The sequence below is a fragment of the Pseudomonas fragi genome (assembly GCF_900105835.1).
Classification (GTDB): domain Bacteria; phylum Pseudomonadota; class Gammaproteobacteria; order Pseudomonadales; family Pseudomonadaceae; genus Aquipseudomonas; species Aquipseudomonas fragi.
The window spans coordinates 972,914-1,087,701 of record NZ_LT629783.1; the positions used below are offsets into that span (position 1 = coordinate 972,914).

Consider the following 114,788-nt stretch of genomic DNA (forward strand, 5'->3'; position numbering starts at 1 on the left):
GCAGGGGTGACCCGCACAAACACCGGCGCCGCATAACGGGGCAAACGCGCCAGGGTCAGGTCATAAAAGGCCTGCGGGTCAAAGGCATGCCCGGGCTGCATCAGCACCGCCGCCATCCCGGCCCGCCCTTCATGCTCGGGCACCTGCACACCGTAGACGTTGATCAGCTCAAGACCCGGCATATCGCTCAGGGTGTCGGCCACTTCCAGGGTGGAAACGTTCTCGCTTTTCCAGCGGTAGGTGTCGCCGATGCGGTCGACAAAGTAGAAATAACCCTCGTCGTCATAGCGCAGCAGGTCCCCCGAACTCCAGTAGGCATCCCCTTCCTGGAACACGTTGCGGCGGATCTTGCTCTCGGTGGCGGCCGCCTGGGTGTAGCCCTCGAAACGTCCGCCGCCAATTTGCGGGTGGTCAATGATAAAGCCCATTGCCTCGCCCAGTTCACCGGGCTGGCACAGCTGGTAGAAGCCGTTTTCGTCCCGGGGATGGCTGTCGCTTTCGACGTCGTACCGCACCAGGCGCAGATTGGTGCGGCTCCAGTCTGGTACACGACCACAGGACCCTACATAGTTGTCGACGTTGATCAGGTTGGCGTTGGACTCCGTGGCGCCCCAGCCCTCGAACACCTGGATCGGGCCGAACCGCTCCAGCCAGCGTTGCCAGGATTCCGGGGTCAGCCCGGCACCGAGCATATGGCGCAAGCTGTGCTCGCGCTCGCCGGCTACCACGGGTTGGTTGAGCAGGTAGCGGCAAATCTCGCCGATGTACTGGAACACGGTGATGCGATTGCGCCGCACATCGGCCCAGAACTCGCGCACGCTGAACTTGCGCCGCATGACGATGCTCGCCCCGGCACGCAATGCCGTTGACGTCACCGAGGTGGCCGCCGCGCCGTGGTACAGCGGCAGGCAGCAATAAAACACGTCGTCGCAGGTGGCCCCCAGGGTCACCTCCATCACGTCACCTGAAGACATCCAGCGCATATGGCTGTAGCGCGCCGCCTTGGGCAGGCCGGTGGTGCCCGAGGTGAAAATCAGCAGGGTGGTGGTTTCAGCCGTGATCGCTGCGCGCACGTCACGGGGGAACACCGTGCCTGGCGCCTGCTTGATCTGCTCGGCAAAGTCACAATCGACAAAGGTCGGCAACGGGCCATCAAACGGGTCGAGGGCATCTTCAACCAGCCAGAGCGGCACATCCGGCAGGCCATCGGTGCCCAGCAGGTTGCCCAGGCACTCCTCGCCCACCACCACCGCCTTGGCGTCGGTGGATTGCAGGGCATGCACCAGCGGCTTGCCGGTGACCTGGGTATTGATGAACGCCACCACCACACCGAGCTTGACCAACCCGAACCAGCTGAAGAAAAACTGCGGGCGGTTTTCCATGGCAATCGCGCACACGTCACCCGGGCGCAGCCCCTTGGCATAGAACACATGGGCCATGCGATTGGCCTGGGCCTCCACGCTGGCGTAGCTGAACCGCTGCTCGCCAGCGATCAAGAAGGGCCGCTCGGCAAAGTCCCGGGCCTGCTCCTCCAGGCGGTCGGCCAGGGTGTACAGGTCCGCTGGTTTGATCCGGGCACTGGCCGCAGAACGCAAGTCCAGCAGGGCCTGGGTCTGCTGGCGCGGGACGGGCTGTTGTGTGGGCGCCACCAGTGCGCTGATCCGGGACATGTCATTCATGCGCTCACCGCTTCGGCCAGGGGGTAGTCGCTGTAGCCTGCAGGGCCAGGGGAATACAGGGTCTTGCGCTCGAAACGGGCCAGGGGCAGGCCCCTGCGCAGGCGCTCGACCAGGTCCGGGTTGGCGATAAAGTGCCGGGCAAACGACACCGCATCGCCCTGCCCGGCCTGCAGCGCGGCGTGCGCCGATTCGCCGTCAAAGCCGTCATTGAGAATCAGGCCGTTGCTGCAATGACGCTGGGCCAGGGCAAAGGCATCCAGCTCGGCCAGGGGTGAGCGCATGATATGTACATAGGCCAGGCCCAGCGGCTCGGCGGCCTTGCACAGCGCCACGGCGGTACCCAGCGGGTCCTGATCTTCAATATCGTTGAACGGGTTACCCGGGCACAGCCGCAAGCCCACGCGCCCGGCGCCGATGGCAGCCGCCATCGCCGCCAGCACTTGTGCCGGGAAACGCACGCGGTTCTCGACGCTGCCACCGTACTGGTCATTGCGCAGGTTGCTGCCTGACGCCATGAACTGCATGGGCAGGTAGCCGCTGGTGCAGTGCAGCTCGACGCCGTCAAAACCGGCGGCGCGGGCATTCAATGCCGCCTGGCGGTAGTCACCGATCACCTGCCCGATAGCGTCCAGCGTCAGGGCCTGGGGCTCGTCGGTATCGACCAGCCCGGCCGCATCGGTAAACAGCTGGGTGCGGGCGCGCAAGGCCGAGGGTGCCACCGTGGCGGCCCCCTTGGGCTTGTTCAGCGCGCTGGCGGCGCGGCCCACATGCATCAGTTGCAGCACGATCAGGCCACCCTCGGCGTGGACCGCATCGGTCACGGCCTTCCACGCAGCGATCTGCGCCTGGGTATAAATCGCCGGGGTGCGGCAGTAGCCCAGGCCGCTGGCCGACGGCGACGTGCCTTCGGCAACGATCAGCCCGGCCGAGGCACGCTGGCGGTAGTACTCGACCATTTCGGCGGTCGGCACGCCCTGCGCATCGGCGCGGCTACGGGTCATGGGGGCCATGACGATGCGGTTGGCCAGCTCAAGCTCGCCCAGGCGCACGGGTTCAAACAAAATGCTCATGGTTTTTCCTCAGCGCACGCGAATTTTCGGCGCACCAGCCCCGCGGCGCAGGGTGGCAAGAAAGTGTTCGACCGGGGCAGCTGGCGCCACTTGCGGCAGTTGTTCCTTGTCCGGGCGTTGGGCCCAGAATTCGGTCCAAGACGGGAACAGGTCGTGAAACGTACCGGCGTAGGGTTCGCGCCCCGGCCAGCGCATTTTTTGCGTGCCGATCGGCGGTTTGTTGAGGTCACTGGCGTACCAGTAGCACGGCAGGCGGCGGCGGAAATACCAGCGCCCCTGCATACGCTCGTAGTCATCCCAATAGAGCATTTGCATGGTCACCCATTCGGGGCCGGTCTCGTGCTCGTTCTTGGAATACACCACGCCCACCGCATGGTCGGGGTCGGTAAACTCGATCAGGTGCTGGCCCAGGTGATGGGAGGTGCCGTGAAACTGGTCGCGCAGGGTGTCATCGACCCAGGCCTTGAGGTGCGCACGCCCGGTTTTTTCGCGGCCCACGCGAATGTCTTCAGCAAACAGGTTGACGTGGGCATCGAGGTCGCGCATGTCCAGCGACAGCGAATACTTGCCGGCCAACTGGCGGATTTCTTCAATCGACTCCAGTCGGTCGAGACGGGCTAGCAAGGCGTTCTGTTCCATAAAAAGGTCCTTATTCCAGTACCGTGTACAGCTCGCTGCTGCGCCCGCCATCCACCGGCAGGCAAGCACCGGTGATGTAAGAAGCTTCGTCGCTGGCCAGGAACAGAATGGCGTTGGCCACTTCCACCGGCTGGCCGACGCGTTTGAGCGGGATGAGTTTTTCGGTATTGGTGCGCGTCTTGTCATCGGTGAGCATGCCTGCCGTGGCCGGGGTCTCGACCACACCCGGGCTGACCACGTTGCAACGGATATTGTGGCTGGCACCTTCACTGGCCGCAGCGCGGCTGAAGTTGATCACCGCCGCCTTGGCGGCCGAGTAACCGGCCATCCACGGCGTACCGAACTGCCCGCAGATCGACGCCAGGTTGATGATCGAGCCGCTGCCCTGGGCACGCATCAGGCCCAGGGCCGTGCGCGTGCCCCAAAAGGTGCCGTCCACAGTGGTGGCAAAGTTCGAATGCCAGTCAGCGGTCGAGGTGCTGTCAATCGCGCCCCAGCTGTAGGCCATCGCGTTGTTGACCAGAATGTCCAGGCGGCCGTGGCGCTGCGCCGCATCGTTGATGGCTGCGACATAGGCCGCTTCATTGCTGACATCGGCCACTGCGCACTCGGCGCACCCACCGCTGTCACGGATCTGCGCGGCGACGGCCTGCAATGGCTCGATGCGCCGACCACAGAGCACCACCCGCGCGCCCTCCTCGGCAAACCGCAACGCCGTAGCCGCCCCGATGCCGGAACCGGCGCCGGTAACAAATGCAACCTTGCCCTGTAAACGAGTACCCATGTTCTGCTCTCCCATTGGCCTGTCAGATAAACGCCATGCCGCCGTTGACCGCGAGGTTCTGGCCGGTGATGAATGCTGCGTCTTCGCTGGCCAGAAAGGCGGCGACACGGGCGATTTCATGGGTTTCGCCCATGCGGCCCAGGGGGATGGCCTTGAGCATGCTTTGCATCCAGTCGTCCGGGATGTCGGCCATCATCGGCGTGTTGGTCGGGCCCGGAACGATGGTGTTGACGCGTATGCCGTTGCCTGCCAGTTCGCGGGCCATGCTGCGGGTCAGGCCCATTACCCCGGCCTTGGCCGCGCAGTAATGGCTGGGGCCTTCACCGGTAAGCGCCGCGGTGCTGGAGATATTGATAATCACCCCGGGCGTGGCAGCGGCAAGCATCAGTTTTACCGCTTCACGGCTGCAGAAAAACGTCCCGGTGAGGTTGACCCCGATCACCCGTTGCCAGTGCTCGTCAGGGGTTTGCGCGAAGGCATCGATGGAGCCGATGCCGGCGTTGTTGACCAGCACATCGAGGCTGCCGAAATGGGCGTAAACCCCCGCCATTGCCGTGGCCACCGAGTCGCTGTCGGCCACATTGCAACTCACAGCCAGCGCCATGTCGCCCAAGCCTTCAATACTCTGGCGTGCGGCTTCGAGGTTGATATCGGCGGCAACGACCTTGGCCCCTTGCTCGGCAAAGTGGCGCACGATCGCCCGCCCCATGCCCTGGCCTGCACCCGTTACAAACGCCACTTTATTCAGCAGTTTCATCGTGTTCTCCCACCTGCCCGATGTCGGCCCGCCGGTAAACCCGGACGGTGTATGGGAGCAATCATTGACTGGCGCAAAAAGCTGAACATCGTCCGATGGGACTAAGCAGCCCCGCAGCGGATGACGACCGTAGCAGCTGACGAGCAGCGCGAGGCTGCGTCCGGCGGCGAAGCCGTCGTAAATCAGTTAAACGCGGTGTGTCTGAAACACCGAACCCAAAGGGTTTTACGACGGCTTCGCCGCCGGACGCAGCCTTCGTTCCTCGGCAGCTGCTACAACTTGCATCCCCAGAGAGATCCTGTGCATGACCGGCTGGTCTAAATGGACGATGTTCTCCAGCCCCCCTTCGTGGAATAACACCCCCACTAGAACAAAAACCGGGAGAGCCCACCGTGTCCATACCCTTGCGCCCCACCTGGCGAACCCATTACGCACTCGGCGTCTTGGCTGCCATCTATATCTTCAACTACATAGACCGGCTGCTGATGGCCATTTTGATCGAGCCGGTCAAAGCCGAGTTCGGCATTTCCGATACCGGTATCGGCCTGCTCTCAGGCGTGACCTTTGCCGTGTTCTACACCCTGTTCGGCTTTCCACTGGGGCGCCTGTCCGACCGTATCGGGCGCAAGAAGGTGATTGCCTTTAGCTGCATCGCCTGGAGCGTGATGACCATTTTCTGCGGCTTCGCCGCCAGCTTTGCCATGCTGGTGATAGCGCGTATCGGGGTGGCCATCGGCGAAGCCGGGGGGACCGCACCGTCAATGGCGATGGTCTCGGACCTGTACCCGCCCGAACGCCGTTCCACCGCCCTGTCGGTATTGATGCTGGGCTCAAGCCTGGGAGCGATTTTCGGTCTGGGCCTGGGCGGCTGGATCGCCCAGCATTACGGCTGGCGTTTCGCATTTGTGGTGATCGGTGCGCCGGGAATTTTCCTCGGGCTGCTCCTGCTGCTTACCGTGCGCGCGCCCAAACCGGCACGGCTGGTAAGCCCCAGTCTGGTGGCGCAAGACCACTGGGCGGTCACGGTGCGTCAGTTGTTCCAGACCCCGTCCTTTTTCTGGCTGGTCTGCACGGGCGGCTCTGCGGCCATTGCCGGTTATGCCATCGGCACCTGGAGCCCGAGCTTCCTGATCCGCTCCCACGGCTTGAGCCTGCAGGACGCCGGGCTGCTGGCCGGGGTCGCAGGCGGCGCCGGGGCAACGTTCGGCACCCTCACCTGCGGCATCTTGTGCGATCGCCTGGCGCGCCGTGACAAGGGCTGGCAAATCGGCGTGCCGCTGCTGGGCACGCTGATCAGCATCCCCTTTGGCCTGGCCTATTTTCTGTGGCCGGTGGGCACCGCGTTTTATGTGGGCAACACCCCCGTGCCCAGCGCTTTCCTGTTTTATGGCGTGTTCAGCTTCTTCGGCACCTGGTGGGCAACACCTTGCTTGGGGGCGATTTCCCATCTGTTCCCGGCCACGCGACTGGCGCAGGCCACGGCGATTTTCGTGATGGCCATGACCCTGCTCGGGGTTGGCGTAGGGCCGCTACTGATCGGCATGCTCAGTGACGGCTTCGCCCATACCCTGGGCAACGAAGGCCTGCGCTATGCCCTGGCCTCCTGTGTTTCGCTGCTGGTCCTGGCCTCGGTGTTTCTGGCCTTGGCCCTGCCGCGCTATCGCAACCACCTGATGAACAAGACCCCGACCCCAGCACCGCTGGCTGACGCGGCCACTGCCTGACAACTGGAGATTGACTGATGACCGAACAAGACCTTCCCCTGCCCATCGGCCACTTTGTGACACTGGACAACGGCCTGCGCCTGCACTTTCTCGACGAGGGCAGCGGCCCGGTCGTATTGTGGCTGCATGGCAGCGGCCCGGGCGCCAGCGGCTACAGCAACTTCAAGGGCAACTACCCGCAGTTTGTCGCTGCCGGGTTTCGCAACCTGGTGGTGGATTTGCCGGGTTTCGGCCGCTCCGACAAGCCGGAAGAGGTGAACTATGACCTCGAGTTTTTCGTTAACACCCTGTCGGGCTTTCTCAAGGCCGTAGGCGTCAAGCGCGCTACCCTGCTCGGCAACTCGTTGGGTGGGGCGATTGCCCTGGGCCTGGCGCTGGCGGAGCCGGAGCGCGTCGAAAAGCTGATCCTGATGGCCCCCGGCGGTGTTGAAGAGCGCGAGACCTATTTCAAGATGATCGGCATCCAGCGCATGGTCGAGCTGTACAACGCAGGCCCGCTGGGCATCGAACAGATGCGCCGGATCATGAGCCTGCAACTGTTCGACAGCTCGCAACTGGACGACAACCTGCTGGCCGAGCGTGTGGCCGTGGCCTTACACCAGCCGCGCAATCTGTTCAGCACCATGCTGGTGCCCAACATGACCGAACGCCTTGAGGAACTGCAGGCGCCGATCCTCGGTTTCTGGGGCACCAACGACAACTTCAACCCCGCCACCGGCGCGCTGAAAGTGCTGAACCACGCGCCCAATGCGCGTTTTATCATGCTCAACCAGTGCGGGCACTGGGTGCAGGTTGAACACCGTGAGCTGTTCAACAAGGCGTGCCTGGAGTTTTTGCGCAGTTGAGGTCAACCCGTATCAACTGCGGCTGCCTGCGGGCGGCCGCAGCCCCTTCCAACACCCGCTCGGGCTGAAATAACAATGACAAAATACCCTCAGTTGCTGGCACCTGGTCGCATCGGTTCGATGGAACTGCGCAACCGCATCATCATGGCGCCGATGGGCTCCAATTTCGCCGAGGCCGATGGCCAGTGTGGCGAGCGCATCCAGGCCTATTACGAAGCCCGCGCCCGTGGCGGTGCCGCGCTGCTGATCATGGGCGTGTGCTCGGTGGCGTTCCCGGCCGGCACCGCCGAGCCATTCCAGGTCGGCGTTTCCAGCGATGACTTTATCCCCGGGCTCAGTCGCCTGGCCGAACGCGTGCATCAGCACGGCGCCAAAATCGCCATGCAGTTGCAGCACGCGGGCAAGACTGCAGTGCGCGACATGGCTGAAGGCCGGCAACTGTGGGTGCCTTCGGTACCGCCCATGTTGCAAAGCGACATGATGGCCGCATTGACGCCTGAAGAACTGGCCAACTTTGTCAGCTCCATGAAACGCCGCGCCGAAGGCTCGCCGATCCGGGTGATGGACAGCGCCGATATCGCGCAGATGATTGACTGGTTTGCCTGTGCCGCCGATCGCGCCAGGCGCGCCGGTTTCGACGGTGTGGAGATCCACGCGGCCCACGGCTACATCATCGCCGGCTTCTTGTCGGGCTATTACAACCAGCGTGAAGACGAATACGGCGGCACGCTGGAAAACCGCGCCCGGCTGTTGCTGCAAATCATCGCGGCCATACGGGCCAAGGTCGGCCATGAATTTGCCGTGTGGCTGCGCCTGGACGCCGAAGAGTTGCACACCCCCGGCGGCATCAATCTTGAAGACGCCAAAGCCGTGGCGCGCCTGGCAGAGGCCGCCGGGGTAGATGCCGTGAGCGTATCGGCCACTGCGCGAATCACCAGCGGCGTGGTGTTTACAGAGGCGCCACTGGTGCACAAGCCCGGCGGTTATCTGGAATGGACCGCCGCCCTCAAGCGCAGCGTACAGGTGCCGGTGATTGCCGTGGGGCGCATCGAGCCGGATGTCGGTGAAGCAGCCCTCAAGCGTGGCGACTGTGATTTTATCGCAATGGCGCGCAAGTTCCTGGCCGACCCCGACTTGCCCAACAAGCTGCTCCACGATCAGGAAGCCAGCATCCGCCCGTGCATCTATTGCTATGTGTGCGTGAGCCAGATTTTTATCAACGAACGGGTCAAGTGCGCGGTCAACCCCATGACCGGCCATGAGTTCGAATACGTGATCGGCCCCACGGCCACGCCCAAACATCTGGTGGTGGTCGGGGCCGGGCCGGCGGGCATGGAAGCCGCACGCATCGCTGCCTTGCGCGGCCACCGCGTGACCCTGCTCGAACGCAGCGACCGCCTCGGTGGCACGCTGTTTTTCGCAGGTCTGGCCTATGCCGAAAACGCGCGATTACTGGACAACCTCAAGGTGCAGGTGCAGCAGTCGTCGATAGATATCCGCCTCAATACCCAGGCCAGCCCTGCCCTGCTGCGCGACCTGGGCGCCGATCAGGTGCTGGTGGCCGTCGGTGCCGAACGTGCGGCCCCGGCGATTCCCGGCGCCGATCAGGACCATGTGTGGAGCGGCGACGAACTGCGTCGCCTGATGACCGGCGACCGCGCTGAAGAAATCGCCAAACGCAAACTGTCCTTTACCCAACGGGCGATGATGAAAGCCGGCAGCCTGACCGGTATCACCGACAGCCGTGAAGCCATGGAAAAACTGTCACGGGTGTGGATGCCGCTGGGCAAGCGCGTGACCATTATCGGTGGCGGCCTGGTGGGCCTGGAGCTGGCGGAGTTCCTGATTGCCCGCGGGCGCCAGGTGACCGTGCTGGAAAGCGGTACCCACCTGGGCCGCGAACTGGCCATTGTGCGCCGCTGGCGGGTGTTGCATGAGATTCGTGTGCATGGCGGCCAGCTGATCACCGGAGCCAGCGTCAGCGCCATTGAAGGTCATTGCGTGCGCTATCAACTGGCCGATGGGACCTCGGCGCAGAGCGAGGCCGACTCCGTGGTGCTGGCTATCGGTGCCCAGCCCGATACCGGACTGCTCGACGAGCTGACCCGGGCGGGCCTGAGCGCCAGCAGCATTGGCGACTGCCACAGTATCGGCTACATCGAAGGCGCCATCAGCGCCGGGCACAAGGCCGGGCGCGAAGCCTGATCCGCTAGCCGCTTCAGGGTTTTGCGAGCGACATACTTTCTCTGTGGGAGCCGGGCTTGCCCGCGATGCAGGCACCTCGTTCTGTCTGAATGAGCGAAGTGCTGCCATCGCGAGCAAGCCCGCTCCCACAAGAGCGGGTTGTTGCACATGTTTGCTTTTGCCGTGGCGACGTAAGCAGGCTCACCAGGGCGTTTCAAGCAAACAGTCAAACATCGCCTGGGCCGCGGCAGACAGCTCATGGCCGGGCTTGGTCAACACCCCGATGGCCCGCTCCACCACCGGCTCATGCAGGGTGATGCAGCATGCACCGAGTTCGCGCATCTGCTCGGCGCACAAGGCTGGAACCACACTGACACCCAGCCCGCAGGCGACCATGCGCCCCACCGTTGCCAGTTGATGGCTTTCAAAATCCACCGGCAGTTTCATCTGCCGGGCCTGCAAGTGTTCCTCCAGCATGACCCGCACGGCTGAAGGCCGCTGCAAGGTGATAAAGGGCTGCTGCAGCAAAGTGTGCCAGTCAATCAGGGTATGCCCGGCCAGCGCTGAGTCACGCGGTACCACGGCGACAAAACGGTCCCTGTACAACGGGGTAAAGGTCAACGAAGAACCCGGCGCGGGCTCGAAAGCCACACCCAGTTCCACTTGCCGATCGCCAACCAGCTCCAGCACTTGCTCATTGATCACGTCGTTGACCGTGACATTGACCTTGGGGTAACGCACACGAAAATCCTTGAGGATCGACGGCAGCAAATTACCCGCGAACGACGGGATGGCCGCCAGGGTCACGCGTCCACGTTGCAGGGTAAAGCGCTGACGTATCTCGTCCTCAGCGTTGTCCCATTCAGCGATCAGGCGCCGGGCCAGGGGCAGCAGCGATTCACCTTCGGGGGTCAGGGCCACATTGCGCGTGGTGCGGCTGAACAGGCGCCCGCCCAGGCCCTCTTCCAGGGCCTTGATGGTCAGGCTCAGGGCCGACTGCGACAAATGCAGGCGCTGGCAGGCCACCGCAAAACTCAAGCTCTGGGCCACGGCAAGAAAGGCGCGGATCTGTTTGACGGTCATCACATAGCCTCACGCTGATTAATTTGTTTTATCTATTAATTCACCTTAAAAATCAACTTAACAAAACAATCACCGGCAGTAACACTGCTTCAAACGGCTGACGACAGCCCACTAACAATAAAAGAGGTGCATATGGCTGGTTTCGACAAGTGCGTGGCGACCTACGAAGAGGCGCTGGCCGGGCTCAAGGACGGCATGACCGTGATTGCCGGCGGCTTTGGCCTGTGCGGCATCCCGGAAAACCTGATCAACGAGATCAAGCGCCAGGGCATCCGCGATCTCACTGTGGTCTCCAACAACTGCGGCGTTGACGGTTTTGGCCTCGGTGTGTTGCTGGAGGACCGCCAGATCAGCAAGGTGATTGCTTCTTATGTGGGTGAAAACGCCTTGTTCGAGAAGCAATTGCTCAGCGGCGAAATTGAAGTGGAACTGACCCCGCAAGGTACGCTGGCCGAAAAAATGCGCGCTGGCGGTGCTGGCATCCCGGCGTTTTTCACCGCGACCGGGGTCGGCACCCCCGTTGCCGACGGCAAGGAAACCCGCGAGTTCAAAGGGCGCACCTATTTGATGGAAGAGTCCATCACCGGCGACTTCGCGATTGTCAAAGGCTGGAAGGCTGACCGCTTCGGCAACGTGATCTATCGCCATACCGCGCAAAACTTCAACCCCCTGGCCGCCACGGCCGGCAAGATCACCGTGGTCGAAGTCGAAGAAATCGTCGAGCCCGGCGAGCTGGACCCGACGCAGATCCACACCCCCGGCATCTACGTCGACCGGATCATTTGCGGCACGTTTGAAAAACGTATCGAACAGCTCACCGAGCGCGCCTGATCCCCTTCCCCCAGCTCTGACGGAGTACCCACATGGCACTTTCCCGCGAACAAATGGCCCAGCGCGTCGCCCGCGAAATGCAGGACGGCTTTTATGTAAACCTGGGGATCGGTATCCCCACCCTGGTCGCCAACTACATCCCCGAAGGCATGGAAGTCATGCTGCAATCGGAGAACGGGCTGCTCGGCATGGGCGCCTTCCCCCGCGTCGGTGAAGCGGACGCGGACATGATCAACGCCGGCAAGCAAACCGTGACGGCCCGCACCGGGGCCTCGATTTTTTCTTCGGCCGAATCCTTCGCGATGATTCGCGGCGGCCATATCGATCTCACCGTACTCGGTGCCTTCGAGGTCGACGTACAGGGCAATATCGCTTCCTGGATGATCCCCGGCAAACTGGTCAAGGGCATGGGCGGCGCGATGGATCTGGTAGCCGGCGCAGACAATATCATCGTCACCATGACCCACGCCTCCAAGGACGGCGAGTCCAAACTGCTGTCGCGTTGCAGCCTGCCACTGACTGGCGCAGGATGCATCAAGCGCGTGCTGACCGACCTTGCCTATCTGGAGATCGAAAACGGCGCCTTCATTCTCAAGGAGCGCGCCCCCGGCGTCAGCATTGACGAGATCGTGCGCAAAACCGCAGGCAAGTTGATCGTCCCGGAGCATGTCCCGCAAATGCAGTTCGCTTGAGCCGCCCATTTTTCAGGAGAGATTTGATGCAAGATGTCGTTATTGTTGCCGCCACCCGTACTGCGATAGGCAGCTTTCAAGGCTCACTGGCCACTGTCCCGGCCGCCGAACTGGGCGCTGCGCTGATCCGTCAGTTGCTCGCGACAACCGGCCTGAAGGGTGACCAGGTGGATGAAGTGATCCTCGGCCAGGTGCTCACCGCAGGCTGCGGGCAGAACCCGGCACGCCAGGCGTCGATCCTTGCCGGCCTGCCCAACACGGTTCCGGCACTGACCCTCAACAAGCTCTGCGGTTCGGGCCTCAAGGCCTTGCACCTGGCTACCCAGGCCATTCGCTGTGGCGATGCCGAGGTGGTGATCGCCGGGGGCATGGAAAGCATGAGCCTGGCCCCCTATGTGCTGCCCGCAGCCCGTACCGGCTTGCGCATGGGCCATGGGAAGATGCTCGACAGCCTGCTGCACGACGGCTTGATGGATGCCTTCAACGATTACCACATGGGCATCACCGCCGAGAACCTGGCAGACAAGTACCAGTTGAGTCGCGAACAGCAGGACGCGTTTGCCGCCGCCTCGCAACAAAAAGCCAGCGCGGCAATCGAGTCCGGGCGCTTCGCTGACGAAATCACGCCGATTCTGATCCCTCAGCGCAAGGGCGACCCGCTGTCATTCGAAGTCGACGAACAGCCCCGCGCCGGGATCACCGCCGAGTCCCTGGGCAAGCTCAAGCCTGCGTTCAAAAAGGATGGCAGCGTCACTGCCGGCAACTCGTCGACCATCAATGACGGCGCCGCTGCCGTGATCCTGATGAGTGCCGACAAGGCCAAGGCGTTGGGCCTGCCCGTGCTGGCCCGTATCGCCGGTTACGCCAACGCCGGGGTCGACCCCGCAATCATGGGCATCGGCCCGGTCGCGGCCACCCGCGCGTGCCTGGGCAAGGCTGGCTGGAACATCGATCAGTTGGACCTGATCGAAGCCAACGAAGCCTTTGCCGCGCAATCATTGGCCGTGGCCAAGGAACTGGAATGGGACATGAACAAGGTTAACGTCAACGGCGGTGCCATTGCCCTGGGCCACCCGATCGGCGCCTCGGGTTGCCGGGTGCTGGTGACGTTGTTGCACGAGATGATCAAGCGTGATGCGAAAAAAGGCCTCGCGACCCTGTGCATCGGTGGTGGCATGGGCGTCGCCCTGGCCATCGAGCGCGACTGAGGGCCAAGCGTTCAAACAGCCAGCACGCAGCCCCACGATAGCCAAGTGCTGGCTGGCAGTACGCCCGGCGTGACCTCGGTTACGCCGGGTTTTTTTTCACCCGGGTTTGCTCGGGGGCAATCACCTGCCCTTGCGCAGTCACCGGCTGCATCAGGCCCAGCGGTTGGCCAGTGGTGCTGTCCACCAACTGCGAATGTGCCTCGTGGGGAGCAAACAGATGCTGCTCGGCCCATTGACGAAACGCCACGACCACCGGGAACAGGCTCTGGCCTTTCGCCGTCAGCACATACTCCTGATACGAGGTGCCATCTGATGCGGGTCGCACCTCGAAAATCCCGGCTTCCACCAGATTCTTCAGGCGGTTGGTGAGCACGCTGCGCGCAACGCCCAGACCACTCTGGAAATCCCCGAAGCGGCGAACGCCATCAAAGGCGTCACGCACGATCAACAATGACCAGCGATCGCCGATCAAGTCCACCCCCCGGGCCACCGGGCAGGCTGGGGCAGTTGAGGCAGAATCAGTAAGCGGCTTGACCATGCAGGCTCCTCTGGTGAAACGGGATGTCAGGGTGACGTCGAGCAACGAGTTTCATTTTAAGACTGGTTGACCTAGAATAAAACAAGTCTTAATTCGAGACTAGATTGCCGAGAGGTCCGCCCGTGCCATGTCATCATCTTCACCCGGTCAATACCGCGGCTTCTCCAGCACTGGTGGGGCTGTTTGCCTGCGCCAGCGGTTTGAGCGTAGCCAATGTTTATTACGCCCAACCCCTGCTTGACCAGATGGCCGCCGACTTTGCCATCAACCCGGGCGCAGCAGGTGGCGTGATGGCTGCAACACAGATCGGCAGTGTGCTGGCATTGCTGTTAGTCGTGCCGCTGGGTGACCAACTGAACCGCCGCACCTTGATGCTGGCCCAGATCGGCGCCCTGGTTGCGGCGCTGGTTTGCCTCGGCATCACTGGTTCTGCGGCGATCATGCTGCTGGCCATGATGATGGTTGGGCTGCTGGGCACCGCCATGACCCAAGGCCTGATTGCCTTCGCCGCCACCGCAGCACGGCCACAGGAACAGGGCCGGGTGCTGGGCACGGTTCAGGGCGGCGTGGTCATCGGCCTGCTGCTGTCACGGCTGGCGGCCGGGTTGATAAGCGATCTGGCCGGGTGGCGCTGGGTCTATCTAGGCTCGGCGCTGGTGATGGCCGCGCTGGCCCTGATCCTGTGCAAAGTATTGCCATCACAGCGGCCCACGGCGGCACCGATGGCCTATCCCAAGTTGGTGCTCTCGATGTTTGTGTTACTCAGGAACGATCGCGTGCTACAAATTCGCGGCATGCTCGGCCTGTTTATTTTCGCGGTACTGGGTATTTTCTGGAGCGCGCTGGTGTTCCTTCTGACTCAGGCCCCCTATGAGTTCTCACATACCATCATCGGCACCTTTGGCCTGGTCGGCGTCGCGGGCGCACTGGCAGCCTCACGCGCAGGGAGTTGGGCGGACCAAGGCCTGGGCCAAAGAACAACCGGTGCGGCCCTGGGGTTGCTGATCCTGGCCTGGGCAGCCTTGTCGCTGGCCCCTTGGTCGCTGCTGTGGCTGGTGATCGGCATTGTCATCCTCGACCTTGGCGCGCAGGCCGTGCATGTCACCAACCAGAGCATGATTTTCAGCAGCCCGGGCCACTCCCACAGCCGGGCCGTGGGCTGCTACATGCTCTTCTATGCCGTCGGCAGCGGATCGGGGGCGCTGGCCTCCACGGCCGTGCATGCCTCATTCGGCTGGAACGGCGTATGCCTGCTCGGCGCCGGCGTGAGCCTGACTGCCCTCGGATTCTGGGCAGCCACATTGCGTCATGCACCCGCAACGGCCCTGCCCGCGTAGTCGTACAAGTCGGCCGGCCCTGTGACATTCGCTCACTCATACGGGCCGCGGCAGCACTCGCCACCGTTCCGTATTGCGGAACAAATTCCATATGAGTGATACTGGCCAGCTCACTGACGCCAGGAATCCTGACTGATGCCCCATCGCCTGCATGCCGATGCCGTAACCCTTGGCTACGATCAGCGCACCATTTCCACCGACCTCAGCGTCAACATTCTCGATGGCTCGTTTACCGTGATCGTCGGCCCTAATGCCTGCGGCAAGTCCACCTTGTTACGGGCGCTGTCGCGCCTGCTGGTGCCCTCAAGCGGGCAGGTGTTGCTCGACAACACGCCGATCCATGCATTGCCCGGCAAAGAGGTGGCGCGTCGGCTCGGCCTGCTGGCGCAAAGTGCTACGGCGCCGGATGGCATCACCGTGGCCGATCTGGTGGCGCGCGGTCGTTACCCGCATCAGTCTTTTCTGCGCCAGTGGTCACCGGCCGACGAGCAAGCCGTGAGTGCTGCAATGGCTGCGGCCCGGGTCAGCGAGCTGGGCGAACGCCTGCTGGACGAGTTGTCGGGCGGCCAGCGCCAGCGGGTCTGGATTGCCATGGTGCTGGCACAGCAAACACCGATCCTGTTGCTGGACGAGCCCACCACGTTTCTCGATATTGCCCATCAGATCGAACTGCTCGAACTACTCGCCCGACTTAACCGCGAAGGCCGCACCATCGTTGCCGTGCTGCACGATCTCAATCAGGCCTGTCGCTATGCCTCGCACATCATTGCGATGAAAGACGGGGCCATTGTCGCCCAGGGAGCGCCAGCCGAGGTCTTTACCGAAAGCCTGGTCGAACGGGTATTCGGCCTGGCGTCGCTCATCATCGCCGATCCGGTGACCGGCACCCCGCTGGTGGTGCCCAAGCCCCGGGTGCCTGCCTAGGGCTTACTCGCCACCCTGCCAGGGCAAGCCACCGGTGGACTGGTTGACCCGGTGGGCAGCGTGGAACAGTGCCTGGCGGTCTTCTGGTGTCTTGAGCTGGCCCAGGTCGGTCACTGTGGTCATCACGCACACCAGTTCGCCCTGGGCATCAAACACCGGTGCGGCCTGGCCGGTGACATTGGACAGCAAGTGGCTGGTCAGTTCAGCCCAGCAACGCTGGCGCACTTCGTCCAGTACCGCCCTGGTTGGCGGCGTGCCGCGAAAATGCGCCGGTTGCTGCTTGCGCGCGGCATCAATGGTGGTTTTCGGCAACCAGGCCTGAAACACCAGGCCACAGGCGGTGTTGTCCAGCGGCAGGATATCGCCCAACGCCAGCGGGCTGATGGAAAAATAGGCACTGCGGTACCAGCGCACCAGCGTCGGCCCGCGGTCGGTCCAGATCGCCACACCACCACTGGCCGCATGTTCATGGGCCAGCGACTTCATGTGTTGGGCGGCAATTTCCACCGCATCCACGCGCTTCAACGCGCCGATGCCGATGCTCAATGCCGCCGGGCCCAAGTCGTACAAGCCACTGGCCGGATCCTGCTTGGCCAGCCCTTCCTTGACCAGACTTTGCAAATATCGATGAGTCGTCGAACCGCCGGTTTGGGTGCGTCGCGCCACTTCGCCCAAGGCCAGTTCGCGTTCGGCGCTGGCCAGCACATTGAGAAACCGCGCTGCAATCGCCACCGACTGGATGGTGCCCGAGCGCTTTTCGCTCGGGGTGTCCGGTGCATCGTCATCCGGTGCCTTCAGGTTTTTCAAGGGTTCTCTCCTCGCCACTGTCTCGCGGCTGTTTCTCAATAGGCATCAATCGACGCCGCGCATGATACCGGCTTTGGCAGGCGTCGCCTGCGACAAAATCCAGCATATAGCACGCCAACAAATACCACATAGAGGAATCAATTCTTTATTGAGGAACGTGATAGCCACATGCTACGATCGCCATAACGCGGATCATTCTCATTTGGAGCATCTCTTGAAGGCCTACTCCCCCCGAAAGCTGACGTGCGGTTTCAGCGTACTGACCCTGTCTACCCTGCTTGGCGCCAGCGCCGCACTGGCAGATGAAGCGCTTGCTGGCGATAAAAAACAGGCACTGGTGTTCGAGCCGATTACCGTGACGGGCGAAAAGCTCGAGCGTGACCTGAAGAGCACTGCTTCGTCGGTAACGGTTATTTCGGGGCGCGAGATCGACGAACAAAAAACCGGCGACTCCACCGTGCATGAAGTGCTCGAAGGCGTACCCAACGTCATCTATACCGATACCGTTGGCGCGCCGGTGATTCGCGGCATGGACAGCCAGGGGCCAAACAATGGCCAGAACGTGTTCTGGGGCGGCACGGTACCCCGCGCCACCATCAACCTGGACGGCCACTACCTGAACTACAACGAGATGTTCTTCGGGGCCACCTCGGTTTGGGACCTGGACAATATCGAGGTGTTCCGCGGCCCGCAGACCACCTCCCAGGGTGCCAACGCGATTGCCGGGGCGAGTATCGTCAACACGAAAAACCCCACCTTCACCCCCGAGGCGCTGTACCAGGCCGAGATCGGCAACTACAACCACAAGCGCACCTCGATTGCCCTCTCCGGCCCGCTGATGGGCGAAGACCTGGCCGGGCGCCTGGCAGTGGACTACTCGGCCCGCGACACCTTTATCGATTACACCAGCCCCAACTTCCAGAAGGGCAAGACTGATCAGGACTTCAGCGCACTCAATGCCCGCGCCAAGCTGCTGTGGTTACCGAGTTCGATGACCGGGCTGCAGGCAAAGCTCACCCTGGCCCACAACGACAGCAACCGCCCGAGCCAGGAATCAGCTTCCAAACCCTTCCACAAACTCGACCACATCACCAACACCATGCCGTCCTGGGAACAGACCACCAACACCGGGATCCTGGATGTCAGCTATGACTTCGACAACGGCATCAAGCTGTTCAACCAGGCGCAGTACTCCCACTCCAGCGTCAAGCGCTACACCGGTATCGCTGGCCAGGGTGATGCGGATATCAAGCAAAGCAATATTTCCAACGAAACCCGCCTGGTGTTTGGCGACCAGCACAGCGAGTTCAGCGGAGTCAGCGGGGTCTATGTAGCCCGCACCAAATCCGACGAATCGCTTTTACTCTCCGGCCTGTCGAGCTTTGATGACACCAAGGAAAACTTCGGCCTGTTCGGTGAGTTGAATTACCGCCTCAACGACCGCTGGACCCTGAGCAGCGGCCTGCGCTACCAGCAAGACCGCATCGACCGCCAGGGCACGTCGGTGCTGGCACCGGGGCCGCTGGATTATCAGAAAACCTTCTCGGCCTTTTTGCCCAAGGTGTCGCTGGCCTTCGCCGCTACCCCGGACTGGACACTGGGCGCCATGATCAGCCGCGGTTATAACCCGGGTGGCATGTCGCTCAACCTGAGTACCCGCCAGTGGCAGGACTTCAAGGAAGAGTCGGTGTGGAACTACGAACTGTTTACCCGCGCCAATCTGCTGAATGACCGCCTGATCCTCAGCGCCAACCTGTTTTACATGGACTTCAAGGATGCCCAGTACAATATCCCAGTAGTGGTCTCCCCGGGTATTGCCCAGTCCTACACCATCAATGCTGAAAAAGCCCACGGCTACGGCCTGGAGCTGGGCGCCGACTATCAGCTACTCGACAGCCTCAAGCTGCGCGCCAGCCTGGGCACGCTGCGCACCCGCATCGACAAGATCTCCAGCAACGAGGCGTATCAGGCCAACGAATTCGCCCGCTCGCCGGGTTACACACTGAGCATTGGGCCGAGCTGGGACATCACCGAAAAAACCAATCTGTCGGTACAGGTGCGTCATTACGACGGCTACTACTCCGACACGGCCAACAGCAAAAGCCTGACCATCGACTCCTACACCCTGACCGATGCACGCATGAGCCATCGTTTCAGCGAGGCCATCGAAGTGTATGGCTATGTGAAAAACCTGTTCGATGACCGCTCCGCCATTTATATGCAGCAAAACCGTGGCATTGGCGGCCTGGAAGCGAGCATGACCACGCCGCGCATGTTCGGCATCGGGGTCAAGGGCGCGTTCTGAGCCTTTGCCTGCCCATGAACGGGCGGCCCCGTGGCGGGCTGCCCTGGTTTTTTTTCAAGCTGGAAACCTGCATTTATGAGCACCCACAAACACCTGCATATCGGCCTGTCGCTGGCCCCTACCTGGTTGAGCGGCGATGGCTGGAGACGGGAAAACAGCAATATCGAAGAGATTTTCACCGCAGACTACGCCATCGATCTGGCGGTGCGCGCCGAAGCCGCGCACCTGGATTTCGTGTTTCGCCCCGACGTCAGCTGCATGCCCATGCACATGCTCGACAGCGGCTCAGGCTTTGCCAGCCTCGACCCCACAGTGCTGCTCGCTGCCGTGGCCCGGGAAACGTCGCATATCGGTCTGGTGTCCACGGTATCGACCACCTTTTTTCCGCCTTATGTGGTGGCCCGCCAGTTGCAATCGCTTAATTGGGTGAGCCGTGGCCGCGCCGGCTGGAATATCGTGACCGCCCTGCAGGGCCACGAAAACTTCGGCCTGGAGCAAATGCCCAGCGCCGAGGAACGCTATGAGCGCGCCGCCGAATTTACGTCGGTGGTGCAGCAACTGTGGGCCAGTTTCCCCAACGCGGCATTGAAGATCGACCGCGCCAGCGGCCACTATGCTGACGCGTCCCAGGTGCATGCCATCGACCATGACGGCAAGCACCTCAAGGTCAAGGGGCCGCTCAACCTGCCCGCCTACCCCGGCCCGCGCATCCCACTGATCCAGGCGGGTGCATCGGCATCGGGGCGCGATTTTGCCGCCTCGGTGGCAGACCTGGTCTTCGCCCCGACGCCCGACAAGGAAGCCGCCCTGGAACTGCGTCGCGATCTCTCGCAGCGGGCCCTGCGCCACGGCCGCGACCCCGCCGGGATTCGGCTGCTGCCTGGCCTGAGCCTGTACCTGGCCGCCACCCGCGAAGAGGCCCGCGCCCTGTTTATGCAAACCCACGCGCGGCTGGACAAGCCGCGCAAACTGGCGTCGATCAAGGACATGATCGGCCTCGACCTGACTGACTGGCCCCCAGGCCGCCCGGTGACCCGCACCGACCTGCCACCTGTGGCGCCCGATGCCGGCAGCCGCACCCACAACAGCCTGCTGCGCCGCCTGATCGAGCGTGAATCCCTGACCCTCGAGCAGTTGCTGCTGCGCCCCGAGGTGATCTCTGCAGCGCATTGGCAAGTGGTGGGCACAGTGGACGACGCCCTGGAGCAGATTATCGACTGGGCCCACAGCGGTGCGATTGACGGTTTCATTGCCGCCCCGGGCGGCTCGGTGGAGTCGGTGCATCTGTTTCTGCAACAGCTGATGCCGCGTCTGGTGCAGGCCGGGCTGTTCCGCCAGGGCTACAGCGGCGCGACCTTTGCCCATCACCTTAACGAGGGCCGCGAGCATGCTTAGAACACTCGCCTTGCCCCTGGTCGCGTTGCTGTTGACGGGGCTGGCCCACGCCGCCGACAAACCGCAACGCATCGTCTCCACCACCCCCAGCGTGACCGGCATCTTGCTGGCAATAAATGCACCTGTGATTGCCACCGCCGCTGCCGCACCCAGCCGCCTGACAGATGCCAAGGGGTTTTTCCGGCAGTGGGCCGAAGTCGCCGACCAGCGCGCAGTGCAAGTGCTGTATCCCAACCTGCAGTTTGATCTTGAGGCCGTGATCGGCTGGGCCCCTGACCTGCTGGTGGTGTCGGCCACCGGTGCCGACAGCGTGCTGCAACATCAGGCCGAGCTTGAGGCCCAGGGCATCAATAGCGCCGTGGTCAACTATTCCAATCACAGCTGGCAGGAAATGGCAGTCGAACTGGGCAAGGTCACCGGGCTGGAGCAGCAGGCGCAGGCTGCAATCCAGCGCTTCGATGCCTACACCCTTAAAGTCGCCTCTGGCCTGACGCCGCCCCCGGGCACGGTCAGTGTGGTGGGCTACAACATTGCAGGCAGTTATTCGGTGGGGTTGCCCGCCAGCCCCCAGGCACGCTTGCTCAGCGCACTGGGGTTTACCGTAGCGGGCTTGCCTGACGCGCTCAAGGATCAGGTGCGGCGTAGCTCGGACGTGGGTTTTATATCCCGCGAGAACCTGTCCCGGGCCATTGCCGGTGACAGCGTTTTCCTGCTCGGCGGCAGTAATGCCGATGTGCAGGCGTTTCTCGCCGACCCGGTACTGGCCAATCTGCCTGCGGTGCGCAACAAACAGGTGTACCCACTGGGGGTCAGTTCGTTTCGCATCGACTACTACTCGGGCAAGCAGATGATCGATACCGTCGCACGGAGTTTCCCCTGAGTCATGGCCCTGTCTCTTCAGCGAACCGCGTTACGGTTCAAGCAGCCACACCGTAAACGCCTGCGCGGCCTGGTGGGCGGCCTGGCATTGCTGGTACTGATGGTGGGGCTGAGCCTGGCCCTCGGCTCACGCCCCCTGAGCCTGAACCAGGTCCTTGATGCGCTGGGTACCTATGATCGGCAAAACGACGTCCACCTGATCGTGCGCGAGCTGCGTATCCCGCGCACCCTGGTGGCGGTCCTGGCCGGGCTGGCGCTGGGGATGGCCGGAGCGATCATGCAGGCGGTCACGCGCAACCCGCTGGCCGAGCCGGGCCTGCTGGGTATCAATGCAGGTGCTGCACTGGCAATCATCATAGGGGCGGCCGCGTTCAATCTGGTCACGCCACTGGCCTATGTGGGGTTCGCCTTTATCGGCGCAGGGCTGGCAGGGGTCACCGTGTTTATCATCGGTCAGGCCCATGCCGGCACCTGCAACCCGGTGCGCCTGGTCCTGGCCGGAGCCGGGCTGTCGATCATGCTGGTATCGGCCACCGGCATTTTTATCCTCAATGCCCCTGCCGACGTCTTCGACCAGTTTCGCCATTGGGCCTCTGGCTCCCTAGAGCGCAGCGGCCCGCAAGCCGCCTGGGTGCTGTTAGCGGCCGTGATCCCGGGCGGTGCCATCGCCCTGGCGCTTGCCGGCAACCTCAATGTGCTGGCGTTGGGCAAGGACATGGGCCTGGCCTTGGGCGCCAGCCCGCGTTCAACCTGGCTGCTGGCGTGCCTGGCGGTGATGCTGCTGGCCGGCGCGGCCACCGCCGGCGCCGGCCCAATCGGTTTTGTCGGGCTGGTGGCACCGCATATCGCAAGGTTGCTGGTCGGCCCGGATCAGCGCTGGATCCTGCCCTATTCCGCCCTGTATGCCGCCATCCTGCTACTGGCAGCCGATGTGCTCGGGCGCGTGGTAGTGGCCCCGTCCGAAGTCGCGGCGGGGATCATCGCCCTGTTGCTGGGCGGCCCGTTCTTTATTGCCGTGGTACGCAAGTACCGATTGAGTCAACTATGAAAACTGCCCTGCCTGCGGTCATCCGCTTTGCTTCATGTTCACTGCTCTGGCGCCCGCGAGTGATGCTGATCGGCACGCTGTTGATGGTCCTGACCCTGTTGCTGGGGGTCATGCTGCTGGGCGTCGGCACGCTGGCGCTAAGCCCCGGCGAAGTGCTGGCCAGCCTGTTCGGAGCGGGTGACAACCCCACCGCCGAGCGGGTGATCTGGCGTGTCCGTTTACCCCGGGTACTGACAGCCGTCTGCGTCGGCGTGGCGTTGGGCATGGCGGGGTCGATCTTCCAGTCCATCTCGCGCAATGCCCTCGGCTCGCCGGACATCATCGGTTTCACCACCGGAGCGGCCAGCGGTGCGATTGTGCAGATCATCCTGTTCAATGCCGGGCCGCTGGGCACCTCACTGGCCGCAGTGCTCAGTGGCATATGCACCGCAGCCCTGGTCTTTGTGCTGTCGATGAAGGGTCGCACCAGCGGCGGCTACCGCCTGGTGCTGGTGGGCATCGGTGTTGGCGCGATGCTGACCGGGCTCAACACTATCCTGCTGGTGACCGGCGATCTCGACCAGGCCATGACGGCGCAGCTGTGGCTGTCCGGCTCACTCAACACCCGCACCTGGGCCCATGTGCTGCCAGCGGCGCTGGGCCTGGTGCTGATCACCCCCGTTGCGGTCTACCAGGCCCGGCAACTGAACCTGCTGGAAATGGGCGACGACACCGCCAGCCAACTGGGCGTGAGTGTTGAACGTTCGCGCCTGCTCATGGTGATGGCGGCGGTAGGCCTCACGGCCATTGCCACGGCGGCGGCCGGCCCTATCAGCTTTATCGCCCTGGCAGCGCCGCAGCTGGCCCGCAGGCTGACCGGTTCGCCCGATATCCCGTTGCTGACAGGTGCGGTGATGGGGGCCTTGCTATTGCTGGTGGCCGACCTGGTCAGCCAGCGTTTCACCCAGCACCTCAACTTGCCGATCGGGTTGACTACCGGTTTGCTGGGCGGGCTTTACCTGCTGTGGTTGCTGGCCGGCAGTCGCAAGCTTTAACGCTGGCGCAATCGCATGGCCCCTGCCTGCAGCCCCCCATTCAATCAATGGGGGGCCGGTTCTTCCCTGACCTCTGGAATAGTCAAGATCCGCTTCAGCAACTCGGCGGTCTCCACCCGACTGGTTTTCTTGAATTCGACCGTGACGCTTTCAGTGCCCATCTGTGGCCCCTGCTCGACCAGCACCTCCTTGAGGCGCACGGCATCCACGCCCAAAAACGCCTCAAGACTCTTACGATTGAGCACACCCGTCGGCGCTACCAGCTTGATCACATGGACCTTTATATAATCGCGATAACGGTGCTCGATCGGCCCGATGGCGATCAGGATGGCCAGAATCAGCACGGTCGCAGCCACACCCAACACATACATGCCGCCGCCAATCGACATGCCGATGGCCGCCACCGCCCACAGGCTCGCCGCCGTGTTCAACCCCTTGATCACTTCACCGCGCATCATGATCGAGCCGGCCCCGAGAAAGCCGATGCCGGTGACAATCTGCGCAGCAATCCGCGAAGGGTCCAGTTGCGTGCCCGGCTGGGTCAGCGCCTGCTGAAAGCCGAAGGCCGACACCGTCATAAACAAGCATGCGCCAGTCGCCACCAGCATGTGCGTGCGCAAACCCGCCGTCCAGAATTGATGCTCGCGCTGCAAGCCAATCAGGCTGCCGAGCACCGCTGCCAGCAGCAAACGGCCAATCATTTCCCATTCTGAAATCATGCCAATCCCTCGAACCAGAGCATCTGCCTGCGCAGTAAGTGCCCACAGCATAGTCAAGGATCGGCACGGTGCCGGGCCGCGTTATTTAATCAGGCGCACTTCCTTGGACGGTCGATAGCCGAAATAGGCGCTGTAGCACTTGCTGAAATGGCTGGGCGAGACAAACCCGCAGGCCACCAGTACCTCCACTTGTGACAGCTCGGTGTGCTGCAGCAACCGGCGCGCTTCGGTGATGCGCAATTCCAGGTAATAGCGTTGCGGTGTGGTGCCCAGTTGTTCCTTGAACAGGCGCTCGAGCTGACGCCGGGAACGGCCGACATAGACCGCCAGTTGCTCAAGCTCCAGGGGGTCTTCGAGGTTGGCGTCCATCAGCTTGACCACTTCGCGCAAGGGCGCACTGACGCAGATATTTTCCGCCGGCTTGATCCGTCGGTAGCGCGACTCCTCAAATGCCAGAATATCCTCGATACCCTCCACCAGCGCCTTGTCATGCAGGCCCTTGATCCAGCCCAGAGCCATCTGGAAGGCTCCGGCAGGGCTGGAGGCAGTCAATCGGTCACGGTCGATGACATAGGGTTCGCTGGTGACCTGCGCCGCCCTGGCCACTTCCGCCAGCGCCGGACGATGCTCGGGGTGGATCGCGCAACGATAACCGTCCAGTACCCCGGCGCTGGCGAGAAACCAGGCGCCGTTCCATAGCCCGCCCAACGTGATGCCCTCACGCGCAGCGGCCCTGAGCAGGTTGCTCAGCGCATCGCTGATCTTTAATTCGGTCCGGTAGCCGCCGCAGATCACCAGCAGGTCCAGTTCATGGATCATCGCCGAATCGATACAGGCATCGGGGCGGATCACCAGGCCCAGATCGCTGACCACCTCACTGTCGCTCAAGCCATAGGTGCGCGAAGAAAACAAACCGGCACGCAGCAGGTTGGCGGTGATGAGGGTGTCCAGTGCCTGGGTGAAGGCCGGCAGCGAAAAATGCTCCAGCAACACAAAACCGGTGCGCACCATGGGTCCTGGCTCTATGGCACTGTCTTTGAGGTAACGAAGGTTCTTGCCCTTCATGCCGGTGCTGAATTGACGTCGTTCGGTCAAGATTCGATCCGTTTCTTGTGTATTTATAAGGCGCAATCCTAACCGGCGGCAGGCCAAAAATCTCCTGGCATGCCCGCGGCCCTTCTCCCTGCCAGATAGGCCGATACTCCCAGTCCGCCTGGGAGTATCAGCCGATGCGCAAGCTGACGCGCAAATCCATAGTTGATTTCTGTCGCAATAAATTCCCAGCGGTCAGCCCTGTGACCGTAATCCGCCAGGAGAGCACCATGGCTATCATCTTGAACAGCAGCATCACGGTCGATGAAACGAGCGGTTTACAGAACGCCGCCACCTCCACCGATATCGAAGATATCAACGATAACGACATAACTGTCGCGGCCATCAATGCTACCGACGATACCGGCGATCTGCCCTTCCCGTTCGAGTCCCGGCTGTTCGCCCTGCTGGGCGCCACCCCGGTCAAAAATGCGGCGCTGAGCGGTTATTCCGGCGCTGCCGGCAATACCGGTGCCGACCTGATCACCATTACCGGCACCTATGTAGACCTGGCCTTTACCGATGCCCAGGGCAAGGCGCTGGGCGATTCGGGCAACGCCAATGGCGGCTCGGACTGGAGCGGCCTGTATACCCTCGATGGCACGAAAATATTTCTCTACTCGGACACCAACAACAATATCGTGCTGGGCCGTGCCGGTAGTGAGGGTGCTACACCTGCCCCCGACGACGATCTGGCCAACCCGAACGGCACCATCATCTTCGCCGCCTATCTCGAGCAGACAGCAACCGGGGCCAAGGTGTGGATGGTGCAGCAAGAACAGCTGATGCATCCGGATACCGCCAACCCCGACGATGTGGTCGACATGACCAACCACCTCTGGGTGACAGCCAGCCAGGATCTGGCCTTTGATTTCGCCGGCTTGCCCTCCGGGCAAAACGGTTTTCTGATGTTCAAGGCAGGTGGCAGCACCACAGGCCTGATCGTTACCGGCATGGACCCGGACCAGGTACCCGCCAACCAGGCTGACACCGTCAACACCAGCCAGGGCGCAGGGCCGACCACCATCGGTACCAACAGCCAGGGGATCAAGGCTGGCGAAGGCATGATTTTCAGTTTTATCACCAACCCGGACGCGCGCTACACCGTGCCAGACTTGACCCATGGTGAGGCGACCAACGAAAGCAATATCCTGTTTGGCGGGCTCTTCGCGGCAAGCGGTGCAACCATTATCATCGCCCAGGCCACGCCGCCAAAAACCTGCGCAGCCACCATCAGCGCCTTTACCACGGGCCTGGAAGTCGGCTCGGCCTACTATGACGGCCTGCTCGACGGCAATGGTCATGCGGTGAACGGGGCCGACAATCTTGGTTATATCGCCAGCGTCACGGTAATTGGCGCCAACGGGGTGGCCATCGCAGGCCTGACCGGGGTCACGACCAATACCACGCTCGGCAGCATCAGTGTGACCTTCACTACCAGCAATGCAGGGCTTGACCGCACCGCAACGATTGTCGGCTTTGAAGCCAACTTCTCCCTGCAATACACCGTTGATGGCACCCATAACCGCGTGGTGATTGAAAACAGCGGCACCGGCAACTCCACGTTCGATATCGGCGGCTTCCATCTGCCCAATGTGGTGGCAGTGCCTCAGGAAGTCGGCAGTCAACTGAACTTTGAAGACGACGGCCCTGCCGCCGCCGGGCTGCCGGTTACGGCACTGGTGGATGAAGACAGCCTGGCCGGTGGCATCGACGGCGGTGTCGGCGACGCGGGCCTGCTGGTTCCTGCATCGGCCTCCGGCACTGTGGCCACTGTGTTCACCTCCGGTACCGATGCACCGGCGAGCTACTCCTTGTCCAATGACACCTCCGGCGTGCAAGTGTTTGACAGCGCCGCGACTGCAGTGGCGCTGGCCTCCAAGGGCGAGACGGTTAAATATGACGTGATCGGCAACACCCTGTGGGGCTATGTCGGCGCTGCTGCCGAATATGTCGCCGCCACTGACCGCGCCGTCTTCAAGCTGGAGCTGACCAATACCTCTGACGGCAGCTATACCTTCACCCTTCTCGATCAACTCGACCACCCGGATACGGTGGGCGGCGACAACAGCGAAAACGAATTGCTGCTGCAGCTGGGTTCGGTGCTGAAGGTCACCGACAAGGACGGCGACTCGGTCACCGCTACGGCGCAGAAACTGGTGATCACGGTGGACGACGACACGCCCATCGCCACACTGAACCAGCTCACGGGGACGGTAGATGAAGACGGTGTGCTCGAAGGTGCGGCTAACGCTGGCCCCGGCGATGGTATCGCCGGTGGTACCGGGGACGTGGCCGGGGAAATCGTGCTGGCCAGCGGCAATGTCAGCACCCTGTTCCAGTCTGGTGCGGACGAGGCCCTGAGCTACTCGCTGACCACCAACGGCCTCGCAGCACTGGGCCTGAAAAGCGCCGGAGTAACCGTCACCTATGCCGTGGCCTTTGATGCTGTCAGCAGCACCTGGCTGCTCACTGCCTCGGCAGGTGCGGGCAATACGGCGTTCACATTCAGCCTGCATGCAACCACGGGGGCTTATGCCTTTACCCTGGTGGATCAACTCGATCATGCCTCTGGCCTGAACGAAAACGATCTGAGCATTGCCCTTGGCACTGCGATCAATGCCACTGACTTTGACGGTGATACGGTAACGGCAGCCGCCAACGGCCTGGTGATCACGGTGAACGACGACACGCCAATCGCCACGATCAATCAACTCACCGGCACCGTGGACGAAGACGGTGTGGTGGAAGGCGCGGCTAACGCTGGCACCGGCGATGGTATCGCTGGTGGTACAGGGGACGTGGCCGGGGAAATCGTGCTGGCCAGCGGCAATGTCAGCACCCTGTTCCAGTCCGGTGCGGACGAGGCACTGAACTACTCGCTGACCACCACCGGCCTGACGGCACTGGGCCTGACGAGCGGCGGCGTAGCCGTCACTTACGCAGTCGGCTTTGACGCAGGCAGCAGCACCTGGCTGCTCACGGCCTCGGCCGGTGCAGGCAATACGGTGTTCACGTTCAGCCTGCACGCCGCAACCGGCGCTTATGCCTTCACTCTGGTGGACCAACTCGACCATGCCACTGGCCTGAACGAGAATGATCTGACCATCGCCCTCGGCACCACCATCAACGCCACCGACTTTGACGGCGACAGCGTCACAGCAGCGGCGAACGGCCTGGTGATCACGGTGGATGACGACACGCCAATCGCATCGATCAATCTGCTCACCGGCACGGTGGACGAAGACGGTGTACACGAAGGCGCGGCCGACTCTGGCCCCGGCGATGGTATCCCGGGCGGTACAGGGGACGTAGCCGGGGAAATCGTATTGGCCAGCGGCAATGTCAGCGCCCTGTTCCAGTCCGGTGCGGACGAGCCGCTGAGTTATTCCCTGACCACCAACGGCCTGACGGCACTGGGCCTGAAAAGCGGCGGTGTCACCGTGACCTATGCCACTACCTATGACGCGGGCAGCAACACCTGGTTGCTGACCGCTTCTGCCGGGGCCGGCAATTCGGTGTTCACCTTCAGCGTGCAGGCGGCGACCGGGGCCTATGCCTTTATGCTGCTCGATCAACTCGACCATGCCGCCGGCCAGAACGAGAACGATCTGAACATCGCTCTGGGCACGGCAATCAACGCCACGGACTACGACGGCGACAGCGTCACAGCCGCCGCCAACGGCCTGCTGATTACTGTGGATGACGACTCACCTGTGGTAACGGCCAAGTCCAATGTGGTCTATGCCAACTCCAGCAACCCAACCCCCGGCGGCACTGGCGTATTTGCCTATGACATCGGCGCGGATGACCGCCTTGGGACAGTCTACAGCTCCGCAAACAGCGACTTGTCCGTAAGCATGGGAGACAGCACGGTAGGCACCACTGCCATCACCAACAAAGTGGTGACATGGGCCTCGGAGTCAGACACCAGTGCGGTGTTCAACCTCTCCTTCACCTACGTCTCCAACAACCCGACGCTGGGCGCGCTGACCAACGCAACCGGCACCATGACCTTTGACAAGGTGGCAGACACCTACACGCTGAGCCTGGCGGACGATATCGACAGCTTCAGCATCCTGAAAACCTCCGCCGCACAGGGTTTTACCGGCTATAACATTGGCGGTACGACGCCCATCAACCAGCAACCGCCGGTGTCGGTGGCCAAGTTGGCCGATGACTTCTTTGTGCAGTTCAGCGGTTTCGCCGAACAGGGTTCAGGCACGGGTGCCAATAACATCATGGCAGGTGGCAACAACGCCTTCGTCCCCGGCGAGCTGTTCTCTGCTGCAACCTCATGGGTGAGTGTTTCCGGGACCGCCGCAGGCGTGGCCGGTGACACCATCCAGCAAGGCGAGGTAATGGACCTGGACTTCTTCACCGCCAGCCCGTTCGGTGATACAACCGCAGCGCCCACGGCCACCAGCAAAGGGATCTACGTCAAGTTCGACGGTATCGGCAGCGAGGACCTGATACTGGTGCTCAAGCTGATCGATCCTGATGACAATAGCCTGATCACCCGGGCGATCATTGTCGACAGCGAAGACATCATCATAAAAAACGCCTCGACTTCACCCAATAACTTCCACCCGATAGCGAACCCGGCAGCCTACGGGATCACTCTGGATCAGAACGACGGTGCAGTGATTGTCGAAAGCAATGACTATAATTTCGGCAACGAGAACTACCTGATCCAGGGCCTGCAGGTGCTGGTTTCCACCGAGGGTGTCACCGGTAGCGGCTACAACCTCAATGGCAATGTGGGTGTCAGCGGGGCCAGTACCGGCAACACCTTGACCTTCAGCAACGAGTCCGGCGAGGGCAGTAAAAGCAACCCTGTTGAAGCCGGTGAAGCAGGAACCTGGGATGGCGATGTGGTCAAGATCACCGACCTGGGCTTCGTAACGTCGACGACGCCGGATGCCCATCTGACCTTCAATGTCGTGGTGACGGATGCGGATGCCGATGCAACCCCCGCCCAGACCCTGGATGTGACCATTGAAGGGGACAAGACCTTCACCGGTGGTGTGGGGGCCGACACCTTCAACTTCAGCGGCCTGGATACCGATGGCTCACTGACTGCGGCAACGGCTGTGATCTCCGCCGGCTTCACTTCCGGGGTGGATACGCTGAACTTCCCGACCGCAGGTACAGGGGCGAACTATACGGAAGTGGCGGCCCCTGCGGCCAACGTGGCGGCCTTTATCACGGCAGCCGATACGGCGCTCAACGGCACCACCAACTACTACTTTGGCGTCGTTGGAGGCGACGGCTATCTGGCATACGACGGTGACGGTACGGGGATCACCAGCATTATCAAGCTGGTGGGTGTGACTGATATTGCTCCGACTGACATTGTCTAAATGTCGCAGCAAGCAAAAGGCCTGGCTCCCATAAGGAGCCAGGCCTTTTTTTGACTGACCGTTATTGACCGTCAAACAGCCCGTGCTTGATCGCGTACATCAGCAAGTCCGTCCGGTTGATCAGGTCAAGCTTCTGGTAGATGTTGCTCAGATGGTTATGCACGGTGTGTTCGCTGATGCCCAGGTTCCCGGCAATGCTCATGTACTTGGCCGAGGGTTCGTGCACGATGGCGCGAATCAGCTCTCTCTCGCGCAAGGTCAGGCGCGATTGTTTCTCCAGCTCCAGATTGTGTTTCAACACCGTGTGCCCGCTCGCGGCATAGTTGCCAAGCCCGCCGGTCCAGGCCCGGTTGAGCCCGGTGTCACGATAGTGGACCTTGATGATGGCAAGGATGATCGACTCTGTAGGATCTTCCGCCAGCACGATGCCACGAGCACCCGCTTCCATTGCCTGGGCTGCGGGTATGACGTCGTACAGCCCCTTGAGCACCAGCACTTTCATCCCGGTGCTGCGGGTGAGTTGGCTGATGACTGCCAGCGGGTTCAGGGCGTCCGGAAAAAAGCTGAAGAAGATGACATGGGGCCGCAACTGATCGGCAAGGTCAAGCGCATGGGTATAGGTGGTGGCCTGGCCGCTCACTTCCATTTGAGGCTTCCTGGCATTGATCAAGTCGTGAAGCCCCCTGAGAACAAGGGGGCGACAGTCGATCAGCATCACGCGTATGGGTTTTCTGAGAGGCGGCATTACCTTCCTGACTCCCTTGAACAATCAAACACCCCTACCCGTTGCCCGTACGAATAGTGCCATTTACTGCTCCGGCTCAGGTTGCACGTACTGGCCAACACCGGGCAAAACCATTGAAGCGAAATAAACAGGAATAATTATCAATAGCTTGCGCCTTTTGATGTTCTCCCTCGGGCTGTCAGGTAAGTCTAGGACAGAGCTGCGTGCTGCCGCGGCTGCCTGCACTGCAGTTGGGCAAGCACGCTTCTTTCAGGCGCCTGGCAGCTTTTCCTGCAAAAGCTCAGCAACCCACGCAAATCAAGGCCTTAAGCGCGCGGACGGGGGGGCGTGCGGCATGCATGACATATGACATATGCGTCAAAAAAACAGACAGATGGTGTAACGCCAAGCTAACAGATACGCAAGAAAGTCAATTAACTGGCGCCACTATGGGGAGGCAATATCCGGCCCGGGGCTACCCGGATTCAGCCAGAGGTTAACGCTTGCGACACTATCCCCAGGGGGGTTTCCCGCCCAGCGATTAAGCGTAATGACATTGGTAACGAAGTCGTACTGGGTCTTGAGCAAATCTCTATGAGCCCGGTATTCGTTACGCACACTGGTCAACACATCGACGGCATTGACCATCCCGTAGCCGAACGCTTTCTCTGCAGCGGCTCTGGACAGCTGTGCCGAGGCCAGGGCATTGCGACTGGCACTGATCTTCTCTGCGCTTGTATCGGCCGTCAGGTAGGCGCTGGTGATTTCCTTGACCACCCGCCGCTGTACCGACTCCAGCTGTTGCTCGGCCGCGATTTGATCCTGATACAGACCGCGCACCCGTGCCGAGGTAGAGCCGCCGCTGTATATCGGCACCTGCAGGCCGATCCCGGCCACATAACTGTCGGTCCGCGGCACCAGGGCGTTGTTGTAGCCTTCGTTGGACTGCTGCGCGCTAAGGGTCAGACTCAGTGTCGGGTAGTGGCCACCCTTGCCACCGCGCAACGCCGCGCCAGCTACTTCAACCCCGCTTTCATTGGCCTTGAGCGCCGGATTTTGCGCGATCCCTTCGCGCACCCAGCTTTCCAGGCTCTGCGCCGAGACGCGCAACTGCACATCGTCACGCACGCGACTGAGCTTCTCCTTGACCGGCCGTCCGACAATCTCGGCCAGCGCCGCGCGACTGACACTGACCTGGTTGCGCGCATCCAGTACCTGTGCCGCCAGCCCGTCGACACGAGCCTTGAGGTCCAACTGATCGGTAATCAGGGCTAACTGTTTGGCATACAACGCGTTGACCCGGTCCAGGCTTTTTTGCGTGGTGCGCAACTCGGCCTGAATCAGCTCCAGCTCGTCCTCGGCGGCCAAAACCGTGAAGTAACGCCGGGCCAGCTCCACAGTGGCTTCGGACTGTGCCTCAAGGGCTTCGGAATCAGACTGTTTGGCCATGCTTTTGAATTTTTGGTAATTCTCCCAGGCGGACTTGTTGTACAGGTACTGGCGCAATACCAGGCTGTAGATTTCACTGTCGAAACTCTGCTGCACCAGCTCGTTTTCCTGGTGGATCCGGTTCGCCCCGGCATTGAGCGCAACCTGCGGAAACAGCGTCCCCAAGGCTTCGCGCTGGTACTCCTGCCCCGCTTGCGCCCGCGCACGGGAGGCCAGTATTCGCGGATCTTGCAAACGTGCCTCGCGATACAACTGCATCAGGTCGGTGGTGAATGTCGAGGCGCTGACCCCTTCTGGCGCCGGCACGGCGGCTTGCACAAGGGCAACCCCCGCGGCAAGCCCGAACAAACCGCCCAGCACACGTGCAGTCACTTGCATGGTCATTCCTCGATCATCGATTGTGAGATGGCATTGCGCGCCGGTTGCAGCAGATAGTGCAGCAGCGTGCGCTGCCCGGTAATGATCAACACGTCAGCAGGCATGCCTGGCAGTAACTTGCGCTCCCCCAGAGTGTGCTCGCCGGCCTTGGTCACCTTGACCCGTGCCAGGTAATAACCGGCCCCGGTTTTTTCATTGATCAGCCGGTCCGCCGAGACACTGCTGACCTCGCCCTCGATCACTGGCGTGGTGGCGCTGTTGAACGCGCCAAAACGAATATCAGCACGCTTGCCAATGGCAATTCGATCAATGTCCACCGGCGCCACCTGGGCCTCTATGACCAGCCCCGACACTGACGGCACAATGTCCAGCAGTGGGGTCGCCGGGCGTACCACGCCGCCGATCGTATGCACGGTCATGCCGATCACCATGCCCGCTTCGGGGGCGCGAATCACGATATGACCCAGACGGTCTTCGAGGGCCGCGGCCCGCTCCTGCAGGTCGTAAATTTTGCTCTGGATTTCGGCCAGTTGCTTGACCACTTCGGCATTGAAGTCCTTGTCGATTTGCAGGATCTGCAACCGGGTTTCATTGATCTGCAGCCGTGAGGTGGTGATTGCGGATCGGTGCTCGACCACTTCGGACCTGAGCAGTTGACGCTTGCGCTCCTGCTCCAGCAGGCGTTGCTTGTCGACAAAACCCTGGGCCAGCAGATCGGTCAATTCGACGATTTCGCCGCTGTAAGACCTGTCCAGATGCCCCTTGGCGCCGATAATCGCCTGAGTTCCATTGATCTGCTCATTCAACTGGTCAATACGCTCTTGCAACACGGCAATCTGGCCCAGGCGCGAACCGCGTTGCGCGTTGAACACACGGATCTCGCCCTGGCGCGCTTCGCTACCGCGCAGCTTGTCGGCAGGGGCCAGCGGTTCAAAAACAATCTCGGGCAGGCTGTCCCGCTCTGCAACCAGCCGGGCCTCCATCGCTTTGGCGGCAATCAGTTGCCCGCGAGTCATCTGGTATTCGAAGCGCAGCGGCGTATCGTCGAGAATGATCAGCGGGTCATCCGGTTTGACAATATCGCCGTCATGCACCAGCACCTCCTTGACGATGCCGCCTTCAAGGTGCTGCACCGTTTTGCGATACGCCTGCACGGTTACCACACCGGGTGCATAGGCGGCACCATCGAGCGGTGCGAATGCAGCCCAGATGCCAAACACACCAAAAGTCAGCAATACAACGGCAAACCCCAGGCGCCGGATTTTTCGATCGCAGGTGGTCAGTTCGGCAAAATGGTCAGTTGATTGAATTGGGGTCATGGGGTTCATCGAAACTGTCCTTGCCGTTAGCCACCGAAGCCATGGCGGTATCAGACTGCATGGCCTGTTTGGGTGTCTGCTGTGCGTTGAGCTCGTTCAGCACCAGCTCACGCGGCCCGAACAGACTGATGCCGCCGTTGCTCATCACCATGAGCCGGTCAAGCTGGGACACAATGTTGGTGCGGTGGGTAATCACAAACAGGGTGGCGCCTGAGAGCCTGATGTTATGAAGGGCGGCGATCAGGGCACGGTCGCCGACTTCGTCAAGGTTGGAGTTGGGCTCATCGAGGATAATCAGCCGCGGGCTGCCGTACAGGGCACGGGCCAGTCCGATACGCTGGCGCTGCCCGCCGGAAAGCACCACGCCGTCACCGCCAATCACGGTGTCATAGCCATCGGGCAACAGCAGGATCATGTCGTGTACACCGGCCGTGGTGGCCGCAAGAATGACCTGCTCTGGATCGACCAGGGCAAAGCGGGCAATGTTGTCGCTGACGCTGCCTTCGAACAGCTCGATATCCTGGGGCAGGTAGCCTATATGGGGGCCCAGGTCATGTTTGTCCCAGGCGCTGATATCCGCGCCATCGAGGCGCACCACGCCATGCAGCGGGGCCCAGATGCCCAGCAGCGCCCTGGCCAGGGTCGACTTGCCGGCGGCACTGGGGCCGATAATGCCGACCACGCAACCGGCCGGCACGCTGAAGCTGATGTTCTTGATGATCGGGATATTGGAACCGGGAGCCGCAACGCTGAGGTTCTCGACCTGCACATCGCCCTTGGGCGCCGGTAATCGCATGCGCTCGGGCTGGGCCTGCTGCTTGGCCAGGATGGCATTGAGCCGGGCGTACTGCGAACGCGCGGCAATAAAGCCCTTCCAGCTGCCGATGATCAGATCGATGGGCGCCAGTGCGCGCCCCAGCAATACCGACCCGGCAAACACCAACCCGGCCCCCACCTGATGATCCACGGCCAGATAAGCGCCCAGACCGAGAATCAGCGACTGCACCAGAATCCGGAACGACCTGGACAGCGTGCTGATCATGGCCCCTTTGTCGCTGGCCCGGGATTGCAGCATCAGCACATTTTTTTGCCGGTTCCACCAACGTTCCATCAGGGTTTCAAGCATGCCCATGGATTCGATGACTTCAGCATTGCGCAGGTTTTTTGTGGTGTAGAGCGAAGCGCCAATATGCTCCTTGTTGGCCTGGGCCAGCGTTGGCCCGGTCAGCCTTTCATTGATAAACGCAAGCACCAGCAACAACAGCGCACTGCCTGTCGCCACCCAGCCGAACCAGGGGTGAAACATAAACATCACGGCGATATAGATGGGCAGCCAGGGCGCATCGAAAAAGGCGAACAGGCCGTTACCGGAGAGAAACTGGCGCAGGCCGGTCAAATCGTTGAGCGGCTGGGCCGAGGCGTCCATCCCGCCGCTTTCCAGGGCCCGCTTGAAACTGGCCTTGTAGACCTGGCGGCTGAGCAGCATGTCGAGGCGGTTGCTGACCCGGACCATGATCCGCGATCGCGTCCACTCAAGGCAGCCGAGGGTAATCACCAGCCCGGTCATGATCAGCGTCAACATGGTGAGGGTGGTCAGGCTGCCGCTGGGGATCACGCGACCGTAGACCTGCAACATATAGAAGGTGGGAACGAGCATTAACGCATTGATAAAGAAGCTGAAAAAACCGACAGAGAGAAAGCTTTCCCGGCAGGCTTTCAACGCATTGTGCAGGCTGTTTTCAGATGGGCTACGCATTGAAAATTCCAGCTTTGAAAGCCTTCGTTAGTGAAGCGTAGATCATGGCCGGGCGGTGTGCGCAGCATCACACCTCACGAAACCAGCACCGCCAGCCAATGGCTGACAGATACGCGCTCAGGCACATCCCCCCTCAGGGCAAAATCACCCACTGCCCGGCTTATCGGTTAAACATTCGGTTACGGATGAAATCCTTGAATTAATACATATCTGGAGTAGGCTGATTTTATAGACCCCTATGGAGGCCGTCATGCAGCTAGTCGCCCATAACCCTGAACCGGACATCACCAGCGGTGATGCTGGCCGAGTTGCCCTGACCTTTTTCTTCAATCTGATGGAGCATTGGGGCTGCACCAAGGACCAGCAGTGCACCCTGCTTGGCGCCATTGGCAACACCACCTACTTCAAATACAAAAAACTGCCGAACGTGCGCTTGCCCCACGATACCCTGGAGCGCATTTCGTACTTGATGGGCATTCACAAGGCACTGCGTATCCTGTTCAGTAACACCCCGGAACGGGCCTACCAATGGGTACACAAACCCAATACCGCAGCGCCCTTCAATGGCCAGAGCGCCCTGGGCTACATGCTCGCCGGCCAGGTGGTCGATCTGGCGGATGTGCGCCGCTATCTGGATGGAGTGCGCGGCTGATGCCTGATGCAGTGCTGCCTGAATGGACCAGGGCTTATCGCATCGTCAACAGCGCCTTCCCGCCCATTTCAGTATTTGAAGACACCCTGGACCCGGCCGACCTGGAGATCGCCTTTGTCCTTGAAAGCCTCACCAATGACCGTCTGCGTGACCAGGCTGGCGTCCTGCAGCGGGTAAAGCCGCAAGACCGGTTGTGCGGCGAAGGGTCGACACCCGTCATGGCCGCCTTTACCCATATTGGCCGGGCCAGTCGTTTTACCGATGGCACTTATGGTGTGTACTACTGCGCCAGCAGCGTCGAGGCGGCCATTGCTGAAACCTGTTTTCACCAGGAACAGTTCTGGCGGGCCACCCGCGAGCCCAGTATTGAAATTACCTTGCGGACTTATATCAACCGCGTTGTACAACCGATGATCGATATACGCGGCGTTGCCGACCTGCACGATCCCTCACCTGCCCGTTATGGCCTGAGCCAGGATTTTGCCCGGCCACTGCGTGCAGAAGGCGCCTGGGGCCTGCTGTACAACAGCGTGCGGCTGAGCGGCCACGAGTGCGTGGCAGCGTTTCGCCCTCCGGCGCTTTCGTTACCGGTGCAGGGCCAGCATTTTCGCTATGTGTGGGATGGCAAGGCGCAGGCAATTGCCTGGGTGCTGCAACTCAGCGAAGTGCCGAGGTAAGACCAGGGCGACATAAATGCCACCGCCCCGGCTCAGGTGTTACAAACCATCCGTTGGCTTGAGCGTGCGCTCGGCAATAGCCTCAGCGCTTTTTTCCTGCCAAACCGGCCAGTACTCCGCGCGCTTTTTCTCGACGCTGGCCTTGACCCGCTGGTACCAGGCCAGGGATTTCGGCGAGTTGGTGACCAGATCGGTGTCTTCGACCCAGCCCTTGAAGTTATTGGACTTCAAGCTGTGGGCCGCATCCGGCTCATTGCTGATCGGCCACAGGGAAAACCGGGCCTTCCACAACCCCATGCGCGGCGTAACCAGCGCGTAGTAGGTTTTGCCAGCCACCAGATCGGCCTCCATAAAGTCAGCCGCTTCGGACACCACCATAAAGGTGTGTTTGCCAGGGGTGGTCGGGTGGGCGATCTTGGTGCCATTGGCCATTACGCCGATAAAACGGGTTTGGCCATCGGTCACGTCATACAGTGAAGAGACAATGGCTTTGCCGGTATAGGCATCGCGCATAAACACCACTTGTGCCATGTCGGGGCTCGGGGCCTGCACCGCCTGGTCGGCTACCGGGGCCATCGGGTTGCTGGCGCAACCGGCCAGCAGCAAGCTGCCCAACAGGGTAAAGATATAAAACACGCGCATTTACAGCTCCTTTGAATGGCAACATCCTGACCCGACACCTGTCGGGCCCGCGGCATTATCGGCACATCTTGCCCCAGCCACCAACCGGAACATTGACCGCGATCCCCGCTCACAGGGTGTATTGCCTGAACAGTTCCTCCTTGATAATCAGCAACGCATCTTCGTAGTAACGCTCGCCGCGCGCCTCACTGAGCAATACCGAGCGCACACTGCCCTCGCCTTCGGCGGGCGTGTGTTCGCACGTCAGGTAAAACTCGGCGGTATCGGGCTTGAATTCCAGGTAATAGAACAGCTCGCGACCTTCGCGGTGCCAGTAGCCAATTTCTCTGCGCATGGGGGTCCTTGGATAGTCAGGGGTGTTGCAGGCATGCAATCCGCTGCAGCGCCACTTTCAGCACCTGGGCGCTGGCAGCCGCCGTCAGGCTGATGCGCACCGCATGGCTTGGGGTGGATTTAACCGCAAAAACATCCGCGGGCACCACCTCAACCCCAACGGCACGACAGGCTTCGGCGCCGCCTGCCAGCGTCACCCAGATATGCGGCGATGGTGCGTCTGCCGGGTCCATTGCCGGCCCCAGCAGCTTTCTTGCCAGGCGCCAGCGCCGGGTCACTTCCGCGGTTTGCCACTGCAGTCGCGCTTGCGCAGTGCCATCACTGATCCATTGGCAGGCGATAGCCAGGCACAGCGGCGATACGCCCCAATGCGCCGACTGCGCATAAGGATCGATACGCGCCAGCACAGACGGGCTCGCCACAATCCAGCCCAGGCGCACGCCCGCCGACACGGTCTTGGACAGGCTGGTGATCAAGACTCCCAGCTCGGGCATATAGCGGTACAACGGCGGGCTGGCGGTCAGCGCACCGTATACATCGTCTTCAATCACCTGCACACCATGATGCCTGGCGATCCGGGCAATCGCCTGTTTGCGTTCACTGCTCATCACCGCCGCAGTTGGGTTTTGCAGGGTCGGGGTCAACACGGCAACCCGCGCCCCGGTGGCACGAATCATCCTTTCGAAGTCCTGCGCCAGGATCCCCTCATCGTCCATCGCCACCCCTTGCATGGGCAAACGCAACTGCGCGCAGGCGGCCTTGATCCCCGGCGCGGTAAAGGCTTCAACCAGCACCGTATCGCCCGCCTGGCACAACGACAGCAGCACGGTAAACAACCCTTGCTGGGCACCGGTGCAGAGCATGATCTGCTCCACACTCAAATCCAGCCCGCGGCCCTTGAGCCAGGCGGCGCCCTGGACCCGCGCCTGTAGCAGATCGGCAGCACTCAGATAGCCCTGCAAGCGAATTGCCTGGCGACTGTCGAGCAACCAGGACAAGGCTTGCGCATCCTGCTCACCAAGGTGGTCGATGGCGGGCACGTTGGTGCGCAGATCGATACGGCTGGCCTGTTCGTCGGCGTGTTGCAGCCTGAACAGGGTCGCCTCCTGGCTGCTGGCCAGCACATAGGTGCCACGCCCCACCTCACCCGCCACCAGATGCCGCCGCGCTGCCTCGCGATAGGCCTGCATGGTGGTGCTGGGGTTCCAGCCCAGCGCCCAGGCCAGACGCCGCTGAGGGGGCAAGCGCGCTCCGGGTTGCAGTTCGCCACAGGCAATGGCCCGGGTAATGGCATCGACCAGCGCCAGGTAGCGCGGCTGGTCCGTGTCGGTGAGCGTCGGTATCCACATTTATTGTTGGCCATGCAATATAAGGGTCGGCCCATACAATGCGTTGTGCCTAGAATCGAGTCAAATCCCTCGATGACGGTGCGCCATGTTTGACTTGAATGCCCTTCGCCTCGCCGCCCACACCGTACACCAGACCCTGGCGCCAACCCCGCAGCTGGCCTGGCCTTTGCTGACCGAACGCATGGGTTGCACGGTGTGGGTCAAGCATGAAAACCACACCCCCACCGGTGCCTTCAAAGTGCGGGGTGGCCTTTTGTATGTGCAGGGTTTGCTGGCCCGCGAGCCAGGCACCACAGGCTTGGTCACCGCCACCCGCGGCAATCACGGGCAAAGCCTGGCGCTGGCGGCCCGCAGTGTGGGCCTGCCGATCCATATCGTGGTGCCGCAAGGCAACTCGGTTGAAAAAAACGCCGCCATGCGGGCATTGGGCGCAACCGTGATTGAATGCGGCCAGGACTTCGATGAAGCGCGGGCCGAAGCGGCGGCATTGGCGCAAAACCGGCAATGGCACCTGGTGCCGGCCTTTCATCCGGACCTGATCCGCGGCGTGGCCACCTATGCGCTGGAACTGCTCGAAGCCGTCGAAGAGCTGGACACGGTGTATGTCCCCATCGGCATGGGTTCGGGGATCTGCGGACTGATCCAGACCCGCGACCTGCTGGGCCTGAACACCGAGATTGTCGGGGTGGTGTCCAGTCACGCCGATGCGTTTGCGCAAAGTTTTGAACAGGGCCGTGTGGTGTGTACCGACTCTGCGCGCACGTTCGCCGACGGCCTGGCGTGTCGCCAACCGCTGCCAGAAGCGCTGGATATTATCCGCAAAGGCGCGGCGCGAATCATTCGGGTCACCGATCAGCAGATCGCCCACGGGATTCGGGTCTACCATGAAACTACCCACAACACCGCCGAAGGGGCCGGGGCCGCAGCGCTGGCCGGGTTGATCAGCGAGCAGTCGCGCCAGCAAGGCCGCCGCGTGGCGCTGATTCTCAGCGGTGCCAATATCGATCGCCAGCTCTACGCCTGGGTGCTGGCCGACGGGGCTGGCACGGCGGCCCAACCGCACTAGAGCAAGGAGCCTGTATGCAGTGCCTGATTCGCCGTGCCCTGCCAGTCGATGCCCAAGCCGTCAGCAACGTGGTGATCGCCGCCTTGCGTGAGTCCAACGCCCGGGACTATGCCCCGCAGGTAATCAGCGCTGTCGAGCAGCACTTCTGCCCGACCTCGATCCTGAATCTGATGCAACAACGCCAGATGTATGTAGCCGTACTAGAACAGCAGGTCGTGGGCACTGCCAGCCTGGATCAGGCGGTGGTGCGCAGTGTGTTCGTCAGCCCGCACCATCAGGGCCGTGGCATAGGCCAGCAATTGATGGCGCGCCTCAAGGACGCCGCCATTGCTGCGCAGATTGCAGAACTGCGGGTGCCCTCCTCGCTGACGGCGGAGTCTTTCTATGCGCAACTGGGCTTTGAGAAAGTGCGCGACGAGTACCACGGGGCCGAGCGTACGGTGATCATGGCCCTGCGTCTGGACGACTAAAACCCGGGGCAGCTATGCTCAACGCCATGACGCCTTCCGTGACGCTACGTTCACCCTGCCCACCCGGCGCCTGCATCTGCGAGCGGGAACAGCTGTTGGCAGCACCTGACAGCGACCTGCGGATCTTCAACCTCACGCGCCAGGCCGAGAAGGTGCTGCTGGAGCGGCTGGAGAACATACAAAGCCTCAGCGACCTGGAACATATGCAGCGGCGCATGCATGAGCAATTGGGCATTGAGGTGCTGATCGACCCCGGCCATACCGAAGTGCGCACCATGCGCGGCATTGCCATCCGCCTTGCCGAGCAGCCGGGGCTGTGCCGTAAAACCCGCCAGGCCATTCCGGCTGCCATTCGCCGCGCCCTGGAAAAACGCCCCGAAATTGCTTACAAACTGCTGGATGGTCATGGCTTGTTGCGCGACAGCTAAATTGGATCCAATAAACGCAAAAAACCCTGAATAAGCGGTAATTTGTAGCAAATGATCAAATTTTCTTGCCATAACCCGAACCGCGGCCCTATAAGCGCCTCTTTAAAATTATCAGAGAGCTATCAATGAGTGCCGGATTCACCGAGGACGACATGCGCAGAGCGCTCGGCCTTGATCTGCCTGCTACCCCGGTTCAACCTGAGGTTGAATTCGACGTTGAACCTGCCCCCGAAAAAATCGCCCCGGTTGTAAAAAAAGCGGCGGCACCTGCCAAGGCGCCATCACCTGCGCCGAAAAAGCGCAGCGGCCCGATTCTTCGCGTCACCATGCGGGTGACCAAGGTGTTTGACGGCGATGAAACCCTGTTTGTGCATGACTCCAAGGATCTGAGCCGCTTCAATGCTGAGCAAGAGGCCAAAAAGGCCCTGGCCAAAGCCGGCTTTAAATACTTTGAGCTCCAGTCTATCGTTTCCGTGGACTGACTTCGCACCGGCGATCTCCACCGATCGCCCGCTGTACCGCCCCCTCCAAGGAGCCCGAACATGCAATCGCAACCCCTGAACGCCAGCGACTTTGATGTGATCGAAAACACGTTGCTCAAATACGGCGACGATCACTCCGTGCTCAACCCTTCAGAACTCGACGGTTACTTCACCGCGCTGGTTTCGAGCCCGATGCAGGTCGATATTGGCGAATGGTTCCCGGCGATCTGGGGCGGTCAGAACCCGGCCTGGGAAAGCCCTGAAGAAGCCAAACAGTTCATCGAACTGAGTGTGCGTCATATCAATACCCTGGCCCGGCAACTGGCTGAGGACAGCAGCGCATTCACACCGCGTTTCGAGCAGACCGAACATCTGGGCCAGGACGTGACCCTGGCTGAAGAGTGGTGCTTCGGCTACACCCGCGCAGTAGCCATCAGCAACTGGCCAGCACTGCCGGCACCGCAAGCACGCCTGCTGCAAGCCATCGCCGACTGCGCCGAGAAGGACAACTTCGAACTGCCCGCCGACCTCGACGTAGCCGCCCATCAGCAGAGCGTTGCTGCCATTGCCCCCGCCGCGCGGGCGCTGCATGACTTTTGGTTGAGTCAGCGCTGACCTCGGCGAAGCTGATTTTGATTTTGTAGCAGCTGCCGAAGGCTGCGTCCGGCGGCGAAGCCGTCGTAAGATCAGCCACCGCGGCCATCCAGGTAAACCTCGTACCGCGTTTTTACAATCGCTTTGCAATCGGACGCAGCCTTCGGCAGCTGCTACGAATTGTCCTGCGGCACACTATAGAAACCATGCCATGCCCCTCCTCACCCATTTCAATACCCCGGTCAGCGAGCCGATCAACAGCCAGATCCTGCAACTGGTGGTCGATCACCTGAGCGATATCAGTGCGATGGAAATCGCCCCGAGCAATCTGCTGTACAGCATCTATCAATACGCCATCGGCTTTGAAGTGCACTTGTACCTGCAGGCACTCGATGGATCCAAAGGCATTGACGTTGAGTTGCTGGTCGCGACTGACGACCAGGACCCGGAAAAAGTGACCGGCTTCGCCCTGTACTTGCCCGTCAAGGACGATCCCCAGGCCTGCGGCATTGCCTATATGGCCGAACTGGCCAGCCATCGCCAGCAGGGTGTGACCCGGGCGATGGTCGCGCAGGTGGTGCGTCGCTACCCTCACACCGAACTGACCTGCAGCGTGGGCAAGGTCGCCGCATTCGAGGCGATGGGCCTGCAAGTCATCGGCACGCGCGGCCCGCAAGTGCTGATGAACACACGCGACCACAGCAGCGATGGCCTGATGGGTGTGCTCGACGTAGCCGCGATCTACCAGTCCACCGAAGTACGCCAGATCCATACCTACCTGCTGCAACGCAACGGCAAGAAGGCCATGCTCGACGCCGAGAAAAAGCGTGACCGCCAGATCGACCAACTGACCGCCAGGGCCAAAGCCTTCGTGGCACAGGCAAAAGACTAACCGGGTGAAATAACGCATCATGGGCGCACTCCGTTTAGAGGGAACCCGTATGCGTGCTCACTTCACCCTGAACCGTCTCGGCGCCTTGAGCCTGGGTCTGGCGTTCAGCGTTGGCGCCGTGGCCAGCGAAGAATCGCAACTGATCGAATCGATCAACGCCTACCGCAGCCAGATTCAGCTGTGCGCCGGGCAGCCATCGCAAGAGTTGCCGCCGCTGTCGGCCGACACCCGCCTGGTGCTGCCGGCCAGCAGCTTCGGCGATTTGCAGCAAGCCCTTGCCCGGGCGGCCTACCCGATGGTCAATGTGCAGGCGATCAACCTGTCCGGCCCTCGCGATGCGCAAGCCGCCATGAAAGCCGTGCAGGAAAGCTTTTGTCGCGTGGTGCTCGACCCGCAATTTGTCGATATCGGCGTCAGCCACGACCAGCGCGACTGGCGCATCGTTCTGGCCCGCCCGCTGCTGGCGGCACGCTTGGGTGACTGGCAGGCCGAAGGGCAAAAAGTCCTCGAGATGCTCAACAGTGCCCGCAACCAACCCCGCCAATGCGGCACCCAGACCTTCAGCCCCGCCGCGCCCCTGACCTGGAACAGCAACCTGGCCAGCGCTGCCGAAAATCATTCGCGGGACATGGCCAACAACAACTATTTCGATCATAAGGGCCGTGATGGCAGCACCCCGGGGGATCGTGCGGAACTGGCGGGCTATATCGCGCAACAGATCGGCGAAAACATCGCCGCCGGGCAAGACACCACGCGCAAGCTGGTCGATGGCTGGCTGGCAAGCCCTGGCCATTGTGCCAATGTGATGAACCCTGAGTTTCGCGAGCTGGGTGCTGCCTATGCGACAGACCCGAAAAGTGATGCGGGGATTTACTGGACGGCCCTGTTCGGGACCCAGTGAGGTAGTGCGCGGAGGTTGAACGAGGACGTCACGCCAAATAAAGCGGCCCCACCCGAACAGCATCGGGCGGGGCCGTTTTTTTACAGCGCCATGTCAGCCGCTGGATTGCTTGGCGCAGGCTTGGCCGGCGCTTGAGCAGGTGTTGCAGTGTGAGTCGCCGCCGGGATTGCCGGTGGTGGAGTCAGTTTCAGGACTTCAGCCGTGTAGGCCCACTCTTGAGCAACGCGATCAGGATCGCCGTTCAGCTTGGTGCCATAGCTCGGCACGATCTGGTGCAGCTTGGCTTGCCATTCTGGTGTCGCAACCTTGTCCTTGAACACGGTTTCGAGCACGGTCAGCATGATCGGTGCCGCAGTGGAGGCACCCGGGGATGCGCCCAGCAGGCCGGCGATGCTGCCATCTTTGGCGCTGACAATCTCGGTACCGAGTTTCAGCACGCCGCCCTTCTCTTCGTCACGCTTGATGATCTGCACACGCTGACCAGCCTGCCACAGGCGCCAGTCTTCGGACTTGGCGTTCGGGAAGTACTCTTTCAGAGCATTGAAGCGGTCTTCGTCCGACAGCATCAGCTGACCGGCCAGGTATTCAACCAGCGGGTACTGTTCGATACCGACTTTGGTCATTGGCCAGATGTTGTGCGTAGTCGTGCTGGTCAGCAGGTCGAAGTACGAACCTTCTTTCAGGAACTTGGTGGAGAAGGTTGCGAACGGGCCAAACAGGATGACGCGCTTGCCATCCAGCACGCGGGTGTCCAGGTGCGGAACCGACATTGGTGGCGCGCCAACCGAAGCCTTGCCATAGGCCTTGGCCAGATGCTGCTCGGCAACAGTCGGGTTTTCGGTCACCAGGAACGAGCCGCCAACCGGGAAGCCTGCGTATTCCTTGGCTTCAGGAATGCCGGATTTCTGCAGCAGGTGCAGGGCACCGCCGCCAGCGCCGATAAACACGAACTTGGCGTCAGTTTCGGTTGTGCTGCCGTCTTTCAGGTTTTTGTACACCACACGCCACGAACCATCTTCGTTGCGCTTGATGTCTTGCACTTCGCTCGACAGCTTCAGCGAGAAGTTAGGCTTGGTTTGCAGGTAGGCTGCAAACTGGCGCGTAATTTCGCCAAAGTTCACGTCAGTACCGATCGGCGACCAGGTAGCCGCGACTTTCTGGTTGGGATCACGCCCTTCCATCATCAACGGAACCCACTTCTTGATCTGCACCGGGTCTTCGGAGTACTGCATGCCCGCGAACAGAGGGCTGGCCTGCAATGCTTCGTAGCGCTTTTTCAGGAACTTGATGTTGTCGTCGCCCCACACAAAGCTCATGTGCGGCGTGGAGTTGATGAACGAGCGCGGATCTTTCAGCACGCCGTTCTTGACCTGCCACGACCAGAACTGGCGCGAGACCTGGAAGGCTTCATTGATTTCAATGGCCTTGGGGATCTCAACATTGCCGTTCTTGTCTTCCGGCGTGTAGTTCAACTCTGCCAGGGCCGAGTGACCGGTACCTGCGTTGTTCCAGCCGTTGGAGCTTTCCAGGGCAACGCCATCGAGACGTTCGATCATCTCCATGGACATGCCGGGTTCCAGCTCATTGAGCCAGACACCCAGAGTAGCGCTCATGATGCCGCCGCCGATCAGCAGTACATCCACGTGTTTTGGTTCTGCCGCCTGCACGGAGGTAATCCCCATGGTCAGCGCCAGGCCCAGTAGCCCCTTGTTCATTTTTTTTAACATGTTGTAGTACCTAAGATAAAACGCCATCTGCCCGGCACGCAGTGCCTGAAGCTGCCTGGCCCACTGCAGACGGTCACCTGCAATCGAACCAGCTTCAAGCCCCGAACGGGCAGATATATAAGGCCTGTGCACGTTACAGACCTCACTTCATGTACCTTGGGCGCTGATCTCTTGTTGGTCTTGGCTTCAGCTACTTGGGTAACATTTTGGGTACAGCAGATGCGACTCCCTTGATGTCCGGCCTGCTCGCGGTTCCTTCCGGGGAACCTGCGTGGACATGACGCTCCAGGGCGGCCAGCCGTTCAACCGCGACATTCTACCTCAGGTGGCACTCTGGGCGAAGCAGCAGTAGCCAAGCCCCGCGCTCAGGTATAATCACGGCTTTGCCCCGCCTATCAACAGGATTCACCCATGTCTTTAAGCAAACGCACCCAGGCACAGATCGAACGTCGCCTGATCACCTCCCTGACCGAGGCCTGTGAAACGGCCAAATCACAGATCCCGGGGTTTGCCTGGCTCACCCATGTGGTCGACTACGAAGCCTTCCCGGCCAGCCTCAAGGTGGTCTGGGTGTTCGATACGCAAGCCAGCAAAGACTTCGCCCTGGCCGATGGCGAGGCGCGCTTTATGGGGGAACTGACGGCCCAGGCATTGGCGGATGCCGGCGTCAAGGTGCGTAACGGCTCGGCCCATGTGTATTTCGACTCGGAAGAAGAATGCCAGCGCAGCTGTGGCGGCAACTGGCCAAAACGTTTGGCCCAGAAGAACTGAGCCGTGGCAAAAGACATCGAAAACCCGTGCATTGCGGTTTGCCAGCTTAGCGGCGACTTGTGCGTGAGTTGCGGGCGTACCAAGGAAGACATCCGCAAATGGCGGGGCATGAAGCGCCCGGAAAAAATGGCCGCCGTGCAGCGCGCTAGCGCACGGCTCAAAAGCCTGCGTAAAAAAAACAGCTAAGCGCTACGCCAGGTACTTGGTGAACCAGTCAAGGGTTCTGTTCCAGGCCAGGGTGGCAGCGGCCTCGTCGTAACGGGGCGTGGAGTCGTTGTGAAAGCCGTGATTCACCCCCGGGTAGACATGTGCCTCATAGACTTTACCGTTGGCCTTCAACGCCTGTTCAAAGGCTGGCCAGCCTTCATTGATGCGCGTATCCAGCCCGGCGTAGTGCAGCATGAGCGGTGCCTGGATACGGCTGACCTCATCGGCACCTGGCTGGCGTCCGTAAAACGACACCGCCGCCCCCAACTCCGGGTAGGCCACTGCTGCCGCATTGGCCACCCCGCCGCCATAGCAGAACCCGGTAATGCCCACTTTGCCAGTACTTGCATCGTGGTGCATCAACCACTCCACCGCCGCAAAGAAGTCATTCATCAGCCTGGTCGGATCAACCTTCTGCTGCAGCGCCAGGCCTTGCTCGTCATTGCCGGGGTAACCACCCACCGACGTCAGGCCATCGGGTGCCAGGGCAATAAACCCCGCCTTGCCCAGGCGCCGGGCCACATCTTCGATATACGGATTCAGCCCGCGATTCTCATGCACCACCACCACGGCCGGCAGCTTGCCGGTGGCCTTGGCTGGCCGCACCAGATAACCCCGCACCTGGCCGTTGCCCTTGGGCGACGGGTACAGAATGTACTCGGCAACGATATCCGGGTCGGTAAAGGAAACCTGCTCGGCGAGTGCATAGTCAGGGCTCAACGCCGTCAGCAACGATAACGCTGTCGTACCCAGGGCGAACACCGCAGCACGATCAAGAAACTCGCGGCGGTTGATCTTGCCGTGGGCGTAGTAGTCATAGAGCTCAAGCAATTCGGGGGCAAAGTCTTTCGCGGTAAGACGCGTCATCAGTGCAGTTCCTTGGGCCGGGTGCGCTTAACCATAGAGCATTTTGTAGCTAAATGCGTCTCAGACCTTTTACCTGACGCCGTGGGATACCATACCGGCCCTGCCTGAAACCTGTCAGGCCAGACCTAGTTAACTGAAGGGGTATCGAACGGTGAAAATTGCACTTGTGCTGCTGTTGAGCGCTTTTTCCATGCTGGCCCAGGCCGCGAATATCGGCGAGCGCCTGACGCCGTGGACCTTGCAGGATCAGCACGACCAGCCCTACACCCTTAACGAGAAAACCCGGGTGCTGCTGGTAGCACGCAATATGGACGGCTCAAAACTGGTCAAGGCCGCACTGGAGAACCAGGCCAAGGGCTATCTGGAGGCACGCAATGTGGTGTTCCTTGCCGATGTGCAGCGTATGCCTTCGCTGATCGGCAAATTTATCGCCATCCCGGCCATGCGTGACTACAGCTACCGCGTGGTGCTCGACCGCGACGGCAAGGTGGCTGCCAACTATCCGGGCGCAGAAGACAAGGTGCTGTGGCTGCAACTGGACAACGGCACCCTGGTATCCCGACAGGAATTTGCCAGCGCCGACGAGCTGCGTGCAGCACTGGAAAAGCTGCCGGTGCAGTGACCCCTGTAGCCGTTGACGAGCGGAGCGAGGCGACGTTCGTCAATGACTACAAAGTGTTTGCTCTCGCTCAACGCATCGGCGGCAAACCGTAGGCCGCCAGATCAAAATCGGCCAGCTGGCGAATGATCTGGTCGGCATGCGCGTACTTGCTGTCGGCCATCGCTTCATCCGGCACGGCTATGGCGGTCATGCCGGCGGCTTTTGCCGCCGTTACGCCGAAGGGCGAATCTTCAAACACCAGGCACTGCCCGGGCGCAACGCCCAGGCGCCGTGCTGCCGTGAGGAAGATATCCGGCGCAGGCTTGGCCGCGCCCACTTCAGGGTCATCAGCAGTGACGATGGTGTCGAACAGGTCAAACCACTCACCATGCAAGGTGGTCTTGTGCGCAAATGAATGCTGCGACGAACTGGTGCCTACTGCTATCGGGATATTGTGTGCCTTCAAATGCCGCACCAGCGCCTCGGCACCCGGCATGCCCGCGGCTTTGGGGAAGCGCTCTTTTAGTAGCGGTTCGCGGATAACCAGGAATTCCTGCGCGGTGATCGGCAATTCCAGCGCCTTGACCAGAAATTCGGCGAGGTCCAGGGCGCCGCGACCAATGATGTGCTGCTTGATGCTCCAGTCATAAGTGCGACCGTAACGTTCGGCGATGATCTGCGTAACTTCGGTGTAGATGCCCTCGGTATCCAGCAACAAACCGTCCATATCGAAAATCACGGCCTGGATCGGGCCGACAGCAGCACGCGGTGTAGTCATCACAACAAATCCGTTGGCAGGAAGGATTCAGCACCATAACACCGCAAGAGCTTCAATGTGCTGCACGCATCGTCAATCGCCCAGGCTCAGATGGTGATCAGCATCCGTGATCACAACATCACCATATACGATTGGCACACGGCGCAGGAGGGGTTGAAAGTGGGGTTATTGCCCCACTCATAAATCCAAAACAAGGAGGCACGCATGCCCCAGTCCCTGCCAACCCTGTGCGGTTCGATCATGGGCTCGCCCTTTTCCCTCTCTGCAAAAATCCACAACGCGGCCTACGCGGCCCTGGGCCTGGACTACACCTTTGTCTGTTTTGGCATCGAAGATCCGGTTGCAGGCGTCGCGGCCATCCGCACATTGGGTGTGCGCGGAATGAACGTGTCCATGCCCTACAAAACCGTGGTGATGGAGCATCTGGACGCGATCGATGAGTCCGCGCTGGTCATTGGCGCGGTCAACACCATCAATAATGTCGACGGTGTACTCACCGGCTACAACACCGATTACCTGGGCGCGGTGCGCGCCCTGCAAGAAGTCTGCGAGCTCAATAAGCAGCGGATTGCCGTGATCGGCGCGGGTGGTGCAGCACGGGCCGTAGTCTATGGCTGTTTGCAAGCGGCAGCCCGGGTCACAGTGTTCAACCGCAGCAGCGAACGGGGCAAGGTCCTGAGCTCAGACCTGGGCGCGCACTGGGGCGGCGGTGTCGAGACCTTTGCCGCGCAAGATTTCGACATCGTGATCAATGCCACCAGCGTGGGCTTCAAGCAGCCCGACAGCAACCCGTTGGACGGGCTGCTGGCCAGCCACCTGATTGTCATGGACGTAGCCTTTATGCCCGTGCGCACCGCCTTGCTGCTGCAGGCGGCCGCGCTGGGCTGCCGCACCGTGTCCGGCACGCGAATGCTGGTGCATCAGGCCTGTCGACAAATCGAGTTGTACACCGGCATGGAGGCGCCCATCGACATCATGGAGCAGGCCATGCTCGAGGAAATACAGAGGTTGAATCTGTAAAAAACCTGCTGCCTATCGATAACAAGATGCCGTAAAGGCACCTACCAGAAGGTACCCACATGACTCACGAACATGGTTCATCTGATATTGACCTGGTCCCCGAAACCGAAGCACCCAAGAAAGACCTGCACCGGGCCGCCTGGGCCTGCTCCCTGGGCAGCGCGCTGGAATACTATGACTTTGCCCTCTACACCCTGGCCGCCGCGCTGATTTTCGGCCCGCTGTTCTTCCCTGAACAAACCCGCACCATGAGCCTGATCGCCAGCTTTGGCACCTACTTCCTGGGCTTTGCGATCCGCCCGCTGGGCGGCGTGCTGTTCGGCATGATCGGCGACCGCGTGGGGCGCAAGTTCGTGCTTACCTCCACGGTGCTGCTGATGGGCGTTTCCAGCACCCTGATTGGCGCCCTGCCCACCTTCAGCCAGGTCGGCTACCTCGCCCCCGTGCTGCTGGTGGTGCTGCGTCTGCTCCAGGGGCTGGGCGCCGGTGCCGAACAAGCCGGTGCGGCGGTAATGATGACCGAGTACGCCCCGCAAGGCCGCCGCGGCTTCTACGCGGCGCTGCCGTTTCTTGGTATTCAACTGGGTACTATCCTTGCCGCACTGGTGTACTTTGCGGTCATCAGCAGCAGTGACAACGTGCTCGAAAGCGGGCTGTGGCGCATACCGTTTTTCAGCAGCGTGGTGATCGTTGCCCTGGGCCTGTACATGCGCCTGTCGCTAAAGGAGTCACCGACCTTTATCCGCCTCAAGGCACTCAAGCGCGTGTGCGATAACCCGCTCAAAAGCGCGATGAAACATTCCAAACCTACGCTGTTGCTGGGCATCGGCCTGCGCCTGGGCGAAAACGGCGGTTCGTCGATTTACCAGGCCCTGGCAGTGAGTTACATCGTGGGCGTGGTCGGCCTGCAAGGGCCAGTGGGCGTACTGACACTGATCTGCGCCGCCAGCCTGGGCGCGCTGACCGTGCCGATTGCCGGCAAGCTCAGCGACCGTTTTGGCCGTGTAGTGGTGTACAGGGCCTTTGCCCTGCTGCAACTGGCACTGGCCTTCCCGGTATGGTGGGTACTGAGCCAGGGCAACGTGGTGGCCAGTATCATTGCCATCTCCATCGCCCTGGGCATCGGCACCTGGGGCATGTTTGGCACCCAGGCGGCGCTGATGCCTGAGCTGTTCGGCTCGCGCCACCGCTATATGGGAGTATCCATCGCCCGGGAAGCCTCTGCGGTGATTGCTGGCGGCATAGCACCATTAATTGGCGCCGGGCTCATCGCCCTGGTCGTGGCCAGCCATGATGGCGATGCCAGCGCCGGTATCGGCGCCTGGTTGCCGATTGCCTGCTACCTGTCACTGCTGACGCTGATTACCCTGTATACCACCTTCAAAACCCCGGAAACCCTCAACCGCGACCTGGACGAGCCCCGTGATGCGTGGGAAATGATGCCCGGCCATAGCGAGCAGAACCTTGCACCGCAATCTGTCGCCCCTTCGCTACCCCGCTAAGGCGCGAACAACCTGCAAACAAAGCCGCTGTTGCCAGCGGCTTTGTTATTGGTCATCCCTAAAGGCCGACATAACTATAAGAATCGCCTGACTTTATTATTTGGCGGGTTGAGTAGATTATTTGGCCTGGACCCGCCCCGCCGGCAGGCAGGGGCCTTGCAGCAGTTGCCAATCGCAGGAGGCGAAATGAAACAGTCGATCACCCTGTATGACGCGCTGACATCAATCAGCATGCCCTCAAACAAAGCCAAGGCAGTCATTGATGCCTGGGAGAGTGATGTGGAAAAGCTAGCATCCAAATCAGATCTCGCACAAACAGAAAAACACCTCAAAACCTCCCTTTCAGAGCTGGGCGCTGAGCTGCGTGCCCTGATCAGGGAGCAAAGTGCCGAGCTTCGCTCGTCCATAAGGGAACAAGGCGTAGAACTGCGTACCTCAATCTCGACACTGGAAGCCCACAACAAGATTGTTCAGTGGCAGTTTGGCATTCTTTTTGTTTGCATCAGCGTGCCCGCAATCAAAATGGGCTATGAGTTCCTGAGCGAGGTCCTTCTGAGCCAATAGCCCTCTTGGCTTTTACAACTGGCAGCCATTGGGCTGCCAGCTGCGTGCAATCAACCCTCGATAAAAGCCTTCAACGGCGGTTCATGCATCAGGAAATTCTGATGCGAGATGTTCCAGGCATAGGCCCCCGCCAGGGTGAATACCAGCAGGTCACCAATCGCCAGTTGCGCGACCGGTTGCTGCCTTGCAAGCACGTCTTTCGGCGTACAGAGCTGGCCTACCAGGGTGACGCGCTGATCGCTGACCTGTGCGGGTTGATTGCCCCGCACTACCGTGAACGGATGGTCATGGCCCTGGGCTGCCGGGGTACGAAAATGGTGAGTACCGCCACGGCCAATGGCGAAAAGCTCGCCGTGGCTGCTTTTGATATCCAGCACCTGCATGACGTAGTAGCCGCACGCAGCGCTGATAAAACGGCCGATTTCAAAGCGGATACGGGTAGCGCCCATGGGGTACTCATCGAGCAACCCCTTGAGGCCCAGGCAAAACCTCGGCCAGTCGAACGACTGCGCTGCGTCCTGATAGTTGATCCCCATGCCGCCACCGACGTTCAGCAGGGGCAGTTGCAAGCCGTGGTCGCGACACAGTTGGCGGAAGGTCAGCAAATAGCTGCGAATCAACTCCAGGTGCGCCTCCACATCCAACTGATGGGAAAGCAGATGGAAATGCAGCCCCTTGAGTTCCAGCGACGGCTCTTCGCGCAACACTTGCAGGGCGCTGGCCAGCCCCTCTTCATCCAGGCCGAACGGTGTGGGTTTACCGCCCATGACCAAACGGCTCTGAGGTGCCCGGGCCAGCTTCAGATTCAGGCGCAGCATCACCGGCGCCTGTACGCCCCGCTTGCCAGCGATGCGAGCCAGGCTGCGCAGTTCGGTGACACTCTCGACATGAAACGCCGAAACCTGGTACTGCAGGGCAATATCCAGTTCATGATCGAGCTTGCCAGGGCCACCAAAGATCAGCGGCTGGTCAGGACACTGCTCGTGCAACCAGGTCAGTTCACCGCCCGAGGCAGCTTCAAATCCATCCACCCAAGGTGCCAGGGTTTTCAGCACCCGAGCTTCAGGATTGGCCTTGGCAGCGTAGAACAGTTCGCAATTTTCGGGCATTGCCTGACGCATCGCTTTTACATGCTGCTCAAGGGCTGGCAGGTCGTAAATGTAGGCGCACAGTGGCGCCTCGTGCCCGGCCTTGAGCTGCTCGATACGTTGACGGACCGCTACAGGAAGCTTCATGCGCATTCGCTCTTTTCAATGACTGCCAGCGGGCTGGGCAGCAAGGTGTAACCGGCCTCTCGGTCGGCACGCATCATCAAGCGGGTCATAAAGTTTTCCTTGCTGGGAAACGCTGCCCCGGCGCACAGGTCAAGCAGTGGCTGTGGCTGGCCGAGCTGCAGGGATTGGGCCTGTAACAGTTCAGCAATTCGACCCCAGAGCTGCTGCTCCAGGGTGTCGCTGCCATTGGCCAGATGAAAAATCGCTTCTCCCAGATTGTTTACCAGAGCGCAGTAACCCACCCGCTGCCAGGCCTTTTGCGCGCTGTAGTAGACCGAGGTCCGGGTGCGCTCATCCAGCGCGCTCAGGCGTTCGGCAGGCCAGATTTCCGGGACCAGCTTGGTCCCTTCCAGATCGCGAATCCACACCCGGCAAGGCAGGCCGTCTTCGGTGAAACCGATCACCGTGTTCTGCAAATGCGGCTCCAGCGCTATGCCCTGGCGGAACAGGCAATACAGCACGCCGCCCAGCATCCGAGCGGCATAGGCATCCAGCCAGTTCAACGTGGCCTGTTCGATGCTCAAGCCGGCCCGGTCAGCGTATCGCTGAACCTGCTGGCGGCAGACGCTGCGATCCTGTTGATCCCAGGTAAACAGTGCCATCGCCACTTGCGGCTGATAGCGCTCGCGGTCAGCCACGCTCAGGTTTGCCCGGTACACGATGCCGAAACACTCGGTGACTTCGCGGGCCTCCTCCAGGGAACCAAGGGCACTGAGGTCCAGGCTGGTAGCGGCAGGTTCGGGCATCAATACAAAATCCGGTTGCCGGGTTGCCAGTTCGTCCATGATCGGCCCAAGCAGACGGGTCAAGGCTACGGCGCTGTCCAACTCATACCAGGCGTTTTTACGCACGCAGTTGGTCAACCGCACATGCATCGAGAACTTCATGAAATAGGCCAGTTGCGGGTGGTAAAGCGTACGCACGGACGAGGTCGGGTACATGGCCAGCCCCAGTACCCCGAGGTACTCGATCAGGCCCTGTTGCTGCGCACGCTGCACCAGCGGGTCGGCCAGTATGCGAGCGACTTCCCAGGGGTGGCACGGATAAGCGTCGTCGCGCCCCGAGAGCTGATGCAGGGTGCTGCGCGGATTCTCGCCCTGATGACGGATCAGCAGCGGATCAACCTTGAACCAGTGCAATTGAAAGCGCGCCCCGACCTCCGGCGAACAGGCCAGCAAATCGTCATGGGAAATGCCCTCGCGGCTTTTTGGCGTCGGATGCAGGGCATGGCCCCACAATTGATGTTGCTCGGACGCCAGCAAGCTGTCAGTGACCTCATTGGCCGGACGGGCATGGCGCAGAAAGGTTCGGGTAATGTGCAGGCTGTTGGCGACTTGTTGCAACATCTCGCCAACTCGCTCGACACCGCTGAGCGGCGTACACAACAGGCTGGCCAGCTCCTCGGCGTCCAGGGGGCGCCAACTTTGCTGGTTGCCCTTGAAGTAAGGTGCGCCGATGTAATGGCAGCGTCCCAGCAGGCTGGCGCGGTCGATGCGCACCACCAGTCGGCCACCCGGCAGACGCAGGCTGATGCAACGGCCGTTGGCCTGGCGCAGGCTCATCGGCAAGTCCTGTGCCTGATAGTCCAGGTTGGCTTCGTTGCGTGGCAGGGCATATTCACGCAAATAACAATTGAGCAGGCACTCGATGGCATGGCGCTGGGCCTCTCCATCCAGGGCATGGTCGTTCAGGGATACAGTATTAAGGGTGATCGTCATGCCGGAATCTCCCGGGAAGTCATCAATAGAGGGCGTGCGATTACCAAGGCAGCCAGCGCCGCCAGGCACGCAACAAGAAAGGGCGATGCGATGCCGCAGGCCTGACTGACCACGGCGGCCGTGACACCGGCAGCCGTGCCGGCCCATTTGCCACTGGAGTCGAACCAGCCGAACAGGCGCCCTGCACTGCCCTGGCGGCTGCGCTGGCTCAGGCAGCGATGCAGGCCGACAAAGCTGAGCAGCATGCCCGCCCCACTGAGCAGGCGCAGGGCAAACAACGGCTCGGCCTGCACGCTCCAGAATTGCAGTGCATTACTGACGGCCAACAGCGCCAGCCCTGGCAACAGCAGGTTGCCCGGGTGCTTGTGGACCCAGGGCAAGGCCAACAGGTACACCACATGGGGCAGGCTGTAGAGCACACCGATCAAGGTGTCGCTGCCAATCCCCAACTGCTCGCCGAAGGGCATGAAATAGGGAAATGTCACGACCATGGCGAAACTGAATAAAAACTGCACCGCCAGCAGCCGCGTCATGTCCGCCGGAAGTTCGCTCAAGGCCTCGGCCTTCTTGCGGTCCAGGGCATGCCTGGGCGTGTCATTGGGCAACGGCAGCACCAGCACGAAGGCCAGCAACGGCAGCCAGGCCAGCCAGCTGTAAAGGTTTATGCCCAAGCCTTGCGAGGTCAGTAGCCCCAACAGGATCGGGCCGCTGATCATCGCCAGGCGTGCCGAATACTGCGTCCAGTTCAAGGCCCGGGACAGATCCCCGCCCTTGAACTGGGTCGACAGGTAGGCATTGGACGCCGCCATCGCCCCGCCGAAAGTGCCCTGGATGATCAACGCCAACACAAACACCCCCAGATTGGGACTGAAGCCCGCCAGCAGAAAACCCGCGAACAACCCTGCATGGGCACGCAACAACGAAATACGGCAACCGTTGCGATCGGCCCAGCGCCCCCAGAGCGGTGCGGCCAGGGCTGTGCACAGCGTCGGCAAGACAAACAGCACGCCGATGGCCCAGCCCGGGGTATCAGGGGCCAGATCGGCGAGGATCCGCGGCAGGTACAGGGGAATGCCCAGGGCAGTAAAGGCCGACAAGTAATGCCCCAGCAGTACGCTGGCAATCAGACGGCGCTGCATGCCACCTCCTCCAGCAGGAAATTCGCCGCGCTGTAGCCATAGAACTTGTTGATGTCACTGGCCCCCGAGTGCGCCTTGCTGAACAGGCTGCCGGCACTGAGCAGGTATTTGACCGGCAGCCTGGGGCTGTCGAGCAGCCAGCGGCGTGCGTCGTCAACGTTGATGCCTTCGGCTTCGAGTTGCCCCAGACATGCCGTCAGGCGCTGACGCAGCGTGCCATACAGGCGGGCTCGCGTGTCCAGGCCCGCCTGCGCAATGGCCTCTACAATGGCGACCATGTTCAGTTGCAAGGTGATGGTGCAGAACATTTCCGCCAGCGGCTGGCTGCTGTCGACGCGAATGCGTTCATCCTGCAAGGCGTCGGGCCATTCGCTGAGGTCCGGGCACGCCGTGACAAAGCGCTGCGGCCACAGGCGAGCGGCATCGTTGTCCTTCATCAGCAGGCGCACGGGCTGATCCTGCTCGTAGATCAAGACCGCGTTCTGCTGGTTGGCCTCCAGCGCGATGCCGTATTGCAGCCAGAGCCGCAGATGAACCTGCAACAGCAGGTCGAGATAATCATCCAGCCAATGCTGCAAGAAGCCTGCGTAGAAGCGCTCGACCAATTGCTCGAGGAACAGCCGGCCATCAGCCAGCGGGCTGGCCAGCGCAGCCACCGGTACCAGCGTGGTGTGGTCCAGGCCTGCCGGGTAACGACGCACGATATAGGCCAGATGGCGGCTCTGGGCAGCATGGCCACCGTGCTTTTCATCAACGTGCAGATACCGCGATGCCAGCGCTGGATCACGCTCGGCCAAGGCCAGCAGCGTGGTCTGAAACCAGTGGCCGTCATACAGGGTGCTCGGCTTGATCAAACGCAGATTGCGTGCCCCCAGGGTGGTGACCAGCAATGGCAACTTGATATGCCACTGGGGGTGATCAATGCACACCAGCGTGCGCACGGACAACGTCGGTTCGACCTGCATGGCGGTGCGTGGCGCCTTGAGCGCGCCTTCAGGCAGGCCATACTGCTCAAGCACAGCCCAGGTCAACGGATGTACCGGCAGCAGTGAGTGGCTGGTGTGCAAAGTCGCGGGCAAGCCAACCTCCTCAAAGCCCGGCCAGTGCGGCGGCTGCGCACTGGTGAGGGTCAAGGCCTGCTTGGGGATAGCCAGCCAGTTGAGTTCGAAACGCGGCGCGAACTCCGGCGCATAGCCTTCAAGGGCCGCGTCATCGAAGCCGCTTTTGGCCCGCGCGGTCGGGTAGAACGGGTGGTCCAGATAACTGGCCAGCTGGTCAATCTTCAACAGGCGCTGCGACCAGTGCTCGAGCCCGATGATATCGCCGAGTGCGGCGGCATTGCGCTGATAGGCCTGTTTGCACAGGGTCCGATGTTGCGTGGCGCAATCGGCCTCTTGCCGATATGCCGCGAACAACCCGAGGCTTTCTTCATCCAGCCCCTGGCTCAGTTGGCCCAGCCACAGCGGGTAGCCACGCTGGACCTGCGGCAGCTGCTGGGGCGCTACCCGGATCCAGGCATCGCCAGTCACGCTCCAGTCCTGCAACGGATACGCCCGCACCACCGGCAGCCACAGCTCGTCAGTGCCCAAGTGGGCAATCCTCAGCCAGTGGTTGCCCGGCTGCGCTGGCAGATAATGGGTCAGTTCTTCGGGCAAGTGCGCAATCAGCCCCTGGCTGACCACCCCGCGAATGTCTTCACGCAGGCAGCAATCAATGATGCGACGGGTAATGAATGCCTGATCGGCGGCGTCTGCTTGCAGGCTCATGCCACCACCCACTTCAAGTCGTTGAGGGTCGAGTTCAGGTGGGCATCGAGGCTCACGTCATCCGCGGCGATCAACCGCAGTACGCCAACATAGTCCTTGTTGGAGTGGCTGATGGTGACGGTGTCGCCGGCATGCTGCAACGCGCGATAATCACACCAGTGGCTCTCGGACTCGACATTGAAACTGGCGCTGGCCTGATCCAGGCGCCCCGGGCGCTCAGCCACCAGGTAATGCACCGTGGCCTGGGCTTGCGCCGGCTGCGCTGCGATCAGGCTGTGGCCCAGATGCAGGGCGACGATACGGTCGAACCAGCCCTGTGGCAGCAGGCGATCGAGCAGGAACTCGCGGCCATCGCCAATGCTGCGGTAGTTGATCTCCACCAGCATCGGGCCTTGGGCCGTGAGAATGAACTCGCTGTGACAAACGCCGAAATTGACGCCAAACGCAGCGACCTGTGCCAGCGCGGCAGCCCGCTGCACGCAGCTGAGCTGGCCGTTCCAGCGTGCAGCCAGTTCCACGAAGTGCGGTGGGGCCGACAGGCTCACGTCGAAGCCGCCGATGGCTTGCAGGTTGCGCCCGTCGCCCAGGGTCTCGAGGGTAAACAATGGGCCAGCCATATAGGCTTCGAGCAAGAGCGCGCGGTCCGGTTGTTGCTGCCAGAACTGCTCGCAGTAAGCCCTCAGCTCGGCGGCGTTATGGCACAGGCGCACGTCCAGGCTGGCCACCCCTTCCCGCGGCTTGGCCACTACCGGCCACGGCGCATCGTCAGGCAGTTCGGTGTTCGCGCCAAGCACCTGGAACCACGGCCCGGGCAACCCCAGACGCTGCATGCGCTCACGCATGGCTGCCTTGTTTTTCGCGGCATAACACAGCCGCCAGTCTTTGCCCGGGCACTCGAAGGCTTCTGCCACTATCGCCGTCGCGGTTTGCAGATGATCGCTGTTGGAGAACACCGCCACCGGGCGTAACCCCTGGGCATTGAGGCTCTCGATCACCGCCAGCGGGTTGAACACATCACATTCGATAACCTGGAGCTGGTCAGGCGAAATCGGCGACGTGGCGAGCAGGCGCCGATGTTCCTGAGCATGGTCGGTAATCACCACGACTGGCAGGCCGCGCTTGTGTGCGGCAGGCAAAAAGCCCTCGAGAATGGCTGGGTGTGCGACGTGAGCAAGGATGACGAATGGACGTTGCATGGCACTTTCCTGGGGGCAACAGTTGCCCGTCCCGCAGGCTCGGGCAACTGGTTAAGGGGCGCGTGTGCGCGGTTTAGAAGCGGTAGTTGACGCCTAGGGTGAGCGAACGCTCAGGCGCGGCTTGACGACCCCACGGGCTGGTGTCGATCCCGCGGAAGTAGTATTCGCGGTTAAACAGGTTGCTGATGCCCGCCGAGGCGGTCAGGACGCTCTTGTCGGCCAGCGGGAATTCACGTTCGATGGCGGTATTCCACACCCAGTAGGCAGGCAGCTCGCCCACGCTGGCCGAGGCATTTTCTTCGCGGGTATTGGCCGCATCGGTGTAGGCCTTGCTGATGTACAGGCCATCAAGGTTGTAGGTCCAGTGCTCGGCAAAACGGTAGCGGGCATCCACCAGGAACTGGTTGCGCGAGGAATACGGCACCTCGTTGCCTTTGTAGGTGCCGTTGCGCTGTTTGGCGTCGAGGTAGGCATAGCCGGCATGCAAGTCCAGGTCACGCATGGCCTGCGGCGTCCAGAAAATATCGGTTTCGAAGCCCTGGTGACGGGTGCTGCCCAGGTTGTCGAAACGGTCGGTGGTCGCGTTGTATGCAATCTGGTCGTCGAAGTCGATGCGGTACAGGTTGAAGTCGACACGCATGCCGTCCCACGGGGTATATCGCACGCCGGTCTCGTAGTTCCACGCCAGTTCGGCACCCACGGCGCCTTCCTTGACGATCTGCGTGACCTGGGGCGGACGCAGGGACTTCTGGGCGTTGGCGTAGACATACCAGGCCTCGCTGGCCTGGTAACCCACGGTCAGGCCCGGCAACCACTCTTCAGACTTGTTCTCGCGCTCGAAGCCGGTAATGCCGTCGCTGTAATTCATGCGCGCATTCTCATAGCGCGCGCCCAGGGTGATGGTCAGGCGGCGATCGAACAGGCTGATGGCGTTGCTGATATAAAAGGCGCGAGCGCTGTCATCGAACTTCCAGTCGCGAAACGGTGCAGTGACGCCGGTGGCCAGGCTCTCGCGGTTGACCTTGTAACTGATGTCTTCGCTGACATACCGGGCACCGAGCAGCCAGGTCTGGCCGACGGTGTCGCCATCAATGGTGGCACTGATGCGCGGCTCCGTACCCCAGACCTTGAAGTCACGCGGGCCGTCCTGCTTGGTCACCGCCGTACCGTCCGGAGTGAACGGCAAGCCGACCACAAAGTTGCGATAGCTGTTGTGGGCAAAGTTGGTCCAGCTGAACTCCACCGAGTCAAATGGCCCGATTGCGCCCAGCCGCTGGGTGTAAGTGCCCCAGACGCGATCGGTGTCACCCTCGAAGCGGTCCAGCGGGCGGGTCGACTGGCGCGGGTCGTCCTTGTAGTCCTTGACGCTGAGCGCACCTGCCAGGTCCATGTCGGCCTTGTAGTGCTGGATACCGAAGCTCAGGTCGCGGTCGTCGTCGATGTTCCACTGGCCGCGCAAACGGTAGTTCTGCACATCGGTATCGGAGTGCTCACGACCGTAGGAGCCGCTCAGGGTGTTGATGTCCAGTTGCAGGCCGAAGTTGTCGGTCAGGTAGCCGCCGGTGCCCATATAGGTGTCCCACAACTGGCGCCCGCCTACGTTGAACGTGGTCTTTTCCTGCAGGGTGGTTTCCCACTCGCGGGGGATCGGCTTGCTGATGAAGTTGATCACCCCGCCGACGTTGTTCGGACCGTATTGCACCGCTGCGCCCCCGCGCACGATATCCACACGATCGACCGTGGCCATGGTCATTGGAAACAGCGAAAGCCCGGTCTGACCGTAGGGCGCCAGGGCCAGGGGAATGCCATCGGACAGGGCCTGGATGCGACCGCTGCGGCTCTCATACAGGCCGCGCACGGAAATTTGCGGCAAGGCCCCGGTGCCGGTTTCGTCAAAAATCTTGATCCCGGGCACTCGCTGCAGCGCATCGTCCAGACCGCGGGCGCTGGCTTTTTTCAGGTCGCTGGAATCGATCACGCTGCGACTGCCGGCATAGGTACGGACTTCCTGGTCGCTGGCCGCGCCAAGAACGTCGCCCTGAATCGTCATGGGCGCCAGCTCCACGCTGCTGCCCGCAGGTTGATCCGCGGCCATGGCCGCGTGGCAGATGCCCAGGGTGAAGAGGCTCAGTGAAAAGTGCAGTGTTGTTGTTTTCATTGGACTACGTCGACTCATTTATTGCTGTTGGAGAGAGTGCAGGCGGGCTTTCAAGGCGTTATGCAGCAGGCCGCGGTCTTCACCCGCCAGAAAGCTGCGAACGCCACGAGCGCGCCACAGCGCATTCTGTTCAGCCGTGCGCGGGTTGGCGCAAAACGCTACTTCGGCGCGCTGGCAGGCGTCGGCCATGTCTTGCAGGGTTTGCCAGACCTGAGGATTGAGCGGGTCCGGGCCGAGGCCAAGATCAAGGGCCAGGTCGAGGGCGCCTTCCATGATCATGCCGACACCCGGCAATTGCAGGATCTCGCTTAGCGCGTCGACGCCGGCGCGGCTTTCGATCATGGGGATGATGGGGATCTGGCGGTTGGCCAGCTCGATGTAGTCGGGCAGTGGCAGGCGACCGAAGCCGGTGATGCGCCCGCCAGTGATGCCGCGCTTGCCCAGGGGCGGAAAAAAGGCTGCATCGAGGGCGCGCTGAACCTGCCCTGCACTCTCGGTGCGCGAAAGCACGATGGCTTCAATGCCCGCGTCAAGTGCCCTGCCAATCAGCTTCTCGTCCACTTGCGCCATGCGCAGCCAGGGCGAAATTCCGGCGGCCTCACAGGCCCGCACGCAATGCATGATGTCGTCTTCGGAACGCAGCAAGTGCTCTAGATCAAGGATTACAAAGTCATAGCCGGCAAATGCAAGCATCTCGCAGAGCAGCGGTGAAGGGAGAGAGTTGAGCATGCCGTAAACGTTTTTCCCGGCTTGCAGTCGGGAAAATACCGGAGAAGTTCTTATCACTGACACAGATCCTTTGAGCTAGACCGAACTGCAGGCAATAATAATCATTCTCAGATAGGAGTAAACGATTTTTATTATCGAATAGCGATATTCGTGACGAACTTCTTAAAAAAAACGTTTCAGGTTGCAAGAAAATGGCTAAAAGCCATTATTTTCTGAGGGGTTCAGGCGGGGTATCCGGCAGGCATTTACCAAATTTCAGGCAAAAAAAAGCCGCTATTGCTAGCGGCTTTTTTCTATCTGGCTCCACGACCTGGACTCGAACCAGGGACCCAATGATTAACAGTCATTTGCTCTACCAACTGAGCTATCGCGGAATGGCATCTATCTTACTGATATAAAAAGAGAAGTCAACACTTTCGATGACTTCTCCCGGATTGTTCAGATGACCTGAACAATTGCGTCGGTTACCGCTTCAATGTTGCGCTGATTCAAAGAAGCCACGCAGATTCGACCGGTATCTAGGGCGTAGATGCCGAACTCGGTACGCAGCCGCGTCACTTGTTCAACGGTCAGGCCGGAGTACGAGAACATGCCACGCTGACGGGCAACAAAACTGAAGTCATGGCCCGGAGCCTTTTTCGACAGCAGTTCAACCATCTGCAGACGCATGCCACGAATACGCAGGCGCATTTCTGCCAGCTCTTCTTCCCACATCGCACGCAGCTCAGGGCTGTTTAGCACCGCAGCGGCGATGGTTGCGCCGTGGGTCGGCGGGTTGGAGTAGTTGGTGCGGATCACGCGCTTGACCTGGGACAGAACGCGGGCGCTCTCCTCCCGGGATTCGGTGATGATCGACAGTGCGCCAACGCGCTCGCCGTACAGCGAGAACGACTTGGAGAACGAACTGGAAACGAAGAAGCTCAGGCCCGATTCGGCAAACAGGCGCACGGCTGCAGCGTCTTCGTCGATACCGTCGCCAAAGCCCTGGTAGGCCATGTCCAGGAACGGGATCAGGCCCTTGGCCTTGACCACGTCCAGCACGTTCTGCCAGTCGGCCGGGGTCAGGTCGACGCCGGTCGGGTTATGGCAGCAGGCGTGCAGCACCACGATCGAACCGGCTGGCAAGGCGTTGAGGTCTTCGAGCATGCCGGCACGGTTCACGTCATGGCTGGCGGCATCATAGTAGCGATAGTTCTGCACCGGGAAACCGGCGGTTTCGAACAGAGCACGGTGGTTTTCCCAGCTTGGATCGCTGATGGCCACCACAGCGCCCGGCTGCAGTTGCTTGAGGAAGTCCGCACCGATTTTCAGCGCGCCCGTGCCACCAACGGCTTGCGTGGTGATCACCCGGCCAGCCGCCAGCAGTGGCGACTCGGCACCGAACAGCAGCTTCTGTACAGCTTGGTCGTAAGCAGCAATGCCGTCGATCGGCAAGTAGCCGCGCGACGCATGCTGGGCAACCCGGATCGTTTCGGCTTCGACAACGGCACGCAAGAGCGGAATTCGTCCCTCTTCGTTGCAGTAAACACCGACCCCCAGATTCACTTTGCTGGTACGAGTATCGGCGTTGAATGCTTCGTTGAGGCCCAGGATAGGATCGCGTGGTGCCATTTCGACAGCGGAGAACAGGCTCATTATTACGGCGGCTCTGAATGGGGAATGGAGGGGGTGACAACGCTCCAGCCGATTGCACTAGAGCGGTGCACAAACGGGGAGCAAGTATAAGCCCGATCAGGATTCGGGCAACAGGCTATTGCCGGTTTTGGCCAAGTATTTGAGTTTATTTTCAGGCCACTGGTCTAATTGCAATCTTTGCCAATAGGCCCGTATCAGAGCTTCACCTTGAAACAGTAGGACAGGGCCTCCATATTTACCCGTATCCTGTTTTTTCCTGCGGCCTTACAGACGCAAACCAGAGGTCCTTCATGCCCGATTTCCAGCTTGTTACCCGCTTTGAGCCTGCGGGCGATCAACCCGAAGCCATTCGCCAGATGATCGAAGGCATCGAAGCCGGTCTGTCGCACCAGACCCTGCTCGGGGTTACGGGCTCGGGCAAGACCTTCAGCATCGCCAACGTGATCGCCCATGTGAACCGCCCCACTCTGGTGCTGGCACCCAACAAGACCCTGGCCGCGCAGTTGTACGGCGAGTTCAAGTCGTTTTTCCCCAACAACGCGGTGGAGTATTTCGTCTCGTACTACGACTACTACCAGCCCGAAGCCTATGTGCCCTCCTCCGATACCTTTATCGAGAAAGACGCCTCGATCAACGACCATATCGAGCAGATGCGCCTGTCCGCGACCAAGGCCCTGCTGGAGCGCAAGGACGCGATCATCGTCACCACGGTGTCATGCATCTATGGCCTGGGCAGCCCCGAGACCTATCTGAAAATGGTGCTGCACGTCGACCGCGGCGACAAGCTTGACCAGCGCGAGTTACTGCGCCGCCTGGCCGACCTGCAATACACCCGCAACGACATGGATTTTGCCCGCGCCACCTTCCGCGTGCGCGGTGATGTGATCGACATCTACCCTGCCGAGTCGGATCTGGAGGCGGTACGCATCGAGCTGTTCGATGACGAAGTCGAAAGCATCAGCGCCTTTGACCCGTTGACTGGCGAAGTCATCCGCAAGATGCCGCGTTTTACCTTCTACCCCAAGAGCCACTATGTAACGCCACGCGAAACCCTGCTCGACGCCGTGGAAGGGATCAAGGAAGAACTCAAGGAGCGTCTCGAGTACCTGCGTGCCAATAACAAGCTGGTCGAAGCCCAGCGCCTGGAACAGCGCACCCGCTTTGATCTGGAAATGATCATGGAGCTGGGTTACTGCAACGGCATCGAAAACTACTCGCGCTATCTGTCGGGGCGTGAGCCCGGCGCCGCACCGCCTACCCTGTTTGACTACCTGCCGGCCGACGCCCTGCTGGTCATCGACGAGTCCCACGTCAGCGTGCCGCAGGTGGGCGCCATGTACAAAGGCGACCGCTCGCGCAAAGAGACCCTGGTGGAATACGGCTTTCGCATGCCCTCGGCCCTGGACAACCGGCCGATGCGTTTTGACGAATGGGAGCGCATCAGCCCGCAGACCATTTTTGTCTCCGCCACCCCCGGCAATTACGAGGCCGAGCACTCGGGCCGGGTGATCGAGCAAGTGGTGCGCCCAACCGGTCTGATCGATCCGCAGATCGAGGTGCGCCCGGCCCTGACCCAGGTCGACGACTTGCTCTCCGAGATTTCCAAACGGGTGGCTTTGGAAGAGCGCGTGCTGGTGACCACCCTGACCAAGCGCATGTCCGAAGACCTCACCGACTACCTGGCCGACCACGGCGTTCGGGTGCGTTACCTGCACTCGGATATCGACACCGTGGAGCGCGTCGAAATCATCCGCGACCTGCGCCTGGGCGTGTTTGACGTGCTGGTGGGGATCAACCTGTTGCGTGAAGGCCTGGACATGCCCGAGGTGTCATTGGTGGCGATCCTGGACGCCGACAAGGAAGGCTTCCTGCGCTCCGAGCGCTCGCTGATCCAGACCATCGGCCGGGCGGCACGTAATCTCAATGGCCGGGCGATTCTCTACGCTGACCGCATCACCGGCTCAATGGAACGTGCCATCGGAGAAACCGAACGCCGTCGCGAAAAACAGATCGCCTTCAACCTGGCCAACGGCATTACGCCCAAAGGCGTGTTCAAGGACGTGGCCGACATCATGGAAGGCGCAGTGGTGCCCGGCTCGCGCAGCAAGAAGCGCAAAGGCATGGCCAAGGCCGCGGAAGAAAACGCCAGGTACGAAAACGAACTGCGCTCGCCAAGCGAGATCAGCAAACGCATTCGCCAACTGGAAGAAAAAATGTACGCCCTGGCCCGCGATCTGGAGTTCGAGGCCGCGGCGCAGATGCGCGACGAAATCGGCAAACTGCGAGAGCGCTTGTTGCAGGTTTGATATCTGTAGCAGCTGCCGAAGGAACGAGGCTGCGTTCGGCGACGCAGTCGTCGTCAATCCAGGCAGTGCGGTGTGCCAGTTAGACTCGGGTCTCAGTATTTACGACGGCTTCGCCGCCGAACGCAGCCTCGTTCCTTCGGCAGCTGCTACGAAAGGTTCTGGACTGCTCAGACGGCTACCGCCGCAACCGCCTCGACCTCAAACAACATCTCATCCAGCGCCAGGCGCGGCACCGGAATCAAGGTACAGGCCGGTGCCGGCAGCTCGCCCCATACCCGCTTCACCTCGGCGCCCAGAATCTGCAAACGCTCCAGGCTGTGATCAACGATCAATACGGTGATCTTGGCCACGTCCTTGATCTGCGCATCCGCCGCTGCCAGGGCGATCTGCAGGTTGGCAAAGGCCTGGCGGACCTGCTCGGCAAAGTCGCTGGACAGCTCGCTGTCGGCGTTCTCGCCGCCCTGGCCGGCGGTGTACACCAGCCGCACATTCGCTGCCACACGGGCAACATGGGAGTAACCATTGGGCGCAGGGTCATACAGCCCTGCGGGGTTGAGCAATAGCACTGCGGAGTCAGAGTTCTTGTCCATAAAATACGTACCAGTGGCAGCGGGATAAGCAAGCGCGCTATTCAACCACTCTCGCCAATCCGTACGCCAGCGCCCTCGCGAGCCATGCCGAAAATATGCAAGGATGTTACGCCGCAGCGCACCAAAGCCCGTTTTCCAAGGATGACCATGACTGCCATCACCACTCAAATGCCCCTTGTGCCCGGGCGTCTTGAACAAATGTCGACCCGCATTGCGTTTTTTATCGCAGGTTTCGGTCTCGCCGCCTGGGCGCCCCTGGTGCCCTACGCCAAAGCGCGGGCCGGACTGGACGAGGCCACCCTGGGCCTGTTGTTGCTGTGCCTGGGCGCGGGCTCGATCCTGGCGATGCCCGTCGCCGGTATCCTGGCCACGCGCTATGGCTGTCGCCGGGTGCTGGTGGGCGGCACGCTGTTGATCTGCCTCGCCTTGCCCCTGCTGGCAACGGTCAGTGCCATACCTTTGTTAATCGCCACACTGTTTTTGTTTGGCGCGGGCCTGGGCGCCGTCGATTCCACCGTCAACCTGCAAGCCGTGATCGTTGAACGCGCCAGCGGGCGCAACATGATGTCGGGTTTTCACGGGCTGTTCAGTGTCGGCGGGATTGCCGGTGCGGCCGGTGTCAGCGCCCTGCTGGCGTTGGGGCTGTCGCCGCTGTGGGCAATAGTGGTGGTGATCATGTTGATCCTGGCAGCCCTGCTCAAGGCCGCTCCGCATCTGCTGCCCTATGGCAGTGAAAGCAGTGGCCCGGCGTTTGCCGTGCCCCACGGCGTGGTGCTGTTTATCGGTTTGCTGTGCTTTACCGTATTCCTGGCCGAAGGCGCGATGCTCGACTGGAGCGCCGTGTTCCTGACCAGTGAGAAAAGTATCGACGAAGCCTATGCCGGGCTGGGTTATGCCGCGTTTGCCCTGACCATGACCGCAGGACGGTTGATGGGCGACACCATCGTCAGGCGCCTGGGCGCGCGACTGGTGATTGTCCTGGGCGGGTTGTTTGCCGCCGCGGGCATGGCCCTGGCAACCTTGGCATCGAGCTGGGAAGTGGCACTGCTGGGCTATGCACTGGTGGGCGTGGGTTGCTCCAATATCGTGCCCGTTCTGTACACCGCCGTGGGCAAACAGACGGTGATGCCGGAACACATCGCCGTGCCGGCCATTACCACACTGGGTTATGCCGGGATTCTGGCAGGGCCTGCGGCCATCGGCTTTATTGCCCATGCCAGCAGCCTGAGCAGTGCCTTTTTGCTGATCACCGCCATGCTGCTGGCCGTGGCCATCAGCGGGCGGATTTTGCGGGTTTGACGGACGCTGCCCTGGCCCTGTGGGAGCGGGCTTGCTCGCGACAGGATCACGTCGGTGAAACTGAAACACCGCGCTGCCTGAATCGCGGGCAAGCCCGCTCCCACAGTCTGTGTGATGCGTTTAGAACCCCACACTTGCCTGCACAAAGAACGTACGCGGCTCGCCCAGGTAAATCCCCGCGTTGTTGTCGCTGGAGCGGGTGTAGTACTCCTGGTTGAACAGGTTCTTGATCCCCGCTCCCACTTTCAGGTTCGACGCTTGCGGGCCGAAGTCGTAGCCAACCCGGGTACTCCAGGTCGCATATCCGGGAATATCACCGTACTGGCCGTCCGGGGTCGGATCAGTGATGTACACCCCGCCCGTGCCCGGCGCGCGTTGCTGGGACTGGGCAAACATGTCCAGGTTGTAGGTCCAGCGGTTGACCACATACCGCGCGCCCAGGTTGACTACCTGGCGCGAATACAGCGGCAGGTCACGGCCCTTGAAGTTGGCTATGTCTCCCTCGGACGTGGCCTTGGTGTAGGTAAAGCCCGCATTGACCGACAGACCGTCCAGGCGCGCGTCCAATGCCGACATGTCGTAGTGCACCGAAGTCTCGATGCCCTGGTGCTTGGTCGCGCCCAGGTTGGTCCAGCCCACATCGTTACTCACGTATTGCAACTCATCGGCAAAGTCGATGTAGAACAGCGTCACTTCACCGCCCCACACTCCATTGTCGTAGCGCGTACCCAGCTCGTAAGTCTTGGCCTTTTCAGGACGCAAGCCTGCCGCCGTGGCATCACCTACACCCCCCTGGCCCAGCTGGAAGTACTGCAGGCTGCCGAACGAAGTTTCATAGTTGGCAAACAGCTTCCATGCATCCGACAGGTGATACATCACGCTCAGGGCCGGCAGTGCTTCGCTGCTGTCGATGCTGCGGTTTTTCTCCTGCACCGGCTTGCCGTTGTTGCCCAGCACCGGGCGGTCGTGCCAGTTGGTGCTGATGCGCTCAAAGCGGATCCCCGGGGTGACCGTCCAGTTGCCCACATCGATCTTGTCATCGATATAGAAGGCGTTGGCCTCGGTGCCCCCAGTGCGGTCCTGATACACATGGCCGTCAGCCCCGGGCCCCGGTACGGGCACGTTATTGACCAGGTACACCTGGCTGGCCTCTTCATGCATGGCTTCCTTGAGATAGCGATAGCCCACACCCACTTCCTGGGTCACTGGGCCCAGGCTGAACACATGGGACACCCGCGGTTCGATACCAAAGGTGTGATAGCTGCGCGGGTAGGACGCCAGGGTTTGCAGGTTGCGCGCGGCAATATTGCTGCCACGGAAGCTGTCGGTGTAATAGGTCAGGACTTCAAACTGGGTCTGGTCGTCGATCTGCCGCAAGTACTTGAAAGACACATCCTTGCGCCGTCCGGTGAAGTTGTCGTAGTCGCGCAGCGACTGGTACGGGTCGGCGTCGAACTGCTTCTGGGTCAGGCCGCCGGGCATGTCTGCCGTGGCGTCGTAATAGTGGAAATTAAGGGTGAAGTCATCCTGATCGGTGGGTGCCCAATGGGTCTTGAGCAACACGTCATCGATATCGTTGTCGTTGTTGCGCGCCCTGTAGCCATCGCCCTTGACCCCGGAATACAGCAGTGCGGCGCCGATGCCGTTGTCTGCCGTGCCGCCGAGGAAGGCCGATTCGATGTGCTTCCAGCCGCCGCGCTCGGAAGTCTCCAGGGTGGTGCCGACTTCGCCCTGAAAGGTCTCGGGAATGGCCCGGGTCACAAAGTTGATCACCCCGCCCACGTTTTGCGGCCCGTAGCGTACCGAACCGGCGCCGCGCACCACGTCGATGCTGTCCAGGTTGCCCGAGGAAATCGGCGCCATCGACAGTTGTGGCTGACCGTAAGGAGCGAATGCCGCGGGAATACCGTCAATCAATACAGTGGAGCGCGGCGACAAGCGCGAAGTCAGGCCACGCACGCCGACGTTCAAGGAAATATCGCTGCCGCCGGTGCCGTTGGATTCCTGCACCTGCACACCCGGGATGCGCTTGAGGGCATCACTGACGTTCATAGTGCCCTGCTCGACCATCGCCTCGCGGCGAATCACCGTGCGGGCGCCGGGGTGGTTTTGCACCACGGCATCGTTGGCATCGCTCAGCCAGTTACCGACCACCTTGACATCCACCGGCCCCAGCTCCAGCGGGCCGGATGCGGCGGCACTGACCGCCGGTGCGGCACGCAGGGTCACGGCATCGCCACTCAGCTCATAGCTCAGGCCACTGCCTTGCAGCAGGCGGCCCAGGGCTTGCTCGGGCGACAGATTGCCATCGACGGCCGGGGCCTGTTTGCCTGCTACCAGTTGCGGGCTGAAAAATACCTGCAGCGAAGTTTGCTGTGCCAGTTGGCTCAAGGCCGAGCCCAGGGGTTGGGCCTGAATATGGATGGCGCTCGACGCCGCTTCGCCAGCAAAGGCCGCCGGCATCGCGGCGCTGACCGCCAGGGCCAACGCCAGCGGCAGCAGGCGTGCCCGAGTCAGGCAGGAAGGTGTGCGCAAAGGTGTTTCAAGCGAGCAAAGTCGCCCACGAGGATTGTTGTTTTTCACGTCGAGTCTTGCCCTGTTGATCGCACTTGAGTGCGACTGTTAATGCAAACCAGTTGCAGTTGTTCAAGAAGACGAAGAACTCGAAAAAAACCTGAATCCAGTGGCCAATTATTTTTTCGCGATGATTTCCTGGCTGCCGTCTGCCCGCGTCATGATCGCGACCGGCAAGATCTGCGGCAGCGCCTTGAGCAGGGCATCGGTGTCATTGGTTTTGAACACGCTGCTCAGGCGCATTTGCGCCACCGCCGGCGTGCTGACGTGTAACGGTTTGTCGCGATAGCGCGACACTTGCGCCGCCACGTCTTCAAGGCTGGCGTCTTCGAATACCAACTGGCCCTTGCGCCACGCCGTCAACGCACGGGTGTTGACCGGCTGCGCGGCGGCCACCCGGCCACGCTCATCGACTACCGTACCCAGCCCGGCCGTCAGGTTGACCACTGCGTCCGGGCTGGCCCCCTGCACCCGCACATGCCCCGACTCCACCGCAACGCGGGCCTGGTCGCCTTCGCGCAGCACGTCAAAGCGGGTACCCGTGACGGTTACCTGGCCGGCCCCGGCCTGCACCACAAACGGCCGGTCGGCATCATGGGCAACGTTGAACATGCCCTCGCCGCGCTCCAGCTCGACAATACGCTGCTGCCCTTCGTAGCTGACGCGCATCAGGCTGCGGCCATTGAGTTCAATGGCCGAACCATCGGGCAATGTCACGGTACGACGCTCACCCAGCGCCGTGGCAAATGTTGCGTGATAGCCGGCAGAGGCTTGCAGCTGCATCCATATGCCCGCCCCGGCCGCCACCGCGACAAGGCTGGCTGCCAGCCCGTAGGCCAGAAACGAACGCCGGCTGTGCCGCGGTGCAGGCACTTCACACAGCGCCTGCAAACGGGCCTTGGGCAACAGATCGGCGGCAGACCACAAACTGGCCAGCCACTGGTATTCGGCCTCATGGCTGGCGTGTTGCGTGCGCCAGGCCTGGAATTCGGCCTGCTCGCCAGCATTCAGGGTTTGCGCTTGCACCCGGGTAAACCAGGTGGCAGCCGCGTCACGCACACTGGCACTGCCACAGGTACAGTCTCGTGTATCCATCCTGCAATCCTTTACCGATGTCATCACGGAGCCTCCACGCGTTCACGCAGATGGCGCAGGGTGCGGATCATATACTTTTCCACCATGTTTCTGGACAGCCCCAGGCGCTCGGCAATTTCGGCCTGGGTCAGGCCTTCGATCTTCTGCCAGACAAACACCTTGCGGCAATTGAGCGGCAGTTCCTGCAAAGCCCTTTCGACCGACTCAGCCAACTGGATAGCGCGCATATACTGCTCCGGATCGCCGGTTTCGGACGAACTTGGGGGAACGGCTGCCAGCTCCTTGGCGTCGCGTAGCTCTTCGCGGCGAAAGCCGTCTACCGCGATATTGCGTGCTGTCTGGTGCAAGTACGCCCGCGGCTGCTCGACCGAATCCGGGTTGGATTCGAGCACGCGGACAAAGGTGTCATGGGCCAGGTCTTGCGCCTGCTGCCGATTGCGCAGGCGCCGGGTCCAGGTGCCGATCAACTCTTCGTAATGTTCAAAGAAGCCCGTTTTGCGGGGCACTTTCTGAGTCATCGCACGGGACTGCACAGGTGGGGCGCGAATAGTAATGCTTCCTATTAGAGCCAGCAATCACCGTGATGACCGAAGATTGCCACCTGCTACATTTCGGCCTTGGCCAATAGACGCTGCTCGACCTGTGTCGCGCCGCTCAAACCGTAGCGCCGGGCGGTGAGCAAGCCGACCAGCCCCATCATCGCGCAGAACGCCACGCACACCCAGGGGCTCCACGGCATCAGGGCGATCAGCAGCAACGGCGTGGTACTGGCCCATAGCGCATAGGCGATATTGTAGGTGAAGGAAATTCCCGAAACCCGTATCGGCGCCGGAAACAGGCCCACCATCACCGACGGCACCACCCCGACAATCCCGCAGGTCAAGCCGGCGAACGCATAGGCCAGGCCGGGCATAATCCACTGCCCGACCAGGCTGGCGTAAAGCAGGCCGATACCCAGCGGCAACAGCACACTGTATAGCGCAATACTGCGCCACACGCCTATACGATCAACGATCAACCCGGCCAGCACACAGCCGATATTCAAAAACACTATGCCCAGGCTGCTCAACGCAAAGGTATGGCTGGCGGTCATGCCGAAGCGTTGCTGCATCACGGTCGGGGTGATGACCACAAACACCACCACGGCGCTGGTGAGCACACAGGTCAACAACGCGGCCGGCAGCAAGGACGCCCGGTGATCACGCAGGACGGTGCGCAAGGGGAATTCGGCACGGCCCTCCTTGCGTTCACGCAGGGCCAGAAACACCGGTGTTTCACTCAGCCAGCGGCGTAGCCACACGCCAATCACGCCGAACACGCCGCCGAGCAGGAACGGAAAGCGCCAGGCGTAATCGAGGATCTCGGCCGGGGTGAACAGTTGCGCCAGCAGCGTTGCGGTCAAGGCACCTATCAAATAGCCGAAGGTCAGCCCGGCCTGCAAAAAGCCCAGCGCAAAGCCTCTGCGCCCGGCCGGTGCATGCTCGGCCACGAACACCCAAGCACTGGGCACCTCGCCCCCGACCGCTGCGCCCTGCAGGATGCGCAAGGCCAGCAGGATCAGCGGCGCGAAGTAACCGATGTCGGCGTAAGTGGGCATGATCCCGATCAGCAGGCAGGGCAGCGCCATCATCAGGATGCTCAGGCTGAACACCCGCTTGCGCCCCAGGTGATCGGCAAAGTGAGCCATCAGGATCCCGCCCAGTGGACGTGCCAGATAGCCAGTCACAAAAATCCCGAAGCTTTGCAACAGGCGCAACCACTCGGGCATGTCCGGCGGAAAAAACAGCTGGCTGAGGGTCAGGGCAAAGAATACGAAAATGATGAAATCGTAAATTTCCAACGCTCCGCCCAGGGCAGCAAGGCCAAGGGTTTTATAGTCGGAACGGGTAAAGCGCACCGTTGTGGCTTGAGTATCGGCAGACATAAATAGGCTCAATATGAACGGGACACGCCTATATTGGCGTTTGCGGTCGAGGGCGCGAGCATAGCAAAACCTGTGGGCAATCACTCAGTACCTGTGGCAGCTGGCTTGCCTGCGATTACGGCACTGCGGTTGGCCGGGGTAACTACGCCGATATCATCGCGGGCAAGCCCGCTCCCACCAGAATCTGCTAGCAACTAGCCCTGCCACCCCCCACCCAGCGCCGCGAACACATCCACCAGCGACAGCGAGACCTGCGCCGTGCTGTCCACCAGCGCCGCTTCGTTGGCCAGCAACGCGTTTTGCACCGTCAGCACGTTGAGAAAGTCCACCGTGCCCTGGGCATATTGCTGGTGAACGCTGTCCAGTGCCCGCTGGCTATGCACCACTGCCTGCTTGAGGCTGTCGCGCCGACGCTGGCTGGCCTGATACGCCACCAGCGTATCGTCCACCTCATGCCAGGCGCGCAATACGGTTTGCTGGTAGGCAATACCCGCCTCCTGCTGGCGCCCTTCCTGCAACTGCAAGGCCCCCTGCAAACGTCCGCCCTCGAACACCGGCACGCTCAGGCCCGGGCCGAAGGCAAAATTGCGCGACCCCCAACTGCCCAGATCCGACAGCTGCAGGGCTTGAAAACCGAGACTGCCCGACAGGGTGATCCGCGGATAGAAATCCGCCTCGGCCATGCCGATCGCCGCAGTGGCTGCATGCAAGCGGGCCTCGGCACGACGAATGTCGGGGCGCCGTTGCGCCAGCTCGCTGGGCAGGCCGACCGGCACATCCGCGCCGTAGGCAGGCACGTCGGCCGCTGCGCTCAATTGCGCCTGCAAGGCCCGTGGTTCGCGGGCCAGCAGCAAGCTCAGGGCATTGATCAACTGTGCGCTGCGTTGCTGCAAGGGTGCCTGGCGCGCTTCGATCTCGGCCACTTGGGCCGCAGCTTCAGACACCTGTAAATCCGTGGCCACGCCCTCCCGCAGCTGCAACCGGGTCAGTTCCAGGCTGCGCCGGGCGATCTGCAGGTTTTGCTCGACCACCGCCAGTGCCTGCTGAGTGCCGCGCAACTGGATATAGTGCTGCGCGGTCTGCACGATCACCAACAGTTGCACCGCATTGCGATCCTGTGCGGCCACCTGCACGGAGGCATCCGCCGCTTCCACCGAACGCTTCACCCGGCCCCACAGGTCAGCCTCCCAACTGAACCCCAGGCCGCCACTCCACAGGTTGAAGGCCTGCCTGCCACTGTTCCCGGAAGGGTCACTCAAACCCTTCTGGCTGTTGCGGCTACGACTGTAGGCTGCCGCTGCATCCACCTCGGGCAAGGTGTCGGCATTGATCTGACGGCGGATCGCCAGGCTCTGTTGCAGGCGGCTGGCCGCCAGTTGTACATCAAAGTTGCGCTGCTGCGCCTCGCGCACCAGGGCAGACAATTGCCGATCACCGAAACGGTCCCACCAATGCAGGTCCACAGCTGTATCTACTGCGCGATTGTGCCCCGGCTCAGTGGGCACCGACGCCCAGCCCGCAGGCAACTTGGGCACGGGCGCCTTGAAGTCCGGGCCGACCACGCAACCACTCAGGCTCAGTACGCTGTAACAGGCCACAGCCCAGGCCACTGCATGTTTTTTCATCGTGTGCTGACCTGCTGAGCGTGCGCCATGCCCGTGTCGATGGAGGCATCCACCGACATCCCCAGGCGCAATTGGCTGGCCAGTAGCTGCCCGTGATCCAGCGTGACTTTCACCGCAATGCGCTGGGCCACTTTGGTGAAGTTGCCGGTGGCGTTATCCGGGGCAATCGCCGCGAACGTCACCCCCGTGGCCGGGGCAATGCTGTCCACGGTGCCTTGCAGGGTCTGGCCCGGAAAGCTGTCGACCTTGATCGTCACGCGCTGCCCTGCCTGCATGTGGGTGAGTTGATGCTCGAGAAAGTTGGCCACCACATAGGCGTCGGCCAGCGGTACCACCGCCATCACGGTGTCGCCGGGTTTGACGTAAGCCCCCAGGCGTACGCTGCGCCGCCCCACCACACCGTCAAACGGCGCCAGCAGTTGCGTATGCGACAAGTCCAGCCCGGCCCGTGCCAGCAAGGCCTCGGCATACTCCACCGATGCTTGCGCGGCCGTGGCCTGGGCGGCCAATACGCGGGTTTGCTGGCGGGCGGCTTCCAGGGCGGCCTTGTGCTGTGCCAACTCGGCACGAGCGGTCAGCGAGCGGTTTTTCGCCTGCTGGGAGTTCTGCAGCGTACCTGCACCCTGCCCCGCCAGGTGCTCATAGCGCTGCAGTTCATGGCTGGCAAATTCCACCTGGGCCACATCCGCATCCACCGTGGCCTTGGCCTGTTCGATCAGCGAGCGTTGGCGTTCCAGCATCGCCAGGGCATTGACCCGTTGCGCCTGCGCCGTCGCCACACTGGCTTGCGCGGCCTGCACCGCTGCGCAGTAGTCCTGCGGGTCGATCCGGGCCAGCAACTGCCCGGCCTTGACCGGCTGGTTATCCTGCACCAGCACCTCGTCGATAAACCCCGCCACTTTGGGCGCAATCAGGGTGAAATCGGCGCTGACAAAAGCATCATTAGTGCTCTGCACGGTACCCGTGACAAAGACCAGCCGCCACAGCGCGTACAGCACGATAACTGCCAGCGCGACGGCTGCGGCCAGGACCCAGGGCTTGCGCCCGCTTGTTGTACTCATTTCACAACTCCAACAGGTGTGCCCGGCGCGTAGATCCGCGTGGGGCCAAAAGGGATTAACACAATCAGGAAAAGCGCCAGGACGGCCATGTACAGATAAAGATCGGAACTGGTCAGCACCACGGCTTGCTGGTGAACCCGGTGCGCCAGGTCGGTACCCGTGCTGACCAGCGGCGAGTTGCCCAGGCGGTCGAGCAACATGGTTGAGTGGTAGTGCTCGCGGTTGAGGGTCAGCACCCCCAGCACACTGCTGGCTGCCACCGCCGAAAAGCCTTTAACGGTATTGAACCAGGCCGAGGCAAACGGCCCGTCTGCCGGGTTCAGGCCTCCGGTGGCGAGCATCAGCAAAGGAATCACGGCCATGGGCTGGGCGATGATCTGTATCGCCTGCAGCCCGTAAAAGTTCTCACGGCTCCACTGCGACGTGACCTGCGAGCCGATGCCACACGCCAGCGCCAGCAGCCCCAGCCCTATGGCCAGCACCCAGCGGCAATCGACCCAGCGCAGGTTGCACACCGCAACCACCAGCGGCAGCGCAATCAATTGCGGCAAGGCCACCATCAGCATCACCGGCGCGGTTTCCAGGGGCCGATAGCCCTGTATCTGAGCCAGATAGCTGGAAGGGATCTTGATCACCGCCAACAGCACAAACAGCACCCCGCCCAGCGTCAGCAAAGCGTGGCTCAGATTGCGGATTTTCAGTAATTGCAGCTTGAAAAACGGCAGCGGGTGCGACCATTCATTAATGAAGAACAGCACCATCAGGGTGCTGCCCGCGACGATGAAAAAACGGATCATCGACGACTCAAACCAGTTCAGGCGTTGTCCCAATTCCAGCGCCAGCACCAGCATGATCAGCCCCGGCAAGCCCAGCAGCAGGCCACGCCAGTCGAACTGTTTGAACCGCTCCAGGCGCAACGGGTCTTGCGGCAAGCCCCAGGCCACGCACGCCATCGACAACAATCCCAGGGGGATAATTTGCCAGAAAGCCCATTGCCACCCGGCGTACTCCACCCACCAGGCGGACAGCGGTGTACCGAAGCTGGGGCCGAACGTCGCGGTCAGCGCATAACTGCCCAGGCCGTACAGGCGAATGCCCGGCGGCAGGAAGCGCAACGCCACTGACATCAGCATCGGCGGCAAGGCCCCACCGGCAAAGCCTTGCAAGGTGCGCAGCAGCATCAGCACATCGACATTGGGGGCCAATGGGCAAAGGATGCCCAGCAGTAAAAAGGCGCCGATGGCACACAGGGTAAAACGGCGCAGGGAAAAGGTGGCTGCACACCACGGCGCAAAGGCCATGGCACTGATGGACGTGGCCGAATACACCGCCAGCAACCAGGTGCTTTCGTCATAACCGATACCCATGGCCCCACGGATATCAGGCATGGCCACCTTGGTCACATTTTCGTTGAACCCCGACACCAGCACGGCCAGTAAAACGCCCAGCAGACCGGTAAAAATCCGCAGCCCAAAAGCCGCACTGCCGGCCGGGGCCGGAATGGGTGCCACGGCACCTGCAACCAGCGCCGTCACAGCACAGCTCCAGGCGCCAGACTGCGCCCGTGATCAAACCGCCAATACATGGCTGACTCCGTCGTCTTGATAGATGACAGAAAGTTTAATCAGCCGGCATAGCTATAAAAATTGATAAATAACTAACTGTGGAGTGCGTCAGACGCAATGATCGGCTGAGCATTATGTTCTGTGAGAGCTGACTTGCCTGCGATGCAGGCGCTGCGGTTTGTCTGGATAACCGCGTAGATACCATCGCGAGCAAGCCCGCTCCCACAGGGTTGAGGCCTATACCACGGCATTCTCGCAAAAGGTCTTGAGGGTGCGACGCAGCCAGCGGTGGGCATGATCGTTGTCCAGCCGCGGATGCCAGGCCTGGACAATATCCACCGGTTGCAAGGTGATCGGGAGCTCGAACGGGCGCAGTTTGAGGCCAAGTGGCTCCAGGTTTTTGAGCAGCACCTGGGGCATCAGCGGCAGGATCAGGTCCTCCCCGGCCAGGGCAAAAATCGCCGAGTAGAACGTCGGCGTGGTGAACGACACCCGCCGCTCCAGCCCCAGCTCGGCCAGCAGCGCGTCAATCGGCCCGCGGGCATGGCCCCTGCGTGACACGCTGATATGGTCAAAACCGGCAAAGCGCCGGGCCGTAATGGGCTCATCGAAAATCGGATGCCCTTGCCGCGCCAACCCCACAAACGGACAGGTAAACAACCTTTGTACCTTGATATCCGAGCTGAAGCGGTTAGTGGCGCAGATAGTCAGGTCAATGCGGCCTTCATTCAGCGCCTCGTCATCGGTAAAGCCCTCAGGCACCACCCGCAACGTGGCCTTGGGCATGTCCAGGGCCATTTGCTGGCGCAATGCTGCGCCATACACGCCAAAAAATACGTCATTGGCGCGAATGCTGAATGTTCGCTCCAGCTCACGCAAATCACTGTTCTGGCTCTGGGTAAACACCCCGTGCGCCAGCTCGACCACCCCGCGCACTTGTTCACGCAACTCCAGTGCACGCGGCGTTGGCACCAGCCCACGCCCCGAACGCACCAGAATGGGGTCGTTCAAGACCTCGCGGATGCGGGTCAAGGTGCGGCTCATGGCCGGGGCGCTCAGGTTCATGCGCCGGGCCGCGCCCACCACAGAGCCTTCTTCGAGCAAGACATTCAAGGCAACCAGCAGATTCAAGTCAGGTATTTGCATGGGCCAAAGGGTATCGGCTAACGCTGCCCCTGCCTAGCCAGCCTGTAATGCACCATTGTTGCGCAGCAGGTAAAACAGTTTCGCACACCCTTAGCTAGCTAACTAAGAGTGGGATTGATACATTGCCGCTCGTCAGGTTTGCGCCTGACGCTCTCTTTGGTTGAGATTTTTGGCCATTACCGGATCCCCATGATGGTAATGGCCTTTTTTATGCCTGCCGCTTTCCTCCCCTCGCAATAGAGCCATCCCCAGTGGTGGACACGCCTGACCTGAACTACGCTGCCAGCCCAATCCACTACAGTGATTGGGGACTTTATGCAGTTGGGTAAAAAGATTTCAAATCTGGAAAAACTGGTCTGCAAAAATTACCGCTGGATTCACGCTACCCGCATCAGCCTGGCGTTCCTGATTACCTTTGTCGTCATCCGGTTTTTCAAACTCGACGGCGCCTCCTATGCCCTGATCACCATGCTCATCGTCATGGGCCCACAGCCCTACTGGGGCAACGTGTTTTCCCGCGCGCTGCAACGTACCGGCGGTACGGTGCTGGGCGCGCTGTCGGGTCTGGTGGCGCTGTATCTGGAGATGCATTCCTTTGCCCTGATGCTGCTGTGGTGCGGGGTGATGATGTTTATCGCCGGTTACCTGACCCTGGGCAAACACCCCTATATGGCCCTGCTGATCGGCGCCACGCTGGCAGTGGTCAGTTGCGCACCGCCCAACGACATGGAGTCGGCCCTCACCCGCAGCGGTTATGTGCTGGCGGGGTCTTTGCTGGCCATGCTTTACACCAGCATCTACCCGCAGCGTGCCTACACCGACCTGCGGATCAAATTCGGCGAAAGCCTGGGCAAGATCAACAGCCTGTACTCGCAGTATTTCTCGCCGCGAATTCCCGAGCGCCCCAACCTAGATGATCAGTTGAAGGACGAACTGGACGCGGTGATCAAGTTGCGCAACTACATCTCCCCCGCCAGCAACGAGAGCAACCTCAAGCCACAGGTGTTCGAGTCCCTGCAAACCCTGCACCGCAACCTGCTGGCCACCATGAGCCTGATGATCGATGCCTATTGGTCTTCGCGCGAGAGCCACCTGCTGATCGAGAGCGAGCCCGCCCTCAACGGCCTGCACCACCTAATCCCGCAGGCCCTCGAATCGTTGCAGAACAAACTGTGCGAGGGTATTTCCAACAACCAGATCAGTGGCGAGCTACGGCAGAAAACCCACGACCTGCATGAACTGGTGCTCAAGAGCCTGGACGGCAAGATCACCGAAACACCCTTCTATGCCTATGTCTGGCTGAGCCTGGAAATGCTCCGGCAATTGACCGAACTCAACGACCAGTTGCATGCCGCGCTGTATCACTGCGGCCATCGGCATTTGTTTAAAAACGGCAAATTACCGGACGAAAAATAACAACGCTTACTCATTTAGACGAACAGCTTTAACTGTTTAGATGACATATCGCACTAAAGATGAAGTTTTTTCTGACCTAAACAACGTATCACTGGCCAAAAGCAACGCATTGAAACGTTACAAAAACACCATAACCAACTGTTTTATAAGAAGTTTACAGGCAAACGCTGCCTTTCAATTTGTGTCAACAGACTCTTTGTCGCGTTCCGGTCTCGCCTGGCCGCCCGGTGATTATGGTCTAGGCTCTGCCTCGCACCCGTATTAATGGATTTGAACGGTTGAGCTTATGAAACGAGAACAGGCATTAAACACCCCCACTCAAACGTCACCCTGCCTTCGCACGTCCCCGTCGTGTGGAGTGTTTTGCATGCGCGCACGCCTGAGCGGCACTCCAGAACTTTAATTCTTACCGCACTGCAGATAGGAGGGCTTATGCAGCTCACCCCCAGAGAAGTCGAAAAGCTGATGGTTTACACCCTGTCGGACGTGGCATTCCGGCGCAAGGCACGCGGCTTGAAGCTGAACTACCCGGAGGCCGTGTCAATCATCACCGTCACCGCCCTGGAAGGCGCCCGCGACGGCAAGTCGGTTGAAGACGTAATGACCGAGGCCAGCAAGGTACTGACCAAGGATGACGTGATGGAAGGCGTCAGCGACCTGATTCCCAACGTACAGGTTGAAGCGATTTTCACCGACGGCAGTCGTCTGGTTACGGTCCACGACCCGATCAAGTAAGCACCTGCCCTGAACCCGGTTAACGCAAGACCGCCACGTTTCGAGGAGTCAGTCATGAGCACCAAAGAGACCAACAGCCCGCACCAGGATACCCACCCGAACCACAGCATCCCCCACGCCAAAAACCCCGGCGGTATCAGCAAGGGCAATGAAGCCGATGTGCCACTGGGCGGTACCCTCTACGCCAGCACGCCCATCACCTTCAACGAAGACCGCCCCGTCACCAAAGTCAAAGTGCGCAACACCGGTGACCGGCCGATCCAGATCGGCTCGCACTTTCACTTTTTCGAAGTCAACCGTGCCCTTGAGTTCGACCGTGCTGCCGCTTTCGGCAAGCGCCTGAACATCTCGTCCACCACGGCTATCCGCTTCGAGCCGGGTGACGAAATTGAAGTGCCGTTGATCCCCTACGGTGGCAAGCAAACCCTCTACGGTTTCAACAACCTGGTTGACGGCTGGGTACCCGACAAACTGACCAGCAGCCATGAGCGCCCGGAAAAACTGCAAGCCATTCAGCGCGCGCGCGACCACGGCTTCAAGTTCTCCGAGCCGGGCAAGCCGTCCAAGCCTGTCAACGACAAGTAACCCGCATTTTCATACTTTGCACACGCGCCGTTGAACCACTGACGCCCGCGCGGCATTAGAAGAGGAGCCACCGATGCCTACCATTTCACGCAAAGAATACGCAGGCCTGTTCGGCCCAACCACGGGCGACAAGATCCGCCTGGGTGACACCAACCTGTTTGTCGAAATTGAAAAGGACCTGCGCGGTTACGGCGAAGAATCCGTTTACGGCGGCGGTAAATCCCTGCGCGACGGCATGGGCGCAGACAACACTCTGACCCGCGACAACGGCGTACTGGATCTTGTGATCACCAACGTCACCATCATCGACGCCATCCAGGGCGTAATCAAAGCCGACGTGGGTATCCGTGACGGCAAGATCGTCGGTATCGGCAAAAGCGGCAACCCGGGCATCATGAGCGGCGTCACCCCGGGCCTGGTGGTCGGTGTGAGCACCGACGCCATCTCCGGTGAGCACCTGATCCTCACCGCCGCCGGGATCGATACCCATATTCACCTGATCTCGCCGCAGCAGGCCTACCACGGGCTGTCCAACGGCATCACCACCTTCTTCGGCGGCGGCATCGGCCCAACCGACGGCACCAACGGTACCACCGTGACCGCTGGCCCCTGGAACATCCGCCAGATGCTGCGCTCGCTTGAAGGGCTGCCGATCAACGTCGGCATGCTGGGCAAGGGCAACTCCTTTGGCCGCGACCCGCTGGCCGAACAGATCATCGCCGGTGTCGCCGGGCTCAAGGTTCACGAGGACTGGGGCGCAACCTCAAACGCACTGCGCCATGCGCTGCGTACTGCCGACGAGATGGACGTACAGGTGTCGGTACACACCGACAGCCTCAACGAATGCGGTTATGTCGAAGACACCATTGATGCCTTCGAAGGTCGCACCATTCACACCTTCCACACTGAAGGCGCCGGTGGCGGTCACGCCCCCGACATCATCAAGGTGGCCAGCCAGAGCAACGTGCTGCCGAGCTCGACCAACCCGACCCTGCCCTACGGCGTCAACAGCCAGGCCGAGCTGTTCGACATGATCATGGTCTGTCACAACCTCAACCCGAACGTGCCGGCCGACGTGTCGTTTGCCGAAAGCCGCGTACGCCCGGAAACCATCGCCGCCGAAAACGTGTTGCAGGACATGGGCGTGATTTCCATGTTTTCCAGTGACTCCCAGGCGATGGGCCGGGTCGGTGAAAACTGGCTGCGGGTGATGTAAACCGCCCATGCGATGAAAGTCTCCCGCGGCAAGCTGCCGGAAGACAGCGCCGACAACGACAACTTCCGCGTCCTGCGCTATGTGGCCAAGATCACTATCAACCCGGCCCTGGCCCAGGGCATCAGCCATGTGCTGGGCTCGGTGGAAGTCGGCAAGATGGCTGACCTGGTGCTGTGGGACCCGCGTTTCTTCGGGGCCAAGCCGAAGATGGTAATCAAGGGCGGCATGATCAACTGGGCGGCAATGGGTGACCCTAACGCCTCCCTGCCCACCCCGCAGCCGGTGTTCTACCGCCCGATGTTCGGTGCGTTCGGCAAAAGCCTGCAAGACACTTGCGTGACCTTTGTGTCGCAGGCGGCACTGGAAGACGGCGTCAAGGAAAAGGCCGGGCTGGAGCGTCAGGTCATGGCGGTTCGCGGTTGCCGCACCGTGTCGAAAAAAGACCTGGTGCGCAACGACCAGACTCCGCATATCGACGTTGACCCGGAAACCTTCGCGGTAAAAGTCGACGGTGTGCACGCCACGTGCAAACCCATCGACGTGGCCACCATGAACCAGCGTTATTTCTTTGGCTAACGCCTGAACGGGCCGCTGCCGGGGTGCGTGCATCCCGGTGGCAACCCCCGGAACATGATTCAGGGAAGGAGCTTGCAACGTGATTTTGATTGAACACATTTTGGGCAATGCCAAGAAAGACCCGCACTGGCAACACAAACTCGAAGGCGCCAAGGTTGACCTGCTGGTGCTCGACCAACGTGAAGCGCAAAAAAGCCGCTGCCGTCGCACCAGCCTCGGCGGTCTCGACCTGGGCATCTCGCTGGAACGCAACGTAGTGCTCTCGGACGGCGATGTGCTGCTGTGGGATGAGGCTTCCAACACCGCCGTGGTGGTGCAGCTGAACCTGCGCGACGTCATGGTCATCGACCTGCGCGAGCTCAAGCAGCAACCCCTGGACGTACTGATCAAGACCAGCTTCGAACTGGGACATGCCCTGGGCAACCAGCACTGGAAAGCCGTCACCAAGAACAACGAGGTCTACATCCCGCTCACCGTCGAAACCAAGATGATGGACTCGGTGATGCGCACCCACGGTTTTCAACACCTGCCGTACGCCTTTGTTGGCGGCGCCGAAATCCTGCCACTGCTCACCACATCCGAGGCGCGCCTGCTGTTTGGCGGTGCCGAAGAAACCGACACCCATGTTCACGTGGCCAGCCCGCAAGACAAGCTGGACGCTGCAGCCCTGAAGATCCAGGGCGTGCACAGCCATGACGCACACAGTCACAGTCACGACAACGGCCATACGTTCCACAGCCATAAGCACTGAACCCGGCAAGAAGGCGCATAGATGAACGCATCCGATCTAATTCGCATCATGCAGTTTGGCGACTCCGTATTGCCAGTGGGTGCCTTTTCGTTCTCGAATGGCGTGGAATCGGCCATTCAAAAAGGCATCGTTCACGATGTCGCGACCCTCAAGGGTTTTGTGCTTACCGCCCTCAAGCAGGCGGCCAGCTGTGACGGCATGGGCGTGGTCGCTGCGCATCGGGCTGCCGTGGCTGAAGACCGCGACGGCATTTTGCGCGCCGACTGGGCGGTGAATAACCGCAAGCTCAACGAAGAAAGCCGCTTGATGGCCACGCGCATGGGCAAAAAACTCGCCGAGATGTCGATCCATGTCGTGGAAAAACCGCTGGTGCGCTGGTGGCTTGAACAGATCAAGGCCGGCAACGCGGCAGGCACCTACCCCGTCACCCAGGCCGTGGTGATGTCGACCCAGGGCATCGGTGCCCGTGAGGTGGTGGTGATGCACCAGTACGGCGTGGCCATGACCATCCTCAGTGCCGCCATGCGCCTGATGCGGGTCACTCACCTGGATACCCAGCACATCCTCTTTGAACTCAACCACGACATTGAAGCCTTCTGTGATATCGCCGAAATCGGCGATATCGAGCAGATGTCCTCCTATGTCCCGATTGTCGATGTGCTCGCCGCCGTACACGTCAAGGCGCATGTACGGCTATTTATGAACTGACACCCCGGGCTGCGTCGGCGTGTGTCGACGCAGCTTCAGCTCCCCTATCTGGTAAGGAAATAACCGTGAAAAAGATTACTCGTATTGGTATTGGCGGCCCGGTCGGTTCAGGTAAAACCGCGATCATCGAAGTGATCACCCCGATCCTGATCAACCGTGGCTACAAGCCCTTGATCATCACCAACGATATCGTCACCACCGAAGATGCCAAGCAGGTCAAGCGCACCCTCAAGGGCATCCTCGACGAAGACAAGATCCTCGGCGTCGAGACTGGCGCCTGCCCGCACACCGCAGTGCGTGAAGACCCGAGCATGAACATTGCGGCGGTCGAGGAAATGGAAGAGAAGTTCCCCGACAGCGACCTGATCATGATCGAGAGCGGCGGTGACAACCTGACCCTGACCTTCAGCCCGGCCCTGGCCGACTTTTATATCTATGTGATCGACGTGGCCGAAGGCGAGAAGATCCCGCGCAAAAACGGCCCGGGCCTGGTGCAGGCCGATATCCTGATCATCAACAAGATCGATCTGGCCCCCTACGTCGGCGCCAGCCTGGACGTGATGGAAAGCGACACCAAAGTGGTACGCGGCAACCGCCCGTATATCCTCACCAACTGCAAGACCGGCCAGGGCATTGAAGAGCTGGTAGACATGATCGAGCACATGTTCCTGTTCGCACAAAAACCGGCGGTCAAAAGCGGGGTCAGTGCATGACAGCGCAGAGCCAGATCGTGAACAACCCGTCACGGCTACGCGCTCACTCACTCGGCATTGATGCGCCGGAGCTGTCGCAGTACCAGGACGAACCTGCGCAAATGCACAGCGGTGCCGTGGGCAAAAGCGGTTACTTGCGCCTGGGTTTTGAAAAGCGCGGTAATCGCAGCGTGCTGGCCGATATGGAGCGCCGCGTGCCGTCGCTGGTGCAGCGGGCCTTGTATTGGGACGAAGAGATGCCCGAGCTGCCGTGCGTGACCATGATTTCAACCTCCGGTTGCATACTGCAGGGCGACCGCCTGGCCACGGACGTCAACGTGGGGGTGGGTGCCTGCGGGCACGTCACCACCCAGTCGGCAACCAAAGTGCATTCGATGAATGCCAACTACGCCTCGCAAATCCAGCACTTCACCGTCGAGGCTGACGGCTACCTGGAGTTCATGCCCGACCCGCTGATCCCCCATCGCAATGCACGGTTTATCACAGACACGCAAATCAGGATCCACCCTACGGCGACGGTCATCTACTGCGAAACCCTGATGTCGGGGCGCAAGTACCACCATGTGGATGAGCGTTTCGGCTTTGACGTGTACTCCTCACGGGTGCGTGCCGAGAACCTCGAAGGCCGCGAGCTGTTTGTCGAGAAGTACATTCTTGAGCCCAAAAAGGAGAGCCTGGACGCCATCGGCGTGATGCAGACCTTCGATGTGTTCGGCAACGTGGTGTTGCTCACGCCCAAGGAACATCACGACCGGATCGTGGAACGCATCCCGGCGCTGTTCGACATGGAGGCCGGGCTGGCCAGCGGCGTGACCCGCCTGCCCAACGACTGCGGGCTGATCTTCAAGGTGCTGGGCAACGACAGTGGCGAGGTCAAGGCGCAGATTCGCGAGTTCTGGAAGGTGGCCCGCGAAGAAATTTTTGGCGTGACTCTGCAGCCGGCGTTTTTGTGGAAGTAAAAAGATCGAGGCTTTTGTAGCAGCTGCCGTAGGAACGAGGCTGCGTTCGGGCGCGTAGCGGCCGCAAAACCTGAAATCAGAGACTAGCTGACACAGCGCAGGTGTCTGATTTTACGACTGCTTCGCAGCCGAACGCAGCCTCGTTCCTACGGCAGCTGCTACGCAAGCTGATCCTGGCCAAATGCTCAATCGGGAGAGTCAATATGGAAGCTGCATCCAAGTGGTCGAAAATCGCGGATGGCAATGTCGTCCTTGAATTTATCGACGTCACCCTGCGCGGTTGTGCTCAGGTCATGTTCCAGAACAACCCCCTCACCGGGCTGCTGTTCTTTGCCGCGATCTTTGTCGGCGCATTTGGTGAAGGCATTCCGGCCATGGCCTTCGGCAGTGTGCTGGGCACCGCCGTGGCCACCTTTACCGGCATGCACCTCAAGGACCGCACCTCCTGGAAGGCCGGCCTGTACGGCTACAACGGCTGCCTGGTCGGTGCTGCCCTGCCGACCTTTCTCGCCGTGAGCCCCATCCTGTGGCTGTGCATCATCCTCGGCAGCGTGGTCTCGGTAATCGTCACCATCTGCATTGCCGATATTCTAAAAACCTGGAAAGTCGCCGCCCTCACCGCCCCCTTCGTGCTGGTGACCTGGACCATGCTGCTGGCCAGCTACGCCTTTGGCGGCCTGACTTCCAGCGCCCTGCCCGTACCCAACCTGCCCCACGATCTGGTCGCGTACAACACTAGCCTGTTCGACGGCATCGACCTGTTCAAAAGCACCTTCTACGGGATCTCGGAAGTGTTTCTGATCAGCACCGTGCTCGGCAGCGTGCTGTTCCTCGCCGGGCTTGCGGTGTCGTCGTTGTGGGCAGCGGTGTTCGGCCTGCTGGGCTCGCTGCTGGCAGTGCTGGTGGCCGTGGTCCTGCAAGCCGAACACGCCAGCATCAACAACGGCCTGTATGCCTTCAGCGCTGTGCTGACCGCCATCGCCCTCGGATCGACCTTCAACAAGCCCAGCTGGCGCGTGCTTATCTACACCCTGATCGGGGTGATTTTCACTGTATTTGTACAGGGCGCCTTGAATACAGTACTGGCCCCAATTGGCATCCCGACCCTGACCATGCCTTTTGTACTGGCATCCTGGTTGTTCCTGGTGCCTAACCAAGACGTGATGCCGGCCCACCGCCAATAATTTCGATCCTTTTGCCGGAGCGTTTCCATGACCGCGATTGCCCACCCCCTGACAAATGCGGCACCGTCGAACACCACGCGGCGCGCCATTTATCTGCTGACCGGCTTGATCGTGGCCAACCTCCTCGCCTGGGCCTGGGCCTTTGCCGAGTTCGGCAACAACCCAGTGCTGATGGGTACCGCGTTGCTGGCGTACGGCTTCGGCCTGCGCCACGCCGTGGATGCCGACCATATCGCCGCCATCGACAATGTCACCCGCAAGCTGATGCAACAGGGCAAACGCCCGATCGCAGTAGGCACCTGGTTCTCCCTGGGGCACTCGACCATTGTGGTGCTCGCCTCTTTCGCGATTGCGGCCACGGCAATGGCCTTCAAGGACGACATGGAATGGTTCCACGAGACGGGTGGCCTGATCGGCACCCTGGTGTCCTCGGTATTCCTGCTGCTGTTCGGTGTGCTCAACCTGGTGATCCTGATTTCGGTGTACAGGAAGTTCAAACAGGTCAAGGCCGGCCACTCCCTGCCCCCCGAGGAGCTGGACCTTATTTCCACCAACCCGGGCGGCCTGATGGCGCGCGTCTTTGGCCGGGTGTTCAACCTGGTCAACAAAAGCTGGCACATGTACCCGGTGGGCTTTCTGTTTGGCCTGGGCTTTGACACCGCCACCGAAATCGGCCTGCTGGGCATCAGCGCCACCAGCGCCTCCCACGGCATCAACCTGTGGTCGATCATGGTGTTCCCGGTGCTGTTCGCCGTGGGCATGGCCCTGATCGACTCGCTGGACAACTTCGTGATGATCGGCGCCTACGGCTGGGCATTCTCCAAACCGGTACGCAAGCTCTACTACAACATCACCATCACCGCCGCCTCGGTGGTGGTTGCTCTGTTTATCGGCGGCGTCGAAGCGCTGGGGCTGATTGCCGAAAAACTGCAACTCACGGGCGGGATATGGACGCCGATCAATGCCATCAGTGAAAACTTCGGCGAGATTGGCTACTGGATCATTGGCATGTTTGTCCTGTGCTGGCTGATTTCAGCCCTTAACTACTACATCCGCGGTTATGACCAACTGCCAGCCAATGCCTGAGACAAGGCTCAAGCACACGGGCTGCAGGTGGCAGCCCGAAAAACCTGACCTACACTCCCCTCACCCTTTAACAGACGCGTCGTAGGTGCCATGACTTTATTACAGGACGTAAAAAATCGGATCTCCTTTGCCTATGGAGTCGCCCTGCTGGTGGCGATCAACGGCTTTCTCTTGTTTTTGCCGGTGCTGGAGCGTGGTGTTGCCCACGCCAACGCCAAGTCCGGCTCATTTGATACCTGGAAGGAGGCATTAAGCTTTTTGGCCTTGCTGGAAATCCCCGGTTTCGTCGTGGGGCTTGTGCTGTTGCTGATGTCACTGGGGTTGCTGATCAAGTCGCGTATCAGCTGGTTTTTTTCCCTGCTGCTGCTGGTGGCCACCGTCTGCGTGGATTTTTTCATTTTGAAAAAACCTGACGGCGTGACCTTCTTCTCGGTGTTCACCATTGCCGTACTGGGCTTCTACTGGCGCCGTTTTGATCACTACAGCCTGGCCTCGGGCAGCTTCTTTGCGGTGGTCAGCATCGCCTCGCTGATCGTCTACAGCACCCTGGGCACGCTCTACATCGGTGACGGCTTTGCACCACCCGTGACGGACCTGCCCTCAGCGTTCTACTTCGCCATTGTGGTGATGTCCACCGTAGGCTTTGGCGACATTGTCCCGCACACCACTGATGCACGTTTTTTCACCCTGACGGTGATCATACTGGGCATCACCATCTTCGCGATTTCGGTGGCGTCCATTGCCGGCCCGCTGATCAGCAACAACATCCAACGCATTGTTAAAGGCAGGATTACCCATATGGCGCGTAAAAATCACTACATCCTCGTTGGCGTTGGCTCCCTGGCACAAAACGTCTACAAAGGCCTGACCGATCGTGGCGAGCATGTCACCGTGGTGTGCGCTGCCGGCAGCCAGCACGACCTGCCGGAAAAGGCCGATATCATTGAAGGTGACCCGTCGGCGGCGTCGACCCTGAAACTGGCCGGTGCTGAAGACGCCAAGTACATCGTCACCCTGTGCGACAGCGATGCCGAAAACGTGTTCACCATCCTTGCGGCCAAGGAAGTGGCTGGCGACGACACCCAGATCATCGCGCTGGTCAACGAAACGCGGAACATGCCCAAGGTCAAACGCGTCAACCCGACGATGGTGTTGTCGTTGCCGCTGCTGGGCAGTGAACTGCTGGTGCGCACCCTGCAGGGTGACCAAATCAACAATGACCTGATCACCGAGATGTTCTTCGGCAAGCGTACGTCGCTGGCCTGAACCTTTATGCAGGCAACAAAAAAAGCCCTCTGACGAGGGCTTTTTCATGGGTGTTGCAAAGATCTATTGCGGCGTATCGGATGCAGGTAGCGGAGTCACTTTGGCCCCGGCCGCCAGGCCCAGCTCAACAGCGGCAAAGCCGATCACCAGGCTGATCACCAGATAGCAGATGGAGACAAAAACACTGCCCGGGTCTTGCATCATCTCGACGGCGCCAAAGACGAAACTGGAGAACGTGGACAGCCCGCCCATGATTCCGGTGCCGACCATTACATGTACGTACTGATTGATCCGGTTGCTCTTGAACAGCGACGTGGCCACGCCCAGCAGAAACGCGGCGACGATATTGGCGACGAAGATATCCATCGGAAAACCGTCAGCCAGGCGCGGCACCGACAGCATGACAAACTCGCGACACATGGCGCCGAATGCGCCGCCAACGAAAATCAGAATAATCATGTTCAACATGGGGTTTGCTCCAGAGTCAGCGCGCCAGCCAGGCGCCGAACGCGGCGGCGGCCAGGCCGACCAGAACCGAGATAATCAGATAACCGGCGGCCCATGCCCGATCCCTGGCCTTGGCCAGTTTCGAGGCATCCAGCTGCATGCTGCTGAATGTGGTGTAACCGCCCAGGATACCGGTGAGCACCGCGGCGCTAAGAAAATCGCCATAGCGGTCGCGCCAGTCCACGGTAAACAGGATGCTCAGGTAACCGATCACAAAGGCGCCGCTGACGTTGATCAGGAACGTGCCCAGCGGGAACGGTCCCTTGTACAGCTGCCCGACCCGCAACCCGATCCACCAGCGCAGCAGCGAGCCCAGCCCGCCCCCCAGTCCGACCCAGAAAACATCCAGCGCAGTCATGAAAATCCCTCTCGTGTCTGTTGGTGATTGGGGGGAACTCTAGTTCATAAAACCGCGGGCGGGCATGACTTGGGCCGGGTCTTTCGCTGTTACAGATGAGCCCATGCCGAGGACAGTGAGGCCTGAATGGCACAGCTCATATTTGCTCAAGTTTTCAAACTGGCGTTCTTGAGCATTGCGGGGTATTTGAGCTGCACAGGACGTAAAGCCAACTTGCAAAAGTCCCACCATGGGACTAGGATCATTTTATGAGAATCATCGCAATCAGTCAGCTCAAGATCTTTTGGCAGAAGCATCCAGGCGCAGAGCAATCTTTCCTGTGCTGGATTGATGAAGCAAAAAAGGCGAACTGGCAAACACCGGCCGACATCAAGGCGCAGTTTCGCCATGCCAGCATTCTCAAGAGCAACCGGGTCGTGTTCAACATCAAAGGTAACGCCTATCGGCTCGTGGTGGCTGTGGCCTATCGCTACAGCGCCATCTATATCAAATTCGCAGGTACTCACCAGCAGTACGACACCATTGATGCCAACACCGTGGAAATGGAGTAACCCATGAATATTCGTCCAATTCGCACAGAGCAGGACTACAAAGACGCACTGAAGTCGGTTTCGCCGCTGTTCGACAATGAACCGCAGCCCGGCACACCTGAAGGCGACTACCTGGAGGTGATGATCACCCTGATCGAAGCCTACGAAGCCAAGCATTTCCCCGTCGACCTGCCCAACCCGGTGGATGCCATCCGTTTCCGAATGGAGCAGTCCGGGCTGTCACCGGCTGACCTGGTACCTGCTATCGGCCGGCAGAACCGGGTATATGAAGTGCTCAACGGCAAACGCTCCTTGACTCTGCCCATGATCTGGAAGCTGCATGAGATGTTCGGCATCCCGGCAGAAAGCCTGATCAAGCCGGTGAAATCATGACCGCCGGGGCAGGCAAGATCATGGGCGCGGGTGAAAAGGAGTACCATGCGCTCCGGCTTCACCCTACCGCCCCATGGAACCCCTATGTTTCCCAACGCTGAACGCTACAACCACTCCACCGAATACGCCAACAAACTGGTCGACCGCATCGGCCAGACCCCGGCCTGGATTGCCCTGCGCCTGGGGGTTACGGAAAAACGCATGCGCTATATCCTCGCCGGATCCCGCACGATCAAGGGCGACACCACCGAAATCCTGATGAGTTACGCCGAGCAGTTTTGCCTGGAATGCCTGGCCGCCGAAGCCAAGGCCGCCAAGGATCGCGCCCGCTCCAAGGCTGCCGCCAGCCCTGCCAGCGACGCCTAAAACAGCCCCATCTGGCCGCCCACCAGGGCGCTGAAATCGTCGTCGACAAACACCAGAATCGCGTCCGCAACCGGTTGCAGCTGGCGCGTCAGATAGTGGTCGTAATCCACCTCGGCGGTGCGGTTCTCCAGCGGCTGGGGCCCGGCCACGGTGATCACGTAGCTGATGCTGCCGCCATTCTGGTACTGGCGCGGGCGCCCGTGCAGGTCGTTGTACTCATCGGCCAGCCGTGCCGCCCGCACATGGGGCGGCACATTGCGCTCGTAGTCACTGAGCGGGCGGCGCAGGCGCTTGCGGTAGATCAGCAGTTCATCATGCTCGCCCGCCAGGGTAGCGCGCACAAAATCGCGCACGTAGTCCTGCCACGGCTGGCGGTCGAAGATGCGCCGGTACAGCGCCTGCTGAAACTGCTGGGCCAGCGGCGACCAGTCGCTGCGCACGGTTTCAAGACCCTTGTAGACCATCTCCCGACGCCCGTCGGCATGCACCACAAGCCCCGCATAGCGCTTTTTGCTGCCCTCCTCGGCACCCCGGATGGTCGGCATCAGGAAGCGGCTGTAGTGGGTCTCGAATTGCAGCTCCAGCGCACTGGTCAACCCGTACTCGTCACGCACATGGGCCTGCCACCAGTCGTTGACATACGCCACCAGCTCACGGCCGATCCGGGCGGCATCAACTTCGCTGTGCTCGCTGCGCAGCCAGACGAAGGTGGAGTCGGTGTCGCCATAGATCACGCTAAAGCCCCGGGCCTCGATCAGGGCCCGGGTCTTGAGCATGATCTCGTGCCCGCGCAGGGTGATCGACGACGCCAGCCGCGTATCAAAAAACCGGCACCCGCTGGAGCCCAACACCCCGTAAAAAGCATTCATGATGATTTTCAGGGCCTGGGACAGAGGCGCGTTTTTCTCCCGCTTGGCCACTTCGCGACCATTGGCCACACGCTCGATAATGGCCGGCAGGCAGTGCCGGCTACGCGAGAAACGCGCGCCGCGAAAACCCGGCACCGAGGCCTCATCGCTTGGCTCGCGCAACCCTTCCACCAGCCCCAGCGGGTCAATCAGGAACGTGCGGATAATCGACGGGTACAGGCTTTTGTAATCGAGCACCAGCACCGATTCGTACAACCCCGGTCGGGACTCCATGACAAAACCGCCGGGGCTGGCCTGGGGCGGGTTGTCGCCCAGGTTGGGGGCGACAAAGCCCTGGCGATGCATCAACGGCATGTACAGGTGATAGAACGCCGCCACCGACCCGCCGCTGCGGTCAGCCTCCAGCCCCGTGACCGAGGCACGTTCCAGCAAAAAGGTCAGTAGCTCGGTTTTGGCGAAAATCCGCGTGACCAGTTCGCAGTCCTTGAGGTTGTAACGGGCCAGCGCAGGCTTGTCATGGGCAAACATGCGGTTGATTTCGTCCATGCGCTGGTACGGCGTGCTGATGTCCTTGCCTTCGCCCAGCAGGGTCTGGGCGACGTTTTCCAGGCTGAAGGAAGTAAACGACCAGGTCGCCGAGCGCAACGACTCAATCCCGTCGATGATCAGCCGCCCTGCAGCACTGGCAAAAAAATGGTTTTTGCGGCTGCCGTGCTCGCGCCACTGCATTTCACTGCCGCCACGCCCCAGCAGCAGCGGGATACCCAGGCGCCGGGCATGCTCGTGCAACACCCGCATGTCGAACTGCACCACATTCCAGCCGATGATCGCGTCGGGGTCATGCCGGGCCATCCACTGGTTAAGACGCAGCAGCAGGTCGCCGCGGGTGGCACAGAACTCCAGGTCGAAATCCACCGGGGTATCGGCCGCAGTGGCCTTGCCCAGCATATACACCTGGCGCTGGCCGCAGCCTTCCAGGGCGATGGAATACAAATCGCCCTGCTCGCTGGTTTCGATGTCCAGTGACACCAGTTTGAGCTGCGGTCGGTAGTCTGGATGGGGTTTGAGCCGCGCATCCAGCAGCGGCCCGTCGTCCTGGGCTCGGCCGCCGAAACTCACTGGAGCAGTGATAAAGCGTTCCATCAAAAAACGCTCCGGCGGGCGGATGTCGGCCTCGTACACATCGACCCCGGCACGGCGCAGGCGCTGGGCAATGTCCATCAGCAGGCCGTGCTGGCGGCAATACAGGCCGGTCACCGGGCGTGACTGGAAATCACACAGCGCCAGCTCACGAAATTCCACCCCCGCCTCGCCCTGCAACAGCGCCTGTGCCTGGCCTGACTGAATGCTCGGGATAAACGCAGTGGACGTTTGATAAGGCAGGCGCACAAGCTGCGGCCCGTCATCGGTGGCCAGCCAGAATTCGACCTCGATGCCCGACGGCGTATCACGCCAGTGCCGGGTCAGGACAAAGCCCTGCCTCAAGTCCATTACGCGATTACAGGCACGTCGCCAGCATCGCCAGGCGGCGCATGGCGGCAGCATCACCCGGCTGTTTGGCGTAGTAGTTTACTGCCGTGCCGGTGCCCTGGGGCTGCAGATCGGCAAAGGACTCGGCACCACGGGTGTAGACCGTCTGTTTTCCGGCCTTGTCGCTGTTGATATAGGCACTGGCATCGACGCCGAACACGCTTTCATCCTGCCAGGAAAACTTGATGCATTCGGCGACCAGCGCCGTGGCTTTTTCCGAAGCCAGCACCCGGGTTGGAGCCTTGGCACGGGCAGTGTCCATCGCAGGAGATACACAACCGGCCAGCAAGGCCAGACTCATGACGCCGATCAGCATTCGCATTGGATATCCCCTAGATAAAGGCCAATACGATATCACGCAGTCAGTGCCCACAGGTGGCTAAATAACCAGTAGTCCGCTGGAGGGGCGTGATCTCCCAAAGAACATAGGTTCGCGGGTCCCGCCCCAAAACAGGCCGGCCGGTCGGCCGCCTCGACGGCTTTTGATCTACCCGCCCCATCGGGAGGCCGAGTGGAGGTTCTGCGCAGTGGGCCTCCCGGCATGGATGCCGGGAGAGCCGCGATGGGCCATGGATGGCCCGTGGCGGCGTGCCCACGGAGCTAACCTGCACGAGGGAACCTGAGCGCAGCGAAGGCCGGACGCCAGGGGCAAGCCTTTTTGGTGGGCCTGTCCCGTGACAACGGACGCCAAGAAGCGATACTTAAATCGTTCTCTTGGAGGTTGCCATGTATCCATCTACTCGCCGTAACTATACCGATGAGTTCAAGACTCAAGCGGTTGCGCTGGCTGAAAGCGTTGGCAGAACCGAAGCGGCCCGCCAGCTAGAGATGTCAGTCAAAACGCTCGATAACTGGGTGGACGCCACGCGCAGGGGCCAACCGCTGAGTTCGCCCGAGCGCAAGCCAATTACGAAGGAAGACAGTGAGCTTGCCCGCCTGCGAGCCGAGGTTGCCGAGCTGAAAATGGAGCGTGAAATCCTAAAAAAGGCGGCGGTATTCTTCGCCAGAGAGTCCAGGTGAGATACGCCTTCGTCGCTGCTGAACGGACTCAATACCCGGTACAGGTGTTGTGTCGGGTGATGGAAGTCTCGACTTCAGGTTTCTACGATTACACGCACAGACAGCCTCGCCCTGATCCTGACGCTCAGATTCGCATTGCGTTGCGCAGTGCTTATGCGGCCAGTCGAAAAACCTATGGGCGGCCACGGTTGGTAGCCGCCTTGCGCCAGAAATCGTTCGCAGTGGGCCACAAACGGGTCAGGCGGTTGATGCGCGAGGAGCGGATACAGGGCAAGTCCAAAGGAGGTTTCAGGCCCTGCACCACTGACAGCTGTCATTATTTGCCGGTGGCGAGCAATGTGTTAGCGCGTCAGTTTTCTATCGATAACCCCACGCCGACCTGGGTCAGTGATATCACCTATCTCCCAACCAGAGAGGGTTGGTTGTATCTAGCGATAGTGTTAAGCATCCAGACCCGCCAGATCTTGGGCTACAGCTTGTCGGACCGCATGCCAGATGGTTTGGTCGAAAGCGCGTTTTTGAATGCCTGGAGCGCCTGTTCTGGCAGCAGTGGAGCAGTATTTCACTCCGATCAGGGCCGTCAGTACGCAAGCAGTAAGTTCCGTTTGACGCTGGCCAAGAAGGACTTCACCCAGAGCATGAGTCGAAAGGGAAATTGCTGGGACAACGCAGTGGCCGAGAGCTTTTTCGCTACGCTGAAAAGAGAGGAGGCTTTCGGGGTCTACCCCACAAAAAAACAGGCACAGCTATCAATCGCCAGCTATGTACATGGGTTTTACAACAGCAGTCGACTGCACTCAGCTCTGGGATATCGTTCTCCGAACGAATATGCAAAGAGCTTGAGGCAGAAGACTCGATAGCCAGCTTCTTGGCGTCCGCTGCAGGGAGACAGGCCCAGCGTTACTCATATCTGCTTTTGCCTTTAGTCCCCTCTCCCTCCGGGAGAGGGCTAGGGTGAGGGGCTTTTGATCTGCTTTGCCCTCACTCCCCTGCCATGCGCTCCAGGCTGTTGCTCAGATGCAGCAGCATGGCAGCGCGGGCGGCGTCGGGGTCCTGGCGGCGAATGGCGCGCAGAATCGCTTCGTGTTCGAGCACGGCCATTTGACCCAACTGCTTGAGGTCGGCATCACCGCGCTCCTGACTGTTGATCCGGGTACGCGGGATCGCCGAACGCCCCAGCTGGGCAATGATGTCGGTGAAACAACTGTTGCCCGTGGCCTGGGCGATCAACTGGTGAAACCGCAAGTCCGGCTCGACGCTGCTGTCATTGTTGGCCAGTGAGTTCTGATGGTCATCCAGCGCCTGGCGCATCTGCAGCAGTTGCTCCTCCGTGCGACGCCTGGCGGCCAGTGCCGCCGCCTGGGTCTCCAGGCCCATGCGCAACTCGATGATGCCGCGCACGCTGGCCGCGGTATCCCGGCTCAAGTGAATGCCCTGGCGCTGATCACGCTCAAGCACGAAGGTGCCAATGCCGTGACGGGTCTCGACCAGCCCCGCTGCCTGCAATTTTGAAATCGCCTCACGCACCACGGTGCGGCTTACGCCGTGCTCACGCACGATGGCCGACTCGGAAGGCAGCTTCTCGCCGGGCGCCAGTTGGCCCAGCAGGATCCGCTGTGTCAGCTCGGCCACGATGTCGTGGGCCAGGCCCGGTGAACGCTTGCGCAACGGCGCACTCTGGGGGTTGTGCATGGGGCAAATCCCTTCGAACAAGACGGTCTGATACTAGCACCCGTACATGTATGACAAGTTAAATAAAAATCAGACAACCCTGTGTTTAAAACTGATTACGACCTTCAGGCAAGTACCTCGCCTGCAGCTTTTCCTGGCCTTAAAGCCAGCAAATCACCCGAAGAATCGAAATTAAAGTATCTATATCAGCATTTTTATAACTTTTTGGTTTGTTTCAAAGCATTGCCAGGAAAAAAGTCAACTCGTATGATGTCTGGCGACTGCAGGCCCGATCTGCAGCACACATAACCCGCATAAAAATAATCAGTGGGGCTTTGAATTGTGAACACTTCCGGCAATCCGTCTGCTGCGTACGCCAACGACCCGGTCCTGGCGCGTGCGATCCAAAAAGTGAAGCGCCATGTACTGCCGCTCTTCGTCATCATGTTTATCGTCAACTACATCGACCGCGTAAACATCGGCTTTGTGCGCAGCCACATGGAGCACGATCTGGGCATTGGTGCCGCCGCCTATGGCTTCGGTGCAGGGCTGTTTTTCATCGGCTACGCACTGTTTGAAGTGCCGTCCAATATGCTGCTGCAAAAAGTCGGCGCCCGTATCTGGCTGACACGGATCATGTTCACCTGGGGCATCACCGCCACCCTGATGGCCTTTATCCAGAACGAAACCCACTTCTATATCCTGCGCTTTCTGCTCGGCGTAGCCGAAGCCGGCTTCTTCCCGGGCGTGATCTATTACTTCACCCGCTGGCTGCCGGGCGCCGAACGCGGCAAGGCGATTGCCATCTTCCTCAGCGGCTCGGCACTGGCCTCACTGATCTCGGGACCACTGAGCGGCCTGCTGCTGCAAATCACCGGCATGGGCCTGCATGGCTGGCAGTGGATGTACATCATCGAAGGCATGGCCTCGGTGGTGCTGTGCGTGTTTGTTTGGTTCTGGCTGGACTCAAAACCCCACGACGCCAAATGGCTCAGCCGTGCCGAGCAAGATGCGCTGGTCAACGAGATTGACCGCGAGCAGCGTGAACGCGATGCCGTCAACACCGTCAAGCCCACCTTGGGCAGGCTGCTCAAGGACCGGCAGATCATGCTGTTTTGCGCGATCTACTTCTGTATCCAGCTGACCATTTATGCGGCCACCTTCTGGCTGCCGAGCATCATCAAGAAAATGGGCGACCTGAGCGATATCCAGGTGGGCTTTTACAACTCGATCCCGTGGCTGATCTCCATCATTGCCATGTACGCCTTTGCCTCGCTGGCCAGCAAGTTCAGGTTCCAGCAAGCCTGGGTGGCGGCCGCCCTGGTCATTGCCGCCATCGGCATGTTCATGTCCACCACCGGCGGGCCGATCTTCGCGTTTATCGCCATCTGCTTTACCGCCATAGGTTTCAAATCGGCATCGGCGCTGTTCTGGCCCATCCCCCAGGGCTACCTGGATGCACGCATCGCGGCGGCGGTAATCGCGCTGATCAACTCCATCGGCAACCTCGGCGGCTTCGTCGCCCCCACCACCTTCGGTTTCCTGGAACAAACCACCGGCTCGATCCAGGGCGGCCTCTATGGCCTGGCCGGCACGTCGATCATTGCGGCAGTCATTGTGTTCTTTGCCAAGACCAAACCCACTCCCACGGCCGTGACCCCCACCGCCCTGCAACCTGCCTGACAAGGACCAGACCATGAATGCCGACCATCAACACCACGCCAGCCAAGCCCCGACCGTCACCAGCCTGCAGGTAATCCCGGTGGCGGGCCATGACAGCATGCTGCTCAACCTCAGCGGCGCCCACGGCCCTTTCTTTACCCGCAATATCGTCATCCTCAAGGACAGCAGCGGCAATATCGGCGTGGGTGAAGTGCCCGGTGGCGAACGCATCCGCGAAACCCTCGAAGACGCCCGCAACCTGGTAGTGGGCCAGCCCATCGGCAATTACCAGAGCGTCCTCAATGCCATGCGCCGCACCTTCGCCGCCCGCGATTCGGCGGGCCGCGGCCTGCAAACCTTCGACCTGCGCATCACCATCCACGCCGTCACGGCAATGGAGGCCGCCCTGCTCGACCTGCTCGGCCAATTCCTGCATGTGCCGGTCGCGGCCTTGCTCGGCGAGGGCCAGCAACGGGAGGCGGTGAAGATGCTTGGTTATCTGTTCTATATAGGCGACCGGCAACACACCGACCTGGCCTACCGCAATGAAACCGACGGTGATGACTGGCAGCGTCTGCGCCATGAAAAGGCGCTGAGCCCTGAGGCCATTGTGCGCCTGGCAGAAGCCGCACAAGCCCGCTACGGCTTCAACGATTTCAAGCTCAAGGGCGGCGTACTGCGCGGCGCTGAAGAAATCGAAGCGGTGACGGCATTGGCCGAGCGCTTCCCCGCTGCCCGCATCACCCTGGACCCGAATGGCGCCTGGTCACTGAAAGAAGCCATCGCCCTGTGCCGTGATCAGCACAACGTGCTGGCCTATGCCGAAGACCCGTGCGGCGCCGAAAACGGCTATTCGGGGCGCGAAGTGATGGCTGAGTTCCGCCGCGCCACCGGCCTGCCTACGGCTACCAACATGATTGCCACTGACTGGCGCGAGATGGGCCACGCGATTCAGTCACAGGCCGTGGACATTCCCTTGGCCGACCCGCACTTCTGGACGATGCAGGGCTCGGTACGCGTTGCGCAGATGTGCCACGAATGGGGCCTGACCTGGGGCTCGCACTCCAACAACCACTTTGATATTTCCCTGGCCATGTTTACCCAGGTTGCGGCGGCAGCGCCGGGGGACATTACCGCCATTGATACCCACTGGATCTGGCAGGACGGCCAGCGCCTGACCCGCGAACCGCTGAAAATTATCGACGGTCATATCAAGGTGCCAAGCAAACCCGGGCTTGGCGTGGATATCGACATGGACGCCGTGGCCAAGGCTCACGAACTGTACAAAGGCATGGGCCTGGGTGCGCGGGATGACAGCGTAGCCATGCAGTACATGATTCCCGGCTGGAAATACGACAACAAAAAGCCCTGCCTGGTGCGCTAAACCACCCACATGTTTAGCGTTAGCAAAAGCTTGATGACACAACGTGGCCGGTAGCCGGCCACGACGCCTCCTGTTCTGCACAGCGCCAGTCACTTGTTTGCCAGCGAAGTTATTGCGCTTCAGGGCAAGACGGGGTGATGTGTGGCTATCGTTCTTTGGCTAACTCATTTTGCAGCCTTAAAATAATACGCTCAATAACGCACGCTGAAACATTGTACGAATCATCGCTCGGGTGTGAAGCAATCCAGCCCCTGCCTTGAAATAGATACATCAGCTCATCCAGGGTCATTGTTTGCTCTTCAAACTGGATCACTGTATTTTTCTCGGACTCGAACAACGCCTTCAACGTTTGCGTTCGACCTTCACTCCAATACGCATTCGGTGTATCTGCGACCCCGTCCAGCGCCTTCTTGACAATTCGCTCTTCCGGCAAAACAACATTACGGCCCGCAATATTTAAACCAAGTTCCTTACCCATCAACATGTCTTCACCGCCGGCCACCATGTAAGGCGGATAAATCCCATCTGTCCATTGCCCACGAAATGGCGCCTTGATAGAGACAAACTGTTGAGCGGGCGAATTAAAGTCCTGCGCTTGGGGTGGGGATGTTTCCATAAACGGTTTCGGGGGTGCTTGTCGCTCGGGATAGCCGATTCCATAACCAACAATCGGCTGCCGGGTTGCTGTGTGAATAGCGTCTATCTGGTTGCGTACGGCTGGGTTGGTGTGCCTGGTCTGCTCTGTTTTCACAACATCCTGATCGATCAGCATGATCCTTTCGGGCCGGTATGCCAGCGTATCCGCAAATGCCAATGCCGAGGCCCGGGCAGCCCCAAAGCCCGTCAACTTGCCACCGTCCCAGCCCACTAGGTGCAAGTTTGGATACTGCTCAAATACATCTTTCATCGTTGAGGCGTAGGCCGGGTAGTCAAGTTTGTGGACAAGAAGGTATACAGGTTCGGACCGGGAGCCGAGAACGCCTGTCATGTTTTTAGGATGCCAGGCCAGACTGTAGTTCTTGCGAAGTTCTGCATCGAGTTTACTGGCACTGCCGCCGCTGATGACCAGCGCTGGCACAGTGCTTTTACTCAACCAGGGGGCTTCAATACGAGGAGGCCTTATAAATGAAAACCAGCTGCCTGAACTGGGCACCCCCCTATCCATAGCCAGCGATCTGCAGACTTCAACGCGATTGTGCAGCACTGCATGCATGCTTTGCAGAACCTCTGCCCGGTTTTTAACCCTAGCGCCATTTAGCGGCAACTCAGGTACTTTGACCGGAGAGTATTTACAGGCAGGTCGTGTTTCAGGGTTAACCCACAGAGGGTTGCACTGCACGCTGACAGGCACACTCGTCATGGTGCGTGCGCCGTTATTTACTGCAGTGGCAGGAGTGACGAAGCCCTGTCGCGCGGGTGATTGTTCGCCCTCTTGCCACACCCCTTCCAACAAGCTTCTTTGCTCAATAAGATTATGCGTCAACTCCTTTCGCAAAGCGCCAGCTTGATGATCACTGATCAACTCAGATGACACATCATCCCTGATGGCCAACAGCAACTTGAAGAAAGAATCATCACCCCAGGCCCGCCAGGTCTTCCCCTGAATAGATGCCGAGTAATTATTATTGCCGTCATGCGTGACTTCGATGCACTGATCGACCCGGTCACCGGGCAAAGACTGCATATCAGACCAACACTTTTGCTTGCCTGCAAAGAACGCGGTGTACGGGCTTGTATCCGCATCATGTTTCCAGGCCAGGGCGGTCTTGACTGGCCAGCTTGCTGTGTTAACCAGCGCCAGGCTCAACAACTCAAGGGCACTCCCGTTTAATGCGCCGGGCGGTTCCTGTTCAAGTGCCTGGACGACGGCATCGAACTTGAGCTGAGTCAGCACAGATGACTTACGCGCAAAAATACAGGTGTCAGGCAGAACGCTGCTCACTGCAGCCGTACATTGATTGCCGGGTGACACATGAGTGCGGCCGGGCTCATGTAAATTCGGAAGAGAGAGACTCGAAAGCAGCATACGATTATTCCTACGCTAAAGATTTGCTTCATCACCTCGCCGAAAAATGTGAGGCCTTCTTTATTCGCAGAGTCTGCCCTTTAGTTCCATGTCGATCTCTGAGCACCCCACAACAAGGAGCCGCTGTCCATGCTCTTCAATGGCCACGAGTGGAGTATGACCAGGCGAATGCCCTTTGATTGACCCAAGCGCTAAACCAGCTCCCCTTTATCGCAGATGCGGTGCGAGCGCTGCCTGGTGCTGGCGGACGGGGCGATATCAGAAAACCTTACACACCTAAAATTGGATCCAATATCAAATTTCAGGCAAAAAAAAGCCCAAGTAGCTGATGGAAACTTGGGGCTTAAAAATGCATAAACCGTGGTAGGTGAACGCAGGGCGATCTTACCCTATCGTAACAATCAGTAACAAGTGATTCTGCACATTTTATTTCAAGGCAATACTGACCTAAGTCATTAAATAGCCACAGGTTTTAAGATTTTTTTGATTTTAAAGTGCCATCACTGCACGGAAGCTGGGTAGTTTCAACCCACTTTTGCGCTTGCATTTAATGTGCAAGCGAGCTTGCCTGCGATGGCATCGACGCGATTCAACTGAAATACCGCGCCGCTTGCATCGCGAGCAAGCCCGCTCCCACAGAGTAAATATTCGGGGCTCACAGACCTCGCCGCCAAACAGGTCGGCCGCCTCGGGGTCGCAGTGCTTTTGATCTGCCTGCCCTCCCGGGAGGCCGAGAGTAGGTTTTGTGGAGTGGGTCGACCGGCATGGATGCCGGATATGTACCCGGTATTGCAGTTAAAAGCACCGAGTACAAATCAGCCGGCGAAATTGCCGCTCAGTGCCGCCAGCCCACCCTGATAGACCCCGGCAAACAGCTCTTCGGCAGTTTCAGTGCTCACACCTGCCGGGGTAAAACGGCCCGACCAGGTCACACGGGCGCCGTCGCCCAGGGCTTCAACGCGCAAGGTCGCCAGGTAGTCGGTCACCGGGAACGGCGCCTCGACAATGGAATAGCTATAGGTCTTGCCGGCATTGTCGAACGTTTGCAGGCGCTCAACGATCACCGTGCCATCCACGGTCTGCAGATGGCGCAAGCGCCCGCCTTCACCAGACTCGCTGGTAGCAACCAGGGGCAGCCAGTCCGGCAGCGAGTTGAAGCCTCCAATCAATTGCCAGACCTGATCGGCTGTGGCGGGAATATCAATAAATGCGGATGCAGTTGCCATGGGGGCATGCCTCTTGGAAGAAGTGGGGGGGGGGGTTACTCGAAAACAGGCCTGAAAAAACTGCGCTCATAACTCAAGATACAGCGATTATCTTCAGCCAGTTTAAACGCGGCAATGCACTCGGCATCGGTTTTTGAGCGCTCGCGGTAGTCTTCATAGGCTGCGAGGCTGGGGAAGGTAAACATGGCCAGGGCGATATTGTTGGCACCTTCCGAGGGCAGGAAGTAGCCATGATGCTGGCCGCCGAACTTCTCTACCAGCGGGATCCAGACTTTGGCATAGGCCTCGAATTCGGCCAGTTGGTAAGGGTCAATCACGTAACGCAGGTAGCAGGTGATCATCAGTGCATTCCACGGGGCGAAAGGAGATCGAGACTAATCTCCAGCCGCCCCGCGGGTCAATTCACTCAACGTCGATGCAGGCAGTCGTCCTCAGCGTAAATGGCCGTGTGCAAACCGCCGTCAGCATCCAGCCAGGCGCGGTACATGCCCGGCGTATTGAAGCTCAGCACGGTCTCGCCAGCCGGTGTCACGGCGACCACGCCGCCGTTACCACCCAGTTCCTTGAGCTCGCCCTGCACCACTTGCTCGCAGGCGTCGGCCAGGCTTGAGCCCACCAGGCGAATGCGCGACGCAATGTTGTGGGCCACCACGGTGCGCATAAAGAACTCGCCGTGCCCGGTCGCCGATATCGCCGCGCTGCGGTCATCGGCCCAGGTGCCGGAGCCGATCAGCGGCGAGTCGCCCACCCGGCCATAGCGCTTGTTGGTGATGCCCCCCGTGGAGGTGGCCGCTGCCACATGCCCCTGGCTATCGAGGGCAACGGCCCCCACAGTGCCAAATTTTTTCTCCACGCCGCCCGGCTCCAGCAACACCGTCTCCGGTTGCTGCTGTTGCGCAGCCCACTGGCGACGACGCAACGGCGTGTCGTACCAGTCATTGCTGACATGTTCGAGACCCGCCTGCTCGGACAGGAACAAGTCTGCCCCGGCACCGGCCAGCAGCACATGCTCACTGTGCTCCAACACTGCCCGCGCACCGCAAATCGGGTTGCGCACATGATGCACACCGGCCACGGCACCGGCTTCGCGGTTGGCACCGTTCATGATTGCCGCGTCCAGTTCATGGTCTCCGGCATGGGTAAACACCGCGCCTTTGCCGGCGTTGAACCAGGGGCACTCTTCCAGTTCAACCACACTGGCCTGAACCGCATCCAGGCTGCTACCGCCCTTTTCCAGGACATCGACCCCGGCCTTGAGCGCCTGCAGTAGTGCGGCGTGGATCGCCTGCTCGTCTTCGCAGGTCAAGACACCGGGCATCAGTACACCGGCACCGCCATGCAAGGCCATCGCAATGGATTGGGTCATTGGGCATGCACTCCGTGATTGATTATCTGGCTCAAAAAACGTTGGGTTCGGGGAGACTCGGGGGCGGAGAAAAACCGCTCGGGGGGAGCTTCTTCAACAATCTCGCCCTGGTCCATAAATACGATCCGGTCAGCCACCTTGCGCGCAAAACCCATTTCGTGGGTCACGCAGATCATGGTCATGCCTTCCTGGGCCAGACCGGTCATCACGTCCAGCACTTCAGCGATCATTTCCGGGTCCAGGGCCGAGGTCGGTTCATCAAACAACATGACCTTGGGCTGCATGCACAGCGCCCGGGCAATGGCGATGCGCTGCTGCTGGCCACCGGACAACTGCGAGGGAAACTTGTTGGCGTGGTCGCGCATTTTGACCTTGTCCAGCAGGCCCAGCGCACGCTCGATGGCTTGCGCCTCGGGTACGCCCAGATTAGACGTCTGGGGCAAGGTGCAGTTTTTCAGCACGGTGAGGTGCGGGAACAGGTTGAAGTGCTGGAAACACATGCCCACCTGCCGACGAATACGCTCCAGGCCCCTGACACTGCCATTGAGTTCTTCGCCCAATACCTCGACCAACCCCTGCTGGTGCTGCTCCAGCTGGTTGATGCAGCGGATCAGGGTCGATTTGCCGGAACCCGAAGGCCCGCAGATCACCACTTTTTCGCCAGAGTGTACATCTAGGGAAATGTTCTTCAATACATGGGCATTGCCGAACCACTTGTTCAATTGTTCGATGCGCACCATTGCGGCGGCATCAGCCTTGGGTTTGCTGATCATGAGCGGCTTTGCTCCATACGTTGTTCAAGGTGTCGGGCATAGCGCGACAGTGCAAAACAGATGACGAAGAAGTAGATCGCCAGGAAGACGTAGATTTCGTGGCCGTACTCAACCCATTCCGGGGCGACGGCGGTGCTCATGGCGATGCCTACGATGTCCAGCACACCCACGATCATCACCAGCGTGGTCTCTTTGAACAGGCCGATAAATTGCGTGAGCAAGGGCGCTATGGACTGCTTGAGCACTTGCGGCAGGATGATCTGGCCCATGGTTTTCCAGTAGCCGAAACCCAGCGCCATCGCCGCCTCGTACTGCCCCTTGGGCAGGTTCTGTAAACCGCCGCGCAAGGTCTCGGCCATATAGGCGGCCGTGAACAGGATCAGCACCAGCTGCACACGCAGCAGGATGTCGAAGGCCGAGTCCGGCGGCAGGAATAACTGGATCATCAGCGAGGCCATAAACAGCAGCGAGATCACCGGCACCGAGCGCACCAGCTCGATGTACAGCACGCAGAGCATGCGCACCACGGGCAGTTTCGAGCGCCGCCCCAGAGCCAGCAAAATCCCCAGCGGCAGGGCAAAAATCATCCCTGCGGTGCCCAGGAACACCGTGACCAGCATGCCGGCGAATTTGGTCGAGGAGACCTCGGGCAAACCGGCACCGCCCTTGAGCAGCCACCACATCACAATCGGCAGCAACGCCAGATAAGCCAGCAGCAGGCGACGGTCCAGGCGCTTGAAAAACAGCAAGACAAACGCTGCCCCTGCCAGCACCAGGGCCAGGCTTACCCGCCACTGTTCAGCCTGCGGGTAGAAGCCGTATACGAACAGGTTCCAGCGCTGGGTTATCGGCAGCCAACAAGCGCCGGCGGGGTTGCAGTCCTTGGCGCTGCTGCCGACGAAGGTGGCATCAAATACCAGCCAGTTCAGTGCAGCGGGAATGCACCAGCACAGCAGTGCCAGTACGCTCAGGGTCAGCAGGCTGTGGCCCGGGCTGGGGAACAGGTGGCTGCGGCTCCAGGCCAGGGCACGCTGTAGCCGGGGCAAGCGCGGCGGTGCCAGCGGGACTGCCAGTGCCTGATTCATTGCGGTCATGTTCAGTGCCCCCTCTGGCCAATACGGTGGTTATAGATATTCATCGCCAACGAGATCATCAGGCTGATTGCACAGTAGGTGCCCATCACCAGCGCGATGCATTCGATGGCCTGGCCGGTCTGGTTCAGGGTGGTGCCGCCGGTGGACGACACCAGTTCCATAAAGCCGATGACCACCCCCAGCGAGGAGTTCTTGACGATGTTCAGGTAGGTGTTGGTGATCTGCGGAATCATCGGATAGATGGCCTGCGGCACGATCAACTGGCGCAGGGTGGTACCGGGTGTAAAGCCGAGTGCCCTGGCCGCTTCGTACTGGCCGCGCTGCACCGATTCAATCGCGCCACGCACGATCTCGGCGATGTAACTGGCGCTGTAGAACGACAGGGCCAGGCACAAGGCAAGCATTTCCGGTACCAGAGTGATCCCGCCCTTGAACCCGAAACCGCGCTGCACCGGCACTTCCCATTGCACATGGGCATCACTCAGGGCGTACACCAGCAAGGGCAGCAGCACCGCCCCGGCCAGCAGCGCGGGCCAGCGCCTGGAGGCAAAACCGCGCCACGGCCCGCGGGCTTCTTTCAAGCGGCAGAACATATAAGCCAGCAAGGTGCCCAGCAGCATCAGGAAGAGCCCCCAGCCGACCACACTGCCCTGCTCAAGCCACGGCAGGTTGAGACCGTTGTTGTTCAAAAACACCACACCAAACAGCGAGGCCGAGTGCTTGACCCCGGGCAGCGCCAGCACCAGCCCGTACCACCAGACCAGATGCACCACCAGCGGCACGTTGCGCAAAAATTCGATGCAGGTGCCGCTCAGACGCTTGATCAGCCAATTGTCCGAGACGCGCGCCATGCCCAGCGCACCACCCAGCAGGGTCGCCAGGACAATGCTCAGCACCGACACCAGCAGGGTGTTGAGCAAGCCCACCAGATAGGCGCGGGCATAGGTTGCATCCGGGGTGTAATCAATCAGCGAGAAGCTGATGTCATAGCCGGCGCGCTGGGACAAAAAACCGAACCCCGAGGCGATATTGAGGTTCTTCAGGTTCAGTGCGGCGTTGCTGGAGAGCAGATAAAACACTGCCGCAACCAGAGCCAGTACCAGCCCCTGCTGCAGCACGCTGGACAGGCGCAGGTTGGGCGAACGATGGGTCGACATGACAGTAATCCCCTCAGCGAATCGGCGGTGCGTACATCAGGCCATGGTCTTTCCAGCTGCGGTTGAGACCGCGCGGGATGTTCAATGCCGTCTGCTGGCCGAGATTGCGGTCGTAGATTTGCGCGTAGTTGCCGACCTGCTTGAGGGCGCGATAAGCCCAGTCACTGTCCAGGCCAAAGGACTTGCCGATGCTGCCTTCGGTGCCCAGCAAGCGGGCGATATCGGTGGATGCGCTCTTGTTGCCACGCAACTCGTCGACGTTGTCCGAGGTTACGCCCAGCTCTTCGCCGGTCATCAGCGCGTAAGCGGTCCAGGTCACAATATTGCGCCACACCGTGTCACCCTGAGCGACAAAGGCCCCCAGCGGCTCCTTGGAAATCACCTCGGGCAACAGCGCATAGTCCTTGGGGTTGTTCATCAACGCCAAACGCGCCGCCAGCCCCGAAGAGTCATTGGAAATGGCGTTACAGCGGCCGCGCTGGAAAGCGGCGTAAAGCTCGGGGCTTTTTTCGATGACCACGGTTTTGTAAGTCAGGCCACGGCGGCCGAAATAGTCTTCCAGGTTTTGCTCGGAGGTGGTGCCCGGTGACAGGCAGAAAGTGGCGCCGTCCAGGTCGGTGAGTTTCTGGATGCCGTCGGCGGCGTGGGTCATAAAGCCCTGGCCGTCATAGAACCACACGGTGGTGAAGTCCACCCCCAGGTTGGCAATGCGTTCAGCGGTCCAGGAGGCGGCCCGCGACAGGATATCGATCTCCCCGGAGGCCAGGGCGGTAAAGCGGTTTTTCGCGGTGGTGGTCAGGTACTCGACCTTGTCCGCATCCCCCAGCACCGCCGCGGCCACGGCGCGGCACAGGTCCACGTCCATGCCGGTCCAGCGGCCCTTGTCATCAATCAGCGAAAAGCCCGGTTTGTCGCCCGCGACCCCACAGCGCACGCTGCCATGGGCCTTGACCTTGTCCAGCACACCTGCCTGGGCGGCCTGGGCACCCGTCAACAGCAAGGCCAACAGCGGAGCCCCAAGTAAAAGCTTGGCCCTATTCAATTTATGCATATCATTGCCCCTTCAAAATTCTTCTTTTTATGCCTGTCAACCACAGTTCAACGGCAGGTGGCGGTTCAGCGCACAATAAAGACCCAGGCTTGGGCCGGATAGCGGCAATTGATCCACTATGCTGCACGGGCTATCGAATATTGGAATAAGTCCATGAACATTGACTGGTACGAAGATTTTCTCGCCCTGGCCGACACCGGTAAATTCACGGCAGCAGCCAGCATGCGCGGCTCATCGCAATCGGCCCTGAGCCGGCGTATTCAACTGCTTGAAGCTCACCTGGGCGCGACCCTGATCGACCGCGAACGCAACCCGGTGCGCCTGACTGCGGCGGGCGAAGCGCTGCTGCCCAATGCCGTGGAACTGGTACGCATGGCCCGCGATTGCGAACAGAGCGTCAAGGTGCTCAACCGGCCACTGACCTTTGCTTCGCTGCACACCCTGGCGTGCAACTTCTTCCCGGGCTGGATCAGCCAGTTGAACAGCCCGCAGGCGCCGCTGTTCACCCGTATCGACACGGGCTATCGCAGCACCGATGACTACTACATGGCGCTGATGTCCGGGCGTTGTGATTTCATCCTGTTCTACCGTGACACCAAGACGGCGCCCTACTCGCGCCAGAGCGAGTTCGAGGTCAAGTCCCTGGGCCATGACGAGCTGTACTGGGTCGCCACGCCCGTACTGGCGGCGCATTGCGCGCACACCGACGAGCCGATCCCGCTGCTCAGCTATTCGCGCAGTGCGCAATTGCATGAACTGTCGCGCACCCAGATCAACCGTCACCCCCAGCCGCAGCGTTTGCTGCAAGTGTTCGAAGCCACCGTCTCGGAGGCGCTCAAGCCGATGGTCGCCAGCGGCCAGGGCGTGGCGTGCATGCCCCACAGCATGGTGGCGCCACTGATCGAACGCGGTGAGCTGGTGCGCTTGTACCCGGACATGGAGTCCGATCATCTGGAAGTGATCCTGGTGCGCTGGCGCGACAACCGCAACCCCCAGGCCGACGCGCTCTGGCAGCGGCTTTAGCCACTTGCCCCCTTTTGTGGGAGCGGGCTTGCTCGCGATGGCAGCACCTCGCTAGTGCGGATACACCGCGCCGCCCATATCGCGAGCAAGCCTGCTCCCACAAGGTGTGATACCTATTTACGACATCAAATGTCACATGGGCTGGCTGTTAAGGCAGGAGTTTCGCTAAGCTCTGCGGTTTCCCATAGTCCTCAAGCGGTAAGCCCATGATCGAAGTCACCGAGGTGTCCATAGCCCAACTGCGCGGCGCGCTCGAAACCGGCCAAACCACGGCAGTCGAACTGGTGCAGGCCTATCTCGCGCGGATCGACGCCTACGACACTCCTGACACGGCCACCGCGCTCAATGCCGTGGTGGTGCGCAACCCCCAGGCACTGGCCGAAGCACAGGCCTCGGACGCCCGCAGGGCCAAGGGCCAGACCCTCGGCCCGCTGGATGGCATCCCCTATACAGCCAAGGACAGTTACCTGGTCAAGGGCCTGACCGCCGCCTCGGGCAGCCCGGCCTTCAAGGACCTGATCGCCTATCGTGATGCCTTCACCATTGAGCGCCTGCGCGGTGCGGGGGCCATCTGCCTGGGCAAGACCAATATGCCGCCCATGGCCAACGGCGGCATGCAACGCGGTGTGTATGGCCGCGCCGAAAGCCCGTACAACGCCAACTACCTGACGGCGCCTTTCGCCTCCGGCTCGTCCAACGGTGCAGGCACGGCCACGGCGGCCAGTTTTTCGGCTTTCGGCCTGGCCGAGGAAACCTGGTCCAGCGGGCGCGGCCCGGCGTCTAACAACGGCCTGTGCGCCTACACGCCTTCGCGCGGGGTGATTTCAGTGCGCGGTAACTGGCCGCTGACACCGACCATGGACGTGGTCGTGCCCTTTGCCCGCACGATGGCCGACCTGCTCGAAGTGCTCGATGTTGTCGTCGCCGAAGACCCGGATACCCGTGGCGACCTGTGGCGCCTGCAACCCTGGGTGCCGCTGCCGAGCGTGGCCTCGGTGCGTCCGGCCTCCTATGCACAACTCAATGCCGGCAGCGAAGCGCTGGCCGGCAAACGCTTTGGCGTACCGCGCATGTATATCAATGCCGACCCCGAGGCCGGCACGGCTGAATGCCCCGGCATTGGCGGCCCCACCGGGCAGCGCATCATCACTCGCGCGTCGGTGATTGACCTGTGGCAAGCCGCACGCCAGGCCATCGAAGCCCAGGGCGGCGAAGTGCTGGAAGTAGATTTCCCGCTGGTGTCCAACTGCGAAGGCGATCGCCCTGGCGCGCCCACCGTGTTTACCCGCGGGCTGGTGTCCAAAGAGTTCTTGCATGACGAGCTGTGGGAGCTGTCGGCCTGGGCATTCGATGATTTCCTGCGCGCCAACGGTGACCCGCAACTCAACCGCCTGGCCGACGTCGACGGCCCACTGATCTTCCCGCACGACCCGGGCACCCTGCCCAACCGTGAGGACGAACTGGCGGCCGGCATGGACGAGTATGTGCGCATGGCCCAGCGTGGCATTACCCCGTGGGACCAGATCAGTACCGTGCCCGACGGCCTGCGCGGCCTTGAAAAAACCCGGCGCATCGACCTGGAAGACTGGATGGACCACTTGGGCCTGGATGCTGTGCTGTTCCCGACCGTCGCTGATGTTGGCCCGGCAGATGCGGATGTGAACCCGGTGTCAGCGGATATCGCCTGGAGCAACGGCGTGTGGGTGGCCAACGGCAATCTCGCCATTCGCCATCTGGGTGTGCCGACCGTAACCGTGCCTATGGGCGTGATGGCGGATATCGGCATGCCGGTGGGGCTGACGTTTGCCGGTCGCGCCTATGACGATTCGGCGTTGCTGCGCTTTGCGTCGGCATTTGAGGCAACGGGCAGCAAGCGCATGATCCCGCCGCGCACGCCGCCGTTGAAGTAATAAGCGCCACGATCGTGGAAGCGGGCTTGCTCGCGATGCAGGCGCCGCGGTGTTTCAGTCACACCGCGGCGATCCAGTCGCGAGCAAGCCCGCTCCCACAATCGTGTGTTGTTCTCAGCCCTTGGCCGCCATCGCCGTCACTTCCACCCGCATCCCCGCCACCGCCAATTCGGCCACGCCCACCGCAGCGCGCACCGGCCACGGTTGGGCAAAGTAACGCTTGTAAACTTCATTGAACGCCGCCCGATCAGCCATGTCAGTCAGGTAAATGGTCAGGTGCAGTACCCGGCTCATCGAACTGCCCGCCTTCTCCAGCGCCAGCTTGAGCGCCTGCAACGTACACTCGCTCTGCTCGACAATCCCGCCCAGCTCCAGGCTGCCATCGGCACGGGTCGGAATCTGCGTCGATACCAGCAGGCCGGCAAAGCCGGCAACATCCGAGGAGATGGAATCCGCATCGGGATCAGGGATAAAAGTGATGTCGTGGTGAGACATAAGTGATCGCTCGCTTGAAGTGAAAACACCCATTGTCCAACGTCTGCCAACGCCTTGCGCGTTTTTTTGCACCGTCGCACATGGCCGTGCTTGGCTAAAACCTTCTGCGATCCATTACCATGCGCTTCGCCATGACGTCGTTGCATAGCCTGGAGTGCCCTGTGGAAATCAAACACCTGCGATCATTTGTGACCCTGGCCGAAGAGCTGCACTTCGGCCGGGCCGCGCAACGGCTGTCCATCGTGCAACCGGCCCTGAGCATGCAGATCAAGATGCTCGAAGAGGAGCTGGGGGTGCGCCTGTTCGAGCGCAACCGCCACTCGGTCGCACTCACCGAGGTGGGCACCCTCTTCCTGCCTGAAGCCCGGGCCACACTCCACCAGTCGGCCCATGCCGCCGATGTGGCCAGGGCGTGTGGCCGCGGGGAGATTGGCCGGGTGCGCTTTGGCTTTGTCTCCTCGGTACTGCCCGAATTGCTACCCATGCTGGTCCGCTCGCTGCATGCCCGCTTCCCGCGGATCGAACTGGAACTCAAGGACATGCCCGGCCCTGACCAGGCCGTGGCGCTGAAAAACGGCCAGCTCGACTTCGGCCTGATGCGCCTGCCGGCCGCCATCCCGGGGATCCACACCCGCGAGGTGCTGCAGGAAAACTTTATTGTCGCCCTGCCCGGCGACCACCCGCTGCTGGCCTGCGACGTCCTGCACCCCACTGAGCTGAGCCAGTTGCCGGTTTTTACCCTGGCTCGGCGTTACGCCCCCGGCTTTTACGATGAATTGATGCAAGCGCTTGCCCGCCAGGGCGCGCATCTGCCACACGCAACCGAGTTGGGCGAGTTCACCACCATGCTTGCCCTGGTATCTGCCGGGCTAGGGGTTGGCCTGCTGCCAGCCAACGCCGGGCGCGCCTTGCCCGCCAATGTCATCTCCAGGCCGCTGGATCTGGGGGAATACCGGGCAACCACGGGGCTGGCATGGACAGCGCTGAACAGTGCTGTCAAAGCCACGGTGTTCAGCTTGATGGAGGAGTTGTTGGCGCTGGACACACCACCGCTTGAGGGCTGAGCAACCTGTCGGGTACGCCGTGAAGGGGGACGGGCAGGCGCTATGGCACCCGCCCGTTAAGCGGGAGGTTACGGCCGGGCTGCCGTGACCTCGATCTCTACCAGATAATTCGGGTTGGCCAGACCGGCCACCTGGAACGCCGAGCGGGTTGGCAGCTTGGGCTGGGCCTGGGTGCCGAAAAACTGGGTGTAACCCTTCATAAAGCCGGCGAAATCCATCTTGCCGGTTTCCG

The 114,788-nt window shown here is 60.8% G+C and carries 102 protein-coding genes, 1 tRNA gene and 2 pseudogenes (2 of these 105 running past the window's edge); 52 read left to right on the forward strand and 53 right to left on the reverse strand.

Annotation, left to right across the window (positions count from 1 at the left end; all coding sequences use genetic code 11):
* The 5 genes in view from BLU25_RS04160 to BLU25_RS04180 are tightly spaced (at most 22 nt apart) and all read right to left on the reverse strand, a layout consistent with a single transcriptional unit that may run on beyond the window.
* Positions 1-1,679: the 5' portion of a long-chain-acyl-CoA synthetase gene (locus BLU25_RS04160; protein ID WP_016781126.1), read on the reverse strand. 184 nt of this gene lie to the left of the window's left edge; 1,679 of the gene's 1,863 nt are visible here — the first part of the coding sequence; the start codon lies at positions 1,677-1,679; its stop codon lies off the left edge, out of view.
* On the reverse strand, positions 1,676-2,749 hold the full coding sequence (locus tag BLU25_RS04165) for an alkene reductase (protein WP_016781127.1): 1,074 nt from the start codon (positions 2,747-2,749) through the stop codon (positions 1,676-1,678). Before BLU25_RS04165 ends, BLU25_RS04160 begins: the two co-directional genes overlap by 4 nt.
* A 9-nt stretch (positions 2,750-2,758) precedes the next feature.
* Positions 2,759-3,388 (reverse strand): nuclear transport factor 2 family protein, encoded by a 630-nt coding sequence (locus BLU25_RS04170; protein ID WP_016781128.1) that lies wholly within the window; start codon positions 3,386-3,388, stop codon positions 2,759-2,761.
* A 10-nt stretch (positions 3,389-3,398) separates the two neighbouring features.
* A complete protein-coding gene (locus BLU25_RS04175; protein ID WP_016781129.1) occupies positions 3,399-4,172 on the reverse strand; it encodes an SDR family NAD(P)-dependent oxidoreductase in 774 nt (257 codons plus the stop codon).
* 22 nt (positions 4,173-4,194) lie between these two features.
* Positions 4,195-4,929, reverse strand: a complete 735-nt coding sequence (locus BLU25_RS04180; protein WP_016781130.1) for an SDR family NAD(P)-dependent oxidoreductase — start codon at positions 4,927-4,929, stop codon at positions 4,195-4,197.
* Between the two features lie 392 nt (positions 4,930-5,321).
* On the opposite strand from BLU25_RS04180, the gene BLU25_RS04185 reads away from it, so the two are divergent.
* The 3 genes from BLU25_RS04185 to BLU25_RS04195 all read left to right on the forward strand — a co-directional run bounded on the left by BLU25_RS04185 (position 5,322) and on the right by BLU25_RS04195 (position 9,703).
* Positions 5,322-6,653, forward strand: a complete 1,332-nt coding sequence (locus BLU25_RS04185) for a spinster family MFS transporter (RefSeq protein WP_029611439.1) — start codon at positions 5,322-5,324, stop codon at positions 6,651-6,653.
* Positions 6,654-6,670: 17 nt separating this feature from the next.
* A complete protein-coding gene (locus tag BLU25_RS04190; RefSeq protein ID WP_016781132.1) occupies positions 6,671-7,498 on the forward strand; it encodes an alpha/beta fold hydrolase in 828 nt (275 codons plus the stop codon).
* A 75-nt stretch (positions 7,499-7,573) separates the two neighbouring features.
* A complete protein-coding gene (locus tag BLU25_RS04195) occupies positions 7,574-9,703 on the forward strand; it encodes an oxidoreductase (protein WP_083369534.1) in 2,130 nt (709 codons plus the stop codon).
* A 180-nt stretch (positions 9,704-9,883) separates the two neighbouring features.
* Here the strand turns inward: BLU25_RS04195 and BLU25_RS04200 are convergent, their stop codons facing one another.
* On the reverse strand, positions 9,884-10,765 hold the full coding sequence (locus BLU25_RS04200) for a LysR family transcriptional regulator (protein WP_016781134.1): 882 nt from the start codon (positions 10,763-10,765) through the stop codon (positions 9,884-9,886).
* A gap of 132 nt (positions 10,766-10,897) precedes the next feature.
* Between BLU25_RS04200 and BLU25_RS04205 the strand changes: the two genes are divergently transcribed.
* Genes BLU25_RS04205 through BLU25_RS04215 form a run of 3 tightly spaced genes read left to right on the forward strand, consistent with a single transcriptional unit; the run spans position 10,898 to position 13,496 of the window.
* Positions 10,898-11,596, forward strand: a complete 699-nt coding sequence (locus BLU25_RS04205) for a CoA transferase subunit A (protein WP_016781135.1) — start codon at positions 10,898-10,900, stop codon at positions 11,594-11,596.
* Positions 11,597-11,628: 32 nt separating this feature from the next.
* The gene (locus BLU25_RS04210; RefSeq protein ID WP_016781136.1) at positions 11,629-12,288 is read left to right on the forward strand and encodes a CoA transferase subunit B; all 660 of its coding nucleotides are present in this window, start codon (positions 11,629-11,631) and stop codon (positions 12,286-12,288) included.
* A 26-nt stretch (positions 12,289-12,314) separates the two neighbouring features.
* Complete coding sequence (locus tag BLU25_RS04215) at positions 12,315-13,496, forward strand: acetyl-CoA C-acetyltransferase (protein ID WP_016781137.1); 1,182 nt, start codon at positions 12,315-12,317, stop codon at positions 13,494-13,496.
* A 79-nt stretch (positions 13,497-13,575) separates the two neighbouring features.
* On the opposite strand, the gene BLU25_RS04220 is transcribed toward BLU25_RS04215, so the two are convergent.
* Positions 13,576-14,034: a winged helix-turn-helix transcriptional regulator gene (locus BLU25_RS04220; protein WP_016781138.1), complete on the reverse strand. Its 459-nt coding sequence runs from the start codon at positions 14,032-14,034 to the stop codon at positions 13,576-13,578.
* A 122-nt stretch (positions 14,035-14,156) separates the two neighbouring features.
* Between BLU25_RS04220 and BLU25_RS04225 the strand changes: the two genes are divergently transcribed.
* Positions 14,157-15,371 carry an MFS transporter gene (locus tag BLU25_RS04225; RefSeq protein WP_050901274.1) on the forward strand — a complete coding sequence of 405 codons (1,215 nt, stop codon included), beginning with the start codon at positions 14,157-14,159 and terminating at the stop codon, positions 15,369-15,371.
* Between the two features lie 135 nt (positions 15,372-15,506).
* A complete protein-coding gene (locus tag BLU25_RS04230; protein WP_016781140.1) occupies positions 15,507-16,295 on the forward strand; it encodes an ABC transporter ATP-binding protein in 789 nt (262 codons plus the stop codon).
* 3 nt (positions 16,296-16,298) lie between these two features.
* On the opposite strand, the gene BLU25_RS04235 is transcribed toward BLU25_RS04230, so the two are convergent.
* Positions 16,299-17,093, reverse strand: a complete 795-nt coding sequence (locus tag BLU25_RS04235) for an IclR family transcriptional regulator (protein WP_371837093.1) — start codon at positions 17,091-17,093, stop codon at positions 16,299-16,301.
* Positions 17,094-17,316: 223 nt separating this feature from the next.
* On the opposite strand from BLU25_RS04235, the gene BLU25_RS04240 reads away from it, so the two are divergent.
* The 5 genes from BLU25_RS04240 (at position 17,317) to BLU25_RS04260 (ending at position 23,763) form a co-directional block, all read left to right on the forward strand.
* Entirely contained in the window at positions 17,317-19,407 is a 2,091-nt protein-coding gene (locus BLU25_RS04240; RefSeq protein WP_016781142.1) for a TonB-dependent receptor, read from the forward strand.
* 75 nt (positions 19,408-19,482) lie between these two features.
* Positions 19,483-20,802 (forward strand): NtaA/DmoA family FMN-dependent monooxygenase, encoded by a 1,320-nt coding sequence (locus BLU25_RS04245; RefSeq protein WP_016781143.1) that lies wholly within the window; start codon positions 19,483-19,485, stop codon positions 20,800-20,802.
* Positions 20,795-21,682 (forward strand): Fe2+-enterobactin ABC transporter substrate-binding protein, encoded by an 888-nt coding sequence (gene fepB, locus BLU25_RS04250; RefSeq protein WP_029611440.1) that lies wholly within the window; start codon positions 20,795-20,797, stop codon positions 21,680-21,682. The genes BLU25_RS04245 and fepB overlap by 8 nt, the downstream gene beginning before the upstream one ends.
* Before the next feature lie 3 nt (positions 21,683-21,685).
* The gene (locus BLU25_RS04255) at positions 21,686-22,729 is read left to right on the forward strand and encodes a FecCD family ABC transporter permease (protein WP_016781145.1); all 1,044 of its coding nucleotides are present in this window, start codon (positions 21,686-21,688) and stop codon (positions 22,727-22,729) included.
* The gene (locus tag BLU25_RS04260) at positions 22,726-23,763 is read left to right on the forward strand and encodes a FecCD family ABC transporter permease (protein ID WP_016781146.1); all 1,038 of its coding nucleotides are present in this window, start codon (positions 22,726-22,728) and stop codon (positions 23,761-23,763) included. The genes BLU25_RS04255 and BLU25_RS04260 overlap by 4 nt, the downstream gene beginning before the upstream one ends.
* Before the next feature lie 44 nt (positions 23,764-23,807).
* Here BLU25_RS04260 and BLU25_RS04265 read toward each other — a convergent pair whose 3' ends face one another.
* Together BLU25_RS04265 and BLU25_RS04270 are read right to left on the reverse strand one after the other, a co-directional pair.
* Positions 23,808-24,482: an MgtC/SapB family protein gene (locus BLU25_RS04265; RefSeq protein WP_016781147.1), complete on the reverse strand. Its 675-nt coding sequence runs from the start codon at positions 24,480-24,482 to the stop codon at positions 23,808-23,810.
* 81 nt (positions 24,483-24,563) lie between these two features.
* The gene (locus tag BLU25_RS04270) at positions 24,564-25,547 is read right to left on the reverse strand and encodes a GlxA family transcriptional regulator (RefSeq protein WP_050901289.1); all 984 of its coding nucleotides are present in this window, start codon (positions 25,545-25,547) and stop codon (positions 24,564-24,566) included.
* Positions 25,548-25,804: 257 nt separating this feature from the next.
* Between BLU25_RS04270 and BLU25_RS04275 the strand changes: the two genes are divergently transcribed.
* Positions 25,805-30,937 (forward strand): T1SS-143 repeat domain-containing protein, encoded by a 5,133-nt coding sequence (locus tag BLU25_RS04275; RefSeq protein WP_016781149.1) that lies wholly within the window; start codon positions 25,805-25,807, stop codon positions 30,935-30,937.
* Between the two features lie 61 nt (positions 30,938-30,998).
* Here BLU25_RS04275 and BLU25_RS04280 read toward each other — a convergent pair whose 3' ends face one another.
* From BLU25_RS04280 to BLU25_RS04295, 4 genes are all read right to left on the reverse strand, one after another.
* On the reverse strand, positions 30,999-31,682 hold the full coding sequence (locus BLU25_RS04280; RefSeq protein ID WP_029611443.1) for a response regulator transcription factor: 684 nt from the start codon (positions 31,680-31,682) through the stop codon (positions 30,999-31,001).
* A 426-nt stretch (positions 31,683-32,108) separates the two neighbouring features.
* Positions 32,109-33,488 (reverse strand): TolC family outer membrane protein, encoded by a 1,380-nt coding sequence (locus BLU25_RS04285; protein ID WP_029611444.1) that lies wholly within the window; start codon positions 33,486-33,488, stop codon positions 32,109-32,111.
* 2 nt (positions 33,489-33,490) lie between these two features.
* Positions 33,491-34,816, reverse strand: coding sequence for an HlyD family type I secretion periplasmic adaptor subunit (locus BLU25_RS04290; RefSeq protein ID WP_016781152.1), 1,326 nt, complete (start codon positions 34,814-34,816; stop codon positions 33,491-33,493).
* Entirely contained in the window at positions 34,785-36,563 is a 1,779-nt protein-coding gene (locus BLU25_RS04295) for a type I secretion system permease/ATPase (RefSeq protein ID WP_016781153.1), read from the reverse strand. The genes BLU25_RS04290 and BLU25_RS04295 overlap by 32 nt, the downstream gene beginning before the upstream one ends.
* 250 nt (positions 36,564-36,813) lie before the next feature.
* Here BLU25_RS04295 and BLU25_RS04300 point away from each other — a divergent pair, with 250 nt between their 5' ends.
* The gene (locus tag BLU25_RS04300) at positions 36,814-37,215 is read left to right on the forward strand and encodes an MbcA/ParS/Xre antitoxin family protein (RefSeq protein WP_016781154.1); all 402 of its coding nucleotides are present in this window, start codon (positions 36,814-36,816) and stop codon (positions 37,213-37,215) included.
* Positions 37,215-37,892, forward strand: a complete 678-nt coding sequence (locus tag BLU25_RS04305; RefSeq protein WP_016781155.1) for an RES family NAD+ phosphorylase — start codon at positions 37,215-37,217, stop codon at positions 37,890-37,892. Before BLU25_RS04300 ends, BLU25_RS04305 begins: the two co-directional genes overlap by 1 nt.
* Before the next feature lie 39 nt (positions 37,893-37,931).
* On the opposite strand, the gene BLU25_RS04310 is transcribed toward BLU25_RS04305, so the two are convergent.
* The 3 genes from BLU25_RS04310 to BLU25_RS04320 all read right to left on the reverse strand — a co-directional run bounded on the left by BLU25_RS04310 (position 37,932) and on the right by BLU25_RS04320 (position 40,216).
* Entirely contained in the window at positions 37,932-38,534 is a 603-nt protein-coding gene (locus tag BLU25_RS04310; protein WP_016781156.1) for a YajG family lipoprotein, read from the reverse strand.
* Positions 38,535-38,643: 109 nt separating this feature from the next.
* Positions 38,644-38,868, reverse strand: a complete 225-nt coding sequence (locus BLU25_RS04315; protein WP_016781157.1) for a hypothetical protein — start codon at positions 38,866-38,868, stop codon at positions 38,644-38,646.
* A gap of 16 nt (positions 38,869-38,884) precedes the next feature.
* Complete coding sequence (locus BLU25_RS04320) at positions 38,885-40,216, reverse strand: aminotransferase-like domain-containing protein (RefSeq protein ID WP_016781158.1); 1,332 nt, start codon at positions 40,214-40,216, stop codon at positions 38,885-38,887.
* An 85-nt stretch (positions 40,217-40,301) separates the two neighbouring features.
* Here BLU25_RS04320 and BLU25_RS04325 point away from each other — a divergent pair, with 85 nt between their 5' ends.
* The 7 genes from BLU25_RS04325 (at position 40,302) to BLU25_RS04355 (ending at position 45,049) form a co-directional block, all read left to right on the forward strand.
* A complete protein-coding gene (locus tag BLU25_RS04325; RefSeq protein ID WP_016781159.1) occupies positions 40,302-41,282 on the forward strand; it encodes a threonine dehydratase in 981 nt (326 codons plus the stop codon).
* 14 nt (positions 41,283-41,296) lie between these two features.
* On the forward strand, positions 41,297-41,752 hold the full coding sequence (locus BLU25_RS04330; protein WP_016781160.1) for a GNAT family N-acetyltransferase: 456 nt from the start codon (positions 41,297-41,299) through the stop codon (positions 41,750-41,752).
* A gap of 26 nt (positions 41,753-41,778) precedes the next feature.
* The gene (locus BLU25_RS04335; protein WP_037001246.1) at positions 41,779-42,180 is read left to right on the forward strand and encodes a hypothetical protein; all 402 of its coding nucleotides are present in this window, start codon (positions 41,779-41,781) and stop codon (positions 42,178-42,180) included.
* A 125-nt stretch (positions 42,181-42,305) separates the two neighbouring features.
* Entirely contained in the window at positions 42,306-42,662 is a 357-nt protein-coding gene (locus tag BLU25_RS04340; protein WP_016781162.1) for a hypothetical protein, read from the forward strand.
* A gap of 60 nt (positions 42,663-42,722) precedes the next feature.
* Positions 42,723-43,277, forward strand: coding sequence for a UPF0149 family protein (locus BLU25_RS04345; protein WP_016781163.1), 555 nt, complete (start codon positions 42,723-42,725; stop codon positions 43,275-43,277).
* Between the two features lie 190 nt (positions 43,278-43,467).
* Positions 43,468-44,148, forward strand: a complete 681-nt coding sequence (locus BLU25_RS04350) for a hypothetical protein (protein WP_016781164.1) — start codon at positions 43,468-43,470, stop codon at positions 44,146-44,148.
* 49 nt (positions 44,149-44,197) lie between these two features.
* Positions 44,198-45,049, forward strand: coding sequence for a CAP domain-containing protein (locus BLU25_RS04355; RefSeq protein WP_016781165.1), 852 nt, complete (start codon positions 44,198-44,200; stop codon positions 45,047-45,049).
* 80 nt (positions 45,050-45,129) lie between these two features.
* Here BLU25_RS04355 and mqo read toward each other — a convergent pair whose 3' ends face one another.
* Positions 45,130-46,776, reverse strand: coding sequence for a malate dehydrogenase (quinone) (gene mqo / locus BLU25_RS04360; protein WP_029611446.1), 1,647 nt, complete (start codon positions 46,774-46,776; stop codon positions 45,130-45,132).
* 411 nt (positions 46,777-47,187) lie between these two features.
* Between mqo and BLU25_RS04365 the strand changes: the two genes are divergently transcribed.
* Both BLU25_RS04365 and BLU25_RS04370 read left to right on the forward strand, forming a co-directional pair.
* The gene (locus tag BLU25_RS04365) at positions 47,188-47,547 is read left to right on the forward strand and encodes a hypothetical protein (protein WP_016781167.1); all 360 of its coding nucleotides are present in this window, start codon (positions 47,188-47,190) and stop codon (positions 47,545-47,547) included.
* A gap of 3 nt (positions 47,548-47,550) precedes the next feature.
* Entirely contained in the window at positions 47,551-47,733 is a 183-nt protein-coding gene (locus BLU25_RS04370; protein ID WP_016781168.1) for a DUF1289 domain-containing protein, read from the forward strand.
* A gap of 3 nt (positions 47,734-47,736) precedes the next feature.
* Here the strand turns inward: BLU25_RS04370 and yghX are convergent, their stop codons facing one another.
* Positions 47,737-48,621, reverse strand: a complete 885-nt coding sequence (gene yghX, locus BLU25_RS04375) for a YghX family hydrolase (protein WP_016781169.1) — start codon at positions 48,619-48,621, stop codon at positions 47,737-47,739.
* Positions 48,622-48,772: 151 nt separating this feature from the next.
* On the opposite strand from yghX, the gene BLU25_RS04380 reads away from it, so the two are divergent.
* On the forward strand, positions 48,773-49,243 hold the full coding sequence (locus BLU25_RS04380) for a hypothetical protein (protein WP_016781170.1): 471 nt from the start codon (positions 48,773-48,775) through the stop codon (positions 49,241-49,243).
* Between the two features lie 67 nt (positions 49,244-49,310).
* On the opposite strand, the gene BLU25_RS04385 is transcribed toward BLU25_RS04380, so the two are convergent.
* Complete coding sequence (locus tag BLU25_RS04385) at positions 49,311-50,000, reverse strand: HAD-IA family hydrolase (protein WP_083369535.1); 690 nt, start codon at positions 49,998-50,000, stop codon at positions 49,311-49,313.
* 204 nt (positions 50,001-50,204) lie between these two features.
* Between BLU25_RS04385 and aroE the strand changes: the two genes are divergently transcribed.
* From aroE to BLU25_RS04400, 3 genes are all read left to right on the forward strand, one after another.
* Positions 50,205-51,020, forward strand: coding sequence for a shikimate dehydrogenase (gene aroE / locus BLU25_RS04390; protein ID WP_016781173.1), 816 nt, complete (start codon positions 50,205-50,207; stop codon positions 51,018-51,020).
* A gap of 59 nt (positions 51,021-51,079) precedes the next feature.
* Positions 51,080-52,522, forward strand: a complete 1,443-nt coding sequence (locus tag BLU25_RS04395) for an MFS transporter (protein ID WP_016781174.1) — start codon at positions 51,080-51,082, stop codon at positions 52,520-52,522.
* Between the two features lie 186 nt (positions 52,523-52,708).
* Positions 52,709-53,086 carry a hypothetical protein gene (locus BLU25_RS04400; RefSeq protein ID WP_016781175.1) on the forward strand — a complete coding sequence of 126 codons (378 nt, stop codon included), beginning with the start codon at positions 52,709-52,711 and terminating at the stop codon, positions 53,084-53,086.
* Positions 53,087-53,136: 50 nt separating this feature from the next.
* Here the strand turns inward: BLU25_RS04400 and BLU25_RS04405 are convergent, their stop codons facing one another.
* The 9 genes from BLU25_RS04405 to BLU25_RS04445 form a co-directional block, all read right to left on the reverse strand.
* On the reverse strand, positions 53,137-54,321 hold the full coding sequence (locus BLU25_RS04405) for a type III PLP-dependent enzyme (protein WP_016781176.1): 1,185 nt from the start codon (positions 54,319-54,321) through the stop codon (positions 53,137-53,139).
* Entirely contained in the window at positions 54,318-56,078 is a 1,761-nt protein-coding gene (locus BLU25_RS04410; RefSeq protein WP_016781177.1) for an IucA/IucC family protein, read from the reverse strand. The genes BLU25_RS04405 and BLU25_RS04410 overlap by 4 nt, the downstream gene beginning before the upstream one ends.
* Positions 56,075-57,217, reverse strand: a complete 1,143-nt coding sequence (locus BLU25_RS04415) for an MFS transporter (RefSeq protein ID WP_083369536.1) — start codon at positions 57,215-57,217, stop codon at positions 56,075-56,077. Before BLU25_RS04415 ends, BLU25_RS04410 begins: the two co-directional genes overlap by 4 nt.
* Entirely contained in the window at positions 57,202-58,983 is a 1,782-nt protein-coding gene (locus BLU25_RS04420) for an IucA/IucC family protein (protein WP_016781179.1), read from the reverse strand. The genes BLU25_RS04415 and BLU25_RS04420 overlap by 16 nt, the downstream gene beginning before the upstream one ends.
* Entirely contained in the window at positions 58,980-60,179 is a 1,200-nt protein-coding gene (locus BLU25_RS04425) for an ATP-grasp domain-containing protein (RefSeq protein ID WP_083369537.1), read from the reverse strand. Before BLU25_RS04425 ends, BLU25_RS04420 begins: the two co-directional genes overlap by 4 nt.
* A 73-nt stretch (positions 60,180-60,252) precedes the next feature.
* Positions 60,253-62,337, reverse strand: coding sequence for a TonB-dependent receptor family protein (locus tag BLU25_RS04430; RefSeq protein ID WP_016781181.1), 2,085 nt, complete (start codon positions 62,335-62,337; stop codon positions 60,253-60,255).
* A gap of 18 nt (positions 62,338-62,355) precedes the next feature.
* The gene (locus BLU25_RS04435) at positions 62,356-63,066 is read right to left on the reverse strand and encodes an HpcH/HpaI aldolase family protein (protein WP_085984372.1); all 711 of its coding nucleotides are present in this window, start codon (positions 63,064-63,066) and stop codon (positions 62,356-62,358) included.
* A gap of 298 nt (positions 63,067-63,364) precedes the next feature.
* A tRNA-Asn gene (locus tag BLU25_RS04440) sits at positions 63,365-63,440 on the reverse strand.
* Positions 63,441-63,504: 64 nt separating this feature from the next.
* Complete coding sequence (locus BLU25_RS04445) at positions 63,505-64,701, reverse strand: amino acid aminotransferase (protein WP_016781183.1); 1,197 nt, start codon at positions 64,699-64,701, stop codon at positions 63,505-63,507.
* A gap of 290 nt (positions 64,702-64,991) precedes the next feature.
* On the opposite strand from BLU25_RS04445, the gene uvrB reads away from it, so the two are divergent.
* Entirely contained in the window at positions 64,992-67,007 is a 2,016-nt protein-coding gene (gene uvrB, locus BLU25_RS04450; RefSeq protein ID WP_016781184.1) for an excinuclease ABC subunit UvrB, read from the forward strand.
* 167 nt (positions 67,008-67,174) lie between these two features.
* Here uvrB and BLU25_RS04455 read toward each other — a convergent pair whose 3' ends face one another.
* Entirely contained in the window at positions 67,175-67,597 is a 423-nt protein-coding gene (locus BLU25_RS04455) for a RidA family protein (protein ID WP_016781185.1), read from the reverse strand.
* A 147-nt stretch (positions 67,598-67,744) separates the two neighbouring features.
* Here BLU25_RS04455 and BLU25_RS04460 point away from each other — a divergent pair, with 147 nt between their 5' ends.
* On the forward strand, positions 67,745-68,896 hold the full coding sequence (locus tag BLU25_RS04460) for an MFS transporter (RefSeq protein ID WP_083369538.1): 1,152 nt from the start codon (positions 67,745-67,747) through the stop codon (positions 68,894-68,896).
* 120 nt (positions 68,897-69,016) lie between these two features.
* Here the strand turns inward: BLU25_RS04460 and BLU25_RS04465 are convergent, their stop codons facing one another.
* The 8 genes from BLU25_RS04465 to BLU25_RS04500 all read right to left on the reverse strand — a co-directional run bounded on the left by BLU25_RS04465 (position 69,017) and on the right by BLU25_RS04500 (position 79,886).
* Positions 69,017-71,431 (reverse strand): TonB-dependent receptor, encoded by a 2,415-nt coding sequence (locus BLU25_RS04465; protein ID WP_016781186.1) that lies wholly within the window; start codon positions 71,429-71,431, stop codon positions 69,017-69,019.
* A gap of 156 nt (positions 71,432-71,587) precedes the next feature.
* A complete protein-coding gene (locus tag BLU25_RS04470) occupies positions 71,588-72,565 on the reverse strand; it encodes a FecR family protein (protein ID WP_016781187.1) in 978 nt (325 codons plus the stop codon).
* Positions 72,566-72,588: 23 nt separating this feature from the next.
* Positions 72,589-73,083, reverse strand: coding sequence for a sigma-70 family RNA polymerase sigma factor (locus tag BLU25_RS04475; protein WP_029611450.1), 495 nt, complete (start codon positions 73,081-73,083; stop codon positions 72,589-72,591).
* An 86-nt stretch (positions 73,084-73,169) separates the two neighbouring features.
* Positions 73,170-74,489 carry an MFS transporter gene (locus BLU25_RS04480; RefSeq protein ID WP_016781189.1) on the reverse strand — a complete coding sequence of 440 codons (1,320 nt, stop codon included), beginning with the start codon at positions 74,487-74,489 and terminating at the stop codon, positions 73,170-73,172.
* Between the two features lie 194 nt (positions 74,490-74,683).
* Complete coding sequence (locus BLU25_RS04485) at positions 74,684-76,114, reverse strand: efflux transporter outer membrane subunit (protein WP_016781190.1); 1,431 nt, start codon at positions 76,112-76,114, stop codon at positions 74,684-74,686.
* Positions 76,111-77,175, reverse strand: a complete 1,065-nt coding sequence (locus tag BLU25_RS04490) for an HlyD family secretion protein (protein WP_016781191.1) — start codon at positions 77,173-77,175, stop codon at positions 76,111-76,113. The genes BLU25_RS04485 and BLU25_RS04490 overlap by 4 nt, the downstream gene beginning before the upstream one ends.
* Positions 77,172-78,710 carry an MFS transporter gene (locus BLU25_RS04495; protein ID WP_016781192.1) on the reverse strand — a complete coding sequence of 513 codons (1,539 nt, stop codon included), beginning with the start codon at positions 78,708-78,710 and terminating at the stop codon, positions 77,172-77,174. The genes BLU25_RS04490 and BLU25_RS04495 overlap by 4 nt, the downstream gene beginning before the upstream one ends.
* Before the next feature lie 267 nt (positions 78,711-78,977).
* Positions 78,978-79,886 (reverse strand): LysR family transcriptional regulator, encoded by a 909-nt coding sequence (locus BLU25_RS04500; RefSeq protein WP_016781193.1) that lies wholly within the window; start codon positions 79,884-79,886, stop codon positions 78,978-78,980.
* Positions 79,887-80,201: 315 nt separating this feature from the next.
* Here BLU25_RS04500 and BLU25_RS04505 point away from each other — a divergent pair, with 315 nt between their 5' ends.
* The 11 genes and pseudogenes from BLU25_RS04505 to kch all read left to right on the forward strand — a co-directional run bounded on the left by BLU25_RS04505 (position 80,202) and on the right by kch (position 91,081).
* The gene (locus BLU25_RS04505) at positions 80,202-81,302 is read left to right on the forward strand and encodes an FUSC family protein (protein ID WP_016781194.1); all 1,101 of its coding nucleotides are present in this window, start codon (positions 80,202-80,204) and stop codon (positions 81,300-81,302) included.
* A 432-nt stretch (positions 81,303-81,734) separates the two neighbouring features.
* Entirely contained in the window at positions 81,735-82,037 is a 303-nt protein-coding gene (locus tag BLU25_RS04510) for an urease subunit gamma (protein WP_016781195.1), read from the forward strand.
* Between the two features lie 159 nt (positions 82,038-82,196).
* A pseudogene (gene ureB, locus BLU25_RS23865) lies at positions 82,197-82,493 on the forward strand (urease subunit beta); the annotation flags it as partial.
* Between the two features lie 202 nt (positions 82,494-82,695).
* A pseudogene (locus BLU25_RS04520) lies at positions 82,696-84,414 on the forward strand (urease subunit alpha).
* 79 nt (positions 84,415-84,493) lie between these two features.
* On the forward strand, positions 84,494-85,165 hold the full coding sequence (locus tag BLU25_RS04525) for an urease accessory protein UreE (protein ID WP_016781199.1): 672 nt from the start codon (positions 84,494-84,496) through the stop codon (positions 85,163-85,165).
* Positions 85,166-85,186: 21 nt separating this feature from the next.
* Positions 85,187-85,873, forward strand: a complete 687-nt coding sequence (locus BLU25_RS04530) for an urease accessory protein UreF (protein WP_016781200.1) — start codon at positions 85,187-85,189, stop codon at positions 85,871-85,873.
* 65 nt (positions 85,874-85,938) lie between these two features.
* Positions 85,939-86,586 carry an urease accessory protein UreG gene (ureG, locus tag BLU25_RS04535; protein WP_016781201.1) on the forward strand — a complete coding sequence of 216 codons (648 nt, stop codon included), beginning with the start codon at positions 85,939-85,941 and terminating at the stop codon, positions 86,584-86,586.
* Positions 86,583-87,545 carry an urease accessory protein UreD gene (locus tag BLU25_RS04540; protein ID WP_016781202.1) on the forward strand — a complete coding sequence of 321 codons (963 nt, stop codon included), beginning with the start codon at positions 86,583-86,585 and terminating at the stop codon, positions 87,543-87,545. The genes ureG and BLU25_RS04540 overlap by 4 nt, the downstream gene beginning before the upstream one ends.
* A gap of 203 nt (positions 87,546-87,748) precedes the next feature.
* On the forward strand, positions 87,749-88,729 hold the full coding sequence (yut, locus tag BLU25_RS04545; protein ID WP_083369539.1) for an urea transporter: 981 nt from the start codon (positions 87,749-87,751) through the stop codon (positions 88,727-88,729).
* 27 nt (positions 88,730-88,756) lie between these two features.
* Positions 88,757-89,815, forward strand: a complete 1,059-nt coding sequence (locus BLU25_RS04550) for a HoxN/HupN/NixA family nickel/cobalt transporter (RefSeq protein WP_016781204.1) — start codon at positions 88,757-88,759, stop codon at positions 89,813-89,815.
* Positions 89,816-89,905: 90 nt separating this feature from the next.
* Positions 89,906-91,081 (forward strand): voltage-gated potassium channel protein, encoded by a 1,176-nt coding sequence (kch, locus tag BLU25_RS04555; RefSeq protein ID WP_029611453.1) that lies wholly within the window; start codon positions 89,906-89,908, stop codon positions 91,079-91,081.
* 63 nt (positions 91,082-91,144) lie between these two features.
* Here the strand turns inward: kch and crcB (BLU25_RS04560) are convergent, their stop codons facing one another.
* Entirely contained in the window at positions 91,145-91,549 is a 405-nt protein-coding gene (gene crcB / locus BLU25_RS04560; RefSeq protein ID WP_016781206.1) for a fluoride efflux transporter CrcB, read from the reverse strand.
* 16 nt (positions 91,550-91,565) lie between these two features.
* Entirely contained in the window at positions 91,566-91,946 is a 381-nt protein-coding gene (crcB, locus tag BLU25_RS04565) for a fluoride efflux transporter CrcB (protein WP_016781207.1), read from the reverse strand.
* Positions 91,947-92,194: 248 nt separating this feature from the next.
* Between crcB (BLU25_RS04565) and BLU25_RS04570 the strand changes: the two genes are divergently transcribed.
* The 3 genes from BLU25_RS04570 (at position 92,195) to BLU25_RS04580 (ending at position 93,235) form a co-directional block, all read left to right on the forward strand.
* Complete coding sequence (locus BLU25_RS04570; RefSeq protein ID WP_016781208.1) at positions 92,195-92,497, forward strand: type II toxin-antitoxin system HigB family toxin; 303 nt, start codon at positions 92,195-92,197, stop codon at positions 92,495-92,497.
* Positions 92,498-92,500: 3 nt separating this feature from the next.
* Positions 92,501-92,869: a helix-turn-helix domain-containing protein gene (locus BLU25_RS04575; protein WP_016781209.1), complete on the forward strand. Its 369-nt coding sequence runs from the start codon at positions 92,501-92,503 to the stop codon at positions 92,867-92,869.
* Positions 92,870-92,953: 84 nt separating this feature from the next.
* Positions 92,954-93,235, forward strand: coding sequence for a hypothetical protein (locus BLU25_RS04580; protein ID WP_016781210.1), 282 nt, complete (start codon positions 92,954-92,956; stop codon positions 93,233-93,235).
* Here the strand turns inward: BLU25_RS04580 and BLU25_RS04585 are convergent.
* Both BLU25_RS04585 and BLU25_RS04590 read right to left on the reverse strand, forming a co-directional pair.
* On the reverse strand, positions 93,232-95,595 hold the full coding sequence (locus tag BLU25_RS04585; RefSeq protein WP_083369540.1) for a DNA polymerase II: 2,364 nt from the start codon (positions 95,593-95,595) through the stop codon (positions 93,232-93,234). The genes BLU25_RS04580 and BLU25_RS04585 overlap by 4 nt on opposite strands.
* A 7-nt stretch (positions 95,596-95,602) precedes the next feature.
* Positions 95,603-95,956: a hypothetical protein gene (locus BLU25_RS04590; protein WP_029611454.1), complete on the reverse strand. Its 354-nt coding sequence runs from the start codon at positions 95,954-95,956 to the stop codon at positions 95,603-95,605.
* Between the two features lie 404 nt (positions 95,957-96,360).
* On the opposite strand from BLU25_RS04590, the gene BLU25_RS04600 reads away from it, so the two are divergent.
* Both BLU25_RS04600 and BLU25_RS04605 read left to right on the forward strand, forming a co-directional pair.
* On the forward strand, positions 96,361-96,654 hold the full coding sequence (locus BLU25_RS04600; protein WP_083369542.1) for a transposase: 294 nt from the start codon (positions 96,361-96,363) through the stop codon (positions 96,652-96,654).
* Positions 96,651-97,514, forward strand: a complete 864-nt coding sequence (locus BLU25_RS04605; RefSeq protein WP_083369543.1) for an IS3 family transposase — start codon at positions 96,651-96,653, stop codon at positions 97,512-97,514. Before BLU25_RS04600 ends, BLU25_RS04605 begins: the two co-directional genes overlap by 4 nt.
* Positions 97,515-97,635: 121 nt before the next feature.
* Here the strand turns inward: BLU25_RS04605 and BLU25_RS04610 are convergent, their stop codons facing one another.
* Complete coding sequence (locus BLU25_RS04610) at positions 97,636-98,346, reverse strand: FadR/GntR family transcriptional regulator (RefSeq protein ID WP_016781213.1); 711 nt, start codon at positions 98,344-98,346, stop codon at positions 97,636-97,638.
* A 321-nt stretch (positions 98,347-98,667) separates the two neighbouring features.
* On the opposite strand from BLU25_RS04610, the gene BLU25_RS04615 reads away from it, so the two are divergent.
* Together BLU25_RS04615 and gudD are read left to right on the forward strand one after the other, a co-directional pair.
* A complete protein-coding gene (locus BLU25_RS04615) occupies positions 98,668-100,008 on the forward strand; it encodes an MFS transporter (protein ID WP_016781214.1) in 1,341 nt (446 codons plus the stop codon).
* Between the two features lie 13 nt (positions 100,009-100,021).
* Complete coding sequence (gudD, locus tag BLU25_RS04620; protein WP_083369544.1) at positions 100,022-101,371, forward strand: glucarate dehydratase; 1,350 nt, start codon at positions 100,022-100,024, stop codon at positions 101,369-101,371.
* A gap of 145 nt (positions 101,372-101,516) precedes the next feature.
* On the opposite strand, the gene BLU25_RS04625 is transcribed toward gudD, so the two are convergent.
* The 8 genes from BLU25_RS04625 to BLU25_RS04660 form a co-directional block, all read right to left on the reverse strand.
* Positions 101,517-103,397 carry a hypothetical protein gene (locus tag BLU25_RS04625; RefSeq protein WP_016781216.1) on the reverse strand — a complete coding sequence of 627 codons (1,881 nt, stop codon included), beginning with the start codon at positions 103,395-103,397 and terminating at the stop codon, positions 101,517-101,519.
* Positions 103,398-104,212: 815 nt separating this feature from the next.
* Entirely contained in the window at positions 104,213-104,623 is a 411-nt protein-coding gene (locus BLU25_RS04630) for an SRPBCC family protein (RefSeq protein WP_016781217.1), read from the reverse strand.
* Between the two features lie 35 nt (positions 104,624-104,658).
* The gene (locus BLU25_RS04635) at positions 104,659-104,964 is read right to left on the reverse strand and encodes an NIPSNAP family protein (RefSeq protein ID WP_016781218.1); all 306 of its coding nucleotides are present in this window, start codon (positions 104,962-104,964) and stop codon (positions 104,659-104,661) included.
* A 65-nt stretch (positions 104,965-105,029) separates the two neighbouring features.
* Complete coding sequence (locus BLU25_RS04640; protein ID WP_016781219.1) at positions 105,030-105,989, reverse strand: isoaspartyl peptidase/L-asparaginase family protein; 960 nt, start codon at positions 105,987-105,989, stop codon at positions 105,030-105,032.
* On the reverse strand, positions 105,986-106,762 hold the full coding sequence (locus BLU25_RS04645) for an amino acid ABC transporter ATP-binding protein (RefSeq protein WP_016781220.1): 777 nt from the start codon (positions 106,760-106,762) through the stop codon (positions 105,986-105,988). The genes BLU25_RS04640 and BLU25_RS04645 overlap by 4 nt, the downstream gene beginning before the upstream one ends.
* On the reverse strand, positions 106,759-107,856 hold the full coding sequence (locus BLU25_RS04650) for an amino acid ABC transporter permease (protein ID WP_029611455.1): 1,098 nt from the start codon (positions 107,854-107,856) through the stop codon (positions 106,759-106,761). Before BLU25_RS04650 ends, BLU25_RS04645 begins: the two co-directional genes overlap by 4 nt.
* A 2-nt stretch (positions 107,857-107,858) precedes the next feature.
* The gene (locus BLU25_RS04655; RefSeq protein WP_016781222.1) at positions 107,859-109,013 is read right to left on the reverse strand and encodes an amino acid ABC transporter permease; all 1,155 of its coding nucleotides are present in this window, start codon (positions 109,011-109,013) and stop codon (positions 107,859-107,861) included.
* A gap of 13 nt (positions 109,014-109,026) precedes the next feature.
* A complete protein-coding gene (locus BLU25_RS04660; protein WP_016781223.1) occupies positions 109,027-110,064 on the reverse strand; it encodes an amino acid ABC transporter substrate-binding protein in 1,038 nt (345 codons plus the stop codon).
* A 153-nt stretch (positions 110,065-110,217) separates the two neighbouring features.
* Between BLU25_RS04660 and BLU25_RS04665 the strand changes: the two genes are divergently transcribed.
* Positions 110,218-111,087 carry a LysR family transcriptional regulator gene (locus BLU25_RS04665; RefSeq protein ID WP_016781224.1) on the forward strand — a complete coding sequence of 290 codons (870 nt, stop codon included), beginning with the start codon at positions 110,218-110,220 and terminating at the stop codon, positions 111,085-111,087.
* 206 nt (positions 111,088-111,293) lie between these two features.
* Entirely contained in the window at positions 111,294-112,997 is a 1,704-nt protein-coding gene (locus BLU25_RS04670; protein WP_016781225.1) for an amidase, read from the forward strand.
* Positions 112,998-113,111: 114 nt separating this feature from the next.
* On the opposite strand, the gene BLU25_RS04675 is transcribed toward BLU25_RS04670, so the two are convergent.
* Positions 113,112-113,492, reverse strand: a complete 381-nt coding sequence (locus tag BLU25_RS04675; RefSeq protein WP_016781226.1) for a RidA family protein — start codon at positions 113,490-113,492, stop codon at positions 113,112-113,114.
* 161 nt (positions 113,493-113,653) lie between these two features.
* Between BLU25_RS04675 and BLU25_RS04680 the strand changes: the two genes are divergently transcribed.
* Entirely contained in the window at positions 113,654-114,556 is a 903-nt protein-coding gene (locus tag BLU25_RS04680; RefSeq protein WP_083369545.1) for a LysR family transcriptional regulator, read from the forward strand.
* A gap of 68 nt (positions 114,557-114,624) precedes the next feature.
* Here the strand turns inward: BLU25_RS04680 and BLU25_RS04685 are convergent, their stop codons facing one another.
* Positions 114,625-114,788 carry the 3' portion of a RidA family protein gene (locus BLU25_RS04685; protein ID WP_016781228.1) on the reverse strand. Its footprint extends 340 nt past the window's final position, so 164 of the gene's 504 nt are visible here — the last part of the coding sequence; its start codon lies beyond the right edge, outside the window; the stop codon is at positions 114,625-114,627.

What these genes read in the sequence shown, in the direction of transcription:
- BLU25_RS04350 (WP_016781164.1), top strand. Translation starts at nt 43,468, where the DNA reads ATGCCCCTCCTCACCCATTTCAATACCCCGGTCAGCGAGCCGATCAAC.
- BLU25_RS04530 (WP_016781200.1), top strand. Translation starts at nt 85,187, where the DNA reads ATGAACGCATCCGATCTAATTCGCATCATGCAGTTTGGCGACTCCGTA.
- yghX (WP_016781169.1), bottom strand. Translation starts at nt 48,621, where the DNA reads ATGACGCGTCTTACCGCGAAAGACTTTGCCCCCGAATTGCTTGAGCTC.
- yut (WP_083369539.1), top strand. Translation starts at nt 87,749, where the DNA reads ATGGAAGCTGCATCCAAGTGGTCGAAAATCGCGGATGGCAATGTCGTC.
- crcB (WP_016781206.1), bottom strand. Translation starts at nt 91,549, where the DNA reads ATGTTGAACATGATTATTCTGATTTTCGTTGGCGGCGCATTCGGCGCC.
- BLU25_RS04205 (WP_016781135.1), top strand. Translation starts at nt 10,898, where the DNA reads ATGGCTGGTTTCGACAAGTGCGTGGCGACCTACGAAGAGGCGCTGGCC.
- BLU25_RS04395 (WP_016781174.1), top strand. Translation starts at nt 51,080, where the DNA reads ATGACTCACGAACATGGTTCATCTGATATTGACCTGGTCCCCGAAACC.
- BLU25_RS04415 (WP_083369536.1), bottom strand. Translation starts at nt 57,217, where the DNA reads ATGCAGCGCCGTCTGATTGCCAGCGTACTGCTGGGGCATTACTTGTCG.
- kch (WP_029611453.1), top strand. Translation starts at nt 89,906, where the DNA reads ATGACTTTATTACAGGACGTAAAAAATCGGATCTCCTTTGCCTATGGA.
- BLU25_RS04455 (WP_016781185.1), bottom strand. Translation starts at nt 67,597, where the DNA reads ATGGACAAGAACTCTGACTCCGCAGTGCTATTGCTCAACCCCGCAGGG.
- BLU25_RS04580 (WP_016781210.1), top strand. Translation starts at nt 92,954, where the DNA reads ATGTTTCCCAACGCTGAACGCTACAACCACTCCACCGAATACGCCAAC.
- BLU25_RS04295 (WP_016781153.1), bottom strand. Translation starts at nt 36,563, where the DNA reads ATGCGTAGCCCATCTGAAAACAGCCTGCACAATGCGTTGAAAGCCTGC.
- BLU25_RS04215 (WP_016781137.1), top strand. Translation starts at nt 12,315, where the DNA reads ATGCAAGATGTCGTTATTGTTGCCGCCACCCGTACTGCGATAGGCAGC.
- BLU25_RS04280 (WP_029611443.1), bottom strand. Translation starts at nt 31,682, where the DNA reads ATGCCGCCTCTCAGAAAACCCATACGCGTGATGCTGATCGACTGTCGC.
- BLU25_RS04575 (WP_016781209.1), top strand. Translation starts at nt 92,501, where the DNA reads ATGAATATTCGTCCAATTCGCACAGAGCAGGACTACAAAGACGCACTG.
- BLU25_RS04510 (WP_016781195.1), top strand. Translation starts at nt 81,735, where the DNA reads ATGCAGCTCACCCCCAGAGAAGTCGAAAAGCTGATGGTTTACACCCTG.
- BLU25_RS04195 (WP_083369534.1), top strand. Translation starts at nt 7,574, where the DNA reads ATGACAAAATACCCTCAGTTGCTGGCACCTGGTCGCATCGGTTCGATG.
- BLU25_RS04655 (WP_016781222.1), bottom strand. Translation starts at nt 109,013, where the DNA reads ATGTCGACCCATCGTTCGCCCAACCTGCGCCTGTCCAGCGTGCTGCAG.
- BLU25_RS04590 (WP_029611454.1), bottom strand. Translation starts at nt 95,956, where the DNA reads ATGCGAATGCTGATCGGCGTCATGAGTCTGGCCTTGCTGGCCGGTTGT.
- BLU25_RS04220 (WP_016781138.1), bottom strand. Translation starts at nt 14,034, where the DNA reads ATGGTCAAGCCGCTTACTGATTCTGCCTCAACTGCCCCAGCCTGCCCG.
- BLU25_RS04570 (WP_016781208.1), top strand. Translation starts at nt 92,195, where the DNA reads ATGAGAATCATCGCAATCAGTCAGCTCAAGATCTTTTGGCAGAAGCAT.
- fepB (WP_029611440.1), top strand. Translation starts at nt 20,795, where the DNA reads ATGCTTAGAACACTCGCCTTGCCCCTGGTCGCGTTGCTGTTGACGGGG.
- crcB (WP_016781207.1), bottom strand. Translation starts at nt 91,946, where the DNA reads ATGACTGCGCTGGATGTTTTCTGGGTCGGACTGGGGGGCGGGCTGGGC.
- BLU25_RS04340 (WP_016781162.1), top strand. Translation starts at nt 42,306, where the DNA reads ATGAGTGCCGGATTCACCGAGGACGACATGCGCAGAGCGCTCGGCCTT.
- BLU25_RS04505 (WP_016781194.1), top strand. Translation starts at nt 80,202, where the DNA reads ATGCAGTTGGGTAAAAAGATTTCAAATCTGGAAAAACTGGTCTGCAAA.
- BLU25_RS04345 (WP_016781163.1), top strand. Translation starts at nt 42,723, where the DNA reads ATGCAATCGCAACCCCTGAACGCCAGCGACTTTGATGTGATCGAAAAC.
- BLU25_RS04470 (WP_016781187.1), bottom strand. Translation starts at nt 72,565, where the DNA reads ATGGATACACGAGACTGTACCTGTGGCAGTGCCAGTGTGCGTGACGCG.
- BLU25_RS04600 (WP_083369542.1), top strand. Translation starts at nt 96,361, where the DNA reads ATGTATCCATCTACTCGCCGTAACTATACCGATGAGTTCAAGACTCAA.
- BLU25_RS04165 (WP_016781127.1), bottom strand. Translation starts at nt 2,749, where the DNA reads ATGAGCATTTTGTTTGAACCCGTGCGCCTGGGCGAGCTTGAGCTGGCC.
- BLU25_RS04190 (WP_016781132.1), top strand. Translation starts at nt 6,671, where the DNA reads ATGACCGAACAAGACCTTCCCCTGCCCATCGGCCACTTTGTGACACTG.
- BLU25_RS04170 (WP_016781128.1), bottom strand. Translation starts at nt 3,388, where the DNA reads ATGGAACAGAACGCCTTGCTAGCCCGTCTCGACCGACTGGAGTCGATT.
- BLU25_RS04670 (WP_016781225.1), top strand. Translation starts at nt 111,294, where the DNA reads ATGATCGAAGTCACCGAGGTGTCCATAGCCCAACTGCGCGGCGCGCTC.
- BLU25_RS04320 (WP_016781158.1), bottom strand. Translation starts at nt 40,216, where the DNA reads ATGTGGATACCGACGCTCACCGACACGGACCAGCCGCGCTACCTGGCG.
- BLU25_RS04425 (WP_083369537.1), bottom strand. Translation starts at nt 60,179, where the DNA reads ATGCAACGTCCATTCGTCATCCTTGCTCACGTCGCACACCCAGCCATT.
- BLU25_RS04200 (WP_016781134.1), bottom strand. Translation starts at nt 10,765, where the DNA reads ATGACCGTCAAACAGATCCGCGCCTTTCTTGCCGTGGCCCAGAGCTTG.
- BLU25_RS04365 (WP_016781167.1), top strand. Translation starts at nt 47,188, where the DNA reads ATGTCTTTAAGCAAACGCACCCAGGCACAGATCGAACGTCGCCTGATC.
- BLU25_RS04210 (WP_016781136.1), top strand. Translation starts at nt 11,629, where the DNA reads ATGGCACTTTCCCGCGAACAAATGGCCCAGCGCGTCGCCCGCGAAATG.
- BLU25_RS04540 (WP_016781202.1), top strand. Translation starts at nt 86,583, where the DNA reads ATGACAGCGCAGAGCCAGATCGTGAACAACCCGTCACGGCTACGCGCT.
- BLU25_RS04435 (WP_085984372.1), bottom strand. Translation starts at nt 63,066, where the DNA reads ATGCTCAACTCTCTCCCTTCACCGCTGCTCTGCGAGATGCTTGCATTT.
- BLU25_RS04275 (WP_016781149.1), top strand. Translation starts at nt 25,805, where the DNA reads ATGGCTATCATCTTGAACAGCAGCATCACGGTCGATGAAACGAGCGGT.
- BLU25_RS04420 (WP_016781179.1), bottom strand. Translation starts at nt 58,983, where the DNA reads ATGAGCCTGCAAGCAGACGCCGCCGATCAGGCATTCATTACCCGTCGC.
- gudD (WP_083369544.1), top strand. Translation starts at nt 100,022, where the DNA reads ATGAATGCCGACCATCAACACCACGCCAGCCAAGCCCCGACCGTCACC.
- BLU25_RS04385 (WP_083369535.1), bottom strand. Translation starts at nt 50,000, where the DNA reads ATGACTACACCGCGTGCTGCTGTCGGCCCGATCCAGGCCGTGATTTTC.
- BLU25_RS04490 (WP_016781191.1), bottom strand. Translation starts at nt 77,175, where the DNA reads ATGAGTACAACAAGCGGGCGCAAGCCCTGGGTCCTGGCCGCAGCCGTC.
- BLU25_RS04300 (WP_016781154.1), top strand. Translation starts at nt 36,814, where the DNA reads ATGCAGCTAGTCGCCCATAACCCTGAACCGGACATCACCAGCGGTGAT.
- BLU25_RS04675 (WP_016781226.1), bottom strand. Translation starts at nt 113,492, where the DNA reads ATGTCTCACCACGACATCACTTTTATCCCTGATCCCGATGCGGATTCC.
- BLU25_RS04405 (WP_016781176.1), bottom strand. Translation starts at nt 54,321, where the DNA reads ATGAAGCTTCCTGTAGCGGTCCGTCAACGTATCGAGCAGCTCAAGGCC.
- BLU25_RS04290 (WP_016781152.1), bottom strand. Translation starts at nt 34,816, where the DNA reads ATGAACCCCATGACCCCAATTCAATCAACTGACCATTTTGCCGAACTG.
- BLU25_RS04400 (WP_016781175.1), top strand. Translation starts at nt 52,709, where the DNA reads ATGAAACAGTCGATCACCCTGTATGACGCGCTGACATCAATCAGCATG.
- BLU25_RS04285 (WP_029611444.1), bottom strand. Translation starts at nt 33,488, where the DNA reads ATGCAAGTGACTGCACGTGTGCTGGGCGGTTTGTTCGGGCTTGCCGCG.
- BLU25_RS04500 (WP_016781193.1), bottom strand. Translation starts at nt 79,886, where the DNA reads ATGCAAATACCTGACTTGAATCTGCTGGTTGCCTTGAATGTCTTGCTC.
- BLU25_RS04550 (WP_016781204.1), top strand. Translation starts at nt 88,757, where the DNA reads ATGACCGCGATTGCCCACCCCCTGACAAATGCGGCACCGTCGAACACC.
- BLU25_RS04305 (WP_016781155.1), top strand. Translation starts at nt 37,215, where the DNA reads ATGCCTGATGCAGTGCTGCCTGAATGGACCAGGGCTTATCGCATCGTC.
- BLU25_RS04445 (WP_016781183.1), bottom strand. Translation starts at nt 64,701, where the DNA reads ATGAGCCTGTTCTCCGCTGTCGAAATGGCACCACGCGATCCTATCCTG.
- BLU25_RS04475 (WP_029611450.1), bottom strand. Translation starts at nt 73,083, where the DNA reads ATGACTCAGAAAGTGCCCCGCAAAACGGGCTTCTTTGAACATTACGAA.
- BLU25_RS04485 (WP_016781190.1), bottom strand. Translation starts at nt 76,114, where the DNA reads ATGAAAAAACATGCAGTGGCCTGGGCTGTGGCCTGTTACAGCGTACTG.
- aroE (WP_016781173.1), top strand. Translation starts at nt 50,205, where the DNA reads ATGCCCCAGTCCCTGCCAACCCTGTGCGGTTCGATCATGGGCTCGCCC.
- BLU25_RS04410 (WP_016781177.1), bottom strand. Translation starts at nt 56,078, where the DNA reads ATGACGATCACCCTTAATACTGTATCCCTGAACGACCATGCCCTGGAT.
- BLU25_RS04635 (WP_016781218.1), bottom strand. Translation starts at nt 104,964, where the DNA reads ATGATCACCTGCTACCTGCGTTACGTGATTGACCCTTACCAACTGGCC.
- uvrB (WP_016781184.1), top strand. Translation starts at nt 64,992, where the DNA reads ATGCCCGATTTCCAGCTTGTTACCCGCTTTGAGCCTGCGGGCGATCAA.
- BLU25_RS04175 (WP_016781129.1), bottom strand. Translation starts at nt 4,172, where the DNA reads ATGGGTACTCGTTTACAGGGCAAGGTTGCATTTGTTACCGGCGCCGGT.
- BLU25_RS04335 (WP_037001246.1), top strand. Translation starts at nt 41,779, where the DNA reads ATGACGCCTTCCGTGACGCTACGTTCACCCTGCCCACCCGGCGCCTGC.
- BLU25_RS04460 (WP_083369538.1), top strand. Translation starts at nt 67,745, where the DNA reads ATGACTGCCATCACCACTCAAATGCCCCTTGTGCCCGGGCGTCTTGAA.
- BLU25_RS04645 (WP_016781220.1), bottom strand. Translation starts at nt 106,762, where the DNA reads ATGATCAGCAAACCCAAGGCTGATGCCGCCGCAATGGTGCGCATCGAA.
- BLU25_RS04650 (WP_029611455.1), bottom strand. Translation starts at nt 107,856, where the DNA reads ATGACCGCAATGAATCAGGCACTGGCAGTCCCGCTGGCACCGCCGCGC.
- BLU25_RS04630 (WP_016781217.1), bottom strand. Translation starts at nt 104,623, where the DNA reads ATGGCAACTGCATCCGCATTTATTGATATTCCCGCCACAGCCGATCAG.
- BLU25_RS04265 (WP_016781147.1), bottom strand. Translation starts at nt 24,482, where the DNA reads ATGATTTCAGAATGGGAAATGATTGGCCGTTTGCTGCTGGCAGCGGTG.
- BLU25_RS04270 (WP_050901289.1), bottom strand. Translation starts at nt 25,547, where the DNA reads ATGAAGGGCAAGAACCTTCGTTACCTCAAAGACAGTGCCATAGAGCCA.
- BLU25_RS04480 (WP_016781189.1), bottom strand. Translation starts at nt 74,489, where the DNA reads ATGTCTGCCGATACTCAAGCCACAACGGTGCGCTTTACCCGTTCCGAC.
- BLU25_RS04315 (WP_016781157.1), bottom strand. Translation starts at nt 38,868, where the DNA reads ATGCGCAGAGAAATTGGCTACTGGCACCGCGAAGGTCGCGAGCTGTTC.
- BLU25_RS04260 (WP_016781146.1), top strand. Translation starts at nt 22,726, where the DNA reads ATGAAAACTGCCCTGCCTGCGGTCATCCGCTTTGCTTCATGTTCACTG.
- BLU25_RS04255 (WP_016781145.1), top strand. Translation starts at nt 21,686, where the DNA reads ATGGCCCTGTCTCTTCAGCGAACCGCGTTACGGTTCAAGCAGCCACAC.
- mqo (WP_029611446.1), bottom strand. Translation starts at nt 46,776, where the DNA reads ATGTTAAAAAAAATGAACAAGGGGCTACTGGGCCTGGCGCTGACCATG.
- BLU25_RS04660 (WP_016781223.1), bottom strand. Translation starts at nt 110,064, where the DNA reads ATGCATAAATTGAATAGGGCCAAGCTTTTACTTGGGGCTCCGCTGTTG.
- BLU25_RS04180 (WP_016781130.1), bottom strand. Translation starts at nt 4,929, where the DNA reads ATGAAACTGCTGAATAAAGTGGCGTTTGTAACGGGTGCAGGCCAGGGC.
- BLU25_RS04585 (WP_083369540.1), bottom strand. Translation starts at nt 95,595, where the DNA reads ATGGACTTGAGGCAGGGCTTTGTCCTGACCCGGCACTGGCGTGATACG.
- BLU25_RS04330 (WP_016781160.1), top strand. Translation starts at nt 41,297, where the DNA reads ATGCAGTGCCTGATTCGCCGTGCCCTGCCAGTCGATGCCCAAGCCGTC.
- BLU25_RS04640 (WP_016781219.1), bottom strand. Translation starts at nt 105,989, where the DNA reads ATGACCCAATCCATTGCGATGGCCTTGCATGGCGGTGCCGGTGTACTG.
- BLU25_RS04610 (WP_016781213.1), bottom strand. Translation starts at nt 98,346, where the DNA reads ATGCACAACCCCCAGAGTGCGCCGTTGCGCAAGCGTTCACCGGGCCTG.
- BLU25_RS04245 (WP_016781143.1), top strand. Translation starts at nt 19,483, where the DNA reads ATGAGCACCCACAAACACCTGCATATCGGCCTGTCGCTGGCCCCTACC.
- BLU25_RS04325 (WP_016781159.1), top strand. Translation starts at nt 40,302, where the DNA reads ATGTTTGACTTGAATGCCCTTCGCCTCGCCGCCCACACCGTACACCAG.
- BLU25_RS04665 (WP_016781224.1), top strand. Translation starts at nt 110,218, where the DNA reads ATGAACATTGACTGGTACGAAGATTTTCTCGCCCTGGCCGACACCGGT.
- BLU25_RS04430 (WP_016781181.1), bottom strand. Translation starts at nt 62,337, where the DNA reads ATGAAAACAACAACACTGCACTTTTCACTGAGCCTCTTCACCCTGGGC.
- BLU25_RS04355 (WP_016781165.1), top strand. Translation starts at nt 44,198, where the DNA reads ATGCGTGCTCACTTCACCCTGAACCGTCTCGGCGCCTTGAGCCTGGGT.
- BLU25_RS04625 (WP_016781216.1), bottom strand. Translation starts at nt 103,397, where the DNA reads ATGCTGCTTTCGAGTCTCTCTCTTCCGAATTTACATGAGCCCGGCCGC.
- BLU25_RS04230 (WP_016781140.1), top strand. Translation starts at nt 15,507, where the DNA reads ATGCCCCATCGCCTGCATGCCGATGCCGTAACCCTTGGCTACGATCAG.
- BLU25_RS04310 (WP_016781156.1), bottom strand. Translation starts at nt 38,534, where the DNA reads ATGCGCGTGTTTTATATCTTTACCCTGTTGGGCAGCTTGCTGCTGGCC.